Source organism: Streptomyces sp. NPDC088725, from assembly GCF_044751305.1.
Lineage (GTDB): Bacteria > Actinomycetota > Actinomycetes > Streptomycetales > Streptomycetaceae > Streptomyces.
Genome location: NZ_JBIVLO010000003.1, coordinates 450,255 through 564,180, shown reverse-complemented (window position 1 = coordinate 564,180; position 113,926 = coordinate 450,255). Strand labels below are relative to the sequence as shown.

103 protein-coding genes, 4 tRNA genes and 3 pseudogenes (2 of these 110 only partly in view) are annotated in these 113,926 nt (G+C 69.4%); 73 read left to right on the top strand and 37 right to left on the bottom strand.

Features of this window, described 5'->3' with window-relative positions:
* The 4 genes from ACIP6N_RS09660 to ACIP6N_RS09645 all read left to right on the top strand — a co-directional run.
* Positions 1-1,691, top strand: partial view of a BTAD domain-containing putative transcriptional regulator gene (locus ACIP6N_RS09660; protein WP_401814211.1) — the 3' portion only. Its footprint begins 1,249 nt before the window's first position; 1,691 of the gene's 2,940 nt are visible here — the last part of the coding sequence; its start codon lies beyond the left edge, outside the window; it ends in the stop codon at positions 1,689-1,691.
* Positions 1,692-1,812: 121 nt separating this feature from the next.
* Positions 1,813-3,027, top strand: coding sequence for a cyclic dehypoxanthinyl futalosine synthase (mqnC, locus tag ACIP6N_RS09655; RefSeq protein ID WP_401814209.1), 1,215 nt, complete (start codon positions 1,813-1,815; stop codon positions 3,025-3,027).
* Between the two features lie 19 nt (positions 3,028-3,046).
* The gene (locus ACIP6N_RS09650; RefSeq protein ID WP_401814207.1) at positions 3,047-3,613 is read left to right on the top strand and encodes a hypothetical protein; all 567 of its coding nucleotides are present in this window, start codon (positions 3,047-3,049) and stop codon (positions 3,611-3,613) included.
* Positions 3,614-3,662: 49 nt separating this feature from the next.
* Positions 3,663-4,355 carry a demethylmenaquinone methyltransferase gene (locus tag ACIP6N_RS09645; protein WP_401814205.1) on the top strand — a complete coding sequence of 231 codons (693 nt, stop codon included), beginning with the start codon at positions 3,663-3,665 and terminating at the stop codon, positions 4,353-4,355.
* Positions 4,356-4,453: 98 nt separating this feature from the next.
* On the opposite strand, the gene ACIP6N_RS09640 is transcribed toward ACIP6N_RS09645, so the two are convergent.
* Entirely contained in the window at positions 4,454-4,972 is a 519-nt protein-coding gene (locus ACIP6N_RS09640; protein ID WP_401814203.1) for a GNAT family N-acetyltransferase, read from the bottom strand.
* A 100-nt stretch (positions 4,973-5,072) separates the two neighbouring features.
* Between ACIP6N_RS09640 and ACIP6N_RS09635 the strand changes: the two genes are divergently transcribed.
* Positions 5,073-6,356 (top strand): geranylgeranyl reductase family protein, encoded by a 1,284-nt coding sequence (locus tag ACIP6N_RS09635; protein ID WP_401814201.1) that lies wholly within the window; start codon positions 5,073-5,075, stop codon positions 6,354-6,356.
* A 36-nt stretch (positions 6,357-6,392) separates the two neighbouring features.
* Here ACIP6N_RS09635 and ACIP6N_RS09630 read toward each other — a convergent pair whose 3' ends face one another.
* From ACIP6N_RS09630 to ACIP6N_RS09615, 4 genes are all read right to left on the bottom strand, one after another.
* Positions 6,393-6,992 (bottom strand): glycoside hydrolase family 25 protein, encoded by a 600-nt coding sequence (locus ACIP6N_RS09630; protein ID WP_401814199.1) that lies wholly within the window; start codon positions 6,990-6,992, stop codon positions 6,393-6,395.
* A gap of 189 nt (positions 6,993-7,181) precedes the next feature.
* On the bottom strand, positions 7,182-8,096 hold the full coding sequence (locus ACIP6N_RS09625; protein ID WP_401814197.1) for a hypothetical protein: 915 nt from the start codon (positions 8,094-8,096) through the stop codon (positions 7,182-7,184).
* Positions 8,097-8,508: 412 nt separating this feature from the next.
* Complete coding sequence (locus ACIP6N_RS09620) at positions 8,509-8,826, bottom strand: hypothetical protein (RefSeq protein WP_401814195.1); 318 nt, start codon at positions 8,824-8,826, stop codon at positions 8,509-8,511.
* A gap of 123 nt (positions 8,827-8,949) precedes the next feature.
* Positions 8,950-9,432 carry a MarR family winged helix-turn-helix transcriptional regulator gene (locus ACIP6N_RS09615; RefSeq protein WP_401814193.1) on the bottom strand — a complete coding sequence of 161 codons (483 nt, stop codon included), beginning with the start codon at positions 9,430-9,432 and terminating at the stop codon, positions 8,950-8,952.
* Positions 9,433-9,554: 122 nt separating this feature from the next.
* On the opposite strand from ACIP6N_RS09615, the gene ACIP6N_RS09610 reads away from it, so the two are divergent.
* Both ACIP6N_RS09610 and ACIP6N_RS09605 read left to right on the top strand, forming a co-directional pair.
* Positions 9,555-10,457: an LLM class flavin-dependent oxidoreductase gene (locus tag ACIP6N_RS09610; RefSeq protein ID WP_401814191.1), complete on the top strand. Its 903-nt coding sequence runs from the start codon at positions 9,555-9,557 to the stop codon at positions 10,455-10,457.
* Complete coding sequence (locus ACIP6N_RS09605; RefSeq protein ID WP_401814189.1) at positions 10,457-11,098, top strand: YceI family protein; 642 nt, start codon at positions 10,457-10,459, stop codon at positions 11,096-11,098. Before ACIP6N_RS09610 ends, ACIP6N_RS09605 begins: the two co-directional genes overlap by 1 nt.
* Positions 11,099-11,113: 15 nt before the next feature.
* On the opposite strand, the gene ACIP6N_RS09600 is transcribed toward ACIP6N_RS09605, so the two are convergent.
* Positions 11,114-12,205, bottom strand: a complete 1,092-nt coding sequence (locus tag ACIP6N_RS09600; RefSeq protein ID WP_401814187.1) for a hypothetical protein — start codon at positions 12,203-12,205, stop codon at positions 11,114-11,116.
* Positions 12,206-12,362: 157 nt separating this feature from the next.
* Between ACIP6N_RS09600 and ACIP6N_RS09595 the strand changes: the two genes are divergently transcribed.
* Entirely contained in the window at positions 12,363-12,794 is a 432-nt protein-coding gene (locus ACIP6N_RS09595) for a GNAT family N-acetyltransferase (RefSeq protein WP_401814185.1), read from the top strand.
* A gap of 47 nt (positions 12,795-12,841) precedes the next feature.
* Here ACIP6N_RS09595 and ACIP6N_RS09590 read toward each other — a convergent pair whose 3' ends face one another.
* Positions 12,842-13,681: an alpha/beta hydrolase gene (locus ACIP6N_RS09590; RefSeq protein WP_401814183.1), complete on the bottom strand. Its 840-nt coding sequence runs from the start codon at positions 13,679-13,681 to the stop codon at positions 12,842-12,844.
* A gap of 334 nt (positions 13,682-14,015) precedes the next feature.
* On the opposite strand from ACIP6N_RS09590, the pseudogene ACIP6N_RS09585 reads away from it, so the two are divergent.
* Positions 14,016-15,095, top strand: a pseudogene (locus ACIP6N_RS09585) (PucR family transcriptional regulator); the annotation flags it as partial.
* 72 nt (positions 15,096-15,167) lie between these two features.
* On the opposite strand, the gene ACIP6N_RS09580 reads toward ACIP6N_RS09585, so the two are convergent.
* Entirely contained in the window at positions 15,168-15,863 is a 696-nt protein-coding gene (locus ACIP6N_RS09580; RefSeq protein WP_401814181.1) for a TetR/AcrR family transcriptional regulator, read from the bottom strand.
* A 100-nt stretch (positions 15,864-15,963) separates the two neighbouring features.
* On the opposite strand from ACIP6N_RS09580, the gene ACIP6N_RS09575 reads away from it, so the two are divergent.
* The 3 genes from ACIP6N_RS09575 (at position 15,964) to ACIP6N_RS09565 (ending at position 18,613) form a co-directional block, all read left to right on the top strand.
* Positions 15,964-16,902: an NADP-dependent oxidoreductase gene (locus ACIP6N_RS09575; RefSeq protein ID WP_401814179.1), complete on the top strand. Its 939-nt coding sequence runs from the start codon at positions 15,964-15,966 to the stop codon at positions 16,900-16,902.
* Between the two features lie 102 nt (positions 16,903-17,004).
* Complete coding sequence (locus ACIP6N_RS09570) at positions 17,005-17,685, top strand: SDR family NAD(P)-dependent oxidoreductase (RefSeq protein ID WP_401814177.1); 681 nt, start codon at positions 17,005-17,007, stop codon at positions 17,683-17,685.
* A gap of 139 nt (positions 17,686-17,824) precedes the next feature.
* Positions 17,825-18,613: an SAM-dependent methyltransferase gene (locus tag ACIP6N_RS09565; RefSeq protein WP_401814175.1), complete on the top strand. Its 789-nt coding sequence runs from the start codon at positions 17,825-17,827 to the stop codon at positions 18,611-18,613.
* 209 nt (positions 18,614-18,822) lie between these two features.
* On the opposite strand, the gene ACIP6N_RS09560 is transcribed toward ACIP6N_RS09565, so the two are convergent.
* Positions 18,823-19,692 (bottom strand): C40 family peptidase, encoded by an 870-nt coding sequence (locus ACIP6N_RS09560; RefSeq protein ID WP_401814173.1) that lies wholly within the window; start codon positions 19,690-19,692, stop codon positions 18,823-18,825.
* An 833-nt stretch (positions 19,693-20,525) separates the two neighbouring features.
* On the opposite strand from ACIP6N_RS09560, the gene ACIP6N_RS09555 reads away from it, so the two are divergent.
* From ACIP6N_RS09555 to nuoN, 14 genes are read left to right on the top strand one after another with little or no spacing between them, the layout of a single operon-like run.
* Positions 20,526-20,885, top strand: coding sequence for an NADH-quinone oxidoreductase subunit A (locus tag ACIP6N_RS09555; protein ID WP_030379754.1), 360 nt, complete (start codon positions 20,526-20,528; stop codon positions 20,883-20,885).
* 19 nt (positions 20,886-20,904) lie between these two features.
* Positions 20,905-21,459, top strand: a complete 555-nt coding sequence (locus tag ACIP6N_RS09550; RefSeq protein ID WP_401814171.1) for a NuoB/complex I 20 kDa subunit family protein — start codon at positions 20,905-20,907, stop codon at positions 21,457-21,459.
* Entirely contained in the window at positions 21,456-22,217 is a 762-nt protein-coding gene (locus tag ACIP6N_RS09545) for an NADH-quinone oxidoreductase subunit C (RefSeq protein ID WP_401814170.1), read from the top strand. The genes ACIP6N_RS09550 and ACIP6N_RS09545 overlap by 4 nt, the downstream gene beginning before the upstream one ends.
* The gene (locus ACIP6N_RS09540) at positions 22,217-23,575 is read left to right on the top strand and encodes an NADH-quinone oxidoreductase subunit D (protein WP_401814169.1); all 1,359 of its coding nucleotides are present in this window, start codon (positions 22,217-22,219) and stop codon (positions 23,573-23,575) included. Before ACIP6N_RS09545 ends, ACIP6N_RS09540 begins: the two co-directional genes overlap by 1 nt.
* A 35-nt stretch (positions 23,576-23,610) precedes the next feature.
* Positions 23,611-24,423 carry an NADH-quinone oxidoreductase subunit NuoE gene (nuoE, locus tag ACIP6N_RS09535; protein ID WP_401814429.1) on the top strand — a complete coding sequence of 271 codons (813 nt, stop codon included), beginning with the start codon at positions 23,611-23,613 and terminating at the stop codon, positions 24,421-24,423.
* A 5-nt stretch (positions 24,424-24,428) separates the two neighbouring features.
* Positions 24,429-25,781, top strand: a complete 1,353-nt coding sequence (gene nuoF / locus ACIP6N_RS09530; protein ID WP_401814427.1) for an NADH-quinone oxidoreductase subunit NuoF — start codon at positions 24,429-24,431, stop codon at positions 25,779-25,781.
* Entirely contained in the window at positions 25,778-28,354 is a 2,577-nt protein-coding gene (locus ACIP6N_RS09525) for an NADH-quinone oxidoreductase subunit G (protein ID WP_401814168.1), read from the top strand. The genes nuoF and ACIP6N_RS09525 overlap by 4 nt, the downstream gene beginning before the upstream one ends.
* Positions 28,351-29,751 (top strand): NADH-quinone oxidoreductase subunit NuoH, encoded by a 1,401-nt coding sequence (nuoH, locus tag ACIP6N_RS09520; RefSeq protein WP_401814167.1) that lies wholly within the window; start codon positions 28,351-28,353, stop codon positions 29,749-29,751. Before ACIP6N_RS09525 ends, nuoH begins: the two co-directional genes overlap by 4 nt.
* Positions 29,744-30,397 carry an NADH-quinone oxidoreductase subunit NuoI gene (nuoI, locus tag ACIP6N_RS09515; protein ID WP_401814165.1) on the top strand — a complete coding sequence of 218 codons (654 nt, stop codon included), beginning with the start codon at positions 29,744-29,746 and terminating at the stop codon, positions 30,395-30,397. Before nuoH ends, nuoI begins: the two co-directional genes overlap by 8 nt.
* Positions 30,394-31,299, top strand: coding sequence for an NADH-quinone oxidoreductase subunit J (locus ACIP6N_RS09510; protein ID WP_401814164.1), 906 nt, complete (start codon positions 30,394-30,396; stop codon positions 31,297-31,299). Before nuoI ends, ACIP6N_RS09510 begins: the two co-directional genes overlap by 4 nt.
* Positions 31,296-31,595, top strand: coding sequence for an NADH-quinone oxidoreductase subunit NuoK (gene nuoK, locus ACIP6N_RS09505; protein ID WP_040024225.1), 300 nt, complete (start codon positions 31,296-31,298; stop codon positions 31,593-31,595). The genes ACIP6N_RS09510 and nuoK (ACIP6N_RS09505) overlap by 4 nt, the downstream gene beginning before the upstream one ends.
* A 14-nt stretch (positions 31,596-31,609) precedes the next feature.
* Entirely contained in the window at positions 31,610-33,505 is a 1,896-nt protein-coding gene (gene nuoL, locus ACIP6N_RS09500) for an NADH-quinone oxidoreductase subunit L (RefSeq protein WP_401814163.1), read from the top strand.
* A 5-nt stretch (positions 33,506-33,510) separates the two neighbouring features.
* Positions 33,511-35,088, top strand: a complete 1,578-nt coding sequence (locus ACIP6N_RS09495) for an NADH-quinone oxidoreductase subunit M (protein ID WP_401814162.1) — start codon at positions 33,511-33,513, stop codon at positions 35,086-35,088.
* Complete coding sequence (nuoN, locus tag ACIP6N_RS09490) at positions 35,085-36,737, top strand: NADH-quinone oxidoreductase subunit NuoN (protein WP_401814161.1); 1,653 nt, start codon at positions 35,085-35,087, stop codon at positions 36,735-36,737. The genes ACIP6N_RS09495 and nuoN overlap by 4 nt, the downstream gene beginning before the upstream one ends.
* A gap of 101 nt (positions 36,738-36,838) precedes the next feature.
* Here nuoN and fahA read toward each other — a convergent pair whose 3' ends face one another.
* On the bottom strand, positions 36,839-38,074 hold the full coding sequence (gene fahA / locus ACIP6N_RS09485; protein WP_401814425.1) for a fumarylacetoacetase: 1,236 nt from the start codon (positions 38,072-38,074) through the stop codon (positions 36,839-36,841).
* A 906-nt stretch (positions 38,075-38,980) separates the two neighbouring features.
* Here fahA and ACIP6N_RS09480 point away from each other — a divergent pair.
* Positions 38,981-39,991 carry a polyprenyl synthetase family protein gene (locus ACIP6N_RS09480; RefSeq protein WP_401814424.1) on the top strand — a complete coding sequence of 337 codons (1,011 nt, stop codon included), beginning with the start codon at positions 38,981-38,983 and terminating at the stop codon, positions 39,989-39,991.
* 301 nt (positions 39,992-40,292) lie between these two features.
* Positions 40,293-41,504 carry an outer membrane lipoprotein carrier protein LolA gene (locus ACIP6N_RS09475; RefSeq protein ID WP_401814160.1) on the top strand — a complete coding sequence of 404 codons (1,212 nt, stop codon included), beginning with the start codon at positions 40,293-40,295 and terminating at the stop codon, positions 41,502-41,504.
* A gap of 155 nt (positions 41,505-41,659) precedes the next feature.
* Here ACIP6N_RS09475 and ACIP6N_RS09470 read toward each other — a convergent pair whose 3' ends face one another.
* Positions 41,660-41,992 carry a hypothetical protein gene (locus tag ACIP6N_RS09470; protein WP_401814159.1) on the bottom strand — a complete coding sequence of 111 codons (333 nt, stop codon included), beginning with the start codon at positions 41,990-41,992 and terminating at the stop codon, positions 41,660-41,662.
* A gap of 216 nt (positions 41,993-42,208) precedes the next feature.
* On the opposite strand from ACIP6N_RS09470, the gene ACIP6N_RS09465 reads away from it, so the two are divergent.
* Positions 42,209-42,652, top strand: coding sequence for a TIGR03668 family PPOX class F420-dependent oxidoreductase (locus ACIP6N_RS09465; protein WP_401814157.1), 444 nt, complete (start codon positions 42,209-42,211; stop codon positions 42,650-42,652).
* A 34-nt stretch (positions 42,653-42,686) separates the two neighbouring features.
* On the opposite strand, the gene ACIP6N_RS09460 is transcribed toward ACIP6N_RS09465, so the two are convergent.
* Complete coding sequence (locus tag ACIP6N_RS09460) at positions 42,687-42,854, bottom strand: DUF397 domain-containing protein (RefSeq protein ID WP_401814423.1); 168 nt, start codon at positions 42,852-42,854, stop codon at positions 42,687-42,689.
* A gap of 323 nt (positions 42,855-43,177) precedes the next feature.
* Here ACIP6N_RS09460 and ACIP6N_RS09455 point away from each other — a divergent pair, with 323 nt between their 5' ends.
* The 3 genes and pseudogenes from ACIP6N_RS09455 to ACIP6N_RS09445 all read left to right on the top strand — a co-directional run bounded on the left by ACIP6N_RS09455 (position 43,178) and on the right by ACIP6N_RS09445 (position 46,031).
* On the top strand, positions 43,178-44,704 hold the full coding sequence (locus ACIP6N_RS09455) for a multicopper oxidase family protein (RefSeq protein ID WP_401814155.1): 1,527 nt from the start codon (positions 43,178-43,180) through the stop codon (positions 44,702-44,704).
* Positions 44,705-44,743: 39 nt separating this feature from the next.
* Positions 44,744-45,216 (top strand): annotated as a pseudogene (locus tag ACIP6N_RS09450) (transposase family protein); the annotation flags it as partial.
* Positions 45,217-45,449: 233 nt separating this feature from the next.
* Positions 45,450-46,031 (top strand): HD family hydrolase, encoded by a 582-nt coding sequence (locus ACIP6N_RS09445; protein WP_401814153.1) that lies wholly within the window; start codon positions 45,450-45,452, stop codon positions 46,029-46,031.
* Between the two features lie 75 nt (positions 46,032-46,106).
* Here the strand turns inward: ACIP6N_RS09445 and ACIP6N_RS09440 are convergent, their stop codons facing one another.
* The 7 genes from ACIP6N_RS09440 to ACIP6N_RS09410 form a co-directional block, all read right to left on the bottom strand.
* Positions 46,107-46,766 (bottom strand): fasciclin domain-containing protein, encoded by a 660-nt coding sequence (locus ACIP6N_RS09440; protein WP_401814152.1) that lies wholly within the window; start codon positions 46,764-46,766, stop codon positions 46,107-46,109.
* Between the two features lie 376 nt (positions 46,767-47,142).
* Complete coding sequence (rarD, locus tag ACIP6N_RS09435; protein WP_401814422.1) at positions 47,143-48,147, bottom strand: EamA family transporter RarD; 1,005 nt, start codon at positions 48,145-48,147, stop codon at positions 47,143-47,145.
* Between the two features lie 221 nt (positions 48,148-48,368).
* Positions 48,369-49,430: a 2-oxoacid:ferredoxin oxidoreductase subunit beta gene (locus ACIP6N_RS09430; RefSeq protein WP_401814151.1), complete on the bottom strand. Its 1,062-nt coding sequence runs from the start codon at positions 49,428-49,430 to the stop codon at positions 48,369-48,371.
* Positions 49,423-51,444: a 2-oxoacid:acceptor oxidoreductase subunit alpha gene (locus ACIP6N_RS09425; protein ID WP_401814149.1), complete on the bottom strand. Its 2,022-nt coding sequence runs from the start codon at positions 51,442-51,444 to the stop codon at positions 49,423-49,425. The genes ACIP6N_RS09430 and ACIP6N_RS09425 overlap by 8 nt, the downstream gene beginning before the upstream one ends.
* A gap of 270 nt (positions 51,445-51,714) precedes the next feature.
* On the bottom strand, positions 51,715-52,386 hold the full coding sequence (locus ACIP6N_RS09420; RefSeq protein ID WP_401814420.1) for a response regulator: 672 nt from the start codon (positions 52,384-52,386) through the stop codon (positions 51,715-51,717).
* A 139-nt stretch (positions 52,387-52,525) separates the two neighbouring features.
* Complete coding sequence (locus ACIP6N_RS09415; RefSeq protein ID WP_401814419.1) at positions 52,526-53,944, bottom strand: sensor histidine kinase; 1,419 nt, start codon at positions 53,942-53,944, stop codon at positions 52,526-52,528.
* Between the two features lie 117 nt (positions 53,945-54,061).
* The gene (locus ACIP6N_RS09410; RefSeq protein WP_401814148.1) at positions 54,062-55,300 is read right to left on the bottom strand and encodes a sensor domain-containing protein; all 1,239 of its coding nucleotides are present in this window, start codon (positions 55,298-55,300) and stop codon (positions 54,062-54,064) included.
* Between the two features lie 178 nt (positions 55,301-55,478).
* Between ACIP6N_RS09410 and ACIP6N_RS09405 the strand changes: the two genes are divergently transcribed.
* The 13 genes from ACIP6N_RS09405 (at position 55,479) to ACIP6N_RS09345 (ending at position 67,341) form a co-directional block, all read left to right on the top strand.
* A complete protein-coding gene (locus ACIP6N_RS09405; RefSeq protein WP_401814147.1) occupies positions 55,479-55,871 on the top strand; it encodes an NADH-quinone oxidoreductase subunit A in 393 nt (130 codons plus the stop codon).
* Positions 55,862-56,488 carry an NADH-quinone oxidoreductase subunit B gene (locus ACIP6N_RS09400; RefSeq protein ID WP_401814146.1) on the top strand — a complete coding sequence of 209 codons (627 nt, stop codon included), beginning with the start codon at positions 55,862-55,864 and terminating at the stop codon, positions 56,486-56,488. The genes ACIP6N_RS09405 and ACIP6N_RS09400 overlap by 10 nt, the downstream gene beginning before the upstream one ends.
* Positions 56,485-57,609, top strand: a complete 1,125-nt coding sequence (locus ACIP6N_RS09395) for an NADH-quinone oxidoreductase subunit C (RefSeq protein WP_401814145.1) — start codon at positions 56,485-56,487, stop codon at positions 57,607-57,609. Before ACIP6N_RS09400 ends, ACIP6N_RS09395 begins: the two co-directional genes overlap by 4 nt.
* Positions 57,606-58,574 carry an NADH-quinone oxidoreductase subunit H gene (locus ACIP6N_RS09390; protein WP_401814144.1) on the top strand — a complete coding sequence of 323 codons (969 nt, stop codon included), beginning with the start codon at positions 57,606-57,608 and terminating at the stop codon, positions 58,572-58,574. Before ACIP6N_RS09395 ends, ACIP6N_RS09390 begins: the two co-directional genes overlap by 4 nt.
* On the top strand, positions 58,574-59,137 hold the full coding sequence (locus ACIP6N_RS09385; RefSeq protein ID WP_401814143.1) for a NuoI/complex I 23 kDa subunit family protein: 564 nt from the start codon (positions 58,574-58,576) through the stop codon (positions 59,135-59,137). Before ACIP6N_RS09390 ends, ACIP6N_RS09385 begins: the two co-directional genes overlap by 1 nt.
* Positions 59,134-59,796, top strand: a complete 663-nt coding sequence (locus ACIP6N_RS09380; protein WP_401814141.1) for an NADH-quinone oxidoreductase subunit J — start codon at positions 59,134-59,136, stop codon at positions 59,794-59,796. The genes ACIP6N_RS09385 and ACIP6N_RS09380 overlap by 4 nt, the downstream gene beginning before the upstream one ends.
* Positions 59,796-60,173 carry an NADH-quinone oxidoreductase subunit NuoK gene (gene nuoK / locus ACIP6N_RS09375; protein WP_401814139.1) on the top strand — a complete coding sequence of 126 codons (378 nt, stop codon included), beginning with the start codon at positions 59,796-59,798 and terminating at the stop codon, positions 60,171-60,173. The genes ACIP6N_RS09380 and nuoK (ACIP6N_RS09375) overlap by 1 nt, the downstream gene beginning before the upstream one ends.
* Positions 60,170-62,179 (top strand): NADH-quinone oxidoreductase subunit L, encoded by a 2,010-nt coding sequence (locus ACIP6N_RS09370; RefSeq protein ID WP_401814138.1) that lies wholly within the window; start codon positions 60,170-60,172, stop codon positions 62,177-62,179. The genes nuoK (ACIP6N_RS09375) and ACIP6N_RS09370 overlap by 4 nt, the downstream gene beginning before the upstream one ends.
* A 27-nt stretch (positions 62,180-62,206) precedes the next feature.
* Positions 62,207-63,772, top strand: coding sequence for a NuoM family protein (locus tag ACIP6N_RS09365; RefSeq protein ID WP_401814136.1), 1,566 nt, complete (start codon positions 62,207-62,209; stop codon positions 63,770-63,772).
* Entirely contained in the window at positions 63,769-65,340 is a 1,572-nt protein-coding gene (locus tag ACIP6N_RS09360) for an NADH-quinone oxidoreductase subunit N (protein ID WP_401814134.1), read from the top strand. Before ACIP6N_RS09365 ends, ACIP6N_RS09360 begins: the two co-directional genes overlap by 4 nt.
* Before the next feature lie 231 nt (positions 65,341-65,571).
* On the top strand, positions 65,572-66,435 hold the full coding sequence (htpX, locus tag ACIP6N_RS09355; protein WP_401814132.1) for a zinc metalloprotease HtpX: 864 nt from the start codon (positions 65,572-65,574) through the stop codon (positions 66,433-66,435).
* Positions 66,432-66,824 carry a YccF domain-containing protein gene (locus ACIP6N_RS09350; protein ID WP_401814131.1) on the top strand — a complete coding sequence of 131 codons (393 nt, stop codon included), beginning with the start codon at positions 66,432-66,434 and terminating at the stop codon, positions 66,822-66,824. Before htpX ends, ACIP6N_RS09350 begins: the two co-directional genes overlap by 4 nt.
* A gap of 241 nt (positions 66,825-67,065) precedes the next feature.
* Positions 67,066-67,341 (top strand): GlsB/YeaQ/YmgE family stress response membrane protein, encoded by a 276-nt coding sequence (locus ACIP6N_RS09345; RefSeq protein ID WP_401814130.1) that lies wholly within the window; start codon positions 67,066-67,068, stop codon positions 67,339-67,341.
* Positions 67,342-67,380: 39 nt separating this feature from the next.
* On the opposite strand, the gene ACIP6N_RS09340 is transcribed toward ACIP6N_RS09345, so the two are convergent.
* Complete coding sequence (locus ACIP6N_RS09340) at positions 67,381-68,055, bottom strand: alpha-ketoglutarate-dependent dioxygenase AlkB family protein (RefSeq protein WP_401814129.1); 675 nt, start codon at positions 68,053-68,055, stop codon at positions 67,381-67,383.
* A 281-nt stretch (positions 68,056-68,336) separates the two neighbouring features.
* Complete coding sequence (locus ACIP6N_RS09335) at positions 68,337-68,825, bottom strand: YajQ family cyclic di-GMP-binding protein (RefSeq protein WP_401814128.1); 489 nt, start codon at positions 68,823-68,825, stop codon at positions 68,337-68,339.
* 181 nt (positions 68,826-69,006) lie between these two features.
* Between ACIP6N_RS09335 and ACIP6N_RS09330 the strand changes: the two genes are divergently transcribed.
* Positions 69,007-69,088: transfer RNA gene (locus tag ACIP6N_RS09330), tRNA-Tyr, on the top strand.
* 176 nt (positions 69,089-69,264) lie between these two features.
* Here ACIP6N_RS09330 and ACIP6N_RS09325 read toward each other — a convergent pair.
* Positions 69,265-69,924 carry an SDR family oxidoreductase gene (locus ACIP6N_RS09325; protein ID WP_401814127.1) on the bottom strand — a complete coding sequence of 220 codons (660 nt, stop codon included), beginning with the start codon at positions 69,922-69,924 and terminating at the stop codon, positions 69,265-69,267.
* Positions 69,925-69,958: 34 nt separating this feature from the next.
* A complete protein-coding gene (locus ACIP6N_RS09320; protein WP_401814125.1) occupies positions 69,959-71,203 on the bottom strand; it encodes an amidohydrolase family protein in 1,245 nt (414 codons plus the stop codon).
* A 328-nt stretch (positions 71,204-71,531) separates the two neighbouring features.
* Here ACIP6N_RS09320 and ACIP6N_RS09315 point away from each other — a divergent pair.
* The 8 genes from ACIP6N_RS09315 (at position 71,532) to ACIP6N_RS09280 (ending at position 76,473) form a co-directional block, all read left to right on the top strand.
* A tRNA-Thr gene (locus ACIP6N_RS09315) sits at positions 71,532-71,604 on the top strand.
* A gap of 47 nt (positions 71,605-71,651) precedes the next feature.
* A tRNA-Met gene (locus tag ACIP6N_RS09310) sits at positions 71,652-71,724 on the top strand.
* Between the two features lie 107 nt (positions 71,725-71,831).
* The gene (gene rpmG, locus ACIP6N_RS09305) at positions 71,832-71,996 is read left to right on the top strand and encodes a 50S ribosomal protein L33 (RefSeq protein ID WP_003956487.1); all 165 of its coding nucleotides are present in this window, start codon (positions 71,832-71,834) and stop codon (positions 71,994-71,996) included.
* Between the two features lie 122 nt (positions 71,997-72,118).
* Entirely contained in the window at positions 72,119-72,571 is a 453-nt protein-coding gene (locus tag ACIP6N_RS09300; RefSeq protein WP_401814124.1) for a MaoC family dehydratase N-terminal domain-containing protein, read from the top strand.
* 5 nt (positions 72,572-72,576) lie between these two features.
* Positions 72,577-73,005 (top strand): MaoC family dehydratase, encoded by a 429-nt coding sequence (locus ACIP6N_RS09295; RefSeq protein WP_401814123.1) that lies wholly within the window; start codon positions 72,577-72,579, stop codon positions 73,003-73,005.
* 116 nt (positions 73,006-73,121) lie between these two features.
* A complete protein-coding gene (locus tag ACIP6N_RS09290) occupies positions 73,122-73,682 on the top strand; it encodes a TetR/AcrR family transcriptional regulator (protein WP_401814122.1) in 561 nt (186 codons plus the stop codon).
* Positions 73,683-73,796: 114 nt separating this feature from the next.
* On the top strand, positions 73,797-75,347 hold the full coding sequence (locus tag ACIP6N_RS09285; protein WP_401814120.1) for an MFS transporter: 1,551 nt from the start codon (positions 73,797-73,799) through the stop codon (positions 75,345-75,347).
* A gap of 70 nt (positions 75,348-75,417) precedes the next feature.
* The gene (locus ACIP6N_RS09280; RefSeq protein ID WP_401814118.1) at positions 75,418-76,473 is read left to right on the top strand and encodes a UDP-N-acetylmuramate dehydrogenase; all 1,056 of its coding nucleotides are present in this window, start codon (positions 75,418-75,420) and stop codon (positions 76,471-76,473) included.
* Positions 76,474-76,569: 96 nt separating this feature from the next.
* On the opposite strand, the gene ACIP6N_RS09275 is transcribed toward ACIP6N_RS09280, so the two are convergent.
* Together ACIP6N_RS09275 and ACIP6N_RS09270 are read right to left on the bottom strand one after the other, a co-directional pair.
* Complete coding sequence (locus ACIP6N_RS09275; protein ID WP_401814116.1) at positions 76,570-77,598, bottom strand: adenosine deaminase; 1,029 nt, start codon at positions 77,596-77,598, stop codon at positions 76,570-76,572.
* 156 nt (positions 77,599-77,754) lie between these two features.
* Entirely contained in the window at positions 77,755-78,981 is a 1,227-nt protein-coding gene (locus ACIP6N_RS09270) for a pyridoxal phosphate-dependent aminotransferase (RefSeq protein ID WP_401814114.1), read from the bottom strand.
* A gap of 384 nt (positions 78,982-79,365) precedes the next feature.
* Between ACIP6N_RS09270 and ACIP6N_RS09265 the strand changes: the two genes are divergently transcribed.
* The 14 genes from ACIP6N_RS09265 to tuf all read left to right on the top strand — a co-directional run bounded on the left by ACIP6N_RS09265 (position 79,366) and on the right by tuf (position 97,556).
* Positions 79,366-79,438, top strand: a tRNA-Trp gene (locus ACIP6N_RS09265).
* Positions 79,439-79,545: 107 nt separating this feature from the next.
* Positions 79,546-79,830, top strand: a complete 285-nt coding sequence (gene secE / locus ACIP6N_RS09260; RefSeq protein WP_401814113.1) for a preprotein translocase subunit SecE — start codon at positions 79,546-79,548, stop codon at positions 79,828-79,830.
* 72 nt (positions 79,831-79,902) lie between these two features.
* Positions 79,903-80,811: a transcription termination/antitermination protein NusG gene (gene nusG, locus ACIP6N_RS09255; RefSeq protein ID WP_401814111.1), complete on the top strand. Its 909-nt coding sequence runs from the start codon at positions 79,903-79,905 to the stop codon at positions 80,809-80,811.
* A gap of 182 nt (positions 80,812-80,993) precedes the next feature.
* Positions 80,994-81,428 carry a 50S ribosomal protein L11 gene (rplK, locus tag ACIP6N_RS09250; RefSeq protein WP_401814110.1) on the top strand — a complete coding sequence of 145 codons (435 nt, stop codon included), beginning with the start codon at positions 80,994-80,996 and terminating at the stop codon, positions 81,426-81,428.
* Between the two features lie 104 nt (positions 81,429-81,532).
* Entirely contained in the window at positions 81,533-82,255 is a 723-nt protein-coding gene (rplA, locus tag ACIP6N_RS09245; protein ID WP_401814109.1) for a 50S ribosomal protein L1, read from the top strand.
* Positions 82,256-82,451: 196 nt separating this feature from the next.
* Entirely contained in the window at positions 82,452-83,384 is a 933-nt protein-coding gene (locus tag ACIP6N_RS09240; protein ID WP_401814107.1) for a hypothetical protein, read from the top strand.
* 290 nt (positions 83,385-83,674) lie between these two features.
* A complete protein-coding gene (gene rplJ / locus ACIP6N_RS09235; protein WP_401814105.1) occupies positions 83,675-84,232 on the top strand; it encodes a 50S ribosomal protein L10 in 558 nt (185 codons plus the stop codon).
* Positions 84,233-84,311: 79 nt separating this feature from the next.
* Complete coding sequence (rplL, locus tag ACIP6N_RS09230) at positions 84,312-84,698, top strand: 50S ribosomal protein L7/L12 (protein WP_401814104.1); 387 nt, start codon at positions 84,312-84,314, stop codon at positions 84,696-84,698.
* Positions 84,699-85,297: 599 nt separating this feature from the next.
* Positions 85,298-88,780, top strand: coding sequence for a DNA-directed RNA polymerase subunit beta (gene rpoB, locus ACIP6N_RS09225; RefSeq protein WP_401814102.1), 3,483 nt, complete (start codon positions 85,298-85,300; stop codon positions 88,778-88,780).
* A gap of 101 nt (positions 88,781-88,881) precedes the next feature.
* Complete coding sequence (locus tag ACIP6N_RS09220) at positions 88,882-92,781, top strand: DNA-directed RNA polymerase subunit beta' (RefSeq protein WP_401814101.1); 3,900 nt, start codon at positions 88,882-88,884, stop codon at positions 92,779-92,781.
* A gap of 414 nt (positions 92,782-93,195) precedes the next feature.
* Positions 93,196-93,567, top strand: coding sequence for a 30S ribosomal protein S12 (gene rpsL / locus ACIP6N_RS09215; protein ID WP_003948652.1), 372 nt, complete (start codon positions 93,196-93,198; stop codon positions 93,565-93,567).
* Between the two features lie 2 nt (positions 93,568-93,569).
* On the top strand, positions 93,570-94,040 hold the full coding sequence (rpsG, locus tag ACIP6N_RS09210) for a 30S ribosomal protein S7 (RefSeq protein WP_030351427.1): 471 nt from the start codon (positions 93,570-93,572) through the stop codon (positions 94,038-94,040).
* Positions 94,041-94,078: 38 nt separating this feature from the next.
* Positions 94,079-96,208, top strand: coding sequence for an elongation factor G (gene fusA / locus ACIP6N_RS09205; RefSeq protein WP_401814100.1), 2,130 nt, complete (start codon positions 94,079-94,081; stop codon positions 96,206-96,208).
* Positions 96,209-96,362: 154 nt separating this feature from the next.
* Complete coding sequence (tuf, locus tag ACIP6N_RS09200) at positions 96,363-97,556, top strand: elongation factor Tu (RefSeq protein WP_401814099.1); 1,194 nt, start codon at positions 96,363-96,365, stop codon at positions 97,554-97,556.
* A 172-nt stretch (positions 97,557-97,728) separates the two neighbouring features.
* Here tuf and ACIP6N_RS09195 read toward each other — a convergent pair whose 3' ends face one another.
* The 3 genes from ACIP6N_RS09195 to ACIP6N_RS09185 all read right to left on the bottom strand — a co-directional run bounded on the left by ACIP6N_RS09195 (position 97,729) and on the right by ACIP6N_RS09185 (position 100,922).
* Positions 97,729-98,397, bottom strand: coding sequence for a hypothetical protein (locus ACIP6N_RS09195; RefSeq protein ID WP_401814097.1), 669 nt, complete (start codon positions 98,395-98,397; stop codon positions 97,729-97,731).
* Between the two features lie 1,333 nt (positions 98,398-99,730).
* Complete coding sequence (locus ACIP6N_RS09190) at positions 99,731-100,423, bottom strand: hypothetical protein (protein WP_401814095.1); 693 nt, start codon at positions 100,421-100,423, stop codon at positions 99,731-99,733.
* Positions 100,424-100,715: 292 nt separating this feature from the next.
* Positions 100,716-100,922: a hypothetical protein gene (locus ACIP6N_RS09185; RefSeq protein ID WP_401814093.1), complete on the bottom strand. Its 207-nt coding sequence runs from the start codon at positions 100,920-100,922 to the stop codon at positions 100,716-100,718.
* A 222-nt stretch (positions 100,923-101,144) separates the two neighbouring features.
* Between ACIP6N_RS09185 and ACIP6N_RS09180 the strand changes: the two genes are divergently transcribed.
* Entirely contained in the window at positions 101,145-101,516 is a 372-nt protein-coding gene (locus ACIP6N_RS09180; protein ID WP_401814092.1) for a hypothetical protein, read from the top strand.
* Here the strand turns inward: ACIP6N_RS09180 and ACIP6N_RS09175 are convergent.
* Positions 101,431-102,597 (bottom strand): hypothetical protein, encoded by a 1,167-nt coding sequence (locus ACIP6N_RS09175; RefSeq protein ID WP_401814090.1) that lies wholly within the window; start codon positions 102,595-102,597, stop codon positions 101,431-101,433. The two genes, ACIP6N_RS09180 and ACIP6N_RS09175, sit on opposite strands and share 86 nt — an antisense overlap.
* Before the next feature lie 377 nt (positions 102,598-102,974).
* Positions 102,975-103,329 (bottom strand): annotated as a pseudogene (locus tag ACIP6N_RS09170) (ATP-binding protein).
* Here ACIP6N_RS09170 and ACIP6N_RS09165 point away from each other — a divergent pair.
* Together ACIP6N_RS09165 and ACIP6N_RS09160 are read left to right on the top strand one after the other, a co-directional pair.
* Positions 103,232-103,468 (top strand): DUF397 domain-containing protein, encoded by a 237-nt coding sequence (locus ACIP6N_RS09165; protein ID WP_401814089.1) that lies wholly within the window; start codon positions 103,232-103,234, stop codon positions 103,466-103,468. The pseudogene ACIP6N_RS09170 and the gene ACIP6N_RS09165 sit on opposite strands and share 98 nt — an antisense overlap.
* A 354-nt stretch (positions 103,469-103,822) precedes the next feature.
* Positions 103,823-104,797 carry a Gfo/Idh/MocA family protein gene (locus ACIP6N_RS09160; RefSeq protein ID WP_401814087.1) on the top strand — a complete coding sequence of 325 codons (975 nt, stop codon included), beginning with the start codon at positions 103,823-103,825 and terminating at the stop codon, positions 104,795-104,797.
* Positions 104,798-105,006: 209 nt separating this feature from the next.
* On the opposite strand, the gene ACIP6N_RS09155 is transcribed toward ACIP6N_RS09160, so the two are convergent.
* Entirely contained in the window at positions 105,007-105,423 is a 417-nt protein-coding gene (locus tag ACIP6N_RS09155) for a PIN domain-containing protein (protein ID WP_401814085.1), read from the bottom strand.
* Between the two features lie 2 nt (positions 105,424-105,425).
* Positions 105,426-105,674, bottom strand: a complete 249-nt coding sequence (locus ACIP6N_RS09150; RefSeq protein ID WP_401814084.1) for a type II toxin-antitoxin system VapB family antitoxin — start codon at positions 105,672-105,674, stop codon at positions 105,426-105,428.
* Between the two features lie 257 nt (positions 105,675-105,931).
* On the opposite strand from ACIP6N_RS09150, the gene ACIP6N_RS09145 reads away from it, so the two are divergent.
* On the top strand, positions 105,932-106,294 hold the full coding sequence (locus tag ACIP6N_RS09145; RefSeq protein WP_401814082.1) for a DUF1304 domain-containing protein: 363 nt from the start codon (positions 105,932-105,934) through the stop codon (positions 106,292-106,294).
* Positions 106,295-106,498: 204 nt separating this feature from the next.
* On the opposite strand, the gene ACIP6N_RS09140 is transcribed toward ACIP6N_RS09145, so the two are convergent.
* Positions 106,499-107,896, bottom strand: a complete 1,398-nt coding sequence (locus tag ACIP6N_RS09140) for an amidohydrolase (RefSeq protein ID WP_401814081.1) — start codon at positions 107,894-107,896, stop codon at positions 106,499-106,501.
* A 383-nt stretch (positions 107,897-108,279) separates the two neighbouring features.
* Between ACIP6N_RS09140 and ACIP6N_RS09135 the strand changes: the two genes are divergently transcribed.
* The gene (locus ACIP6N_RS09135; protein ID WP_031179489.1) at positions 108,280-108,453 is read left to right on the top strand and encodes a thiazolylpeptide-type bacteriocin; all 174 of its coding nucleotides are present in this window, start codon (positions 108,280-108,282) and stop codon (positions 108,451-108,453) included.
* A 94-nt stretch (positions 108,454-108,547) separates the two neighbouring features.
* On the opposite strand, the gene ACIP6N_RS09130 is transcribed toward ACIP6N_RS09135, so the two are convergent.
* The 4 genes in view from ACIP6N_RS09130 to ACIP6N_RS09115 are tightly spaced (each overlapping or abutting the next) and all read right to left on the bottom strand, a layout consistent with a single transcriptional unit that may run on beyond the window.
* Positions 108,548-110,539, bottom strand: coding sequence for a TOMM precursor leader peptide-binding protein (locus ACIP6N_RS09130; protein WP_401814080.1), 1,992 nt, complete (start codon positions 110,537-110,539; stop codon positions 108,548-108,550).
* Positions 110,536-111,288, bottom strand: coding sequence for an ABC transporter permease (locus ACIP6N_RS09125; RefSeq protein WP_401814078.1), 753 nt, complete (start codon positions 111,286-111,288; stop codon positions 110,536-110,538). The genes ACIP6N_RS09130 and ACIP6N_RS09125 overlap by 4 nt, the downstream gene beginning before the upstream one ends.
* Positions 111,285-113,645, bottom strand: a complete 2,361-nt coding sequence (locus ACIP6N_RS09120; protein ID WP_401814076.1) for an ATP-binding cassette domain-containing protein — start codon at positions 113,643-113,645, stop codon at positions 111,285-111,287. The genes ACIP6N_RS09125 and ACIP6N_RS09120 overlap by 4 nt, the downstream gene beginning before the upstream one ends.
* Positions 113,642-113,926, bottom strand: the final stretch of a protein-coding gene (locus ACIP6N_RS09115; RefSeq protein WP_401814075.1) for a lantibiotic dehydratase C-terminal domain-containing protein. It continues 873 nt past the right edge of the window; only the last 285 of its 1,158 coding nucleotides appear in the window; its start codon lies off the right edge, out of view; its stop codon occupies positions 113,642-113,644. Before ACIP6N_RS09115 ends, ACIP6N_RS09120 begins: the two co-directional genes overlap by 4 nt.

Sequence of the window (113,926 nt, the reverse complement as noted above, 5' to 3'; positions counted from 1 at the left end):
CCGTGCGGTTCCTGGACCTCGCCCTGCGCGGGCTGTCCGCGGCTCTCGCGGGCGCGAACCGTCCTCTGCCCGTCGTGTACGCGGCCTGGTTCACCGACGCCGATCTGCACCTCCAGCTGGCGCAGCCCGCCGGGCAGCCGCCCGCGCCGTGGCAGCAGGGCCAGGACCAGACGTTCTGGCGGCTCGAGCGGTCGGCGGCCTCGGCGTACGAGGGCATCGAGCCGGAGGACGCGGCGGCGCCGTACCCGGGCCTGGTCAGTCTCGGCACCCGCGACGGCGCGCGCCTGCTGCTGAACATCGAGGCCGTGCCCGGCATGGTCGCGGTCAGCGGACCCGAGGGCGCGCGGGCCGCCGTACTGTCCTCGGTCGCGGCCGAGTTGGCCACCAACGGCTGGTCGGACCGGATGACCGTCACCGTGGTCGGCTTCGGCGCCGAACTGGGTGCGCTCGCGCCCACCCGGCTGCGCCACCTCGACTCGGTGGAAGAGCTGATCGAAACGCTCGGTGCCGAGATTCAGCACCGCCGGGGCGCGCTGGGCGCGGCGGGCCACGACTCGGTCCTCACCGGTCGCACGGGCCCGGCGCAGCACACCCGCTGGGCCCCGCACCTTGTCCTGGTCGCGGGCGAGCCGACCGCCGACGAAGCCGCCGCGCTGGCCGAGCTCACCTCCGATTCGGGCCGGCTGGGCATCGGCTGCCTGATCGGCACCGGCTCGGAGAACCAACTGCCCGGCGCGACCTGGGACCTGGAGATCACCGAGGACGGCAGGCTGCTCGCCCCGCTGCTCGGCCTCGAACTCACCGCGCAGCTCCTGCCGCGGGCACAGCACGAAGCGGTGGTACGGCTCTTCGCGGACGCCGACCCGGAGAACGACGGTCCCGAGCCCACCCGCCCCTTCCTGGTCGACATCACCGAGCAGGGCAGGCCCGCCGTCTACGCGCGGCTGGTCGGCACGTACGAGATCATCGGCCTCGACACCCCCGACAGCGAACGCAGCGCCCTCCTCCACGAGGCCCTGGCCCTGCTGTTGCTGCACCGCGAGGGCGTCCACCCGCGCGTGCTCGCCTCCGCGATGTGGCCGCGCGGCGTGACCGAGGAAGTGCGCGACGCGCTGATCGAGCGGCTGCGGGTGTGGCTCGGCAGCGACGAGACCGGCGGGACCCGCCTCCGTACGGACGACACCGGCCGGCTCACGCTCGCTCCGTCCGTCGTCTCCGACCTCGACGTGCTGCGGTCGCTGCACCACGAGGCGACGGAGGGACGCGGCGCCCGCAGCGCCCGGGTCCGCGAGCGGCTGCTCACCGACGCGCTCGACCTCGTACGCGGCCCGCTGCTCGCGGACCGCACCGAGGGCCGCTACGGCTGGCTCGCGTACGAGATCATCGACACCCAGCTGCCGCTGCTGGTCGCGGACGTCGCTCTCGCCCTGTCCGCACACCACTTGGAGCAGGGCGGCACGGAAGAGGCCATCGCCGCGATCAAGTCCGCGCTGGCGGGTTCGACGGCCGACGAGCGCCTGTGGAACGAGCTGCTGCGCGCCACGCACGCCACCGGCGACACCGACCGGGTACGCGCGCTGGCGGCGGACCTGCTGAGCCGCAGCGGCGCCCGCGGTCTGCCGCCGCGCACCGAGGCGCTGCTGGACGAACTGCTGCCGGCCTGGCGGGAGAGCGCCGCGGCGGCGGGCTGACGGACGCTCGGGGCGCGCCGCTTCCGGCGCGACCCGTCGAGGGGGCTGTACGCCAGGGCTGTCAGAGCCCTGGCGTACGCTGGATCAGTCGTTATGCCCTCGCCCGGAAGGACCACCCCCAGTGACCGAGAAGGCCGATCTCACGCCCGCAGAAGTCACTGCCGTCCTCGACCGCGCGGCCGCGGGGGGGCGCGTCACCCCCGAGGAAGCGCTCGTCCTGTACCGCTCGGCGCCGCTGCACGCGCTCGGGCAGGCCGCCGACGCCGCGCGCCGCAAGCGGTACGCGGGTACCGAGCACATCGCGACGTACATCATCGAGCGGAACATCAACTACACCAACGTGTGTGTGACGGCGTGCAAGTTCTGCGCCTTCTACGCCGCGCCCAAGGACACGGACAAGGGCTGGAGCCGCGACCTCGACGACATCCTGCGCCGCTGCGCGGAGACCGTCGAGCTGGGTGGCACGCAGATCATGTTCCAGGGCGGACACCACCCGGACTACGGCGTGGAGTACTACGAGAAGCACTTCTCGGCGATCAAGAAGGAGTTCCCGCAGCTGGTCATCCACTCGCTCGGGGCCTCCGAGATCGAGCACATGGCCCGGATCTCGAAGGTCTCCGCGGAGGAGGCGATCCAGCGCATTCACGCCGCCGGGCTCGACTCGTTCGCGGGCGCCGGAGCCGAGCTGCTGCCCGAGCGGCCGCGCAAGGCGATCGCGCCGCTCAAGGAGTCCGGTGAGCGCTGGCTGGAGATCATGGAGACCGCGCACCGCCTGGGCGTCGAGTCGACGTCGACGATGCTGATGGGCACCGGCGAGACGAACGCGGAGCGCATCGAGCACCTGCGCATGATCCGTGACGTCCAGGACCGTACGGGCGGCTTCCGCGCCTTCATCCCGTACACCTACCAGCCGGAGAACAACCACCTCAAGGGCCGGACGCACGCCACGATCTTCGAGTACCTGCGCATGATCGCGATCGCGCGGATCTTCTTCGACAACGTCGCCCACATCCAGGGCTCCTGGCTCACCACCGGCAAGGAGGCCGGCCAGCTGTCGCTGCACTACGGCGCGGACGACCTCGGCTCGATCATGCTGGAGGAGAACGTCGTCTCGGCGGCGGGCGCCAAGCACCGGTCCAACCGGCTGGAGATCATCGACCTGATCCGCAAGGCGGGCCGCGTCCCGGCGCAGCGCGCCACGACGTACGAGCACCTCGTGGTGCACGACGACCCGGCCAACGACCCGGTGGACGAGCGGGTTGTGTCGCACATCTCGTCCACGGCGATCGAGGGCGGTACGGCGCACCCGGAGCTGAAGCTGCTCAGCGCCAACTGACGCCGCCGGCGCGACGACTGTGCTGACGATCCACCGCCCGCTCGGCGGACTGAGCGCCACCGGCGACGGCGAGCCGGCCGCCGGGCACGCCGTGCTGGTCGAGGGCGACAGGCTCGCGGCGGTCGGCCCGTACGGAGAGCTGTCCGCCGGGTACGGAGGGCGCGCCCGCGTCCGGGAGTGGGACGGCGTGCTCCGGCCCGGACGGTACGAGCCCGACGCGGCGGCGCTGCTGGGGGCCGCCTACTGGCCCGACCCCCGCGAGTCCGGGGCCCTGGGCACCGAGCCGCTGACCGGCGACGCGCTCGCGGCCCTGGACATGACGGACGCCCGCTGGGGCGCCAGCGCGCGCCGGGGCATCCAGCGACTGCTGGCCCGGGGCGTCACGGTCCTCGCGGGCCCGTTCGACCGGCCCACGGTCCGCGCGGCCGTGGAGCGGTCAGGTATCCGCTGGTATCCGGCGCCCGGGGCCACCGTCCGCCCCCGCGTGCTGAGCCCCGGGCAGGTGGCGGACTTCACGGTCCTCGCGGCGGACGGCCGCTGCCTCGTGACGGCGCTCGGCGGGCGGCTCGTGCACCGGCGTGCGTGATGCGCACCGGCGCGCGCGGGCTGTCACGGCGTACTGCTTGAATGGGAGGGTGACCCGAGCCTCCCTGGACAAGCAGCCGCACGAAGTCGCCTCGATGTTCGACGACGTGGCGGCGAGGTACGACCTCACCAACGACGTGCTCTCCCTCGGCCAGACCCGGCTGTGGCGCAAGGAAGTCGCCAAGGCCGTGCGCGCGCGCCCCGCGGAGAAGGTGCTCGACCTGGCGGCGGGCACCGCCACCTCCTCGCAGCCGTTCGCCGCGACCGGCGCGTACGTCGTGCCCTGCGACTTCTCGCTCGGCATGCTGCGCGAGGGCAAGAAGCGGCACCCCTGGATGCCGTTCACGGCCGGGGACGCGACGAAACTGCCGTTCGCCGACGGGGTGTTCGACGCGGTGACGATCTCCTTCGGACTGCGCAACGTCCAGGACGTCGACCAGGCGCTGCGCGAGCTGTACCGGGTGACGAAGCCGGGCGGGCGCGTGGTGATCTGCGAGTTCTCGCGGCCGACCTGGGCTCCGCTGCGGACCGTCTACACCGAGTACCTGATGCGGGCGCTGCCGCCGGCCGCTCGTACGGTCTGCTCCAACCCGGACGCGTACGTCTACCTCGCCGAGTCGATCCGCGCCTGGCCCGACCAGCCGGCGCTGGCCGCGCGGTTGCAGGGGGCGGGCTGGTCCGAGGTGGCGTGGCGGAACCTGACGGGCGGAATCGTGGCGCTGCACCGGGGCGTACGGGCCTGACGCGTACGGGCCTGGGGCATGCGGGCCTGATGCGCGCCCGTGGTGCGGTCGGCGAGCTGAGCGGGCGGCGCCCGGTCAGAGGCCCAGGCGGTTCGCGGTCAGAGGTCCAGCCGGAAGCAGTACGCCTCCTGCCGGGACACCGGTGTCGTGTACATCTCCGCCAGCTCCATGCCGAGCCGCCGCGTGACCGCGACCGAGCGCGCGTTGCGGGAGTTCACCATCGCCACGACCCGGCCGACGCCAGCCGCGCGCAACCGCTCCAGCGTGGCCGTCGCGGCGGCCGTGGCGTAACCGCGGCCCCAGTACGCCCGGCCGAGCCGCCAGCCGATCTCTGTCTCGCCGACCGGGCCGAACGTCTCGTGCGGCCACGGCTGCGCGCCGGTGAACCCGATGACGTCGCCCGACTCGTCCAGTATGGTCCAGAGGCAGAAACCGTGCTCCGCGTCATGTCTGCGCTGGCGGGCGGTCAGCTCCTCGTACACGGACCGTTCGGCCGCCGCCCCGCCGTGGAACTCCATGACGTCGGGGTCGTTGAAGAGGCGGTGCCAGAGATAGGCGTCCTCTTCGGTGGGGACGCGCAGCTGGACCAGGGGGAGCGGCTTCGGCACGGTTTCCATGGGGGGACCGCCCTTCAGCTTGTCGATCAGTACGCAACCGTAGACTGCACGTGTCCAGTGCCGTCCGGTACGCGAATTCGAGTCTTCGGGAGAACCCGCTGTGACCGAGCCACTCTCCGAGAACACCGCTGACGTCATCGTCGTCGGAGCGGGCCCGGCCGGCTCCACGACCGCGTATTACCTCGCCAAGGCCGGACTTGACGTCCTGCTGCTGGAGAAGACGGCGTTCCCGCGCGACAAGGTCTGCGGCGACGGCCTGACCCCGCGCGCCACCAAGCAGCTGGTGTCGATGGGCATCGACATCTCGGAAGAGGCCGGCTGGCTGCGCAACAAGGGCCTGCGGATCATCGGTGGCGGTGTGCGGCTCCAGCTCGACTGGCCGGACCTCGCCTCGTACCCGGACTACGGACTCGTCCGCAAGCGCGACGACTTCGACGAACAGCTGGCCCGGCAGGCGCAGAAGGCCGGCGCGCGGCTGTACGAGCGCTGCAACGTCGGCGCGCCGATCACCGACGAGCGCACCGGCCGCATCATCGGCGTGCACGCGAAGATGGGCGAGGAGAAGACTCCGGCCACCTTCCACGCCCCGCTCGTCGTCGCCGCCGACGGCAACTCCACCCGGCTGTCGCTCGGCATGGGCCTGCACCGCATGCCCAACCGCCCGATGGGCATCGCCGTTCGTACGTACTTCACTTCGCCCCGCCACGACGACGACTACCTGGAATCCTGGCTGGAGCTGTGGGACAGGCGCGGCGCGCAGGACCGGCTGCTGCCGGGCTACGGCTGGATCTTCGGCATGGGCGACGGCACCTCCAACGTCGGTCTCGGCATCCTCGACTCGTCGTCCGCCTTCCGGGAGCTGGACTGGCGCGAGGTGCTGAAGGCGTGGTGCGCGTCGATGCCGGAGGACTGGGGCTACGTCCCGGAGAACATGACGATGCCGATCCGCGGCGCCGCGCTTCCGATGGCGTTCAACCGCCAGCCGCATTACACCAAGGGCCTGTTGCTGGTCGGTGACGCGGGCGGCATGATCAACCCGTTCAACGGCGAGGGCATCGCGTACGCCATGGAGTCGGGCCAGATCGCCGCCGATGTGCTCGTGCAGGCGCAGTCCAGGCAGACGGCGGCGCAGCGGGAGCTGGCGTTGCAGCGTTACCCGAAGGTCCTCAAGGACACCTACGGCGGTTACTACACGCTCGGTCGCGCGTTCGTGAAGCTCATCGGCAACCCGAAGATCATGAAGATCGCGGCACAGCGCGGCCTGACCCACCCGATGCTGATGAAGTTCACCCTGAAGATGCTGGCGAACCTCACCGACCCGACGGGCGGGGACGCGATGGACCGCATCATCAACGGCCTGACGAAGGTCGCACCGCGGGCGTAGCGGCGGCTCCGCTCACGTCAATCCCGGTGGATCAGGTCAGTCCCCGTGGATCAGGCTGTCGAGCGCGCCGGCGATGCGGGCGCCGGCGCCGGGGGTCGTCCACTTGCGCAGGGCGTCGCGGTCCGCGAACTTGCCGACGCTCGTGTCGAGAGGATTGTCGGTGTACTGGTGGAACGTCCAGTCGGCCGAGATGCGGGGCTTGCCGGCGTTCACGTAGTCCGCGATCCACAGCGCGTCGCCCGCGTTGCTTGTGGTGTCGTGGTTCAGCCAGAAAGTGCGGTTGCAGTACAGCCCGACGCGGTGGCTGGACCCCCTGAGCCGTTTCACCTCGGCGAGGAACGCGTCCTTCGAGGCGCAGGAGACCCCGGTGTCCTCCCAGTCGGCGAACAGCGGGTCACCTTCTGCGCTGGCGCACTTCTCCACGAAATACCGCGCCTGTGCCTTCATGTCGCCGGGCCGCAGAAAGTGGTAGAAGCCGACAACCAGGCCGGCGGCGCGGGCATGGGAGGCCTGTCCGGTCATGCGCGGGTTGATGTACGACGTGCCTTCCGTCGCTTTGACGAACGCGAAGTCCAGGCCTGAGGTACTGAATGTGGTGCTCTGATAAGACGCGACATCGACGCCTTTGACGGTCATGGGATTGCTGCCTCCTGTGCGGTCGGCCCGGTCGGCCGGTCCCGCTCCGGTATGAGTAGGGGTTCTGGTCTCCCCCATACCGTTGCCCAAGTCACCTCGTCGCACTCACGGTTGGCGACAACACGCCGAAGCGGCACTTTTTGGCGCCGCGTGACGTTCAGGTCCGCGCGACTCCGGGCCGCGTGCTTCTCAGGGCCGCTTGGTCAGGACGTACAGGTCCCAGGAGTCCGGGTCGCCGTTGAAGCGGTAGATCTTGGGGCGCTCCGACGTGCCGAGGACGTACCACTTGGCGTCGCCACCACCGTCGCATCCCTGAACGTCGAGCGTCAGCACCTGACTCCAGTGCCCGTCACCCGGTGCGAACCGCCAGGTGCCGATGCCGTCGCAGTTCGCGGGCAGGTCGGCCGAGACGTTCCGGCCGAACCCGTACACGTCGGCATCCACGTCGAGCCCGGCGGCCGTCGCCGCGCCGCCCGGCGCGAGCCGGAGAGTCCCGCCGTGGCCGTCGGACCAGGTGCCTGTCAGGGACGTTATGGTCAGGCGCGGCGGCGCGTACGCCTTCGCGAGCCCCGTACCGTACGCCCCGGCTCCCGCGCCGATCGCCAGGACCACGGCCAGCACGCCCGCACCCACGGCCAGGAGGACGGACCCGCCGCTGCCTCCCACGACCCGCGACCGCAGGACGGACCATCGCGCCGCGAGCGCGGTGACGGTGAGGACGACGGCGGCGTACAACCACCAGAAGACGCCCGGAGCCGGTCCATCTCCGGCGACGGCCCACAGCGCCCACAGCACCCCCACAAGTGCCAGCGTCACCAGCGGCATCCACCACCAGACATCCCGGCCCGTCGTCCGCAGCGCCAGCCACCGGGCCAGGAGAGCCGTCGGGAACACCACGGAGAACGTGAAGGCCAAGCCCGCGAGGGCCCCGAGCACCGCCGCAAGGGGAAGCAGGATGACGACCACGATCCCGATGCTGCCGGAGTCGGGACGCTCCTCGGTCAGTCCGAAGAAGTAGATGGCCACCAGGGTGACCACCGCCTGGAAGAACAGCGCCGCCATCGATACCAGCAAAGCCCCGCGCCACTCCGGCCATTTCCTCATATCGCCCCCCTGCCCCGAGATCTTCCTCCCACTGGGCGGAGCCGCCGCGACCGGGGTGCCGATCGGGACGGCGGCCGACTGTCAGGACGGCGGCCGACTGAGGATGCGCCACCGCGCTGACGTCGCCGTGGGGGCGGCGGTGCGCGGGGCTGCGTATCAGGATTCCAGGACTACCGGGATCCGAAGGGCGCTCTCCGCCCGCTGCCCGGCCCGGATCAGACGCTTGACCACCTCGCGGACACGCGCACCGGTGGTGGCGGCGAAGGCATCGCGGCGCCTCTCGGACGGCGCGACGCCGCGGGGGTGTGGTATCACCGCCCCCGCGACGCCACGCGGGCCCGGTGATACCGCACGAGCCGGTCGTGTCACCGGCGGGACCCGGGAACGGTCCCGCCGGTGGGTGCCGCTGTGGTTACGCGAGCGGGGCGGTGCGGGCGTTGGGGATGTTGGGAACGCACTGCGGCGGGCTCGGGTACGGGACGACGAGGTGGTAGCCGTCCTCGCACCATCCCTGCGCCGGGTCGTGGTCGAAGGGCACGCCGTCGTACGTGCCGCCCTTGCAGAGGGCCTGGCCCGCGCTGTTGTACCCGCCGCCCGTGTAACCCCCGCCCGCGGAACACTCTTCCTTCGTCACCGTGGCCGGAGCCGCGGACGCGCTTGTCGCCAACGCCAGGGGAGCGAGGGCCAGGGTCGCACCCAGGGCTACGGATGCGAACAAATGCTTATGCATAGTCATCCTTTGATGAGCAGTTATGGCCGACCACGACTTTCCGTGTCCGTGCGCTCACAAACCTTCGCCCAGTTCCGACTACGCGAATCCCTAGAACTTCGTCCGGACCTTCACCCAGGACTCTTACGGCGTCTCCGTCGCCCAGGCGTGGCCGCCAATGTGATCCGCCCCGTTCAGGCGGCCCAGGAAGGCGGCGACCGGGGCGGCCTCCTCCGGGCGGAGGTGCTGGGCGAAGTGCCGCGTGACGCCTTCGAGGTGGACCTCGGAAGCGGCAAGGAGCCGGGCACGGCCGTGCCCGGTCAGTTCGGCGTATATGACGCGGCGGTCCTCGTCGGACGGCGCGCGGCGGACGAGGCCGCTGTCGTGCATGCGGCCCAGCAGCCGGGTCAGCCCGCCCGTGCTGTAGACGACGGCCTCGGCGAGATCACTCATGCGCATACGGCCGCCGGTGCTCTCCGACAGGCGCAGCAGTACGTCGTACTGAGAGAGGGTGAGGCCCGCGCGCTCGGCCATCTCGCTCTCCATCGCCCGGGTGATCCGGTTGTACGCGAGCAGATAGTGCCGCCAGGCGGCCTGCGCCCGCGGGTCGAGTTCTCCGGTGTTCATCGGTGTGTCCCCTCCCATCCGAAAATATATCTGTACATACAATAGTTGTATCGGCAGATATATGAGAAGCCCCCTCGGGCGGCTCGTGCCGGAAGCGAAGCGGCAGTCAAGGAGAGGGACCCATGAGCATCCCGGCCGGATCCATCGGACTGAACATCGACCCCTCGGCGTCGGCGGCACAGGACGCTCAGCGCCTGGCCCGCCTCGCCGAGGACAGTGGTCTGGACTTCATCGGTGTCCAGGACCACCCGTACCACCCCGAGTTCTTCGACACGTGGACCTTCATCACGGCGCTGACCATGGCCACGGAACGGCTGTCGTTCGTCACGAACGTGGCCAACACCGTGCTGCGCCCTCCGGCGCAGCTGATCAAGGCCGCCTCCACCCTGGGCCTGCTCGGCGGCAACCGGATCGTGCTGGGGGTCGGCGCGGGCGCCGCGCGGCCGGCCATCGCGTCGTACGGCGGACCGGAGTACACCCCGGGCCAGTCCGTCGCCGCCTTCGACGAGGCCATGCAGATCATGAAGGCGATGAGCGACCCGGCCGCGCGCCCGGTGCGCTTCAACGGTGACTACCACCGGATCAACGGAGCCCGCCCGGGTCCGCTGCCCTCGAAGCCGGTACCGATCATGGTGGGCTCGTACGGGCCGCGCATGCTGCGGATCACCGGACGGCTGGGCGACGGCTGGCTGCCCACCAACGCGTACGCCCCGCCGCCCGTCGTGGCGGAGATGCAGCGGACGATCGACGAGGCGGCCATCGGCGCGGGACGCGATCCGAAGGCCGTGCAGCGGATCTACAACGTGATGGGGACGATCACCACCACGGGCCCGGTCGCCGACGGCCAGAACCTGACGGGTCCGGTCGAGTTCTGGGTGGACACGCTGCAGCGCTACCGCGATGAACTCGGCTTCGACTCCTTCCTGTTCTGGCCCGTCAACGCCGACAACCTCGCGCAGACCGCGCTGTTCGCCGAGCAGGTGGCGCCGCACGTCCGTACGGCGGGTTCCGGCGGGCAGAAGTGATGACCACCGACCCGGCGCGGGGCGCCCACGACGGAACGCCGGTTCTTCCCAAGGGGACCTGGCACATCGACCCGCTGCATTCCCACGTCGGATTCGTCGCCAGGCACCTCGGGTTCGTGCGGGTGCGCGGCCACTTCACGGACGTCGAGGGAACGATCCGTATCGCCGACCCGGTCGAGGAGACGACCGCCGAGGTGCGGGTCGCCATGGCCAGCGTCGACACCGGCGTCCCGACGCGCGACGAGCACCTGCGCTCGGCGGAGTTCTTCGACATCGTGCGATTCCCCGTCATGGAGTTCCGAGGGCAGCGGGTCCGTCGCGCCCCGGGCGGGGAAGGACCGGACGGAGGCGAGTGGGAGTGGGACGGTGAACTGACCATCACCGGCACCACCCGTCCGGTCACCCTGACCGGGCGGTTCCTCGGCCAGGACGTCTACCCCTTCACCGGGGGCCGCCGCCTGGCGTTCACCGGACACACCACCGTGGACCGCCGGGACTTCGGCATCACGGCGCTGCCTCCGCTGCCGGGCGCCCAGATCTTCGTGGGCGCCACCGTCGACATCGACCTGGAGATCAGCATGGTCGAGGGCGACATCGGTCCCGTGGTGGAACAGTTCCTGGGGCGCCGGCTCGCCCTGTGAACGACCCCTGGTGCGCTACGAGTTGATCGGTGCGCTCAGTTCGATGGCGCGCAGCGCGGCGGCGAGGGCCTGGTCGTCGGCCACGTCCAGCGCGGTGTCGGTCAGCTTGATGACGTGCTCCTCGCCGTGCGCCAGGGCCAGCTCCAGGAAGTCGTCGCCGGTGATGCCACGCGGTGCCGGTACGTACGGGACGGCCTCCTCAGGCGCGTACATCGCCGTCACCGCCGCCGAAGCCGTCCACGCCGCGTGCAGGCTCGGGACCCACAGGCCGCGCGGGAGGGCGGGCAGGGTGCGCAGGACGGCGTTGGGCGCCGTCGCGGCGTGGACCAGCATCGTCGCGTTGCCGTGGCCGTGGGTGGCGTAGCGGTGGGTCGTGGCACGCACCAGCTCGGCGAGCCTCCGCCGCGCGGTGTCCGGGTCACTCACCTCGTCGGACCAGAGCGGCAGTTGGCCGACCCGGGCCAGCCGCTCGGTGAAGCCGCCCTGGAGGCGGGGAACCGGAGGTACGGCGTCGAGGGCGCTCCGCGCCGTGGCGGGGGAGTCCGGCGGCCCGGGGAGCGGGGTGACGCCGGAGACCGGTTGGTGCCTGGCGGCCCAGTAGCCGAGGCCATGGGCCAGCTCGGTGAGCCGTGGCGGGTTCACGCCGCCGTCCAGCAACGCCCTTACCGCGTGGCCGACTCGGATCACCGGGAGTGTGGCCCCTCCGTACATACCGGGCAGCAGCCGGGGCCACCACAGTGCCAGCAGGTCGCGCCAGGATCCTTCGGCGGTGGCGTGGGAGAAGTACGTGATCCAGTCGGCGGCCCGGCGCGGATCGCCAAGGGCGGCAGGCCAGTTGGCGTCGGTGACGGGAGCGACGGGGGAGGGGAAGTCCTCGAGCTTGTCCGCGTACGTGTCCAGCCAGCGGTGCACGGCCGCCGCCTGGCCCCGGGCGGCCAGTGCCTCGGCCACCATCGGGGCGTGGTTGCTGAGCCATCCGTCGCGTTCGGGTCCGGTGGTGTGCAGGCGTTGCAGTGCCTCGTCGAGTGTGCCGGTGCGGTCGTGCGGGGTGGTCGCGTTCGTCGTGTCTGTCGCGTCCTTCGGGTCCTTCGCGCTGTGTGCGTCCATGGTGGAAACGCTAGGGAGACGCGCGCGGCTCAACATCGGGCCACAGGACCAGACGCGCGAGGCCGGGGCCTACGACCGACGGCATACCGTCTCGGTCGCGAGTCTGAACGCCTTTTCGAGGCGGACATGTTGGGCTGCCTCACTACGATGGCCGCATATGAACACCCGCAGAGCAGACGGATACGAGATCTCGACGGACGCCACTCGCCTCGACATCGGACGCGTGCACAACTGGCTTTCCACCGATGCCTATTGGGCGCGCGGCCGAAACAGGGAGACCGTCGAGCGGTCCGTCGGGACGTCCCTCAACTTCGGTACGTACGACCCCGAAGGCGAGCAGGTCGCGTACGCCCGCGTGGTCACCGACCTGGCCACGTTCGCCTGGCTCTGCGACGTCTACGTGGCTCCGGCCCATCGCGGCCGGGGCCTCGGCACGTGGCTGGCCGCCGCGGTCCGCGACCATCTCACTCCGTACCGGCTGGGGCGCGTGATGCTGTCCACCCGCGACGCCCACGAGGTCTACGCGAAGGCCGGCTTCGTGCCCTTCCCCGACATACGGAACCTCATGGTCATGAGCCTCGACACCTGACGCGACGGTGCCGGGGCGTGGCATCGCGGACGTGAGGAGGCAGCCGGTCAGGCGTGCTGCTTGATGAAGGCCATTGCCACGTCCGCGACGTCGCGCCAACCGCTGTCGAAGACCAGCGAGTGGCCGCGACGGGGCATCTCGTGGAGTTCGGTCGTGCCGGGGTTGCGTTTCTGTTTCCTGTACGAGGCGTGGGCGATGGCGGGAGGAGCGATGTGGTCCTGGTCCCCGGTGATGAGCAGCATCGGGCCGCGCCCGGGGTTGCCGGTGTCGGCCTTCGCTTCGGTGGCGGGGTTGATGTTCGCGGTGGCGGCCTGGAACAGCGGGATGCCGGAGCCCGCCACCGCGTAGGTCTCGTAAAGGCGTTGGGCTTCGCTCTCGCTCACGGCGTTGGCGAAGGAGTAGCGGAACTGCGCATAGGTGAGTGGTACGGCCCGTTTGTAGTTGGCCGGATTGCCGATGACCGGGAGCGCGGACTTCAGTGCCGACAGCGGGAGCGGAAGCACGCCCCGGAACGGCGCGGAATCGATCGCCACGGAGACGGCGGCGAGTCCGCGGCCGGCCAGTTGCTGGGTGATCAGTCCGCCGAAGGAGTGTCCGATGACGACGGGTTGCCGTGTGAGGCCCGCGATCGCCCCGGCCATGTGGTCGGTCACCTGCTTGACGCTCTTCCCGGCGAAGACCTCCGGACGCGCGCGGGCGTCCGCGACGGTCTCGGGGTCGTCGGGCCAGCCGGGAGCGAGGGTCGAGTAGCCGTTGTCCTCGAAGAACGAGCGCCACGGCTGCCAGCTCGAAGCCAGCATCCAGAGGCCGTGCACGAACAGCACGGGCGTCAGGCCTGAGGTGTTCGCGCGGTCGATCTCCTGTTGTTCACGGGCGTTGAGAGTCATCGTGTGCGTCACCGTTCGAGAAGGGGAGGGAGCGGGAGGGAGGCCGTGGGAGGAACACGGCGTCGCGCAGGCGCGGATGGGCGCCCTTCGCGGTTGCGCGGAGGTGCTCACCCGCCCCCGAATTCTCGCGTGCGGCCCGCTCGGAAGTCGATGTTCCGGCGGACACGACGAGCGTCCCCGGATTGTTCCCGGGAACAATCCGATCCCCCTGAGTCCCTGTCCGCGCACGTAGAGTTGGCCCGTGGAACAGTCACCGCAGGGCGATCACGTCAGCTCTCAGGTACAGCAGTTGGGCGCGAGGCTGCTGCACCGTGCCGAGCAGCTCGCCGATGAGATGGTCGCCCGTATCCAGGACGCCGTACCCGTTTACCGCCGTACGGACGCGCCCGCGCCGGTCAGTACGGAGGAACTGCGCCGGACCTGCCTCGACAACATCCACTTCGTCTACGGTCCCCTCGGCCGCGACCCGGCGCTCACCTCGCCCGAGTCGCGCGAGAACGGCAGGCAACGAGCCCGCGCCGGAGTCCCGTTGACGGCGGTGATGGAGGCGTACCGCGTCGCCGCGCGCTTCCTGTGGGACCGCCTGGCCGAGGAGGCCGCCCGTCGTGTCGTCCCCGCCGAGGTCACCGTCCGGGCGGCCTCCGAGATGTGGCTGGTGCTGGACACGTACACGCAGCACATGGCCGAGGGCTACCGGGAGGAAGTCACGTCCCGGACGCTCAGCCGCGAGCAGGAACGCGCGGCCATGGTCCAGGCGCTGCTGGAAGGCCTGCTCACCGGCACCGACGTCCGGGATGCGGCGGACATCCTCCGGATTCCGGCGCAGGGCCCCTTCGTTGTCGTCGCCGCGCAGGTCCCGGGCGTCGGGCGGCACGCCGTACCGGGCGGAGAGGAAGCGCTCAAGTCCCTGGGAGCGGCCTCCGCTTGGCGACTGCTGCACGACGTGGAGGTCGGCATCGTCCAACTTCCCGATCCCGGAAGAAGACTTGACCGTCTGGCCGGAATCATCGCGTCACGCGGCAGCGGCTGCGTGGGCATCAGCCCGCCGTACGACGACCTCAGGGACACGGCGTCCGCACTGCGGCTCGCCAGGATCGCGCTCAGCGGCGCGTTCGGCGGCCGGCGGGTCACCGTTTTCGACCGCGATCCGCTGGCCGTCGTCGCCGCGGGCGCTCCGGACATCACCCAACGCGTCGCCCGTGGTGTCCTCTCCGCCTTGGACGAGATCCCTCCCGGGCAGCGGTCCCTGCTCCTGGACACCTTCGGTGCCTGGCTGGACAGCGGCGGTTCGGCGGACCGGGCGGCCGGCGCTCTTTTCTGCCACCCCAACACCGTCCGCCACCGTCTGCGCCGCCTGGAGGAGCACACCGGGCGCTCGCTCACCGAGCCTCGCGGGATCGCTGAGCTGAGCCTCGCCTTCGAGATCGACCGCCGCATCGGTTCGGCTGCGGGGTCACAACAGGGCTTGAATGGCGGCCGGTCGGTCTCAGGACACGTTCCCGGAGGGGCGCGCGAGACTGACCATGGCGCGGTAGAGGGCGGCGGGCGCGGGAGCCTCCGGCAGCGGCGGGACGTCGGCGCCGGGAGCGGCGAAGGCGCGGAGCATGTGGCCGACCAGGCGGCGCCACGTGCCGGGCGCGGCGTCGCCGGTGGCGGCGACCACTCCCGCGTTGGCCATCAGCAGGACGACGAGATCCTGTGAGGTGAAGTCCGCGCGCAGGTGCCCGGTGGCCTGGGTACGGGCGATGAGGTCGAGGAACCCGTTGTACGCCTCGGTCCGCCGGGCCTCCAGCGGCTTGGCCGCCGGAAAGGTCATGGTCAGGACATCGGCGAAGCCGCGGTCCGCGGCCTGCATGGCGCAGACGGCTTCGATGTAGCGGGTGAAGCCGTGCCAGGGGTCGGGGTCCGCGAGGGCTTCGGCGACGGCCGCGGCGTAGGCGTCCATCCGGTCGGCGAAAACGGCGGTGATCAGGTCTTCGCGCGTGGCGAAGCGGCGGGACAGGGTGGCTTTGCCGACGCCGGCCTCACGGGCGACCGAGGCCATGGAGACACCGAGCCCCTCGGTGGCGTACAGGCGGCGCGCGGCGGCGGTGATGCGGTCGCGGTTGCGCTCGGCATCGGCGCGCAGGCCCGCTTCGGGCTGCCGGCATGGGGCTCCGGTGGAGGCGGCGGACGGTGTCATACCACCACTCTAGCGAAGTGGAACGCCCTTCCCGGTTGTGTTGTTACGCTGACGCCATGGAAACGGGAAGGCCGTTCCACTTCTTGTGAGGGTGATCGCTGTGCGCGCTGCGACTCTGGAATCCGTCCCCGCGAGCCCTGTGGTGAGCGATGTCGACACCCCGCGTCCTGAGGCCGGTGAGCTGCTGGTGAAGGTGGCCGTCTCCTCGCTGAACGGCTTTGACGCCGCCACCGCCGCCGGATTCCTGCGGGACATGATGGAGCACCGCTTCCCGCTGATCGTGGGCAAGGACTTCGCGGGCACGGTCGAGGCTCTGGGAGCGGGCGTCGACGGCTTCGCGGTCGGCGACGCGGTCTTCGGCGTGGTGATGAAACCGTTCCTCGGCACGGGTGCGCTGGCCGAGTACGTCACCGTCTCCGCCGGATACGGCGTCGCCCGCATCCCTGAGGGGCTGAGCGTGCGGGACGCGGGCGTGCTCGGGCTGGCCGGCACCGCGGCCCTGGACAGCGTCGACGCCGTGGACCCGCGGAAGGACGAGACGGTCCTGATCTCCGGCGCCACCGGCGGTGTGGGCGCGCTGGCCGTGCAGATCGCCGCCGCCCGCGGTGCGCGGGTCATCGCCACCGCACGCCCCGGCGCGGGAGCCGACTTCGTCGCCGGCCTCACCGACTCCGGCGTGCGCGTGGTCGACTTCACCGGCGACCTGGACGCCCAGGTCCGCGCGCTCGCCCCGGACGGGGTGGACGCGGTGCTGCACCTCGCCGGGGACGGCGGCCTCCTCGCGGGCCTGCTGCGGCCGGGCGGGCGGATGGCCTCCACGCTGGGCTTCGGCCCCGACGCCGTCCAGGGCCAGGACGTCACCGCCCACGCGGTGATGGCCGACGCCAGCGCGCAGACCCTCACGAAGCTGGCGGCCGACGCCGTTTCCGGAGCCCTGCGGGTCCCGGTCACCGCCACCTACACGCTGGAGCAGACCCCCGAGGCGTTCGCCGCCTTCGGCGCGGGAGCGCTCGGCAAGCTCGCCGTCACCTGCTCCTGAACCCGCGCTCCTGAACCCGTGCTCCTGAACCCCCCTGAACCCGCGCCTCTGATCGGCCGCTTCTCCGCGGCGCCCCCGTACCACCGGAAGAGAGAACAGATCGTGCCCACCATCGCCATCGTCGGAGCAGGCCCCGGCATGGGCCTGTCCATCGCCAAGGTCTTCGGCGCCCGCGGCTTCGACGTCGCCCTGATCGCCCGTGACCGGCAGAAGCTGGACGGCCTTGTCGCCCGCCTCGCCGAGGACGGGATCACGGCGGCCGCGTTCACCGCCGACGTCATGGACCGCCCCGCGCTGACCGCCGCTCTCGGCGCCGCGTCGACGCGCTTCGGCGGCATCGACGTCCTGGAGTACTCGCCCGCCCCGCACACCCCCACGCCCGGCGTGGTGATCGCCGGCCCGCTGGAGGTCACGCCGGATAACCTTCAGCCCCAGATCGAGTACAACCTCTACGGTGCCGTGGCCGCCGCGCGCGCCGTACTGCCCGCGATGCTGGAAGCAGGGGCGGGGGCGCTGCTGTTCACCACCGGCGGCGGCTCCGTCACCCCCAATCCGATGCTCGGCAACGTCAACGCCGCGGCGGCCGCGCTGCGCAACTGGGTTCTCAACCTGAACGGCGCCCTGGCCGGCCAGGGCGTGTTCGCCGGGCACGTCGCGCTCAACGTCTGGATCGGCGCGGGCGGCCCGGCGGGCATCCCGACCGCGGAGCCCGACACCATCGCCGCCCTCTACTGGGACCTCTACGAGCGCCGGGACCGGGCCGAGGTCGTCTTCAACGGCTGACCCTGCCAGGCCGGTTGAGCCGGCGGGCACAGCCGGCGGCACCACCGGCCGGCTCAACCAGCCCAGCAGGAAACGCTGTTGCTGTGAAAGACTGTATGGCCCCTTACCCCGGCTGCCCCACGGGCAACAGGAGTCCCTTATGACGGCAGGTACGCCCAAGCCCCAGGTCGACACCGGCAAGCCGCATCCGGCGCGCATCTACGACTGGCTTCTGGGTGGCAAGGACAACTACCGCGTCGATCAGGAGGTGGCCGGTCAGCTGGCCGAGGAGGCGAAGCGCGGCGCACTGCACAACCGGGCGTTCATGCACCGGGCGGTGGAGTGGGTGGCGCGCGGCGGGATCGATCAGTTCCTCGACATCGGCACCGGTATCCCCACCGAGCCGAATCTCCACCAGATCGCGCAGAACGTGCACCCGAAGGCCCGGGTCGTCTACACGGACAACGACCCGATCGTTCTGCGCCACGCGGAGGCCCGGCTGGTCAGCACACCGGAAGGCGTCACCGACTACGTGGAGGCCGACGTACGGGAGCCGCAGGCGATCCTCGAACACGCGCGCGGGGTACTGGACTTCAGCAGGCCCGTCGCCCTGTCGCTCGTCGCGCTGATGCACTTCATCCCGGACGAGGGCGACCCGTACGGGATAGTCCGCAAGCTTGTCGGCGCGCTGCCTTCCGGCAGCTGCCTCGTGCTGTCGCACAGCACCGAGGACTTCCTCGACGAAGAACAGCGGGCCGCGGTCGTCGAAAGGTACCGGGCGAGCGGCATCCCGCTCCGGCCCCGTACGCACGCCGAGGTGAAACGGTTCTTCGACGGACTGGACCTGGTGGACCCGGGGCTGGTGCCGGGCCCCCAGTGGTACAAGGACACGCCCGCACCGAAGGACGAGCCGACGATCATCTATGGGGGAGTGGCCCGGATCCGCTGAACACCGGTCCGCCGAACAGGGCCGCAGGCCAAGGCCCGCCGAAGACGACCGCGGACCGGACGACGGCCCGCGTCCCCGGAGCGGGGTGCGGGCCGTCGTCGTACGGCTGGGAGCTGAGCACGGCTCAGCGCGGAAAGAGCGGCCCAGCGGAGCAAAGCGCAGCACAGCGCTGCAAAGAGCGGCTCAGCCGGAAGCGGCGGCCGTCCCGCTCAGAGCACGCGCACCGCGCCGCTCGGCGGGTCCCAGTCCAGGGACTTCTGGACCACGCCCGTGCTGGAGTTCTGCGCGCCGATGAACTGGCCGCCGCCCACGTAGATCCCCGTGTGGTACGCGCTGCCCGCGCCGCCCCAGTACAGGATGTCGCCCGGCTGGAGGCTGTCCAGCGAGACCTGGGTGCCGGCCGTCGACTGCGCCCCCGAGACGCGCGGCAGGTCGATGCCGATCTGGCGGTACGCGGCCTGCACCAGGCCCGAGCAGTCCCAGGCGTTGGGGCCGGTGGAGCCCATGACGTACGCGTCGCCGACGTGCTGCCGCACGAACGCGACCACGCTCGCCGCCGAGCCCGTCGCCGAGCCCGTCGCCTGCGAGGAGCCGGACGAGCCGGAGTCCGAGCCCGCGACCTTCGCGGAGACGCCGGCCGCGGACAGCGTCGTACGAGCCGCGGAGCGTGAGGCGCGCGCCGCGTCCTCGGCCTTGGTACGTGCGGCCTCCTCGGCCTTCTTCTTGGCCTCCTCGGCCTCTGCCTTGCGCTCCGCCTCCGCCTTGGACTTCTCGGCGGTCCGCGCGGCCTTGACGGCTGCGGCTTCCTCGTCCGCGCGCAGCCGCAGGTCGAACGCCACCTGCTGGGTCGCCTCCGCGGACTGCGCGACACTGCCGGCCACGCCGAGGGTCAGCACGGGCATCTCAATGGTCTCGGTCACCGGTTCCGCGGTGTCCGGTCCCGCGTTCGCGGGTGCGGCGGCGCCGGCCACCGCGATGGTGCTGAGAATGCCACCGGCGACTCCGGTGCGGAGGGTGGTGCGCGAAGCACGCTGGCGGGGCTTCCGGTGGCTTCGTATCTGGGGAGCGGTTTGGGGCATGGGACAACCGCTATCAGGCGTGACGGGGTGGGAGTCAAGGCGCGTGTGTTGCGCCACAGTTAGGTACAGAACGGGCTAATCACCTTCCCGGGAAATCTTATTGACGCCGTAACGGTCAAAACGGTCACGCGTGATCACGGCTGTGATCTCAGGTTTTCCGGGAAAGGTCCGAATTGCCCCCCGCCTACCACCCCTTCGCGTCGATGGCCAAGCCCCACTTCGTCCCGCATTGGCATGAAGTGGCACAGGTCACAGGGAGGTCACCGTCCGGTGAAGCGGCGTATCGATTCGGTCCGCCGCCTTCCCCGGGCCGGTTCCTCGTGAATGCATGCACGTGTCCACATCGCTCCCCGGCGCGCCCCCGGCCGGGTGAGCCGGGATGTGGGGCCGGGGTGTGGGGCCGCGATGCGGAGCGGGGATGCGGGTGCGGGTGCGGATGGGGTCGCGCCGGGGGTGGATCGGTGGTGAGCCGAGTCCCCTATCACTCGAAAGCGTTCCATCGCCAATTTGCTTGCAGAGGGCATCTCTTGATAGGGCGACACGCTCTCCGACCAGCGGTAACACGCGTGGATGTCACGTCTGGTGAGCACCCGCGTGCTTCGTGTATGAAGATCACCGCTCATCCGACTTCATGATCCTTCGTCAGGTGGTGGAGATCACAAAGGTGGTGCTGTACCCCGTGTCGCAGATCACAGACCGCCGGGCATAGGATGCGGGGCAGCCGGGCTTGTGAACTGCCTCACATAGACGCGATCTTGGCGTTCCGATGAGGCGGGCGCGCGATTGCCCGGAGCGGTCCAACGGTCAAGGACGACTGGAAGGAGCTGGGGAGCGTGAATGCCTACGCGCCCATCCTGGTGCTCGGCGCCCTCGGGGCCGGGTTTGCGATCTTCTCTGTGGTCATGGCCACGTTGATCGGCCCAAAGCGGTACAACCGGGCGAAACTTGAAGCGTACGAGTGCGGCATCGAGCCGACACCCACGCCGGCCGGCGGCGGTCGTTTCCCCATCAAGTACTACCTGACGGCGATGCTCTTCATCGTCTTCGACATCGAGATCGTCTTCCTTTACCCCTGGGCGGTCACTTTCGACTCCCTGGGGATTTTCGGGCTCGTGGAGATGCTGCTCTTCGTGCTCACCGTCTTCGTCGCCTACGCATACGTATGGCGGCGCGGCGGTCTGGAATGGGACTAGAGGGGCTGAGGGGCCACCAATGGGACTCGAAGAGAAGCTGCCGAGCGGCTTCCTGCTGACCACCGTCGAACAAGCCTCCGGCTGGGTGCGGAAGTCGTCTGTCTTCCCTGCCACCTTCGGCCTCGCCTGTTGCGCCATCGAGATGATGACGACCGGTGCCGGGCGGTACGACCTGGCGCGGTTCGGCATGGAGGTCTTCCGCGGTTCGCCGCGCCAGGCCGATCTGATGATCGTGGCGGGCCGGGTGAGTCAGAAGATGGCGCCCGTCCTCCGGCAGGTCTATGACCAGATGCCCAACCCCAAGTGGGTCATTTCCATGGGGGTCTGCGCTTCATCGGGCGGGATGTTCAACAATTACGCGATTGTGCAAGGTGTGGACCATGTTGTCCCTGTTGACATCTATTTGCCCGGCTGCCCGCCGCGCCCCGAGATGCTGATGGACGCCATTCTCAAGCTCCACGAGAAGATCCAGGGCTCCAAGCTCGGGGTCAACGCGGAGGAAGCGGCCCGCGAAGCGGAGGAAGCGGCCCTCAAGGCGCTCCCGACGATCGAGCTGAAGGGGCTGCTGCGGTGAGCGACGACAAGAAGCGCCCCGAAGCCTCCGCGGCGGGCGGCGATCAGCGGCCCGGCGCCACCGTCCCCGCCGCACGTGACGCGGCCGGCGACGTCATCCGCGTGAAGAAGGGCATGTTCGGTACCGACACCGGCGGCGGAGACACCAGCGGCTACGGCGGTCTCGTCAGGGCCGTCACGCTGCCCGGCGCCTCCGCCCGCCCGTACGGCGGTCCCGGCGGGGTCTTCGACGAGATCGCCGACGAACTCGAAGGCGCTCTGGAGGAGCAGGGACTGACTCCGGAGCACGCCATCGAGAAGACGGTCGTCGACCGCGCCGAACTGACCTTCCACATCGCCCGCGAGCACCTCGTCCAGGTGGCGCGCACCCTGCGCGACGACCCGGCGCTGCGCTTCGAGCTGTGTACGGGGGTGTCCGGCGTCCACTTCCTCGGCGACGAGGGCCGTGAGCTGCACGCCGTCTACCACCTGCGCTCGCTCACCCACGGCCGGCTGATCCGCCTGGAGGTCTCGGCCCCGGACGCCGATCCGCACGTCCCGTCCCTGGTCGAGGTCTACCCGGCCAACGACTGGCACGAGCGCGAGACGTACGACTTCTTCGGCCTGATCTTCGACGGCCACCCGGCCCTGACCCGGATCATGATGCCGGACGACTGGCAGGGCTTCCCGCAGCGCAAGGACTACCCGCTCGGCGGTATCCCCGTCGAGTACAAGGGCGCCCAGATCCCGGCTCCGGACCAGCGGAGGTCGTACTCCTGATGTCAGCAACCAACACAGCCCCGCACGCCACGGACGGCGGGACCCCGCACGCGACCCCGCGCGCCACCACCGAGGGCACCGTCTACACGGTCACCGGCGGCGACTGGGACGAGGTCGTCCAGTCCGCGGTCAAGAACGACGACGAACGCATCGTCGTCAACATGGGTCCCCAGCACCCCTCCACCCACGGTGTGCTCCGGCTGATCCTGGAGATCGACGGCGAGACCGTCACGGAAGCCCGCTGCGGCATCGGCTATCTGCACACCGGAATCGAGAAGAACCTCGAATTCCGCAACTGGACGCAGGGCACCACCTTTGTCACGCGGATGGATTACCTGACGTCGTTCTTCAACGAGACGGCGTACTGCCTCGGTGTGGAGAAGCTGCTCGGCATCCAGGACGACATCCCGGACCGGGCCACCGCCATACGCGTTCTGCTGATGGAGCTGAACCGGCTCTCCTCCCACCTGGTGGCCATCGCCACCGGCGGTATGGAGCTGGGCGCGACCACCATCATGATTTACGGATTCCGCGATCGTGAACTCATCCTCGATGCCTACGAACTGATCACCGGCCTGCGGATGAACCACGCGTTCATCCGCCCCGGCGGCCTCGCCCAGGACCTTCCCCCGGGCGCCGTCGACCACCTGCGCGAGATGCTGAAGACGCTCCGCAAGAACCTGCCGGAGTACGACAAGCTCGCCACCGGCAACCCCATCTTCAAGGCCCGCATGCAGGACGTCGGTTACCTCGACCTGTCCGGCTGCATGGCGCTCGGCGCGACGGGCCCGATCCTGCGCTCCGCGGGACTCCCGCACGACCTGCGCAAGTCGGACCCGTACTGCGGCTACGAGACGTACGAGTTCGACGTCCCGACCGCCGAGACCTGCGACGCGTACGGCCGCTTCCTCATCCGCCTGGAAGAGATGCGCCAGTCGCTGCGGATCGTCGACCAGGTCCTCGACCGGCTCGAACCGGGGCCCGTGATGGTCGCTGACAAGAAGATCGCCTGGCCCGCGCAGCTCGCGCTCGGCCCCGACGGCCTAGGCAATTCGCTCGACCACATCAAGAACATCATGGGCACGTCCATGGAGGCTCTGATCCACCACTTCAAGCTGGTGACGGAGGGCTTCCGGGTCCCGGCCGGTCAGGCGTACGCCGCCGTCGAGTCGCCCAAGGGCGAACTCGGCGCGCACGTCGTCTCCGACGGCGGGACGCGCCCCTACCGGGTCCACTTCCGCGACCCGTCCTTCACCAATCTCCAGTCCATGGCGGCGATGTGCGAGGGCGGCCAGGTCGCCGACGTCATCGTCGCCGTCGCGTCCATCGACCCCGTGATGGGAGGCGTCGACCGGTGACGACCGCACAGAACAACTCCGGGGTCAGCCTGGGCATGCCCCAGCTGCCCGCGCCGCAGTACCCGGCCGAGGTGCGCGCCAGGCTGGAGACCGACGCGAAGGACATCATCGCGCGGTACCCCGGCGCCCGGTCCGCGCTGCTCCCCCTGCTGCATCTCGTGCAGTCGGAGGAGGGCCACGTCTCCCGTACGGGCATGGCGTTCTGCGCCGAGCAACTGGACCTGACCACCGCCGAGGTGACGGCGGTCGCGACCTTCTACACCATGTACCGGCGCAAGCCCGGCGGCGACTACCAGGTCGGCGTCTGCACCAACACGCTCTGCGCGGTGATGGGCGGCGACGCCATCTTCGACGAGCTGAAGGAACACCTCGGCGTCGGCAACGACGAGACGACCGAGGACGGCAAGGTCACCCTCGAACACATCGAGTGCAACGCGGCCTGCGACTTCGCGCCCGTGGTGATGGTCAACTGGGAGTTCTTCGACAACCAGACGCCGGAGAGCGCCATCCGGCTCGTGGACGACCTGCGCGAGGGCCGTACCGTCGAGCCCACCCGTGGCGCCCCGCTCTGCACGTACAAGGAGACGGCACGCATCCTCGCGGGCTTCCCCGACGAGCGCCCCGGCGCCGTCGCGGCCTCCGGCGGCGCGGGACACGCCTCGCTGATCGGGCTGCGGCTCGCCAGGGGCGAGACGCCGCAGCGCGTCGTACGCCCCCGCGACGGAGCGAGCGGGCCGGCCGCTCCGCAGCCGGGCAGCGAACACCTCAGCTCGCACGACGCACCGCAGGAGACCTCGGCCTCCGACCCGTCCCACCCGGCAGCACCCACCGCTGAGGAGGGGGAGTGACGACCATCGCCGACGCCGATGTCAACGACAACGGATCCAGCCCCGAGAAGCTTCTCGCCCCGGTCCTGTCCGCGTTCTGGGACGAGCCGGAGTCCTGGACGCTCGCCACGTACCGGCGGCACGACGGCTACAAGGGCCTGAAGAAGGCCCTCGCGATGACGCCCGACGACCTCATCGCGTACGTCAAGGACGCGGGTCTGCGCGGCCGGGGCGGCGCCGGATTCCCCACCGGCATGAAGTGGCAGTTCATCCCGCAGGGTGACGGCAAGCCGCACTACCTCGTCGTCAACGCGGACGAGTCGGAGCCCGGCACCTGCAAGGACATGCCCCTGCTCTTCGCCAACCCGCACTCGCTCGTCGAGGGCATCGCGATCGCCTGTTACGCGATCCGCTCCTCGCACGCGTTCATCTATCTGCGCGGCGAGGCCGTGCCCGTCCTGCGCAGACTGCACGAGGCGGTGCGCGAGGCGTACGAAGCCGGCCACCTCGGCAAGGACGCGCTGGGCCCCGGACTCGATCTGGACGTCACCGTGCACGCGGGCGCCGGCGCGTACATCTGCGGTGAGGAGACCGCGCTCCTCGACTCGCTGGAAGGCCGCCGCGGCCAGCCCAGGCTGCGCCCGCCCTTCCCGGCGGTCGCGGGTCTCTACGCGTCGCCCACTGTGGTGAACAACGTCGAGTCCATCGCGTCCGTGCCCGCGATCCTGCTGCGCGGCAAGGAGTGGTTCAAATCGATGGGCAGCGAGAAGTCCCCGGGCTTCACGCTCTACTCGCTCAGCGGCCATGTCACCAACCCGGGCCAGTACGAAGGCCCCATGGGCCTCACCCTGCGCCAGCTGCTCGACATGGGCGGCGGCATCCGGGACGGCCACCGGCTCAAGTTCTGGACGCCCGGCGGCTCCTCGACGCCGATGTTCACCGCCGAGCACCTCGATGTGCCGCTGGACTACGAAGGCGTCGGCGCGGCGGGCTCCATGCTCGGCACGAAGGCGCTCCAGTGCTTCGACGAGACGACGTGCGTGGTGCGCGCCGTCACCCGCTGGACCGAGTTCTACGCCCATGAGTCCTGCGGCAAGTGCACACCGTGCCGTGAAGGGACGTACTGGCTGGTGCAGTTGCTCCGCGACATCGAGGCCGGCAAGGGACAGCTGTCCGATCTCGACAAGCTCAACGACATCGCCGACACCATCAACGGCAAGTCGTTCTGCGCGCTCGGCGACGGCGCGGCGGCCCCGATCTTCTCCTCGCTCACGTACTTCCGCGAGGAGTACGAGCAGCACATCACCGGCAAGGGCTGCCCCTTCGACCCGTCGAAGTCGACCGCTTGGGCCGACAACCACCTGGAGGTGAACGCATGACGGTGACCGAGAGCGCTCCCTCCGGAGGCAGCGGGGCCGTGGTCCCGCCGGAAGATCTCGTCTCGCTGACGATCGACGGCATCGAGATCTCCGTCCCCAAGGGGACGCTGGTGATCCGCGCCGCCGAACTGCTCGGCATCGAGATCCCGCGCTTCTGCGACCATCCGCTGCTCGACCCGGTCGGCGCCTGCCGCCAGTGCATCGTCGAGGTCGAGGGCCAGCGCAAGCCGATGGCGTCCTGCACCATCACCTGCACCGACGGCATGGTCGTCAAGTCCCAGATCAGCTCGCCGGTCGCGGAGAAGGCGCAGCGCGGGGTGATGGAGCTGTTGCTCATCAACCACCCGCTGGACTGCCCGGTCTGCGACAAGGGCGGCGAGTGTCCGCTCCAGAACCAGGCCATGCAGGTCGGCGGCGCGGACTCCCGCTTCGAGGGCCGCAAGCGCACGTACGAGAAGCCCGTCCCGATCTCCTCGCAGGTACTGCTCGACCGCGAGCGGTGCGTGCTGTGCGCCCGCTGCACCCGCTTCTCCAACCAGGTCGCGGGCGACCCGATGATCGAACTGCTGGAGCGCGGCGCGCTCGAACAGGTCGGCACCGGCGACGGCGCGCCCTTCGCGTCGTACTTCTCCGGCAACACCATCCAGATCTGCCCGGTCGGCGCGCTGACCTCGGCGGCCTACCGCTTCCGCTCACGCCCCTTCGACCTGGTGTCGTCGCCGAGCGTGTGCGAGCACTGCGCGGGCGGCTGCGCGACGCGTACGGACCACCGGCGCGGCAAGGTCATGCGCCGACTGGCGGCCGAGGACCCCGAGGTCAACGAGGAATGGCTGTGCGACAAGGGGCGGTTCGGCTTCCGTTACGCGCAGAAGCCCGACCGGTTCACCACCCCGCTGGTACGCAACGCCGGCGGTGACCTCGAACCGGCCAGCTGGCCGGAGGCGCTGGAGGCGGCGGCGCGCGGACTGAGCGCGGCGCGCGGGCGCGCCGGTGTGCTGACCGGCGGCCGGCTGACCGTCGAGGACGCGTACGCGTACGCCAAGTTCGCACGGGTCGCGCTGGGCACGAACGACATCGACTTCCGCGCGCGCGTGCACAGCGGAGAGGAGGCCGACTTCCTGGCCTCCGAGGTCGCGGGACGCGGCCGTGACCTCGACGGCAGCGGCATCACGTACACCACGCTGGAGAAGGCCCCGGCCGTCCTGCTCGCCGGCTTCGAGTCCGAGGAGGAGGCGCCCGGCGTCTTCCTGCGGCTGCGCAAGGCCCACCGCAAGCACGGCCAGCGCACCTTCTCCCTCGCCACGCACACCACGCCCGGCCTGCGGAAGGCCGGCGGCACGCTGCTGCCCGCCGCACCGGGCACCGAGACCGAGTGGCTGGACGCGCTGGCGTCCGCCGAGGGCCTGGACGGCGCCGGAGCCGACGCCGCCGAGGCGCTGCGCGTACCGGGCGCCGTGATCGCCGTCGGCGAGCGGCTGGCCGCCGTGCCCGGCGGGCTCACCGCCGCCGTGCGCGCCGCGACCGCGACCGGCGCTCAGCTGGCGTGGATCCCGCGGCGGGCCGGTGAGCGCGGCGCCGTCGAGGCGGGCGCGCTCCCCTCGGTCCTGCCCGGCGGCCGTCCGGCCACCGACCCGCGGGCCCGCGAGGAGACCGCGGCGGTCTGGGGCGTACGCGAACTGCCGCAGGCCTACGGACGCGACACCGGCCAGATCATCGAGGCGGCGGCGACCGGCGAGCTGGGCGCGCTGCTCGTCGCGGGCGTCGAGGTCGCGGACCTGCCCGACCCGGCGGGCGCGCGCGCCGCACTCGACGCCGTCGGCTTCCTGGTCTCGCTGGAACTGCGGGCGAGCGAGGTCACCGACCGGGCCGACGTGGTCTTCCCGGTCGCGGCCGTCGCGGAGAAGCCCGGCACCTTCCTCAACTGGGAAGGCAGAGCACGGCTGTTCGAGGCCGCGCTCAAGCCGGAGCAGATGACCCGGCGCCTCGCCCCGGCCGACTCGCGCGTGCTGCACATGCTCGCGGACGCCATGGACGTCCACTTCGCGCTGCCCGACCTCAAGTCCGCACGGCGTGAACTGGACAGGCTCGGCGGCTGGGAGGGCCCGCGTGCGACCGCGCGGCCGGAATTCTCGAAGCCGCTGCCGCGCCCCGGCAACGGCGAGGCGGTCCTCGCGGGCCACCGGATGCTGCTCGACCAGGGCCGGCTGCAGGACGGCGACGAGGCCCTGGCCGGCACCCGGCACCGGGCGGTCGCCAGGCTCTCCGCCACGACGGCGGCCGAGACGGGCGTCAAGGACGGCGACGAACTGGCCGTCACCGGGCCGGCCGGCACGGTCACGTTCCCGCTGCTGGTGACCGAGATGCCCGACCGGGTGGTCTGGCTCCCGCTCAACTCCTCGGGCGGCGGCGTCCTCGCGGACACCGGATCCCGCCCGGGAACGCTGGTCGGCATCGGCCCGGCCGAGCAGGCCGCCGCGACCACGGCGAACACCGGGACCGCCGCGACCACGGCGGCTGCGGCGACCACCACCGAGGCCGTCCAGGCCGTGGAAACACCGGAGGCGCGCGCATGACCGCCCTCGCTCAACTCGCGTCGGCCCAGCAGACCGTCCTCGCGGCCGAGGACCTGTCGATGTTCGGCCGGGACCCCTGGTGGCTGGTGGTCGTCAAGGCCGTCTTCTGCTTCGCGTTCCTGATGCTGACCGTGCTCTTCTCGATCGTGTGGGAGCGCAAGGTCGTCGCCTGGATGCAGCTGCGCATCGGCCCCAACCGGCACGGCCCCTGGGGCATGCTCCAGTCGCTCGCCGACGGCATGAAGCTGATGCTGAAGGAAGACGTCGTCGTCAAACGCGCGGACAAGCTCGTCTACATCCTCGCGCCGATCGTCGCCGCGATCCCCGCCTTCATGGCGATCGCGGTCATCCCGTTCGGCCCGGCGGGCAACGAGATCTCGATCTTCGGCCAGCGCACCACGATGCAGCTCACCGACCTGCCGATCGCGATGCTCTACATCCTCGCGGTCGCCTCCGTCGGCATCTACGGCATCGTCCTCGCCGGCTGGTCCTCGGGCTCGACGTATCCACTGCTCGGCGGTCTGCGCTCGTGCGCCCAGATGATCTCGTACGAGATCGCCATGGGCGCCGCGTTCGCCTCGGTGTTCCTCTACTCCGGGTCGATGTCGACCTCGGCGATCGTCGAGGCGCAGGCCGACCGCTGGTACATCGTGCTGCTGCCGGTGTCCTTCATCATCTACATCATCACGATGGTGGGGGAGACGAACCGCGCGCCGTTCGACATGCCGGAGTCCGAGGGTGACCTCGTCGGCGGCTTCAACACCGAGTACTCCTCCATCAAGTTCGCGATGTTCATGCTGGCCGAGTACGTCAACATGGTCACCGTCTCCGCCGTCTCCGCCACGCTCTTCCTGGGCGGCTGGCGCGCGCCGTGGCCGATCTCCGGCTTCTGGGAGGGTGCGAACCACGGCTGGTGGCCGATGCTCTGGTTCGTCGTCAAGGTGCAGCTGCTGCTCTTCTTCTTCATCTGGCTGCGCGGCACGCTGCCACGCGTGCGCTACGACCAGCTGATGAAACTCGGCTGGAAGGTCCTGATCCCGGTCTCGGTGGTCTGGCTGATGCTCGTCGCGACCGTACGGGCCCTGCGGAACGAGAACTACGACTTCCAGTCGATCCTGCTGTACGTCGGCGGCGCGGTCATCGCGATCCTGCTGCTGTCCTTCGTCGCTGACATCTTCCGCGACAAGAAGGAACGAGCCGCCGCCGAACGGGAGCCGGATCCACCGGCGTTCGACCCGATGGCGGGCGGTTATCCCGTACCGCCACTGCCCGGACAGACGCTGCCACCCGTGCCGCGCAGGCGGCCGAGGCGTGAGCGGGAGCTCGTTGTCAGTGGCGGGGTCAATACTGTGAGTGACGAAACAGAGAGTGACGGAAAGGAGGACGACGGTGTCTGACGCTGACAGCTCTTCGCAAGGGGACATCCCCCGCGCCCCGCGGAATCCGGTGGCCGGATTCGGCGTGACCTTCAAGGCCATGTTCAAGAAGCGGCTGACCGAGCAGTATCCGGAGCAGCCGAAGGTGACGGCGCCGCGCTTCCACGGCCGGCACCAGCTCAACCGCCATCCGGACGGCCTGGAGAAGTGCGTCGGCTGCGAGTTGTGCGCCTGGGCCTGCCCGGCGGACGCGATCTACGTCGAGGGCGCGGACAACACGGAGGAGGAGCGCTACTCCCCGGGTGAGCGCTACGGCCGCGTCTACCAGATCAACTACGCGCGCTGCATTCTCTGCGGACTGTGCATCGAGGCGTGCCCGACCAGGGCGCTGACGATGACGAACGACTTCGAGCTGGCGGACAGCTCCCGCGAGAACCTCATCTACACGAAGGAGCAGCTGCTCGCCGGCCTCCAGGAAGGCATGGTCGACTCACCGCATTCGATCTTCCCGGGCACGGACGAACAGGACTACTACCGGGGCCTGGTCACGGAGGCCGCGCCCGGCACGGTCCAGCAGGTCGCCATGACGAAGGACGGCAGGCCGCAGGAAGGCGCGTCGGACTTCGGCGAGGACGAACCGGCGTCGAAGAAGGTGATCGGCGCATGAGCACGCTCGCGTCCGTCTCCTCCACCGCCGTCACCCACGCGGCCTCAGCGTCCACCACGTCGCTGGGTGAGGCCGTCCAGTTCTGGATCCTCGGTACCGTCGCGGTGATCGGCGCGCTGTCCACGATCCTGATGAAGAAGTCGGTGCACAGCGCGCTGTCCCTCGCCGGGACGATGATCGTCCTCGCGGTCTTCTACCTGGCCAACGGGGCTTATTTCCTGGGCATCGTGCAGATCGTCGTCTACACCGGCGCGATCATGATGCTGTTCCTCTTCGTCGTCATGCTCGTCGGTGTGACGGCGGCCGACTCCCTCACGGAGACGCTGAGGGGACAGCGCTGGTGGGCCGCGATCTGCGGAGTCGGCTTCGGCCTCCTGCTGATCGTCGGCATCGGCAACGCGTCGCTGACGACCTGGACCGGTACGGGCCAGGCCAACGCGGGCGGCAATGTCGAGGGCCTGGCCCGGCTCATCTTCACCCGGTACGTCTTCGCGTTCGAGATCACCGGCGCGCTGCTGATCACCGCGGCCGTCGGCGCGATGGTACTCACGCACAAGGAGCGCACCGAACGGGCCAGGACACAGCGGGAGATGTCCCAGGACCGCGTACGCAGCGCCCACGTACCGCCGCTGCCCGCCCCCGGCGTCTACGCCAGGCACAACGCGGTGGACATCGCGGGCCTGCTGCCCGACGGCACGGCGTCCGAGCTGACCGTCATGAAGACCCTGAAGGACCGCGGCCAGATCCGCGATGTGTCGGACGAGGCGATCGCGGACCTCAAGGCGCTCCAGCAGCGGTCGTCGGACCGGCTGGGCCGTGAGCCCGACCGGCCCGAGCGCGGGTCAGGACGGCTGGGCCGCGCGTCCGGACGGCTGGACCGCGAGGAGGAGATCAAGCGATGAATCCGGTCTACTACCTCTATCTCGCCTCGCTGCTGTTCACCATCGGCGCCGCCGGTGTGCTGATCCGGCGGAACGCGATCGTGGTCTTCATGTGCGTCGAGCTGATGCTCAACGCCTGCAATCTGGCGTTCGTCGCCTTCTCGCGCCTGCACGGCAATCTGGACGGCCAGATCATCGCCTTCTTCACGATGGTCGTCGCCGCCGCGGAAGTCGTGGTCGGGCTCGCGATCATCGTGTCGCTGTTCCGTTCCCGCCACTCGGCCTCGGTCGACGACGCCAGCCTGATGAAGCTCTGAGGGGTCGCTGAATCGTGGAGAACTTGATTGCGCTGCTCGTCGCGGCGCCTCTGCTCGGAGCGGCGGTCCTGCTGTGCGGCGGTCGCCGGCTGGACCGCGTGGGCCACTGGCTCGGCACACTGCTGGCCGCCGCCTCCTTCGTGATCGGTGTCGTGCTGTTCAGCGGCATGCTCGGCAAGAGCACCGATGGACGCTCGCTGCACCAGCATCTGTTCAGCTGGATCCCCGTCGAGGGCTTCCAGGCCGATGTCGGCTTCCAGCTCGACCAGTTGTCGATGACGTTCGTCCTGCTGATCACCGGTGTGGGCACGCTGATCCACATCTATTCCATCGGTTACATGGAGCACGACGAACGGCGCCGCCGCTTCTTCGGCTATCTGAACCTGTTCCTGGCCGCGATGCTGCTGCTGGTCCTCGCGGACAACTACCTGCTGCTGTACGTGGGCTGGGAGGGCGTCGGTCTCGCGTCGTACCTGCTCATCGGCTTCTGGCAGCACAAGCCCAGTGCGGCCACGGCCGCCAAGAAGGCCTTCCTGGTCAACAGGGTCGGCGACATGGGCCTTTCGATCGCCGTCATGCTGATGTTCACCACCTTCGGGACCTTCGCCTTCGGCCCGGTCTTCGGCGCGGTGGGCAGTGCCACGGAAGGCAAGCTGACGGCGATCGGCCTGATGCTGCTGCTGGCCGCCTGCGGCAAGTCGGCGCAGGTGCCGCTCCAGTCCTGGCTCGGTGACGCCATGGAGGGCCCGACCCCGGTCTCCGCCCTCATCCACGCGGCGACGATGGTGACGGCCGGCGTCTACCTGATCACCCGCTCCGGCGTCATCTTCAACGCGGCCCCGGACGCGCAGACGGTGGTCGTCGTGGTCGGCGCGGTGACGCTCCTCTTCGGTGCGATCGTCGGTTGCGCGAAGGACGACATCAAGAAGGCGCTGGCCGGATCGACGATGTCGCAGATCGGCTACATGATCCTCGCCGCGGGCCTCGGCCCGATCGGCTACGTCTTCGCGATCATGCACCTGGTGACCCACGGCTTCTTCAAGGCCGGTCTCTTCCTCGGCGCCGGTTCGGTCATGCACGGCATGAACGACGAGGTCGACATGCGCAAGTACGGCGGCCTGCGGCGGTACATGCCGATCACGTTCGTCACGTTCGGCCTCGGCTATCTGGCGATCATCGGCTTCCCGGGTCTGTCCGGCTTCTTCTCCAAGGACAAGATCATCGAAGCGGCCTTCGCCAAGGGCGGTACGGAGGGCTGGATCCTCGGAGCCGTCACGCTGCTGGGTGCCGGGATCACCGCGTACTACATGACGCGCGTGATGCTGCTGACGTTCTTCGGCGAGAAGCGCTGGGTGCCGGACGCCGAGGGCAACGAGCCGCATCCGCACGAGTCGCCCGCGTCCATGACCATCCCGATGATCGTGCTGGCCATCGGCTCGGTCTTCGCCGGCGCGTTCTTCTCCATCGGCGACCGGTTCCTGCACTTCCTGGAGCCCGTCACCGGACACAAGGAGGGCAACTCCCCGGTCAGCGCCACGACGGTCACGGCCGCCACGATGGTGCTGCTGGTGGTCGGCGCCGGGATCGCCTGGGCCCAGTACGGCAGGCGCCCGGTCCCCGCGGTCGCCCCGCGCGGCTCGCTCCTCACCCGCGCCGCCCGCCGCGACCTCCTCCAGGACGACTTCAACCACGTGGTCCTGGTCCGCGGCGGCGAACACCTCACCAGGTCCCTGGTGTACGTCGACCACACCCTGGTCGACGGAGTGGTCAACGGCACCGCGGCGTCCTTCGGCGGGCTCTCCGGCCGGCTGCGCAAACTGCAGAACGGCTACGCCCGCTCCTATGCGGTCTCGATGTTCGGAGGTACGGCAGTGATCATCGCCGCGACCCTGCTGACGAGGGCGGTGTAACGGACATGTCGTTCCCCTGTCTGACGGTGACGGCAGCGCTGCCCGCGGTCGGGGCGATCGCCACGGCGGCCGTCCCCGCCGCCCGGCGCACCGCCGCCAAGTGGCTGGCGCTGCTCTTCTCGCTCGCCACGCTCGCGCTCGCCGTCGTCGTACTGATCCGCTTCACACCCGGCGGCAGCCGCTACCAGCTCACCGAATCCCACGCCTGGATCAAGGACTTCGGCGTCAGGTACGAGCTGGGCGTGGACGGCATCGGGGTGGTGCTGCTCGCGCTGACCGCGCTGCTGATCCCGTTCGTGATCCTGGCGGGCTGGCACGACGCCGACCCGCTGGAGGACACGAGCCCCAACCGCCGCTGGCGGCCCACGCAGGGCTTCTTCGCGCTGATCCTGGCGGTCGAGGCGATGGTGATCCTCTCCTTCGAGGCCACCGACGTCTTCCTCTTCTACATCCTCTTCGAAGCCATGCTCATCCCGATGTACTTCCTCATCGGCGGCTTCGGCGACCGCGCGCACAGCGGCGGGGACGAGGCGGCGGCCACCCAGCGCTCGTACGCGGCGGTCAAGTTCCTCCTCTACAACCTGGTCGGCGGCCTGATCATGCTGGCCGCGGTCATCGGGCTCTACGTGGTCGCGGGGACGTTCTCGCTCGCCGACATCGCCGCGGCCCGGGCCGACGGCACGCTGACCATGGCGACGAGCACCGAGCGGTGGCTCTTCCTCGGCTTCTTCTTCGCCTTCGCGGTGAAGGCGCCGCTGTGGCCGCTGCACACCTGGCTGCCCAACGCGATGGGCGAGGCGACGGCGCCCGTCGCCGTCCTGATCACCGCGGTGGTCGACAAGGTCGGCACGTTCGCGATGCTGCGCTTCTGCCTCCAGCTCTTCCCGGGGGCGTCCAAGTGGGCGACACCGGTGATCCTGGTGCTCGCGCTGATCAGCATCGTCTACGGCGCGCTGCTCGCGGTCGGCCAGCGGGACATCAAGCGCCTGATCGCGTACGCCTCGATCTCGCACTTCGGCTTCATCATCCTGGGCATCTTCGCGATGACCAGCCAGGGCCAGTCGGGCGCCACGCTCTACATGGTCAACCACGGCATCTCGACGGCCGCGCTGATGCTGGTGGCCGGCTTCCTGATCTCGCGGCGCGGCTCGCGGCTCATCGCGGACTACGGCGGCGTGCAGAAGGTCGCGCCGGTGCTCGCGGGCACGTTCCTGGTCGGCGGTCTCGCGACGCTCTCACTGCCGGGGCTCTCGCCGTTCGTCAGTGAATTCCTGGTCCTGGTCGGCACGTTCAGCAGGTATCCGGTGGCCGGCATCATCGCCACCGTCGGCATCGTGCTGGCCGCGCTGTACGTCCTCGTGCTCTACCAGCGCACGATGACAGGGCCGGTGAAGGCCTCGGTGCAGGGCATGTCGGACCTGAAGGTCCGTGAACTGGCCGTCGTGGCACCGCTGATCGCGCTGCTGCTCTTCCTGGGTGTCTACCCGAAGCCGCTGACCGACATCGTCAACCCGGCCGTGAAGCAGACCATGTCCGACGTCCAGAAGACCGATCCCAAGCCCGAAGTGGAGGCCGCTCCGTGAGTGCGACAGCTGTCCACAGCCTGTGGACAACGGCGGCGGCCGGCACGATCGACAAGATCCCGGCCCCGACCATCGAGTACGCGCAATTGTCCCCCACGCTGATCGTGCTGGGAGCGGCCCTGGTGGGCGTCCTGGTCGAGGCGTTCGCCCCGCGCAGGAGCCGCTACCACGCGCAGCTGTTCCTCTCCGTGGTGGCGCTGGCCGCCGCCTTCGCGGCAGTTGTCGTGCTCGCCAACGGCCACTACGGCACGACGAAGGCGCACATCGCGGCGATGGGCGCGGTCGCCGTCGACGGGCCCGCGCTGTTCCTCCAGGGCACGATCCTGCTGGCATCGATCGTCGCGGTGTTCACCTTCGCCGAGCGCCGTCTCGACCCCGAGGCGCACGGCAACCGTGTCGACTCCTTCGCCGCCCAGGGTGCTTCCGTACCGGGCAGTGACAGCGAGAAGGCGGCGGTCAAGGCCGGGTTCACCACGACCGAGGTGTTCCCGCTGGCCCTGTTCGCCGTCGCGGGCATGCTGGTCTTCCCGTCGGCCAACGACCTGCTGACGCTGTTCGTCGCGCTGGAAGTCTTCTCGCTCCCGCTCTACCTCCTGTGCGCCCTCGCCCGCCGCAAGCGGCTGATGTCGCAGGAGGCCGCGGTGAAGTACTTCCTGCTCGGCGCCTTCTCCTCGGCGTTCCTGCTCTTCGGGATCGCCCTGGTCTACGGCTACGCGGGCTCCGTCTCGTACGCCAGGATCGCCGCGGTCGTCGACGGCAGCGTCCAGAACATCGACCCGGCGCTCGCCGGCACGATGGGGAACGACGCGCTGCTGATCATCGGCGGCTCGATGATCCTGATGGGCCTGCTGTTCAAGGTCGGCGCCGTCCCGTTCCACATGTGGACCCCGGACGTCTACCAGGGCGCGCCCACCCCGGTCACCGGCTTCATGGCGGCGGCCACGAAGGTCGCGGCCTTCGGCGCGCTGCTGCGGCTGCTGTACGTGGTCGTGCCCGGACTGAGCTGGGACTGGCGGCCGGTGATGTGGGGGATCGCCATCGTCACGATGCTGGGCGGCGCGATCGTCGCCATCACCCAGACCGACATCAAGCGCCTCCTGGCGTACTCCTCGATCGCGCACGCGGGCTTCATTCTCGCCGGTGTGATCGCGGCGTCGCCGCAGGGCATCTCGTCCGTCCTCTTCTACCTGGCGGCGTACTCCTTCGTGACGATCGGCGCGTTCGCGGTCGTCACCCTGGTCCGCGACGCGGGCGGCGAGGCGACGCACCTGTCGAAGTGGGCGGGCCTGGGCCGGCGTTCGCCCCTGGTGGCCGCCGTCTTCGGGGTCTTCCTGCTCGCGTTCGCGGGCATCCCGCTGACGTCGGGCTTCTCCGGGAAGTTCGCGGTCTTCAAGGCGGCGGCGGACGGCGGCGCGGGAGCGCTGGTGGTGGTCGGTGTGATCTCGTCGGCGATCGCGGCGTTCTTCTACATCCGGGTGATCGTGCTGATGTTCTTCAGCGAACCGAAGGCGGACGGCCCGACGGTCGCGGTGGCCTCACCACTGACGATGACCACGATCGCGGTGGGTGTGGCGGTCACGCTGGTGCTGGGCGTGTTCCCGCAGTACTTCCTGAACCTGGCGGGCCAGGCGGGAATCTTCGTGCGGTAGCGGTAGCGGTAGCGGTAGCCGTAGCCGTAGTCGGCTACGTCTCGGGTACGCCTCGGGGCCCGACACCTCACGGAGGTCGTCGGGCCCCGAGCCGTGTCCGGCTACGGCAGGATCCCCGGTGTCACCCGGCCGGTCACCTCGCCCAGGCCCACCCGGGTGCCGTCCGGGCCCGGGGCCCAGGCGGTGAGGGTGACCTCGTCGCCGTCCTCCAGGAACGTGCGCTTGCCGGTGGGCAGTTCGAGGGGCTGCGTGCCGTTCCAGGTCAGTTCGAGGAGCGAGCCGTACTCCTCGCGGGCGGGACCGCTGACCGTCCCGGAGGCGAAGAGGTCGCCGGTGCGCAGCGACGCGCCGTTCACCGTCATATGGGCCAGCTGCTGGGCGGCCGTCCAGTACATGGAGGAGAACGGCGGCTCGGAGATCAGCTGTCCGTTGAGGCTCACGGAGATCCGGAGGTCGAAGCCGCCCGGCTCCTCCTCGGCCGTGTCGTCCAGATACGGCAGCAGATCCTCGGTGCGGGCCGGCGGAGCGGTACGGGCCGCGTCCAGGGCCTCCAGGGGGGTGACCCACGCGGAGACGGACGTCGCGAAGGACTTGCCGAGGAACGGGCCCAGCGGTACGTATTCCCACGCCTGGATGTCACGCGCCGACCAGTCGTTGAGGAGGCTGAGCCCGAACACGTGATCGCGGAACGAGCCGAGCCCGACCGGCACGCCCTGGGTGGACGGCGTGCCGACGACGAAGCCGACCTCCGCCTCGATGTCGAGCTTCACGGAAGGACCGAAGACCGGCGCGGGATCCGCCGGGGCCTTGCGCTGACCGGACGGGCGCACCACATCCGTACCCGAGACGACGACCGTGCCCGCCCTGCCGTGGTAACCGATCGGCAGGTGCTTCCAGTTGGGCGTCAGCGGGTCACCGTCCGGGCGGAAGACCCGGCCGACGTTCGTGGCGTGGTGCTCGCTCGCGTAGAAGTCGACGTAATCCGCCACCTCGTACGGCAGGTGCAGCGTGACCGAGTCGAGCGGGTGCAGCAGCGGCTCTATGTCGGCGCGGTGGGCCGGGACCGTGACCCACGCCGTGAGCGCCCTGCGGACATCGCGCCAGGCCGTACGCCCGGCCGCCATCAGCGGGTTGAGGCTCGGCCGCGCGAGCAGCGTCGCGTACGGGGACCCCAGGGCCCGCGCCGCCGCTCCCGCGTCGAGCACCTGGTCGCCGATGCGCACACCCAGCCTGCGGCGCTCGGGCTCGCCGGCGGTGGAGAAGACGCCGTACGGGAGGTTGTGCGGGCCGAAGGGATCGCCGTCGGCCGGTTCGAGCGGACTGCTCTGCTCGGGCATGGGTGCTGCCTCGCTTTCCGGTTCGGTGGACGACACGTTACGTCGGTGTTGCCCCGTCACGGCAGTGGCGAAAAGCGTGTAATGACCGGAAAGTGGTGGGGTGTGGTGGCGGATCGCGAGATCGTACCGGCGGTAGCCCCAGTCAAAGCCTCCTCGGCACCCCGCGGAAGCCGCCCGCGAGCCTCACCGGAGCCCGGATCGGGGCCGCATGACGGTATCTCAGCCCACCCGGCGCGGGATCCGTTTCTCCCTGGTCCGGTGGAAGACGACCTGGCCGCCGCCCCGGGCAGATCACCTCGGCGGGGGCGAGGAAGCCGTCGGCGTCACAGCCGGTCTCCGAGCGCGTCCCGGCTGGCACGTGCCGACCAGCGCGTCCCGGCCGGCGCGTCCCGGCTCAGCTCCGGCCGGTGCGGCCGTACCGGCCGTGCGCGCGCCTCGGTACGCGGAGCGACGTCCGGCCGTCCGGTGCCCTGCGCCACGTCTCTGACCGCCGGCCGCTCAGGACGCGGTGCGTCGAGCGTGACCGGGGGCATGGCGCCGAGCGGTTCCGGTCCGTTCGGTACCGGTGCGGCGGGTGGGGCATGCCGACCACCTCGGGTACCGGCATGAGGCGCGGCGGGACGGGGTACTACGAGCCTCCGTACCAAGCGTGCGCGGCGCGTGCGGCCCCCGGAGCAGCACACGACGATCACGGCCACACCGACGACCACCGCGAGGGGCGCCGCCTGCCTCGACGCCGTTTTCGGACGCGAGAACTGCCCCCGCCCGCATGACTGATCACGAACATACCCGCGGAGCCGGGAAGGCGCCCATGGTGATCGAAAGGGGACCGGATACGCTGACTTGAGTGAGGACAACGACACATCGACAATCCGTGTGAGCGTCAGCAGACAGGAGTACCCCCTCGTGACCGTCGTCGGGCCGTTCGGGCTGAGCGTGCGGGACCAGGCTCTTGAAGCCGATGTCCAGACCGGACTGTCGGCAGTGGAGGCGGGCCTGCTCGACGCCACCAAGAGCGAGGTGCCCTTCATTACGGAGGCCGCCCAGCATCTGGTGCGGGCGGGCGGCAAACGTTTCCGCCCGCTGCTCGTGATGCTCGCGGCCCAATTCGGCGACCCGTACGCGCCCGGCATCGTCCCGGCCGCCGTGGTGGTCGAGCTGACGCATCTCGCGACGCTCTACCACGACGACGTGATGGACGAGGCCGACGTACGCCGTGGAGTGGACAGCGCCAATACCCGCTGGGGCAACTCGGTAGCCGTCCTCACCGGCGACTTCCTCTTCGCCCGCGCCTCGCACATCCTGGCCGACCTCGGCCCCGAGGCCGTCCGTATCCAGGCGGAGGCCTTCGAGCGGCTGGTCACGGGCCAGATCCTGGAGACGGCGGGACCGCGCGACGGACGCGACCCGGTCAGCCACTACCTCGACGTGATCGGCGGCAAGACCGGCTCGCTGATCGCCGTGTCGGGCCGCTTCGGCGCGTTGATGTCCGGCGCCGACGAGTCCGTGGTCGACATCCTCACCCAGTACGGTGAACGGCTCGGCGTCGCCTTCCAGCTCGCCGACGACGTCCTCGACATCGCCAGCGACTCCCACGAGTCGGGCAAGACACCGGGCACGGACCTGCGCGAGGGTATCCCCACGCTGCCGATACTGCTGCTGCGCGCCCGGGCGGCGGAGCACGGCCACGCGGACGACCTGGCCCTGGTCGAGCTGCTGGACGGCGATCTGGCCGACGACGCGCGCCTCGCGGAGGCGCTGCGCCGGCTGCGCGTGCACCCGGCCCTGGAACAGGCGCGCCGGGACACCATCCGGTACGCGGAAGAGGCGCGGGCCGCGCTCACACCGCTGCCCGAGGGCTATGCGAAGTCCGCGCTGATCGAGCTGTGCGACGCGGTGGTCCACCGGGCGGGTTAGGCCCTGTCCGGTGCCGCATGCCCGGTCCTGTCCTGAGTCCGTCCCAGGCCCTGTCCGTCGCGTCCTGCCTGCGGCTTCCTCAGGGTCCAGGGGCGCCCTGAGGCTGACGTCCCACGCCCGCAGGTCATCCCACAGGCGTACGAAAAATTGATCCCGGGGTCTGACGCTTACGGCCGCGCGATCCGGTGAGATGAACAACAACGCTTCTGGCCAACACAGTTGGCAACGAATGGCAACGGCGGCCGGGAGCGGAGGAGTGCGAAGGACGGAAAGCCGCCGATCACGGAGGTAGGGCACCAACATGGCACCGAACGACAGCGCAAAGACCACTGAGGACCACACGGCTCCCGGCGCACACCGCCGGAGGAGGATGGTGCGGTACGTGGTTCCGGTCGCGGTCGGGGGGCTGGCCGCGGCGACCATCGGACTCGTACCGGCTCTGGCATCACCCGGTGACCCGGATCTGCCGAAAATCAGCGCGCAGAAACTCATCGAGAAGATCGCCGCGTCCGACACGGAGCAGCTGTCCGGCTCCGTGAAGATCACCACGGATCTGGGTCTGCCCTCGCTGGGCGCCCTCGGTGGCGCGGCAGGCGGCAGTGACAGCTCCGCGGATCCGACCGCGAAGCTGATGGAGCTGAGCTCCGGCACGCACACCCTGCGGGTCGCGGCCGACGGCCCCGACAAGCAGCGGGTCTCGATCAAGGAGAAGGCATCGGAGTACAGCCTGATCCACAATGCCGAGCAGGTCTGGGCGTACGACAGCGCGAGCAACGAGGCCATCCACACCACCTCGCCGAAGGCGGCGGAAGGCGCGGAGAAGGGCCATGGGCAGGCTCCGAAGGAGATGCCCGCCACGCCTCGTGACTTCGCCGACCAGGCGCTGAAGGCGGCGCAGGGCACGAGTTCCGTGACCGTGGACGGTACGGAGCGGATTGCCGGCCGGGACGCGTACAAGCTGGTCATCAAGCCCAAGCAGACCGGTACGACGGTCGGCTCGGTCACAGTGGCGGTCGACGGGAAGACCGGCACGCCGCTCAAGTTCACGCTCGCGCCGAGCGGTGGCGGCAAGGCCGTGGTGGACGTCGGCTTCACCGACGTCGACTTCGCCAAGCCCGCCGCGTCCACGTTCACCTTCACCCCGCCCAAGGGCGCGAAGGTGACGCAGGGCGATGACCACAAGGCGCAGGAGAAGCAGAGCCCGAAGGGCCTCGACGGCGCGGAGGGGAAGAACAGCCTCAAGGACGTCAAGGTCATCGGCACGGGCTGGACCTCGATCGCCGAGCTGCGAGGCACGGAGTCCGGGTCGAAGGCGGACGGAAAGTCCGGCGCCGACACGGGTAAGGGCCAGCAGTTCCTGGACGCCCTGGGCACGAAGGTGACCGGCAAGTTCGGCTCCGGCACGGTCTTCCACACCCGTCTCATCAACGCTCTGATGACGGAGGACGGCTCGGTCTACGCCGGCGCGGTCACGAAGGACGCACTGGTCGACGCCGCCAACCAGGCGAAGTAACCACCCCGGCCGATCCCCCTCGGCCGAGGCCCCGGCCGCCCGCCCCGTCGCACGTTCTGTGCGGCGGGGCGGAGTGCTGAGCGGACGCGGTCCGTGCCGAACCCGCCGCAGTGCCGACAGCCGGGGACAGTCCGGCCGGCGAACCGGTCGCAGACCTACGGTCCGACTGCGGCTTGCACAAATCGCCGAAGGTGCGCCCGGACGGCATCGGGCTGCTCCAGCCAGGGTTCGTGACCCGCGCCGCCGATCCGCGTCAGCGGAAGAGCGAGCCGGAGCGCGAGTGATTCAAGTGCCGACAGAGGGCGGGGATCGTCGCACCCACCGAGGAGTTCCGCTCGCGCGGGCAGGCACGCGCGCAGTTCGGCAATGTGATCATCGAGCGGGTCGGCGTGTCTTTCCGTGCCGAGCCCGCCGTTCATGGCCCAGTTGACCGGGCGCCGCTGCCGCGCGCCTCGGGCCGTCCAGCGCAACCGCGCTTCGTCGGTCATCGATGCGAGGCCGTGCGTCTCCCTCAAGGTCACCGCGGAGAACCTACCGGTCCTCGCTGAGGCTCCGCCAAAGGCTGAGGGAAAAGCTGAGGAGACGTCGGTCCGGATTCCGAAGAACGAGGAAACGCAATGGTGAGGGAGCGCCACGTCTTCGGCGTGCCCCGCCGCCCGGTCAAGGCCGCGAAACAGGTCAGAAAGAGACACGGTAGAACACCGATGAAACTCTCGGAAGCAGAAGCGCACCGCCGACTGCGTGCCGCGCGCGTCCTGCGACTCGCGACCGCTGACGCCCAGGGCATCCCACACCAGGTACCGGCCACCTTCGCGGTGCACGGCGGCACGCTGGCCATCGCCGTGGACCACAAGCCGAAGGGGCGTCAGAACCTCCGCCGCCTGCGCAACATCGAGGCCAACAGCCGTGTATGCGCGCTGGTGGACGAGTACGCCGACGACTGGACGCAGCTCTGGTGGGTACGCGCGGACGGCACCGCCCGCATCCTGGCGGGCCCCGGGCAGGAGCCCTGGCTCGACCGCCTCGCGGCGAAGTACCCCCAGTATGCGGCGGACCGGCCGCAGGGCCCGGTCATCGAGATCACGCTGACACGGGTCACGGGCTGGGCGTACGCGGACGGCACGACAAACCCCGCCGCCCCGGACTGAACGGGTGGCGGGGCTCGGTGGCGGTGGTTGCGGGCTACGCGTCGGTGGTTTTGACGTGCGTCAGGAAGCCGGTCCAGGCGCCGGGGGCGAGCAGGAGGGCCGGGCCGTGGGGGTCCTTGCTGTCGCGGACGGGTACGGCACCGGCGAAGCTGTCTGCGATCTCGACGCAAGGCTGGCCGGTGTAGCCGGTGACCCTTCCGATCAGTAGTGGCCCGACGTTATTCGTGCTTGCTCAGCGAGCACGAACATAACCACGTTGGCTGCCCGACTGATCATCTGTCCGCAGGGTCAAGCACCGGGACGGTTGGAGTCCACATCCGCGCGTCCGAAATGCCGGTGACGTGTGCTGGCTCGGAGCCCGCAGCCGGGCAGTCGCTCTTGCCGTCGAGCGTGAGCTTGATGCCGAGTCCGTCCTGCGCCAATCGGGGGAAGCCCTCTGTGTGGCAACGTGTCGTTCGGTGGAACCCGTGGGCCGCTCGTCATGCTGAACGGTATTTGGCTGTGTACGCGAGCAGGGGCGAATCCATGGACTCATCACTCGGCATCAGCAGGCGTGCGCTCCTGGCCTCGGCTCCCGCCCTGGCCGGAGGCGTGCTGCTCGCCCCGCGAGCGTCGGCGGCGCCCGCGCCGTTTCGCCAGCCTCCGCTGCTTCGCTCCGCGAACGGTGTCCTGTCAGCCACGTTGCGGGTCGCGTTCACCCGTGGCGTGCTTCCCGGAGTCGGCAACGTCAATCTTCGGCTCTACAACGGGCACGTCAACGGGCCGACGCTGCGCCTGCGTCCGGGCGATGTGCTCGACCTCGAGCACGTCAACAATCTGCCGCCCAACCCTGATCAGAATGCTCACGGCGACCACAACATTCCGCATAAATTCAATTCGGTCAATCTGCACACCCATGGACTGCACGTGTCACCGGCCGGGAACGCGGACAACGTCTTCCGTGAATTCGCCCCCTACGATCCTGCCAACGGCCTGACCACCAGGAGCTACCGCAGCCGGATCGAGATTCCCTCCGACCACCAGGGCGGGACGTTCTGGTACCACCCGCATGTGCACGGATCGGCCGCCGTGCAACTGTCCAGCGGCCTGCTGGGCGCACTGATCGTGGAAGGCGCGATCGACCGGGTTCCGCAGATCGCGGCCGCGAGCGACGTCGTGATGTGTGTCGGTGAGCTCAAACTCTCCAACGGGCAGGTACCCGAGCTGCGAGCCGAGGACGACCTGAGCGCGGTCAGGTCGACGTTCGTCGTGAACGGGAACTACCAGCCCGTGATCAGGCTGCGCGTCGGCGAGGTGCAGCGCTGGCGTCTGGTCAACGCGTCCGCGTTCACCGTCCTGCCGATCGAGGTGGAGGGACACACCCTGCACCAGATCGCCACGGACGGCGTCGCCTTCACCCGGACCGTTGAGCGTGACCGGGTCACCCTGTCGATGGGCAACCGCGCCGACGTCATGATCAAGGCGCAACGGCCGGGCAGCTACCGCATCATGGCGGGCGGCACTCTGCTGGCGACCATGACCGTGCAGTCCGGCCCCGGGGTACGGATGGACCTGCCCACCGATCTGCCGGGTCCCGCCCCGTTCATCGACCCGCTCGAAGTGACCCGTCATCGTTCCCTGACCTTCCACAGCGACACGGACGCCTTCCCCGGCCGGCCCTTCACCCACGCGTTCCGCATCACGGGTGACGGAGCGACGCCGGCCACCCGTGACCCGGCCGATCCGTCGGACCCGACCTACGGCCGGTTCGACCCGGCGTTCGTCAACCACACCCTCCGGCTCGGCGAGACAGAGGAATGGACCCTCCGCAACGACTCGGCCGACCACGCCAACCATCCATTTCACCTGCACACCAACCATTTCCTGGTCACCGCAGTCGACGGCCGCCCCCTCGACACCCCGGTCTGGCAGGACACCATCGGCATCAACAAGGCGGGGTCGGTGACCATGCGTGTCCGCTTCAAGGACTTCGCCGGTCGGGCCCTCGTCCATTGCCATCAGCTCCAGCATGAGGACCGGGGCATGATGCAACTCATCGAATACGTCGCATGATCCGTCCGGCCACCCGCGCCGGTGGCCGCGGTGCTTCACGTGCTCGTCTACCCGTCCGGACCGGACCTGTCCAGCTCGCATCCTCGCTTCCTCACTGCCCGTATCCGCGAGCGTCGCCGTTCGATCGGCAGCCGGTGACTGCCGGTTGAGCGCCGGCCGGCAGGCCCTGCTCGCCCTGGCTCACCTGCGTAACGGGGCATCCCTACGCGCAGCTCGCCGCCGGGTTTGGCACCGGTACGACCACGGCCTACCGATACATCGCCGAAGCCGTCGACCTTCTGGCCGCCCCTGGTACCCACGCTCGACCAAACCGTGCGCGAAGCGTCGAGGAAGGCATTCGTGCTGGTCGACACAAGAAGCACGGCATCAACGTCCAGGTCCTGGCCGACCCGGCCGGACGTCTCGTGTGGGCCTCACCCGCCGTGCCCGGAGCCATCCATGACATCCGCGCCGCACGGGAACACGGCATCCTCGACGCCCTTACCTCAGCAGACATCGACTGCTGGGCAGAGCCGTTGGATGTCCGTGCGGCCCCGGCACCGCGTACGAGCGGTGCCAAGTGCGCGCCGTCGCCGTCCTGCATCGGCAGCGTCTCAGAGGCTTGAACCCTCCGCATTCGCAGCTGTCGCTACCGCCCGGCTCGTCCCCGTGATGTTGGATGAGCCGGGGCTGTCGGCGCGTACGCACCGGGAATTGGAAGGGATCCGGTACGCGATTCGCCTCGCCGAGGCGTGAAGGGGCCGACGTGGCTGACGACCTGTCCGCGGTGGCGCACTTTCTGTACGCGGCGGGCGCGCTCAAGCAGGCCCGGCGGACGGGTTGGTGGATGGCCGGGGTACATGATCCGGAGAGCGTTGCCGAGCACGCGTGGCGCACCTCGCTCATCGCGTCGATCATCGCGAAGCTGGAAGGCGCCGATCCGGCTCGGGCCGCGTTCCTGGCCGTCTGGCACGACTCCCAGGAGTCCCGCACGGGGGACGTGAACCACCTCGGCAAGAAGTACGCGTCCGGCGCCGATCCGCAGGAGGTCACCGCGGACCAGACCGCCGGTATGCCCGAGCCGCCGGCGGAGACGGTGCGGTATCTCGTGGCCGAGTACGAGGAGGAGGAGAGTCCCGAGGCCATCTGCGCCCGGGACGCGGACAAGCTCGAATGCCTGCTCCAGGGCATCGAGTGCAAGGCACAGGGCTGCGAGAACGCCCAGCGGTGGATCGACACCAGCCGTGGCCGGCTGGTCACCGGCTCCGCCGTACGCCTGGCGGACGAACTCCTCGCTCAGGGATCACTCGACTTGTTGCGCGCGGCCCTCGGCGAGAAGTGCGCCTGATCGCGCTCGTCCGGGAGCGCGCCGAGGGCCGGGTGGACGACGAGCGGCCACCCGGCCCTGGATGCGTGGACCGCGCTACGAGGTGGGCGGGGTCAGCACGTTGTTGATGATGTAGACCTTGCCGTTGGCCGCGTTGATGTTGCCGCAGATGATCTTCGCGGTCTTGTTGACCGTGAACGACGTGCCGGAGCCCGACGTGGAGATGCTGGCGCCCTCCAGCGTGGTGAAGGTGCCGTGGGGGAGCTGGGACGGGGCGATCTTCTCGTCGACCACGTGGTAGCTCAGGAGCTTCTTCAGCGCTGCCCTGTTCCTGAGCAGAGAGGCCGCTTTCGCCTTGCCCAGCTTGTGGAAGGCCGCGTTGGTCGGCGCGAAGAGAGTGGTGTCCTTCGCGTGGTTGAGCATGCCCGTCAGGCCGGCCCTCGTGACCGCGCCCACCAGGATGGACAGGTGCGGATCGTGGGCTGCCGCGCTCGCCAGTGGTTCCGCGGCCAGGTTGGTGCCGCCTCCCGGGAGCGAGGAGCATCCGGGGCCGAAGGGCGTCGACGCGCTCGGCGACGTCGAGGAGGACGTCGAAGGCGATGTCGAGGGGGACGGCGAGGAGCTGCTGCTGGTGGTGGACGGGCTGGGGCTCGGCGACTGGCCGAACGCCTGGGGCGCCAGGAACCCCAGCGACAGGGGCAGGGCGAGCGCGGTTGTGGCGGCCACGACGGTGGTGCGGAGATGGCTGAGCTTCATGCCGTTTTCCTCTTCCTGAGTCCTGAGAAGGGAGGGGGAGGGGACACGGTTCGGGATCCGGGGATCCGGGATCCGGGGATGCGACGATGCGGCGATCCACGGGTCTCTGCGGTCTCTGTGGTCTCGGCGGTCTTGGCGGGACGGCCCACTCGGCCGCCCCTCGTCGCTCGGGGTTGCCATCCCAGTGAAACCGCAGTCGCGCCGCTCGGCATCCCGAGCCCGACAGGACAAGGGCTCCGGCCGCCTCCGTGGCCGTGTCAGGCCCGCTTCCGCCGTCGTGTCCGGTCCCGCTTGAGCTTCCGTATCCGCCCCCGCTTGCGCCTCCCGGCGGGACATGCTCAGGGCACGCTCCAGGGCCTCCGGAGCGTGCCTCCGCTCAGGACGCCGGTTCCTTATGGTCCGCATGGTCCGCGGCGGGCGACGGACGCTGCGCCACCGGCGTCGAGGCCTCCGCTCGCGCGGGCACCAACAGCTGGAGCGCCGCCGCCTCCGTCCTCGTGCGCCGGGCCGTCCGCAGCGCGTCCCAGGTCAGGAGCGCCAGCGCCACCCAGACGAGCGCGAAGCCCGCCCAGCGCTCCGCCGGCATTTCCTCGTGGAAGTACACGACTCCCAGGGCCAGTTGGAAGATCGGCGCCAGGTACTGGAGCAGCCCCAGCATGGCCATCGGCACCCGGATCGCCGCCGCGCCGAAGCAGATCAGCGGTACGGCGGTGACCACACCGGCGGAGGCGAGCATCGCCGCGTGTCCCGCGCCGTGCGACGCGAACGTCGAGGAACCGGTCGCGCCCAGCCACAGCAGATACCCGAGCGCGGGCACGAAGAGAATGACGGTCTCCGCGGCCAGCGACTCCAGGCCGCCGATGTTGACCTTCTTCTTGATCAGCCCGTACGTCCCGAACGAGAAGGCCAGCACGAGCGCGATCCAGGGCAGTTGGCCGTACCCGATCGCGAGCACCAGCACGGCCGTGAAGCCGACGCCGACCGCCACCCACTGCGTCGGCCGCAGCCGTTCCTTCAGCAGCACGACGCCCATGATGATCGTCACCAGCGGGTTGCTGAAGTAGCCCAGCGACGCCTCGACCACATGTCCGGCGTTGATCGCCCAGATGTAGACGCCCCAGTTGACGGTGATCACCATGGCGGCGGCGGAGAGCAGTGCCAGCTTGCGGGGCTGGCGTAGCAGCTCCCGTATCCAGCCCCAGCGGCGCAGCGCCAGCAGCGCGATGCCGACGAAGGCCAGTGACCAGACCATGCGGTGGGCGAGCATCTCCATCGCCCCCGCCGGCTGGAGCAGCGGCCAGTACAGGGGGACCAGGCCCCACATGCCGTATGCGCTGATCCCGTACAGCAAACCTGTCCGCTGTTCGCCGTCCGCCTTCATTGGTCCTCCCACCCCGAGCTCCACCCTTGGGATGAAGGTAGCGCCGCGCGGGGCCGTATGTCATGTCCGTATCGGGATACGGTCATGACATGTCCGGGGCGGCCAAGATGGGCCGGGCAGGCCTACGGCGGAGGCCCGGACCTCCTCGTGGAGATCCGGGCCTCGGTGAAGCAGGCGGGCGTCAGCCGGAAGAAAGGCTGCGCGTCAGCCAGAGGACCGCGTCAGCCGACGACGGTCCAGGTGTCGTTCCCGGCGAGCATCGCGCCGAGATCGCCCTTGCCCCGCTGCTGGACGGCCGCGTCGAGCTGGTCCGACATCAGGGTGTCGTAGACCGGCCGTTCCGTGCTGCGGAAGACCCCGATCGGCGTGTGGTGGAGCGTGTCGGGGTCGGCGAGCCGGGAGAGGGCGAACGCGTTGGTCGGGCTGCTCGCGTGCGCGTCGTGGACGAGGATCCGTGACTCGTTCTCCGGCGTCACCGCGACGACTTCGAGGTCACCGGTGGCGTTGTCGCGCACCACGCCCTTCGGCGCGTCCTCTGTGCCGAAGCGGATCGGCTGACCGTGTTCCAGGCGGATCACGGCTTCCTGCGCCTGCTCGCGGTCCTTGAGGACCTCGAACGCGCCGTCGTTGAAGATGTTGCAGTTCTGGTAGATCTCGACGAGCGCGGTGCCGGGGTGGTCGGCGGCCTGGCGCAGGACCTCGGTGAGGTGCTTGCGGTCGGAGTCGACCGTACGGGCCACGAACGACGCCTCGGCGCCGATCGCCAGCGACACCGGGTTGAACGGGGAGTCCAGCGATCCCATCGGCGTCGACTTCGTGATCTTCCCGACCTCGGAGGTGGGGGAGTACTGGCCCTTGGTCAGACCGTAGATCCGGTTGTTGAACAGCAGGATCTTCAGATTGACGTTGCGGCGCAGCGCGTGGATGAGGTGGTTGCCGCCGATGGACAGCGCGTCACCGTCGCCGGTGACGACCCAGACGGACAGGTCACGGCGCGAGGTGGCCAGGCCGGTGGCGATGGCCGGGGCGCGGCCGTGGATGGAGTGCATCCCGTACGTGTTCATGTAGTACGGGAAGCGGGAGGAGCAGCCGATGCCGGAGACGAAGACGATGTTCTCTTTGGCCAGGCCCAGTTCGGGCATGAAGCCCTGGACGGCGGCGAGGACGGCGTAGTCGCCGCAGCCGGGGCACCAGCGGACTTCCTGGTCGGACTTGAAGTCCTTCATGGACTGCTTGGCCTCGGCCTTGGGGACCAGCGTCAGCAGCTCGTTCGTGTCAGGCATCGATGGTCTCCTTGAGCGCCGTGGCGAGCTGCTCGGCCTTGAACGGCATGCCGTTGACCTGGTTGTAGGAGTGGGCGTCGACCAGGTACTTCGCCCGGATCATGGTGGCGAGCTGGCCGAGGTTCATCTCGGGGACGACGACCTTGTCGTAACGCGCCAGGACCTCCCCGAGGTTGCGGGGGAAGGGGTTGAGGTGGCGCAGGTGGGCCTGGGCGATGGAGAGGCTGTCCTTGCGGAGCCGGCGCACGGCGGCGGTGATCGGCCCGTACGTCGATCCCCAGCCGAGCACCAGGGTCGTGGCCCGTCCCGTGGGGTCGTCGACGTCGAGGTCCGGGACGTCGACGTTGTCGACCTTGGCCTGGCGGGTGCGGACCATGAAGTCGTGGTTGGCGGGGTCGTACGAGATGTTGCCGGTGCCGTCCTGCTTCTCGATGCCGCCGATGCGGTGTTCGAGGCCGGGGGTGCCGGGGACGGCCCACGGCCGCGCCAGGGTCTCCGGGTCGCGCTTGTACGGCCAGAACACGTCGGTGCCGTCGGCCAGTTGGTGATTGGGGCCGGTCGCGAACCGTACGCGCAGGTCGGGCAGTTCCTCGGTGTCCGGGATCCGCCAGGGCTCGGAGCCGTTGGCGAGGTATCCGTCGGAGAGCAGGAAGACCGGCGTGCGGTACGTCACGGCGATACGGGCGGCCTCGATCGCGGCGTCGAAGCAGTCGGCCGGAGTGCGCGGCGCGACGACGGGGACCGGGGCCTCACCGTTGCGGCCGTACATCGCCTGGAGCAGGTCGGCCTGCTCGGTCTTGGTCGGCAGACCGGTCGAGGGGCCGCCGCGCTGGATGGCGACGATCAGCAGCGGCAGCTCCAGCGAGACCGCGAGGCCGATGGTCTCCGACTTGAGCGCGACGCCGGGGCCCGAGGTGGTGGTGACGGCCAGCGAACCACCGAAGGCCGCGCCGAGCGCCGCGCCGATGGCGGCGATCTCGTCCTCGGCCTGGAAGGTCCTGACGCCGAAGTTCTTGTGCTTGGACAGCTCGTGCAGGATGTCCGAGGCCGGGGTGATCGGGTACGAGCCCAGGTACAGCGGCAGCTCCGCCTGCTGGGACGCGGCGACCAGCCCGTACGACAGGGCGAGGTTCCCGGAGATGTTCCGGTAGGTCCCGGCGGGGAAGGCGGACGTGGCGGGTTCGACCTCGTAGGAGACGGCGAAGTCCTCGGTCGTCTCGCCGAAGTTCCAGCCGGCGCGGAACGCGGCGACGTTGGCCTCCGCGATCTCCGGCTTCTTGGCGAACTTCGCCCGCAGGAACTTCTCCGTGCCCTCGGTCGGCCGGTGGTACATCCACGACAGCAGCCCGAGCGCGAACATGTTCTTGCTGCGCTCGGCCTCCTTGCGGGAGAGCCCGAAGTCCTTCAGCGCCTCGATGGTGAGGGTGGTCAGCGGCACCGGGTGCACCTGGTAGCCGTCGAGCGAACCGTCCTCCAGCGGGGAGGTGTCGTAGCCGACCTTGGCCATCGGGCGCTTGGTGAACTCGTCGGTGTTGACGATGATCTCCGCGCCGCGCGGGACGTCACCGATGTTCGCCTTCAGCGCGGCGGGGTTCATCGCGACGAGCACGTTGGGGGCGTCGCCCGGGGTCAGGATGTCGTGGTCGGCGAAGTGCAGCTGGAACGAGGAGACACCCGGCAGGGTCCCGGCGGGCGCCCGGATCTCGGCGGGGAAGTTCGGCAGGGTCGACAGGTCGTTCCCGAAGGACGCCGTCTCCGACGTGAACCGGTCGCCCGTCAGCTGCATACCGTCACCGGAGTCACCCGCGAAACGGATGATCACCCGGTCGAGACGCCGGACTTCCTTCTCGCCCGCGCTCTCGGGTACGCCCGCACTCTCGGGTCCGACGGCCGCTGCCGCCTCCGGGGCTTCCTGTCCGGACAACAGATGGGCGCGCTGTTCACCGACAATGGATTCAACGGACTCACTGGCACCGTTGGCTTCGTCGGCTGGGCTACTGACCTGGCTGGTCACTGAACTGGACCTCCTTCGAGGTGACGGCTCGGAACCGGCCGGCCGCCCGGCAGTCCCGAAGCCACCCTACGACGGTAAGGGTCGCCTTTCCCTAGACTTGTCGTCGATCAAGCATCGTTTCAGGGCGGCCAGGTGTCGTCATTTGATGCGTTTTGGTCCTAATTTGTGCGGCCTGGAACGTCGCGCGAGTCTCATACTTTGGGTCCAGGCCCGGCCGACGGCGTCCCGGCCGGCCGTGGGTCCGCGAGGCCTTTCAGTTCCTGAGGCAGGTCAGTTCCTGAGGTACGTCAGTACGGCCAGCACCCGGCGGTGGTCCCCGACGCTGGGGGCGAGGCCCAGCTTCAGAAATATGTTGCTCACGTGCTTCTCCACCGCACCGTCGCTCACCACCAGCTGCTTCGCGACCGCCGAGTTCGTCCGGCCCTCGGCCATCAGGCCCAGGACCTCCCGCTCGCGCGGCGTCAGCCCCGCCAGGACGTCCTGCTTACGGCTGCGGCCCAGCAACTGGGCGACCACCTCGGGGTCCAGCGCCGTCCCGCCACCGGCCACCCGCACCACGGCGTCCACGAACTCCCGGACATCGGCGACCCGGTCCTTGAGCAGATAGCCCACGCCCCGGGTGGACCCGGCCAGCAGCTCGGTGGCGTACTGCTCCTCGACGTACTGCGAGAGCACCAGGACACCGACCTGGGGGTACTCCTTGCGCAGCCGCACGGCCGCGCGCACGCCTTCGTCCGTGTGGGTCGGCGGCATCCGTACGTCCGCGACCACCACGTCGGGAAGCGCCTGCTCGTCGGCCAGCTCGCCGATTGTCTTGATCAAGGCGTCCGCGTCGCCCACACCGGCGACGACATCGTGCCCGAGGTCGGTCAGCAACCGGGTCAGGCCCTCGCGGAGCAGCACCGAATCCTCGGCTATGACCACCCGTACTCTGTCCACCACGACCCCGTAGCCCTCACTGTCAGTAATCCTGGACGCTGTAGCCTCCAGCATCTCAGGATTCGGACCGCTGCGGGCCGCCTGTGCCGAATGGGCCTGATGTGCGGCTGAAACACCGTTCAGGCCGACCGTTACCCCCATGTCAGCCGCGCCAGGGAAGCTCCGCCGTCACCGTCGTCGGCCCGCCCGCCGGTGAACGGACGAGCAGGACTCCGTCCACCGCGTCCAGCCGCTCGGTGAGACCGGCCAGCCCGCCGCCCGCCGAGGGGGCGGCGCCGCCCCGGCCGTCGTCCGTGACCTGGAGCAGCAAACGGTCCTCCGCCCGCCAGACGTCGACCGTCGCCCGGCGCGCCCCGGCGTGCGCGCTGACGTTCTGGAGGAGTTCCGAGACGGTGAAGTAGGCGATGCCCTCGATCGCGGCCGCCGGCCTGGCGGGCAGATCCACCTGCACCGTCACCGGTACCGCGCAGCGGGAGGCGATCGCGGAGAGCGCCGCGTCGAGTCCCCGGTCGGTGAGGACCGCCGGGTGGATGCCGCGGGCCAGATCACGCAGCTCCTGGAGTGCCGTCTTCACCTCGCCGTGGGCGTCGGCGACCATCCGCGCGGCCGCCTCCGGGTCCCGCGCGAGCGTCTCCTTCGCCAGCCCCAGATCCATGGCCAGGGCGGCCAGCCGGGCCTGGGCTCCGTCGTGCAGGGCGCGTTCGATACGGCGCAGATCGGCTGCGGCCGTGTCGACCACCACCCCGCGGTCGGACTCCAGCTCCGTCACCCGGCCGGCGAGCCCGGACGGCCCGAGCAGTCCGGTGACCAGCAGCTTGTCGACGCTCGTGAGACCACGGATCAGCCAGGGAGTGAGGAGCACCAGTGCGAGACCGACCGCGCTCAGGGCCCCGATCTCGAACGGTGTGTCGAGGTAGAAGCCGTTCCCCTCGCTGTCGCCGAAGACCTGAAGGCCCTGCTGGTCCAGATAGCGGGGAAACACCCACTGCCACAGCGGATAGAGGAAGAGCGACCAGCCCGTGACCCAGAAGGTCACCGAGACGACGAAACCGAACACCGCCCACGGGAAGTGCGTCACCGCGTAGAGCAGATGACGCCAGGACACCCCGCTCTTCAGCGCCGCGCCGACCCACGACATCAGCCCGCTTCTCCGGCCGCTCCCGGTGTCCCGCTTCGCGTCGCGCGTGCGGGCCAGGAGCGGCGCCGGGTTCTCCACCCGCAGCCCCAGCAGCGCGCGGGCCCGCGCCCGTTCCATCGTGCCGAAGCCGCGGCAGCCGGCCAGTCCCGCCGCGAGCACCGGCACCCCGAAGAAGGTGACGAGCAGACCGGTGCCGACCGAGACCGTCACCACCGCGTACGTGAACATCACCACACTGATCGGGAGGCTGAGCAGCAGGTAGCCGAACGTGCGCCAGGTGCGGGCTTCGAAGGGCGCGCGGAGTGCCGGGGGAAGGAAGCGGGGCCGGTGGCGCGGCGGCTCGTACGTGGCGTTCAGCGCGGTGTCTGAGGTGCCCGAGGCCGGGCTCGGGGTCCGTTGCGCGAACGGGCTGTCTGCGTCCATTTCCATGCACCTCATGCTGCTCGGGCCGCCGCGCCCGCACCATGAGGCCGGTTTCACTCTTCACCCTGGGGTTTTCCCCACCCCGCCCAGCCCCCAGCCCCCCGAGCCCTTCATACGTCACCCCCGCTGCGACTCCCCGCGCCGCCGCCACGGCAGTTCCGCCGTGACGACCGTCGGGCCGCCCGCCGGTGAGTCGAGTACGAAGAGGCCGTCCACCGCGTCCAGCCGTTCGGCCAGCCCCGCCATGCCCGTACCGCCGTCGAGGCTCGCGCCGCCGTGTCCGTCGTCGCGCACCTGGATCATCAGCCGGTCCTCCGCGCGCCACACGTCGACGGACGCGGAGCGCGCCGCGCTGTGCTTGCTGACGTTCTGCAGCAGCTCGGAGACCGTGAAGTACGCGATGCCCTCGATCGCCTCGGCGGGCCGCTCCGCGAGATCGGCGGTCACCGTCACCGGGACCGTGCAGCGGGAGGCGATCGCGGAGAGCGCCGCGTCCAGGCCCCGGTCGGTGAGGACCGCCGGGTGGATGCCGCGCGCCAGGTCGCGCAGCTCCTGGAGCGCGAGCTTCACCTCGCCGTGTGCCTCGTCCACCATGACGGCCGCCGCGTCCGGATCGTCGAGCAGCTTCTCCTTGGCGAGGCCCAGTCCCATGGCCAGCGCGACCAGCCGGGCCTGCGCTCCGTCGTGCAGGTCCCGTTCGATACGGCGCAGATCGGCCGCGGCCGTGTCGACCACCACGCCGCGGTCGGACTCCAGCTCCGCGATCCGCCGCTCCAGCTCGTCGGACGGTGCGAGCAGCCCGCGGACCATCGCCCGGTCCGCGTTGGCGAGCGTGCGCACGATGAACGGCAGCACCGGCCACAGCACGAAGAGGCCGACGAACGTGACGGAGAACGTCACCACGCCCCACGGCAGCCGGATGAACTCGTACAGCACGGTCCGCCAGGCCACCGGGTCCTTCAGCCCCGCGAGCAACCGGCCGAGACCGCCCCCGGACCGCGGACCCGGCGCGGCCTTCGCACCGGCCCCGGACCGCCGCCCCGGCACGTACAGCCGGCTCGGCTCGTCGATCCGCACCCCCAGCAGACCCCGCGCCCGCGCACGCTCCGACCACCCCAGCAGGCGGGCGCCGCCGAGACCGAGCACGAGCCACGGAACGCCGACGACCGTCACCGAGAGGGCCACACCGGTCGTGACCATGACCACCACATAGACGAATCCGACCAGCGCGCACGGCAGGTTGGCCAGGAGGTGCGCGATCTCCTTCCAGGTATGCCGGTTGTACGAGGAGAACGCGGCCGGCGGCGGCCGGTCAACGTCGCCGGAGGGGTCTGTGAGGCTCTTGCTCGCGGTCATAAGGTCCAAGCCTGCCGGGCCGCGGACCCGCACGCCATGGGGAAACTCGGTGGTGCGGAGTAGGGGTAACCCCCGCTGTTGTGTGATGCGGCTGCTTACCGTCTCTTTAGCAGGGCCTAGACTCCCGTCCGTACAGACGTCGAACGGGCTGCCAGAAGCCAGGGAGCGAGGGGCGGACGTGTCGGAACCGACCGTTCTCGCGGTGGGCTACTTCCACAGCTACGCGGTGGTCGGAGTGCTCGCCGTGGTGGGTGTGCTGTTCGTCGCCGTGGCCTTCGGAGCCGGCCGCCTGCTGCGGCCGGTGGTGCCGACACCGGAGAAACTGCTCACGTACGAATGTGGCGTGGACCCGGTGGGCGAGGGCTGGGCGCACACGCAGGTGCGTTACTACGTCTACGCGTTCCTCTACGTCATCTTCGCGGTCGACTCCGTCTTCCTGTTCCCGTGGGCGACGATCTTCGCGGCCCCGGGCTACGGCGCGACGACGCTGGTCGAGATGTTCATCTTCCTCGGTTTCCTGGCCGTGGGACTGCTCTACGCATGGAAGAAGGGCGTCCTCGAATGGACGTGACCCCCGCCCCGGCCTCCGCTCCGGCCCCTGCTCCGGAACCGCTGTTGCTGCCGGAGCCGAAACGCCTCGGCGTGCTCTCACGGCTGGCCCCGGAACCCATGAAGGTGGTCCTCAACTGGGGCCGCCGCTACAGCCTCTGGGTCTTCAACTTCGGACTCGCCTGCTGCGCCATCGAGTTCATCGCCGCGTCCATGGCCAGACACGACTTCATCAGGCTCGGCGTGATCCCGTTCGCGCCCGGACCGCGCCAGGCGGACCTGATGGTGGTCTCCGGTACGGTCACGGACAAGATGGCGCCCGCGGTGAAGCGGCTGTACGAGCAGATGCCCGAGCCGAAGTACGTGATCTCCTTCGGCGCCTGCTCCAACTGCGGTGGCCCGTACTGGGATTCCTACTCCGTCACGAAGGGCGTCGACCAGATCATCCCCGTCGACGTCTACGTACCGGGCTGCCCGCCCAGGCCCGAAGCGCTTCTCCAGGGCATCCTCAAGCTCCAGGAGAAGATCGCCCGCGAGTCGCTGGGCGAGCGGTACGCCACCCAGGCGCGCCCGTCGGCCGCCGCGCTGAGCAGCGGCCTGGTCGCCGCGCCGCCGACGCCGGGGGAGGGCACGTCGTGAACACCGCCTACGACCGGCTTCCCGGCGCGGTCGCCGAGATCTTCGGCGAGGAGGCCACGGCGGAGTACGCGTACGAACTGCTGACCGTCGACGTCCCCGCCACCTCCTGGCTCTCCGCGCTCGAAACCGCCCGCGACGAACTCGGCTGCACGTACTTCGACTGGCTGAGCGCCGTCGACGAACCGGGCACCGGCTTCCGCGTCTGCGCGCACGTCGCGGCGCTGGGCGGTGGCACGGTCCGCCGGCTGCTCGTCCGTACGACCGTCCCGCACGACGCGGCCGTCCTGCCCACGGCGCTCGGGGTCTACGCGGGCGCGGGCTGGCACGAGCGCGAGACCCACGAGATGTTCGGCATCTCCTTCACGGACCACCCGAACCTCGTGCACCTCCTTCTTCCCGAGGCGTTCGAAGGCCACCCGTTGCGCAAGGACTTCGTGCTGGCGTCACGGGTCGTGAAGGCGTGGCCCGGCGCGAAGGAACCGGGCGAGTCGGAGGGCGGCGGTCCGAAGCGCCGCCAGATGCTGCCGCCGGGCGTCCCGGACCCGAACGAATGGGGCCCACTCAAGGGACAGCTTCCGCCGGCCCGTGAACGTCCTGCCCGAGAGCGTCCGGTGCGTGAACGTCCGGCCGGCGAACGTCCGGTGCGCGAGCGTCCGGCCGGTGAACGTCCCGCCCGCCGTGCCCGCAGCGTCTCGGAGGGCTCCGCGAGCCAGCAGCCGGAAGCGCCCGCGCGGCGCCCGCGCGGCACGTCGGACGGCGGGGACGCACCGTGGCACAACCCGGAGCCCAGCACCGGGCCCCGGCCTGAGGCCACGCCCGGACCGACGCCCGACGCCGCGCCCGACGCCGCGCCCGACGCCGCGCCCGAGGCGAAGCCCGAGCCTGCGCCCGAGCCCCAGACCACGCCTGAGCCTGCGGCCGTGCCCGAGCCCGGGAGCAAGCCCGAGCCCGAAGCCACGCCGGAGCCCGCGCCTGAGGCTGCGCCCGAGGCCTCACCCGACGCCGAGCCGGAGCCCGGGCCCGACGCCAAACCCGAGCCCGAGTCTGACCGCAATCCCAACACCCCCAAGCCCGCTTCCGGCGACGAAGCCGACCGTGAACGTCCTGAAGGAGACGCGTGAACGACGTACTGGACGTCGCCATCCGGCTCATCGTCGTCTTCGTGGCGTTCCTTGTCCTGCCGCTCGTGGTCGGGCAGACCGAGCACAAGGTGATGGCCCACATGCAGGGCCGCCTGGGCCCCATGCACGCGGGCGGTTTCCACGGCTGGGCCCAGCTCATGGCCGACGGGGTGAAGTTCGCGCAGAAGGAAGACGTGGTGCCGGCCGACGCCGACCGCCGTATCTTCCAACTCGCCCCCGCCGTCGCTCTCCTCCCGTACCTGCTCGTGATCGTCGCGATCCCGGTGGGGCCGAGCGAGGGCGCGGTCGGCCAGGTCGTCGACGCGGGCATCTTCTTCGTGCTCGCCGTGCTGGGCGTCGGTGTGCTCGGCTCGCTGATGGCGGGCTGGGCCTCGGCCAACAAGTTCTCCCTCCTCGGCGGGTTGCGCACGGCCGCCCAACTGCTCGCGTACGAGCTGCCGATGCTGCTCGCCGCCGCGTCCGTCGCCATGGCGGCCGGCACCGTCTCGCTGCCCGGCATCCTCGACGCCTTCCACTGGTGGTGGCTGCCCTGGCAGATCATCGGCGCCTTCGTGTTCTTCGTCGCGGGTCTCGCCGAACTCCAGCGCCCGCCCTTCGACATGCCGGTCGCCGACTCCGAGATCATCTTCGGCGCCTACACCGAATACACGGGTCTGCGGTTCGCGCTGTTCCTGCTCGCCGAGTACGCGGGCATCGTCGTCCTGTCCGGTCTGACCACCGTCCTCTTCCTGGGCGGCTGGCACGGACCGGTCGGCGGTGACGACCTGGGCTGGGTCTGGACGCTGCTCAAGACCGCCGTACTCGCCTTCATCGTCATCTGGCTGCGGGTCAGCTATCCGCGGCTGCGCGAGGACCAGTTGCAGAAACTCGCCTGGACCGTGCTCATCCCGCTCGCCCTCGCCCAGATCGCCCTCACCGGCATCGTCAAGGTCGTGATCCAGTAATGTCCCCGATCCCCGGCAGCGGTCTCGCCAAGGGCCTGGCCGTCACCCTCCGCACGATGACGAAGAAGACGGTCACCGAGCAGTACCCGGAGGCGCAGCCCGAACTGCCGCCCCGCTCCCGGGGCGTGATCGGGCTGTTCGAGGAGAACTGCACGGTCTGCATGCTCTGCGCGCGCGAATGCCCCGACTGGTGCATCTACATCGACTCCCACAAGGAGACGGTCCCGGCCGCCGCGCCCGGCGGGCGCGAGCGCAGCCGTAACGTCCTCGACCGGTTCGCGATCGACTTCGCCCTCTGCATGTACTGCGGTATCTGCATCGAGGTCTGTCCTTTCGACGCGCTGTTCTGGTCACCGGAGTTCGAGTACGCGGAGACGGACATCCACGAACTCACCCACGAGCGCGACAAGCTGCGCGAGTGGATGTGGACGGTGCCCGAGCCGCCCGCGCTCGACCCGGGTGCGGAGGAGCCGAAGGAGATGGGCGCCGCGCGCAAGACCGCCGACAAGCTCGCCGCCGCGGCGGCAGCGGCCGGACAGCAGGAGCAGGGGGCCGGCGAGTGACCCTCGCAGCTACCGGACACGGCTTTCTCTCACCCAGCGGTGTCGAAATCGCGTTTCTCCTCGTCGGCCTCGTCACCTTCGGCGCGGCCCTCGTCACCGTCACGACCAGACAGCTGGTGCACGCCGCCCTCTGGCTGGTCGTCGCGCTCGGCGGGCTGGCCGTCGAATACCTCCTGCTGACGGCTGAGTTCATCGCCTGGGTGCAGGTCCTGATCTACCTCGGTTCCGTGGTGGTCCTCCTGCTCTTCGGGCTGATGCTCACCAAGGCGCCCATCGGCCACTCCCCGGACGCCGATTCCGGCAACCGTCCGATCGCGCTCGTGGTGGCCGTCGCCGCGGCGGCCGCTCTGGTCTGGGTCGTCGTCGACGCCTTCCGTACGACATGGATCGACCTCGAGGGACCGGCCCAGGGCTCCACCGAGGTGACCGGGCAGTTCCTGTTCCGCCACTGGGTGCTGCCCTTCGAAGCGCTGTCCGTGCTTCTGCTGGCCGCACTCGTCGGCGCGATCGTCCTGTCCCGCAAGAAGGACAACGGCGCCACGGGCGCTCCCCGCCTCGGTGCTCCCGGCCGTCCCGGTGCTCCCGGCGTTCCCGGCCGGCCCGGCAGCCCCGGTCGCCCCACCCGACCCGGTGCCCCCAGCGGTAAGGAACAGCGCTGATGCATCTCGCCTATCCCGCCGTACTCGCCTCCCTGCTCTTCTGCACCGGGGTGTACGGAGTACTCGCCCGGCGCAACGCGATCCTCGTCCTGATGTCCGTCGAGCTGATGCTCAACGCGGTCAACCTCAACCTCGTCGCCTTCGACGTCTGGATCCGCGACACCCTGCACACCGGCCAGGCGCTCACCCTCTTCGTCATCGCCATCGCCGCCGCGGAGATCGGTATCGGTCTCGCGATCATCCTGATGGTCTACCGCAACCGCGGCACCTCGGACATCGACAGGCTCCGCGACACCGCCGACACGGAAGCGACGGACGAGACCGCGCGTACGGAACAGGCCGCAGCCGCGGCACAGAATGCTGAGGCCACCGCGTGACCACCACGACCCTCGCCGTTCTCGTCCCCCTCCTGCCGTTCCTCGGCGCCGTCGCCGGGCTGCTGCTCGGCCGCGCGGCCCCCGGCTTCGTACGCCCCCTCGCGATCCTGCCGACCCTGGCCGCCGCCGTGATCGCCGTGCTCGTCGCCGTCCGCCAGGGCGGTGGCATCGGCGGCGGGCAGCCCGCGCTGGACGCAGCGACGCGCTTCACCCCCACCGGCTCGGTCCCCATCGACCTCGCCCTGCACATCGACGGCTTCGCCGCCCTGGTCGCCGTCCTCGTCGGCGTCGTCGCCTCGTGCGTGCAGGTCTACTCGACGGCCTATCTGCGCGCCGACGTGCGCTACCCCTCGTACGCGGCCCTCGTCTCCCTCTTCACCTCCGCGATGCTGCTCGTCGTCTACTCCGGCGACCTGATGGTGCTGCTGGTCGGCTGGGAGATCATGGGCATCTGCTCGTACTTCCTCGTCGGCCACTACTGGGAAACCCCCGAGGCGCGAGCCGCCTCGCTCAAGGCGTTCCTGGTCACCAAACTCGGTGATGTCCCCTTCCTGATCGGTCTGTTCGCGCTCGCCGCCGACGCCGGCACCTTCCGCATCACCGGCGTCCTGCACACCGTCGCGAAGGGCGGTCTCGACCACCCCACCCTGATCGCGCTGCTGCTGATCGCCGGGGTCGCGGGCAAGTCGGCCCAATTCCCGCTGCACACCTGGCTGCCCGACGCGATGGCGGGCCCGACGCCCGTCTCCGCGCTGATCCACGCCGCGACCATGGTCGCCGCCGGTATCTACTTCGTCGCCCGGCTCCTTCCGGTCTTCGCCGCCTCCAAGGCGGCCCTGATGGTCCTCGCCGTGATGGCCGCGATCACGATGATCGGCTCGGCGGTCGCCGCGCTCGCCCAGGACGACATCAAGCGCGTCCTCGCCTACTCGACCATCGGGCAGCTCGGATACATGTCGGGCGCCCTGGCCGTCGGCGACCGGGGCGCGGCCGTCTTCCACCTCATCTCGCACGGTGCCTTCAAAGCCCTCCTGTTCCTCGGCGCCGGGGTGATCATCCATGCCGCGGGCACCAACTCCCTCGCGGCGATGTCCCGGATGGACGGCCTGTCCAAACGCATCCCCGATGCCTTCTGGACCGTGACCATCGCGCTGCTCGCTCTCGCCGCGATCCCGCCCTTCGCCGGTTTCTTCTCCAAGGAATCCGTCCTCGTCGCCGCGGAGCACGCGGCGCTCGGCGAGTCCCACATCGCCCCCGGCGCGGCGGGCTGGACCGTGCTCGTCGCCGGACTGATCACCGCGCTCCTCACCGCCGCGTACGCCACCCGCCTGTGGCTGCTCGCCTTCCGCGGCCGCGGCGGCACCCAGGCCCCCGACCACGGCAGGCAACCCCTCGCCATGAACGCCGTGCTGTGGCTGCTGGCCATCCCGACCGCCGGCTTCGGTCTGGCCGTCGGCCGGCTCACCGACTGGTTCGACGGGGACAAGCTCACCCCGACCGTCACGACCGCCGTCCTGGGCACGGGAGTAGCGGTCGTCGGAGCGCTGGTCATGTACATCGCCTGGCGCACCTCGGAGACACCGGCCGCCCGCGTCCCGATCGGTGGCGTCGCCGCCCATCCGGACGCCGATCCCGCCCTCGTCGAGAGGGAGGCCATCGAGTCCCACACCCCGGCCTACGGGAGCATCGCGTCGGCCCCCGACCCGGCGGACCCGTCCCGGCTGCTGCTGGGACCGCTCCACCGGCACGCGGCGGTCGGCTTCCACCTGGACGCCGTCTACCACCGCCTCTTCGTACGCCCCGTCCTCGCGGCGGCCCAGCTCGTCCGCTTCCTGGACCGCGAGGTCGTCGACACCTATGTACGCGGTGCGGGCACCGGCAGCCGCTGGCTCGGCGCCGCCGTACGCCGCGCGCAGACCGGCAATGTGCAGACCTACCTGAGCGCCCTGCTCGCCGGCTCCGTCGTCCTGGCGATCGCCGCCGTACTCGTCGCCGCCGGAGCGTGAGCCTTGATCGATATCAGTGAGTCCGTGATGCAGTTTCTTCTCGCGCTGATCCTGGCCGGCCCGCTCGTCGGGGCCGCCGGCGCGCTCCTGCCCGCCCCGCCGGGACTGCGGGGCAAGAGCCCCGACCAGGCCGTGCTCCGCCACGGCGTGATGGTGACCGGCGTGATCCTCGCCGCCGCGATCGTCCTCGCGCTCGGCTTCGACCGCGACCACCCGTCAAAGATGCAGGCCACCACGGACATCAGCTGGATCGCGGCGCTCAACGTCCGCATCCATCTCGGCATCGACGGCATTTCGCTCCCCCTTCTGGTCCTGACCGCGCTGCTGACCTTCCTCTGCGCGCTCTACAGCTACTTCAAGATGCCCAAGGGCCCCTCGCCCAAGGCATTCGTCGCCCTGATCCTCCTTCTCGAATCGGGCACGCTCGCGACCTTCGCCGCGCTCGACCTGATCCTCTTCTTCCTGGCCTTCGAGATGGTGCTGATCCCGATGTACTTCCTGATCGCCCGCTGGGGCGGTTCGGAAGGAGTCCCGGGAGGCAGGCAGGCCGCCGCCCGGAAATTCATCCTCTACACCCTGCTCGGTTCCGTGGTCATGCTGCTGGGCCTGCTGGTGATCGGGCTCAAAGCGGGCACGTACGACATGGTGGCACTCGCCACTGACAACGGCCGGGGGCTCAGCACATCCGTGCAGGTCATCGCCGTTCTCGCGATCGGGATCGGCCTCGCCGTGAAGACCCCGATGTGGCCGCTGCACAGCTGGCTCCCCGACGCACACACCGCCGCGCCGACCGCCGGCTCCGTGCTCCTCGCCGGCGTCCTGCTCAAGATGGGTACGTACGGATTCGTCCGTATCGTCCTGCCCATCGCCCCGGACGGGATCCACACCTTCGCGCCGTACCTCGCGGCCCTCGCCGTCGCCGGCATCATCTACGGATCCCTCGCCTGCCTCGCCCTCGCCAAGCGCGGCTCGGGCGGCGACCTCAAGCGCCTGATCGCCTACTCCTCCGTCGGCCACATGGGCTTCGTGCTGCTGGGCATCGCGACGTTGACACCCACCGGCGTCAACGGCGCGCTCTTCGCCAACATCGCCCACGGCCTCATCACCGGCCTGCTGTTCTTCCTGGTCGGCGCACTCAAGGACCGCTACGGCACCGCCGACCTGGACACCCTCGCCGGTGCCACGGGCGCGGCGCTCTACGGCCGTGCCCCGCGCCTCGGCGCGCTGCTGGCCTTCGCGGCCGTCGCCTCCCTCGGACTGCCGGGGCTCGCCGGCTTCTGGGGCGAGATGCTCGCCATGTTCGGCGCGTTCACCCCCGCGGCCGGGCTCAGCCGCCCGGCCTTCCTCACCTTCATGGCGATCGCCGGAGTCGGCACCCTGCTCACCGCCGGGTACCTGCTGGTCGTCGTACGCCGCGTCTGCATGGGCGCGACGCCGAGGGAAACCCGGGACCTCCCCGACGTCCAGGGCTACGAATTCGCCGCCTGGACCCCGCTCGTCGCCCTGACCGTCCTCGCGGGACTGTGGCCCGCGGCCCTCCTCGGCCTCACCGACCCGGCCGTGCAGAAGCTTCTCGCAGGAGGCACGTCGTGACCGTGGCCGCAGAGAGCGCCGCAGGCGCCGCCAGCCTCGTCCAGTCCATCGACTGGCTCGCGATCGCACCCCCCGCCATCACCGCGGCGGTGGCGCTGATCGTGCTGCTCGCCGACCTCTTCGTGTCCGAGCGGCGCAAACCGCTCCTCGGCGGCATCGCCATCGCCGGGCTCGCCGCCGCCCTGGTCATGCTCCTGCCGCTGCTCGGCGGCGACCGCTCGACGTTCTGCCTCAGCACCGACTCCGGCGTCTGCAGCTACACCGCCGACCACTTCACCCTGGTCATCCAGCTCCTGGTGCTCGGCGGAGCGCTGCTCACCGCGCTGCTCTCGCTCACCGAGACCAGGCAACTGCCCGCGGGAGAGTTCTGGTTCCTCCTCCTCTCCTCCGCCGCCGGCGCGGCCCTGCTGCCCGCGGCGCGCGACCTCGCCACGCTCGTCGTCGCCCTGGAGGTCGCCTCCCTGCCCGCCTTCGCCCTCGTGGGGCTCAAGCGCGGCGACCGGCGCTCCTCGGAGGCCGCGCTCAAGTTCTTCCTCTCGTCGGTCACCGCGACCGCCGTGATGCTGCTCGGCGTCAGCTTCGTGTACGCGACCACCGGCACCCTGCACCTCACGCAGATCGCCGCGCGGCTGGACGGCGTACCCGACCGGTTCGACACCCTCGCCCAGGCGGGCGTGATCCTCACCCTTGTCGGCTTCGCCTTCAAGACCGCCGCCGCGCCCTTCCACTTCTGGGTCCCCGACACCTACGTCGGAGCCCCGCTGCCCATCGCGGCCTACCTCTCCGTCGTCGGCAAGGCGGTCGGCTTCTCCGGTCTCATCCTCGTTACCGTCATCGCGTTCCCCTCGTACGGGCACGCCTGGGGGCCGGTCCTCGCGGTCGTCGCCGCACTCACCATGACCGTCGGAAACGTCGCCGCGCTGCGGCAGCAGGCCACGCGCGCGTGGAGCGCGGTACGGCTGCTCGCCTGGTCGTCCGTGGCACAGGCCGGGTACCTCCTGGTGCCGATCGCCGCGTCCGCGTACGTGAGGACCGACCGGATCGGCTCGACCGTCGCGTACGCCCTGATGTACGCCGTCGTGAACCTCGGCGCCTTCGCCGTCGCCGCCCTGGTCGTCCGTACGAAGCCGCTCAACCGGATCTCCGACTACCAGGGCCTCTACGCCAGGCGTCCGCTCGCCGCGCTCGCCCTGGCCTTCTTCCTGCTCTGCCTGGCCGGTCTGCCGCCCGGCGTCATCGGCCTGTTCGCCAAGGTCACGGTCTTCTCGGCGGCCGTCGACGCGGGCCTCGGCTGGCTCGCCGTCGTCATGGCCGTCAACGTCGTCATCGCGCTCTACTACTACCTCCAGTGGACGGCCGTCATCTTCCGCTCCCCCGAAGGGGAGCAAGCGAAGGAGACAGCCCCCGCGGGGGACCTTGTGGGGGAGACAGTTCTTGCGGGAGAGCAGATCAGGCATCGCGTCCCGGCGGCGGTCACCGCGGCCATCGTCCTGACGGCCGTCGCGGGCATCGCCCTGTCCGGCGCTCCGCAGCTGGTGCTGCGCTTCGCCCACGTCAGCCTCTTCTGATCCCTCTCGTCCCTTCTCGCGCGTCCGTTCCTCACACCTTCTTCTGCGCCCGTACGGGCGCTCCGGCGTGCGCCGGAGCGCGTTCCAGCCACCCGTACGGCGTACGCGCGCTCCCGTGGCGCAAGGGAACCCGTACCCCTCGCCTGGCGTTGACCAGTACGTAAGGGTCCACTGAAGAGTGGAGCAGCACCAAGCAAGGGTTCCCCTGCCGCACGATCTGGAGGGCGTACCGTGCACCGCCGGCACAACGGGCTGAGAACCGCCGTACTCCTCGGGGGGCTCTCCGCACTCATCATCGTCATCGGCGGCCTCTTCGGCCTGACGGGCCTGTTCGTCGCGCTCGCCGTGGCCCTCGCGACCAACGCGTACGCCTACTGGAACAGCTCCAAGCTGGCGCTCCGGGCCATGCGCGCCCGCCCGGTCAGCGAGTTCGAGGCGCCGCAGCTCTACCGCATCGTGCGCGAGCTGTCGACCGCCGCCAGGCAGCCCATGCCGCAGCTCTACATCTCACCGACCCAGGCGCCGAACGCCTTCGCCACCGGCCGCAATCCGCGCAACGCCGCCGTCTGCTGCACGGAGGGGATTCTCCAGATCCTCGACGAGCGTGAGCTGCGCGGTGTGCTCGGCCATGAGCTGAGCCATGTCTACAACCGCGACATCCTGATCTCCTCGGTCGCCGGCGCTCTCGCCTCCGTCGTGATGTTCCTGGTGAATTTCGCCTGGCTCATCCCCATCGGCCGCTCCGAGGACGACGAGGGCCCCGGTCTCGTCGGCATGCTGCTCGTCATGCTCCTGGGCCCCCTCGCGGCCTCGGTCATCCAGCTCGCCGTGAGCCGTTCCCGGGAGTACGAGGCGGACGCCTCGGGCGCGCAGATCACCGGCGACCCGCTGGCCCTCGCGAGCGCGCTGCGCAAGCTCGACGCCGGTACGAAGCAGCTGCCGCTGCCGCCTGAGCCGCGTATTGAGACGGCGAGTCATATGATGATCGCCAACCCCTTCAGGCAGGGGCAGGGATTCGCCAGGATCTTCTCCACGCACCCGCCGATGGCGGAACGCATCGCCCGGCTCGAGCAGATGGCAGGTCGCCGACCATGAAGACAATCCTCAATCTCGTCTGGCTCGTGCTCTGCGGCTTCTGGATGTTCCTGGGGTATCTGCTGGCGGGCCTGCTGCTGTGCGTCACGATCATCGGCATCCCCTTCGGCGTCGCCGCGTTCCGCATCGGCCTCTACGCCCTGTGGCCCTTCGGGTACATGGCGGTCGACCGCCGGGACGCGGGCGCGCCCTCCTGCGTCGGCAACGTGCTCTGGCTGGTCCTCGCCGGCTGGTGGCTCGCCCTGGGGCACATCTTCACCGGCATCGCGCTCTGCGTGACGATCATCGGCATCCCGCTGGGCCTCGCCAACTTCAAGCTGATTCCCGTCTCCCTGATGCCGCTCGGCAAGGAAATCGTCCCGACGGACCAGCCCTTCACCGCGCGCTGACCTTCCGTCTTCCCTGACCGCTGTGCGTGCGCCCGCACGTGTCTACGGGTGTGCGCCCGCTCGCGTCTGCGCGTCCGTCGGCACGAGGGCCTGTACGAGCGCCAGCACGCGCGTTCGCGCATGTCGCCGGGTGTATGACCGGCCGGATTCCGGGTACGGGACCGTCCGTCGCAACCGTCCCCGGCCCCTGCGGCGTCTTCAGAGGCAACGGGCAACACAGCGTGAAAGGCAGGTCCCTGGCATGGGCATCATCAGCTGGATCATTCTCGGACTCATCGCGGGAGCCGTGGCCAAGCTCCTGCTTCCCGGCCGGGACCCTGGCGGGCTGATCATCACCACCCTCATCGGGGTCGTGGGAGCCTTCGTCGGCGGGTGGATCTCCTCCACCTGGCTCGACCACCCCATCAACAAGAGCTTCTTCGACGGGCCGACCTGGCTCGCCGCCATCGGCGGAGCGCTCGTCCTGCTGGTCATCTACCGGCTGCTGTTCGGCAACTCCCGTTCCAGGACCCGCTGACGCCGGTCCGCAGTCCGAAGGGGCCGGGGGACACAACTCCTAACGGAGGCCGGTCTCGCGCAGCGTGATGTTGAGCCGGCCGCCGCTCATGCCGGTCGCCGGATCGGCCGTCCCCGGATACACCTTCGGCACTCCGTGGTACGCGAAACGCGAGGGGCCGCCGAAGACGAAGAGGTCTCCCGAGGACAGCTCGACGTCCGTGTAGGGCCGGCCCCGGTCCGTCGTATTGCCGAAGCGGAAGACGCACCGGTCGCCGATGCTCAGGGACACCACCGGCGCACCGGACCTCTCGTCCTTGTCCTGGTGCATGCCCATCCTGGCGTCGCCGTCGTAGAAGTTCACCAGCGCGGTATCGGGCGCGTACGAGGCAGGGTCGTACGCGCCGGACTCCTGTGGAGCGCCGTACGCCCCGGCCACCGCCGCCCGCCCCAACTCCGCCAGCCAGTCCGGGAATTCCGCGACCCGCGCGCCGTTCACATCACCGGCCGTGCGGGTGTAGCGGTACGGCTGCCAGTGCCAGCCCACGCACACCGTCTGTACGGACATCACACCGCCGCTCGGCAGCACCGTATGCCGGATCGGCACGGGCCCCCGCGCCCAGTCGCGGCAGACCTCCACCAGCTCGCGCTGCCGCTCCTCGGAGAGCCACGCGGGCACATGCACCGCCCCGGGCGCGACGACCGCCCGCGGCCTGGGAAACAGCGCGCCGTGCATGCGGACGCTCCTTTCGCGCACGTCACCGGACCCGTGCCCGTCTCGCACCCTGCGTAGAAGTTCCCCGTTCGCGTGACGCCCGCTCACGGCCCCCTGGCGCCACTGGAGCACCCTCAAGTCCCAGGAGTCCCTGGGGACCCGCACGGCCCGCCCAGGAGGACGGCACCGCCCTTCTGTCCCGGCAAGGAGAGCGACGCGAGCGCGTCAGACGCGCGCGGAGACAGAAGAGGAGGCGGAGGCGGGGGCGGAAACGGCCCGCGCCCGCCTCCGTACCCCCTCGGTCACCGGTAGTTCACGAACTGAAGCGCGAAGTCGAAGTCCCGCCCCTTCAGCAGTGCGATCACGGTCTGCAGGTCGTCCCGGCTCTTCGAGCTGACCCGCAGCTCCTCGCCCTGCACCTGCGCCTTGATGCCCTTGGGGCCCTCATCGCGGATGATCTTCGCGACCTTCTTGGCGTTCTCCTGGGAGATGCCTTCCTCGATCGTGGCGAAGATCTTGTACTCCTTGCCGGACAGCTGCGGCTCACCGGCGTCCAGCGACTTCAGCGAGATCCCCCGCTTGATCAGCTTGGACTGGAAGACGTCGAGGATCGCCTTGACCCGCTCCTCGGAGTTCGCCTCCATCAAGATCTTCTCGCCGGACCAGTCGATCGAGGCACCGACGTTCTTGAAGTCGTAGCGCTGGGAGATTTCCTTCGCGGCCTGGTTGAGGGCGTTGTCGACCTCCTGCCGCTCGACCTTCGAGACGATGTCGAAACTGGAGTCGGCCATGTCCTGTGGCTCCTTGTATCGGTTCTGATCGGGCTCGGATCCGTAAAGCCTAGCCACCCGGGCCTGCCCCGAGCGCTGCTCAATCGGGTGGCGGAGCACCCCCGGGCATCGGGTATTGTTTACGTCGTTGCCACGGAGCACCGCCCACCAGCGGAATCTGCGCCAGGCAGCAACATCCCATGGCGGTGTGCCCGAGTGGCCAATGGGAGCGGACTGTAAATCCGCCGGCTTAGCCTTCCCAGGTTCGAATCCTGGCGCCGCCACGCGATAGAGATGGCCCCTGATCAGCGGAAACGCCGATCAGGGGCCATTTTCGTGTGCGCCGGCTGTGCTTCGGCTGTCCCGCTCAAGCCGGGTACGACCCTGCGAGCCCCGGTCTCGTCAGTTGCCGCCCCAGCCCGTACCGGCCGAGGCGGTAACCGCCGCTTCGGTCACCCGCTCAGCGGTCGCTCCCGGCGTCCTTCGCCGCCTGCGCCGCCGGCACCGTCCCGCCGATCAGTTCCAGCGTCAGCCCCGCCGTCTCCGGGGCCTCCAGCAACTCGGCCAGCACCACGGCCACATCGTCGCGCGTCACCGAACCAGGGCCGGTCGATTCGGCCAGCTGTACGAGACCAGTGCCCGCGTCGTTCGTCAGCGCTCCCGGGCGCAGGATCGTCCAGTCCAGGCCGGGCCTGGAACGTACGGCGTCGTCAGCGGCACCCTTGGCCCGCTGGTACGCGTCGTAGACCCCGTCACCCACGTGGTTCGCGTCCGCGCCCATCGCTGAGACGACGACGTAACGCCGTACGCCCGCCCGCTCCGCCGCGTCCGCGAAGAGCACGGCGGCGCCCCGGTCCACGGTGTCCTTGCGCCCGCTGCCGCTGCCCGGTCCCGCGCCGGCCGCGAACACCAGTCCGTCCGCGCCCGCGACCACAGCCGCCACCTCGTCGGTGGAAGCCGACTCCAGGTCCAGCACGACCGGTTCGGCGCCGGCCGCCCGCAGGTCCTCCGCCTGCTCCGGGTTGCGGATGATGCCCGCCACCTCGTGTCCGCGCGCGGCGAGCAGCCGCTCCAGCCGCAGCGCGATCTGTCCATGTCCTCCGGCGATCACAATTCGCATGCCCACGACAGTACGTCCAGCCTGCGCTTCCCGCTCACGGGGCCGCGTCCGCACGTCCCTGGCGCGGCAGTTCCAGCGCCGCGGGCCCCGCGGAGTCGCAGTACTCCCGTACCGCGCTGGTGCGGGCCACCACGCGGCCCCGGTGGATCACGATCCTGCTGTACGCGATCGACAGCACCCCCGCGACCGACTCCCCGCGCACGGCGAGCAGTTCCGCAGGAAAGCCCGCCTCCACGCGGACCTCGGGCAGCCCCATCGCCGCCCGCGCCGCCCCGCTGACGGCGTCGTACGCGTCCTCCGCCCGCAGCCCGCCCAGCGACGCCAGCAGATACGCCGCCTCCAGCGGATCGCCGCGCCCCACCGGGTTCGACACGTCACGCAGCGCCCCGCCGCCCGCCGCGACCCGCACCCCGGCCGTCCGGAGCAGCCGTACGGGCGCCACACCGCGCAGGCGGGCGCCTCCGCAGCCGCCCTGCGGCAGGCAGACCACCGTCACCCCGGCCGCCGCCAGCTGGTCCGCGGCCCGCGCCGCCACCTCGGCCGGCAGCTCCGCCAGGCCGCCGCACGGCCCGAGCGTCACCCCCGGCCGCAGACCGCCCGCCATCGCGGCGAGGCGTGCGAGCCGCGCCGGGTCGTCGCCGTCCGTGTGCAGATCGACGGGACAGCCGTGCTCGGCGGCGATGTCCAGGACCGCCTCCGTGTACCCGGCCGGATCGGGATCGAGGTCCGGACAGCCGCCCACCGCCGCCGCACCCATCCTCACCGCGTCACGCAGCATCGCGAGGCCGTCGGCGCCCGCGCGCCCGGTGAGCAGCCGCGGTACGGCGACCGCGGCCAGATCGCCGAGCCCGCGCAGCGAACGCCGCGCCCGGAGCACCGCCGCCATCGGCTCCAGCTCCTGCGCGTCCCCGATCCGTACGTGCGAGCGCAGTGCCGTCGCCCCGTGTCCGAGCTGGAGCAGGGCGGCCTCGGTGGCGCGCCGCTGCACGTCCTCGGCGCGGTACGAGACCGGCCCGCCGGCGGGCGGTGCGCCGAGGGCGGTCAGCGCGGTGTCGCTGTGGGCGTGCGGTTCCGCGGGGGCCGGGAGCAGCAGGTAACCGGTGAGATCCACGCGGGCGCCGCACGTGGCGAGGCTGCCCGCCGTACCCACGGCCTCGATACGCCCGCCGCTGAGCCGTACGTCGACCGTGCGGCCGTCGGTGAGGCGGGCGCCGCACAGGACGAGCGCGGTGGTGTCGGCGGTGGCGCCGTCCCGGGACTGCGGCTGGCTGTCGGGCATCGCGCTCCTGGCGTCTCGGCGGCACCTCGGATGTGCGAAATCGCACGGCGTCAGCCGAGCGTAGGTCCTGTCCGGCCGATCTTGTCGGATCAGCCAGGGGCGCTGGTGGGGGTGTGTCCGGGGCGGTGTCCCCGGTGCCGCGCGGTGCGTCGCGAGGCGCCCCGGCCGCGCTGCGCGGAGGAGCGCGAAAGTCATACCGGTGAGGCCGCAGGGGGTCCGGAAGGGAGGGCCCCGGCGGCCCTTGGGACACGTGGGGCGAGAGGCCGGGAGGAGGCGCGGAAACGGATTTGGGCGAACGGCGAGAGACCGTGTAATGTCTTCATCGCTCGCCCCAATAGCTCAGTCGGTAGAGCGTCTCCATGGTAAGGAGAAGGTCTACGGTTCGATTCCGTATTGGGGCTCCGGTGTTCGGTGATCCTCGCCCTCGGGCGGGGAGATCCAACATCGCAGCGGTGTAGCTCAGTCGGTAGAGCAAGCGGCTCATAATCGCTGTGTCACCGGTTCAAGTCCGGTCACCGCTACAGACAGTAGCCGATTGCGGGGTCGGTCCTTCGATCGGCTACTCTTTTGTGCGTTCATCTGTTTGACCCTTTTCATCCGTTCATCCGTCCGTCCAAGGAGCACTCACGTGGCTGCCACCGACGTCCGCCCAAAGATCACGCTGGCCTGCGTGGAGTGCAAGGAGCGGAACTACATCACCAAGAAGAACCGGCGTAACAACCCGGACCGACTTGAGATGAAGAAGCACTGCCCGCGCTGCAACTCGCACACCGCGCACCGCGAAACCCGCTGAATCAGGCTCGTCTGCGAGGCCGTCCCCTTTCTGGGGACGGCCTCGCGTCGTTATGCCGTGATGGTCACGGGTGATATTCATCAGGCTGTCCATCAGCCAATCCACCAGGAGGGAACGAACTCATGGCGCTCGACCAGTCCTTCGTGGGGCGTACCTATGAGCCCACCAAGCCGTACGAAGTCGGCCGGGAGAAGATCCGTGAGTTCGCCGAGGCGGTGGACGACCCCAATCCGGCCTACACCGATCCGGAGGCCGCGAAGGCGCTCGGGTATCCCGATGTGATCGCCCCGCCGACTTTCCCTTTCGCGATCACCTTCAAAGCGGCGGGCGATGTCGTCGCCGACCCGCTGCTCGGTCTCGATTTCGCGCGGGTGGTGCACGGCGACCAGAGGTTCACGTACACCAGGCCCGTCAGGGCGGGCGACCGGCTTGCGGTCACGTCGACCATCGAGTCGATCAAATCCCTCGCCGGTAACGATGTCATTGAAGTGCGGGGCGAGGTGCACGACGAGTCCGGGGAGCACGTCGTGACCGCGTGGACCAAGCTGGTGGCGCGCGCCGCCGAGGGGGAATGAGACCGATGGCAGCGAAGATCGAATACGCCGGCGTCGAGGTCGGTACGGAGCTTCCGGCGCAGACCTTCCCGGTCTCGCGCGCGACGCTGGTGCGGTACGCGGGCGCCTCGGGGGACTTCAACCCGATCCACTGGAACGAGAAGTTCGCCAAGGAGGTCGGTCTGCCCGACGTCATCGCGCACGGCATGTTCACCATGGCCGAGGCGATCCGGGTGGTGACCGACTGGGTGGGCGACCCCGGGGCCGTCATCGAGTACGGCGTCCGGTTCACCAAGCCCGTCGTGGTGCCCAATGACGACAAGGGCGCGGTCATCGAGGTCAGCGCCAAGGTCGCGGCCAAGCTGGACGACAACCGGGTCCGGGTGGACCTGCTGGCGATGAACGAGGGACGGAAGGTGCTGGGGATGTCCCGCGCCGTCGTCCAGCTCGCCTGAGCTGTCTCGTCGGGCCCGTCGGCTCATGTGAGGGGCGCCCACCACGGTGGGTGCCCCTTATTTCATGCCTTCGTCGGCCTTGACATAGATAGTGATTAGCCACTAACTTCCTCTTCATGGTCAGAATGAGTGCGGAAGAGAGGCGCGAGAGCGTCGTGCGTGCGGCGGTCACCGAGTTCGCCCGCAGCGGCTACCACGGCACCTCCACGGAGGCGATCGCCCGCCGTGTGGGTGTCTCGCAGCCGTATCTCTTCCGGCTCTATCCGAACAAGCAGGCCATGTTCCTCGCTGCCGCGGAACGCTGTCTGGCAGACGTCAGGCGCGTCCTGGAGGAGGCGGCGGAGGGTCTGATGGGCGAAGAGGCCCTGCACGCCATGGCCGACGCGTACAAGCGGCTGATCGCCGAGGATCCGGACATGCTGCTGATGCAGTTGCAGGTGTACGTGGCGGTCGCCGCCGCCGAGGCCGCGGGTGACCACGCCTTCGGCGACACGGTACGGCTCGGCTGGCTGAGGCTCTGGGACACGGTCCATCTCGGGCTCGGTGCGGACGCGGGCGGGACCGCGACCTTCCTCGCGCAGGGAATGCTGATCAACACCCTCGTCTCGATGGGCTTTCCGGCCGGCCACCGCGTCTGGACCGGGTTGCGTGAATCCACGCGGCAGACCGGCGGATAGCCGAACCGGTCGCCGCCAGTTGCCGGACCTCGGTGCCCGGTCACGCTTCCGAAAATTAGTAATCAATAACTAACCGGCATATCGCCGACCCGGCCGTCAGCAGGGGAGAGAGTCATGAACCAGCCGAATCACATCAGCGGGGCCAGAGGGGCCGGCGGAACGGGCCCGACGGAAAAGTCCGCGGGCCACGAGGCCCCGGCGCCCCGCCGGGCCACTGGCACCACCTGGGTCCTCATCATCACCGGCCTCGCCGGCTTCATGTCGGCCCTGGACAACCTGGTGGTCACCACCGCCCTGCCGTCCATCCGCGAAAACCTCGGCGGCGCGCTCTCCGACCTGGAGTGGACAGTCAACGCCTACACGTTGACGTTCGCGGTTCTCCTCATGTTCGGCGCGGCCCTCGGCGACCGGTTCGGCCGCCGGCGGCTGTTCACGATCGGCCTGACGGTCTTCACCGCCGCGTCGGCCGGCGCTGCCCTCGCCCCCAGCATCAACGCCCTGATCGCCGCACGCGCCGTCCAGGGCGTCGGCGCGGCGATCATGATGCCGCTCACTCTCACCCTGCTGACCGCCGCCGTACCCGCCGCGAAGCGCGGCGCGGCCCTCGGCGTCTACAGCGCCATCACCGGTCTCGCCGTCGCCAGCGGCCCGCTCGTCGGCGGAACCCTCACCGAACACCTGTCCTGGGAATGGATCTTCTGGCTGAACGTCCCGATAGGCCTCGCCCTGCTGCCCCTCGCCAGGCTCCGCCTGAAGGAGTCGTACGCACCCCACGCCCGCCTGGACGTACCCGGCACCGTCCTTGTCAGCGGTGGCCTCTTCGGCATCGTCTACGCCCTGGTCAACGCCAACTCCAAGGGCTGGACCAGCCCCGTCGTGCTCGTGGGCCTGCTCGGCGGCGCGGTGCTGCTCGCCGCGTTCGTACGGCACGGTTCGCGCCGGCCGGACTCGATGCTTCCCATGCGGCTGTTCAGAAACCGCCGCTTCGCCGGCATCAACGCCGCGAGCCTGCTGATGTTCCTCGGCATGTTCGGCTCGATCTTCCTGCTCAGCCAGTTCATGCAGGGTGTCGTCGGCTACTCGCCCACGGAGGCGGGCCTGCGGATGCTCCCGTGGACCGCGATGCCGCTGCTCGTCGCGCCGCTCGCCGGACAGCTCTCCGACCGTATCGGCGGCCGCCCGGTCGTGGTCACCGGGCTCGCTCTCCAGGCCGCCGGACTGGCGCTGTTCGCGCTGTTCCTCGACCCCGGCGTCTCGTACACGGCCCTGCTGCCCGCCCTGATCGTCAGCGGGATCGGCATGGGGCTGTACTTCGCACCGGCCGCCAGCCTCGTCATGTCCAGCGTCCGCCCGGCGGAACAGGGCATCGCCTCCGGCGCGAACAACGCGCTCCGCGAGGTCGGCGGAGCACTCGGCGTCGCGATCCTCGGCGCGGTCTTCGCGGCCCAGGGCGGCTACGGGACGCCCGCCACCTTCGTCGACGGAACCGTTCCCGCCCTGTGGATCGGCGTCGGCGCGGTGGCTCTCGGCGCGGTGGCAGCGCTGCTCATCCCGGGCCGCCGGGCCGAGCGGGCGACGGCGGAAGCGGCCACGGAAAAGGCCACGCCCGGAACCGCGACCGCGCAGGAGGCGCAGGACGCCGGGCGCGAGTCCGCCGCTGTCTGACCTCGGCCCGCCCGGGTACGTTCCGCCGGTGGAACCAGCCGTTCCACCGGCGGAACGTACTCTTGTGCCCGTGCAGGAACTCCACGACGCTCCCCTCGCCCCCCTGACCACCTTCCGCCTCGGCGGCCCCGCGACCCGCCTCGTCACGGCCACCACCGACGACGAGGTCATCACCGCCGTACGTGAGGCGGACGCCACCGGCACCCCGCTGCTGATCATCGGCGGCGGCAGCAACCTGGTCATCGGGGACAAGGGCTTCGACGGCACCGCCCTGCGGATCGCCACCAGCGGCTTCCGCCTCGAAGGCACCGCGCTGGAGCTGGCCGCGGGCGAGGTCTGGACCGACGCCGTCGCCCGTACCGTCGAAGCCGGCCTCGCGGGCATCGAATGCCTCGCCGGCATTCCGGGCTCCGCGGGCGCCACACCGATCCAGAACGTCGGCGCGTACGGCCAGGAAGTGGCGAGCACCATCACGGAGGTCGTCGCGTACGACCGTTCCACCGGTGAGACCCGCACTCTCGCGAACGCCGACTGCGCCTTCTCCTACCGCCACAGCCTCTTCAAGGAACAGCCCGAGCGCTGGGTCGTCCTGCGCGTCCGCTTCGCGCTGGAGGACGCGGGCGGGCTCTCCGCGCCGGTCAAGTACGCGGAAACGGCCCGCGTACTGGGTGTCGAGCCGGGCGACCGCGTGCCCGCCGCCACCGCCAGGGAAACCGTCCTCGAACTGCGGGCGGGCAAGGGCATGGTGCTCGACGCCGAGGACCACGACACCTGGTCCGCCGGATCGTTCTTCACCAATCCGGTCCTGACCGATCAGGAATACGCGGATTTCCTCACCCGTGCGAGGGCGCGCCTCGGCGACGAGGTGACGCCGCCCGCGTTCCCGGCAGGGGAGGGGCGTACGAAGACCTCGGCGGCCTGGCTGATCGACAAGGCGGGCTTCACCAAGGGATACGGCTCGGGCCCGGCCCGTATCTCCACCAAGCACACCCTGGCCCTCACCAACCGGGGCGCGGCGACGACCGAGGACCTGCTGGCCCTGGCGCGCGAGGTGGTCGCCGGGGTGCGCGAGGTCTTCGGCGTCACCCTCGTCAACGAGCCGGTGACGGTCGGCGTCAGTCTCTGAGGCCACGGAGGTCTCTGAGGCCGCCGAGGCCGCTGAGATCTCCGAGGCCGCCGAGCCGATGTCATCCCGGGCGACGCGAAACGCTCTGAACCCGCGTCAGTCGCCCAGCCAGTGGTCGATGCCCGTCAGCAGCTTCTCCTGCATCTCGGCGGGCGCGGACGAGCCGCGTACCGACTGGCGGGCCAGCTCGGCCAGTTCGGTGTCGCTGAAACCCTGATGGCGGCGGGCCAGCTCGTACTGGTCCGCGAGCCGCGAGCCGAACAGCAGCGGGTCGTCGGCGCCGAGCGCCATCGGCACGCCCGCGTCGAACAGCGTCCGCAGCGGCACGTCCTCCGGCTTCTCGTAGACGCCGAGCGCGACGTTCGAGGCCGGGCAGACCTCGCAGGTCACCCCGCGGTCCGCGAGCCTGCGCAGCAGCCTCGGGTCCTCGGCGGCCCGTACGCCGTGCCCGATCCTGGCCGCGCGCAGGTCGTCCAGGCAGTCCCGTACGGACGCGGGACCGTTCAGCTCGCCGCCGTGCGGCACCGCCAGCAGCCCGCCGTCCCTGGCGATCGAGAACGCGCGGTCGAAGTCCCTGGCCATGCCCCGGCGCTCGTCGTTGGAGAGCCCGAAGCCGACGACACCGCTGTCCTTGTAGCGGACCGCGAGCCTGGCGAGCGTTCTGGCCTCCAGCGGATGCTTCATACGGTTCGCCGCGACCAGCACGCGCATACCGAGCCCGGTCTCCCGTGACGCGCGGTCCACGGCGTCCAGGATGATCTCCAGAGCCGGGATGAGACCGCCGAGCGTCGGGGCGTACGAGGTCGGGTCCACCTGGATCTCCAGCCAGCCCGAGCCGTCCCGTACGTCTTCCTCGGCGGCCTCGCGCACCAGCCGCTGGATGTCCTCGGGCGCCCGCAGGCAGGACCGTGCGATGTCGTAGAGACGCTGGAAGCGGAACCAGCCGCGCTCATCGGTGGCGCGCAGCTGGGGCGGTTCACCGCCGGTCAGCGCGTCCGGCAGGCGGACGCCGTACTTCTCGGCCAGCTCCAGCAAGGTCGAGGGCCGCATCGAACCGGTGAAGTGCAGATGCAGATGAGCCTTGGGCAGCAGGTTCAGGTCGCGTGGGCGGGTGGTGCTCTCCATTTCTAGATCCTGCCGTACGGAAACGTCTCGTGGCAGCCCCTCCCCCCATCGAGTTACTCCCGAACGAAGAAACGGGCCTCCGGCCGATGGCCGGAGACCCGTTCCTCCCGGACCACCGCCTCACGTGAGTCGGTGGTCGGTCTACCGTTCCAGGGCTCAGTCCTTGGCCTCGGCCAGCAGCTTCTGCATACGCGCGACACCCTCGACCAGGTCCTCGTCGCCGAGCGCGTACGACAGCCGCAGGTAGCCGGGTGTGCCGAACGCCTCACCGGGGACGACCGCGACCTCGGCCTCGTCCAGGATCAGCGCGGCCAGCTCGACCGAGGACTGCGGGCGCTTGCCGCGGATCTCCTTGCCGAGCAGGGCCTTCACCGTCGGGTACGCGTAGAAGGCGCCCTCGGGCTCCGGGCAGAACACGCCCTCGATCTCGTTGAGCATCCGCACGATCGTCTTGCGGCGGCGGTCGAACGCGGTGCGCATCTCGGCGACCGCCGTCAGGTCACCGGTCAGCGCGGCGATCGCCGCGACCTGCGAGACGTTGGCGACGTTCGACGTGGCGTGCGACTGGAGGTTCGTCGCGGCCTTCACGACGTCCTTGGGGCCGATGAACCAGCCCACACGCCAGCCGGTCATCGCGTACGTCTTGGCCACGCCGTTGACGACGAGGCACTTGTCGCGCAGCTCGGGGACGACGGCGGGCAGCGAGGTGAAGGTGGTGTCGCCGTAGACGAGGTGCTCGTAGATCTCGTCCGTCATCACCCACAGGCCGTGCTCGACGGCCCAGCGGCCGATGGCCTCGGTGGCCTCCCTGTCGTACACGGCGCCGGTCGGGTTGGACGGCGAGACGAAGAGCACGACCTTCGTGCGCTCGGTACGGGCCGCCTCCAACTGCTCGACGGAGACGCGGTATCCGGTCGTCTCGTCGGCCACGACCTCGACCGGGACGCCACCCGCGAGGCGGATCGACTCGGGGTACGTCGTCCAGTACGGGGCCGGCACGATGACCTCGTCGCCCGGGTCGAGGACGGCGGCGAAGGCCTGGTAGATCGCCTGCTTGCCGCCGTTGGTCACCAGGATCTGCGCCGCCTCCACCTCGTAACCGGAGTCGCGCAGCGTCTTCGCGGCGATGGCCGCCTTGAGTTCGGGAAGCCCGCCCGCGGGTGTGTAGCGGTGGTACTTCGGGTTACGGCAGGCCTCGGCCGCGGCGTCGACGATGTAGTCGGGCGTCGGGAAGTCGGGTTCGCCCGCGCCGAAACCGATCACCGGACGCCCGGCGGCCTTGAGGGCCTTGGCCTTGGCGTCGACAGCGAGGGTCGCGGACTCGGAGATCGCGCCGATGCGCGCGGATACCCGGCGCTCGGTGGGAGAGGTTGCAGGGCTCATACGGCCATGGTCCCAGACCGCAAACTCGCGGGCGCACGGGTTTCACTCTGTGAACGACAAGAGGATGACGAGGTGAATGACACGAGGATGACGAGGTGAACGGCGTGGGGATGGCGTGGTGAACGGGCAGAGGCCTGACGTCATGAACGGGCCGGGGATGCCACGGCGAACGGCCCGGCCGGTGAGGGCGCGACCGGCCGGGGTGAAGGCGTGACCGGACAGGACGACGAGCTGGGAACTCGACGGCCAGGACCCCTTCCAGAGCTATCTGTTCGACGTCAGGCCCACGACCACGTACACTCACTCGTCGTTGGCCTTCACCAGTCACTTCCGAATGACGCACTCCTTGCGTCCGGTCGGATGCGGTAGGTTGGGAAAACACAAAGGGTCGTAGCTCAATTGGTAGAGCACTGGTCTCCAAAACCAGCGGTTGGGGGTTCAAGTCCCTCCGGCCCTGCTACACACACCTTCGCCAGGCTGTGTGCGCATGTACGTAATTCACTGCATCGCCGTGCGGCTCCCCCGGGCGCGGCACGGCCACGACCCGGAATCAGGTGAGAGAGCGTGACGGACGCCGTAGGCTCCATCGACAAACCTGATGCCGACGATGAGTCCGCTGAGTCGAAGAAGCCCCGCAAGGGCGGCAAGCGCGGCAAGAGGGGCCCTCTGGGCCGCCTCGCGCTCTTCTACCGTCAGATCGTCGCCGAGCTGCGCAAGGTCGTCTGGCCGACTCGCAACCAGCTGACGACGTACACCACAGTCGTGATTGTCTTCGTTGTCATCATGATCGGTCTTGTGACCGTGATTGACTATGGCTTCAACCAAGCGATCAAGTACGTTTTCGGCTGATCCCGCGATGGGCGCCCGACGAGGCGCCCCTTTCGCGTGTTCCACCCATTTAGCCAGGAAGAAGCAGCCACCGTGTCTGACCCGAACCTGAACGACGCCCGCGAGTCGGTGGAGTCCCATGAGGACGAGACCGACATCGTCGAGGCGGCGGACGCTGTCGAGCCAGACGAGGCCGAAGCCGCTGACGCCGCCGCGGAGCCCGCTGAGGAAACCGCGGTCCATGACGTGGACGACGAGTCCGAAGCCGACGTGACCGAGGCTGATGCCGAGGACGACGAAGCCGCGGAAGACACCGAAGAGTCCGAGGACGACGAAGCCGAAGACGCCGAGGACGAGGCCGCCGCGGCGGCCGACGCCCCCGCGGTCGACCCGGTCGAGGCTCTTCGTGAAGAGCTCCGGGGCCTGCCCGGCGAGTGGTACGTGATCCACACCTACGCGGGCTACGAGAAGCGCGTGAAGGCCAACCTGGAGCAGCGCGCCGTCTCGCTCAACGTCGAGGACTTCATCTACTCGGCCGAGGTTCCCGAAGAAGAGATCGTCCAGATCAAGAACGGCGAGCGCAAGAACGTCCGTCAGAACAAGCTCCCCGGATACGTCCTGGTGCGCATGGACCTGACGAACGAGTCGTGGGGCGTCGTCCGCAACACCCCCGGTGTCACCGGCTTCGTGGGCAACGCGTACGACCCGTACCCGCTGACCCTGGACGAGATCGTCAAGATGCTCGCTCCCGAGGCCGAGGAGAAGGCCGCTCGCGAGGCCGCCGAGGCCGAGGGCAAGCCGATGCCGTCGCGCAAGGTCGAGGTCCAGGTGCTGGACTTCGAGGTGGGCGACTCGGTCACCGTCACCGACGGCCCGTTCGCCACGCTCCAGGCGACCATCAACGAGATCAACGCCGACTCGAAGAAGGTCAAGGGCCTCGTCGAGATCTTCGGCCGCGAGACCCCGGTCGAGCTGAGCTTCGACCAGATTCAGAAGAACTGAGCGCGTACAGCGCCAGGACCCTTCTGAAACCACAGCTTCCGACAGGTCAGACAGGCTCTCGCAGCCTGTCTGACCTGTCGGTTTTTGGCCGTACACCCTTACCCGTTATCGTTGTGCGGTATGCCTCTGTCCGGATGACCGGACGGAGGGCTGAAAACTCTCACTAGGACCCGGAGAGAGCAATGCCTCCCAAGAAGAAGAAGATCACGGGGCTTATCAAGCTCCAGATCAACGCCGGTGCGGCCAACCCGGCTCCGCCGGTCGGCCCCGCGCTGGGCCAGCACGGCGTGAACATCATGGAGTTCTGCAAGGCCTACAACGCCGCGACCGAGTCACAGCGTGGCATGGTCGTGCCGGTGGAGATCACGGTCTACGACGACCGCTCCTTCACCTTCATCACGAAGACTCCGCCGGCCGCGAAGCTGATCCTCAAGGCCGCGGGCGTGGACAAGGGCTCCGGCGAGCCGCACGTCAAGAAGGTCGCCAAGCTGACGCGCGACCAGGTGCGGGACATCGCCACGACGAAGATGCCCGACCTGAACGCCAACGACCTGGACGCCGCCGAGAAGATCATCGCCGGCACCGCCCGTTCGATGGGCATCACGGTCGAGGGCTGACCTTCACGGTCACGGGCTGATCCCAGCCCGGCACGTCCCAGTGGGAGGGCCATGCGCGGCCCGCACCACGAACTCCACACCTGAATGAATCACCAGGAGAAGCAGTGAAGCGCAGCAAGTCTCTCCGCAGCGCGGACGCGAAGATCGACGCGGAGCGTAACTACGCCCCGCTCGAGGCCGTCCGTCTCGCCAAGGACACCAGCACCTCCAAGTTTGACGGCACCGTCGAGGTCGCCATGCGTCTGGGCGTCGACCCGCGCAAGGCGGACCAGATGGTCCGTGGCACCGTGAACCTTCCGCACGGCACCGGTAAGACCGCCCGGGTCCTGGTCTTCGCGACCGGTGACCGTGCCGAGGCCGCGCGTGCCGCGGGCGCCGACATCGTCGGCGCCGACGAACTGATCGACGAGGTCCAGAAGGGCCGCCTCGACTTCGACGCCGTCGTCGCCACCCCGGACCTCATGGGCAAGGTCGGCCGCCTCGGCCGCGTCCTCGGCCCCCGTGGTCTGATGCCGAACCCGAAGACCGGTACGGTCACCCCCGATGTCGCGAAGGCTGTCAACGACATCAAGGGCGGCAAGATCGAGTTCCGCGTGGACAAGCACTCGAACCTGCACTTCATCATCGGCAAGGTCTCCTTCGACGAGACGAAGCTGGTCGAGAACTACGCCGCGGCGCTGGAGGAAGTCCTCCGTCTGAAGCCGTCCGCCGCGAAGGGCCGCTACATCAAGAAGGCGACCCTCGCCACGACGATGGGCCCCGGCATCCCGCTGGACGCCAACCGCACCCGCAACCTCCTCGTCGAGGAGGACCCGGCCGCCGTCTGACACTGACGGCAGTCACGGGTCGCGTCTGACGCGTACGCGTACGAAGAGCCGGTCCCCGCACCTCTCCTGAGGTGCGGGGACCGGCTCTTTACTGATTGGTGACCTGTCAGAGGGATGAGCTACCGTTCGGGGATCGACAAAACGCTTGATTTCATGATCGGCGTTGAGCGGCATCACAACCATGGGGTGGGGAAAAATGCGTACTTCCGTTTGGAAGCGTGGGGGAATCTCGCTGGCGGCGGTGGCCGTCATAGCGGGCATCGCGGGCTGCCAGAGCGGCGACGGCGGGACGAAGGAGGGGGCCTCGGGGGAGAAGAAGACGCAGTCCCAGCCTCAGGCCGCGACCTCGCCGGTGGACGTCATCACGGCGGCGTACAAGAAGACCGCGGCCGCGAAGTCCGCCAAGGTCCGTATGAATATGACGGTTCCCGGGGAAGCCGACAACACCATGGAGATGACCGGCACCATGGGGTGGGACCCGATGGTGATGGACATCACGATGGACGGCTCGGCGCTTCAGGGTGAGCCCGACGCGCCAAAGGCGGTCCGAGTGGTGTGGATCGACAACGCCATGTACATGGATCTGGGAGCCGCCGCGGCCAAGGACATGGATGGCAAGCGGTGGATGAAGTTCGACCTCGATGCCGAGGCAGCGGGGAAGGGGAACGGGGCCGCCAAGGGCGGACCGGAGATGAAGGCGCTGACGGGCGGCCTGGATGACATGAACCAGGACCCGGCACAGCAGCTCGCCCTGCTCCTCGAATCGCCGAGTCTCAAGCACGTCGGCAGCGAGAAGGTCGACGGCGTCCAGGCCGATCACTACAAGGGCCGGTTCACCGTCGACGAGATGATCAAGTCCAACAAGTCCTTCGACGTCCTCAGTCCTGAGGAGCGCAAGAAGATGCTCGACGGTCTCAAGAAGGCGGGCGTCACGTCGTACGACACCGAGGTCTGGGTCAACAGCGACAGCTACCCGGTCAGGATGGACACCCGGATGAGTACCACCGAGGGTGAGATCACCGCTTCCATCCACTACTCCGACTACGGCGTGAAGGCCGCGGTGTCGGCTCCGCCGAAGAACGAGACCGTCGATCTCATGGAGATGCTCGCCGGCCTCGGCGCGGAGTAGCAGCCGCAGCCGACTGCGCCTTGGCGCAGCCTGACCGGCGGATTTGCCTGCCGGACTTCGACTCACGTACTCTTCCGTAGAAGCCAAAGACCGCTGGTCGTTGCCGTGCGCCCGTAAGGGCGTGCGGTGGCCGAAGGATCCGCTAGGTGCGGACGACCTGCGCAGGTGTTCGTGGAGGAGTTCCCGGATTCGTTCCGGTTGAGCTACGCCCCGTGCGCTTGCGCCGGGGCGTTTCGTTTTGCCCAGCCCCTTCTGAGCGGTCCTCATCACCCGGAAGGAGGCCGACGCTCATGGCAAGGCCCGACAAGGCTGCTGCGGTAGCCGAGCTCACGGACAAGTTCCGCAGCTCGAACGCCGCCGTGCTGACCGAGTACCGGGGTCTCACCGTGGCGCAGCTCAAGGAGCTGCGTCGCTCACTCGGTGAGAACGCCCAGTACGCCGTGGTGAAGAACACGCTGACCAAGATCGCGGCCAACGAGGCCGGGATCAACGCGCTGGACGACCTGTTCTCGGGTCCGACAGCGGTTGCCTTCGTCACCGGTGACCCGGTGACGTCGGCGAAGGGTCTTCGTGACTTCGCCAAGGACAACCCCAACCTCATCATCAAGGGCGGTGTCCTTGATGGCAAGGCGCTGTCCGCCGATGAGATCAAGAAGCTCGCGGACCTCGAGTCCCGCGAGGTTCTGCTCGCCAAGCTGGCCGGTGGCCTGAAGGCGTCCATGGCCAAGGCCGCGGCGACCTTCCAGGCTCCGCTCACGGAGTTCGCCCGCACCGCGGAAGCGCTTCGCGCCAAGGTCGAGCAGGGCGGTGCCGGTACGCCGGCTCCCGCCGAGGCCGACGCCGAATAATTCGGCGCCGCGTCACAGCGGGCCGTCGCCCGCCTTCATATAACCCCGGCACCTGCCGAATTAGTGGAAGGACGCCATCATGGCGAAGCTGTCCCAGGAAGAACTGCTCGCGGAGTTCGAGGCCCTGACCCTCATCGAGCTCTCTGAGTTCGTGAAGGCGTTCGAGGAGAAGTTCGACGTCAAGGCTGCCGCCCCGGTCGCCGTCGCCGCCGCTGGTGGCGCCGCTGGTGCCGCCGCTGAGGCCGTTGAGGAGCAGGACGAGTTCGACGTCGTCCTCACGGGCGCCGGCGAGAAGAAGATCCAGGTCATCAAGGTCGTGCGTGAGCTGACCTCGCTGGGTCTCAAGGAGGCCAAGGACCTCGTGGACGGCGCCCCGAAGCCCGTCCTCGAGAAGGTCGCCAAGGAGCAGGCCGACAAGGCCGCCGAGTCCCTCAAGGCCGCCGGCGCCTCGGTCGAGGTCAAGTAATTCCGTACGAGTCCGTCTCCGTACGCCACAGGGCCCTCCAGGGCGCCTGAAGGCCGTACGAGGCAGTCTCCGCGCCGTACAGGCGCAGTACTGACACGAAGGGCGATCACCCAGTCGGGTGGTCGCCCTTCGGCGTTCCCGCGGGGGGTTTCTTGCTCTCTGGCTCCTGGCGAGTATCGTGATCATCGCCGTGCTCCCGTACGCCCGCAGGCACCCCTATGGGGGTGCGGGGGCCTTGACGAACCGCACGCAGCGCGCAATTCTCAGGACGCGTCGCCACAATCGATCCGAATCCGAGGCATGGATCGGCGACGAAGAGGGCAGTAACGATGTGCGCCTACGGCGCGAGGCTTGCGCAGCAGTAGAGACAAGGGTGTTGAGAACAACGAGGGTCCCCAAAAACCCGCTCTGGACATCAGTGTGCCAAGTGGCTACACTGACCCTTTGCGCTGCCTGTTAGCTGCTCCCTGCCCGTCACCAGGGGCACCCCCTCGTATGGACACCGGTGATCGAACGCCCTGATCTGGGCTTTCCTTCTCCGCGTCCCGCTTGGGACCGGTACGCGCGTAGTGAGTCCGAGCCCTCGGAAGGACCCCCTCTTGGCCGCCTCGCGCAACGCCTCGACCACGAATATGAACAACGGCGCCAGCACCGCCCCGCTGCGCATCTCCTTTGCAAAAATCAAGGAGCCCCTCGAGGTTCCGAACCTCCTCGCGCTGCAGACCGAGAGCTTTGACTGGCTGCTCGGCAACGCCGCTTGGAAGGCTCGTGTCGAGGCGGCTCTCGAGAACGGACAGGACGTCCCCAGGAAGTCCGGTCTGGAAGAGATCTTCGAGGAGATCTCGCCGATCGAAGACTTCTCCGGGTCGATGTCGCTGACCTTCCGCGACCACCGCTTCGAGCCTCCCAAGAACTCGATCGACGAGTGCAAGGAGCGCGACTTCACGTTCGCGGCTCCGCTCTTCGTCACGGCCGAGTTCACCAACAACGAGACCGGCGAGATCAAGTCCCAGACGGTCTTCATGGGCGACTTCCCGCTCATGACCAACAAGGGCACCTTCGTCATCAACGGCACCGAGCGTGTCGTGGTGTCCCAGCTGGTGCGCTCGCCGGGTGTCTACTTCGACTCCTCCATCGACAAGACGTCCGACAAGGACATCTTCTCCTCCAAGATCATCCCGTCCCGGGGTGCCTGGCTGGAGATGGAGATCGACAAGCGCGACATGGTCGGTGTCCGTATCGACCGCAAGCGCAAGCAGTCCGTGACCGTCCTCCTCAAGGCTCTCGGTTGGACGACCGAGCAGATCCTCGAGGAGTTCGGCGAGTACGAGTCCATGCGCGCCACCCTGGAGAAGGACCACACCCAGGGCCAGGACGACGCGCTGCTCGACATCTACCGCAAGCTCCGTCCGGGCGAGCCCCCGACGCGCGAGGCGGCTCAGACGCTGCTCGAGAACCTCTACTTCAACCCGAAGCGCTACGACCTCGCCAAGGTCGGCCGCTACAAGGTGAACAAGAAGCTCGGCGCGGAAGAGCCGCTGGACGCCGGTGTGCTCACCACCGACGACATCATCGCCACCATCAAGTACCTGGTGAAGCTCCATGCGGGCGAGACCGAGACGGTCGGCGAGAGCGGCACCCAGATCGTCGTCGAGACCGACGACATCGACCACTTCGGCAACCGCCGTCTGCGCAACGTCGGCGAGCTCATCCAGAACCAGGTCCGCACGGGTCTGGCGAGGATGGAGCGCGTCGTGCGTGAGCGCATGACGACCCAGGACGTCGAGGCGATCACGCCGCAGACCCTGATCAACATCCGGCCGGTCGTCGCCTCCATCAAGGAGTTCTTCGGCACCAGCCAGCTGTCGCAGTTCATGGACCAGAACAACCCGCTGTCGGGTCTCACCCACAAGCGCCGTCTGTCGGCGCTCGGCCCGGGTGGTCTGTCCCGTGAGCGCGCCGGCTTCGAGGTCCGTGACGTTCACCCGTCGCACTACGGCCGCATGTGCCCGATCGAGACCCCTGAAGGCCCGAACATCGGTCTGATCGGCTCGCTCGCCTCGTACGGCCGGGTCAACGCGTTCGGCTTCGTCGAGACGCCGTACCGCAAGGTCGTCGAGGGTGTCGTCACCGACGACGTCGACTACCTGACCGCCGACGAGGAAGACCGCTTCGTCATCGCGCAGGCCAACGCGACGCTGTCCGAGGAGATGCGGTTCGCCGAGCCGCGCGTCCTCGTCCGCCGTCGTGGCGGCGAGGTCGACTACATCCCCGGTGACGACGTCGACTACATGGACGTCTCGCCGCGCCAGATGGTGTCGGTCGCGACCGCGATGATCCCCTTCCTGGAGCACGACGACGCCAACCGTGCCCTCATGGGCGCGAACATGATGCGTCAGGCTGTGCCGCTGATCACGTCGGAGGCGCCGCTCGTCGGCACCGGCATGGAGTACCGCTGCGCGGTCGACGCCGGTGACGTCCTCAAGGCCGAGAAGGCCGGTGTGGTCCAGGAGGTATCCGCGGACTACATCACCGTCACCAACGACGACGGCACGTACACCACGTACCGCATCGCCAAGTTCTCCCGCTCCAACCAGGGCACCTCGGTCAACCAGAAGGTTGTCGTCAACGAGGGCGACCACGTCATCGAGAACCAGGTTCTCGCCGACGGGCCGGCCACCCAGATGGGCGAGATGGCGCTCGGCAAGAACCTCCTCGTGGCGTTCATGCCGTGGGAGGGTCACAACTACGAAGACGCGATCATCCTCAGCCAGCGTCTGGTGCAGGACGACGTCCTCTCCTCGATCCACATCGAGGAGCACGAGGTCGACGCCCGTGACACCAAGCTCGGCCCCGAGGAGATCACCCGGGACATCCCGAACGTCTCCGAAGAGGTCCTGGCGGACCTCGACGAGCGCGGCATCATCCGTATCGGTGCCGAGGTCGTCGCCGGCGACATCCTGGTCGGCAAGGTCACGCCCAAGGGTGAGACCGAGCTGACCCCGGAAGAGCGTCTGCTCCGCGCGATCTTCGGTGAGAAGGCCCGTGAGGTCCGCGACACCTCGCTGAAGGTGCCGCACGGCGAGGTCGGCAAGATCATCGGCGTCCGTGTCTTCGACCGCGAGGAGGGCGACGAACTGCCGCCCGGCGTGAACCAGCTGGTTCGCGTGTACGTCGCGCAGAAGCGCAAGATCACCGATGGTGACAAGCTCGCCGGCCGTCACGGCAACAAGGGCGTCATCTCGAAGATCCTGCCGATCGAGGACATGCCGTTCCTGGAGGACGGCACCCCGGTCGACATCATCCTCAACCCGCTGGGTGTCCCGTCCCGAATGAACCCGGGACAGGTCCTCGAAATCCACCTCGGCTGGCTCGCCAGCCAGGGCTGGAAGGTCGAGGGCAGCGAGGAGTGGATGGAGCGGCTGAAGGGGATCGGCGCCGACGATGTCGCGCCCGGCACCAACGTCGCCACCCCGGTCTTCGACGGCGCCCGCGAGGACGAGATCTCCGGACTCTTCGAGTCCACGATCCCGAACCGCGACGGCGAGCGCATGGTCAAGGGTTCCGGCAAGGCGCGGCTGTTCGACGGCCGCTCCGGCGAGCCGTTCCCGGACCCGATCTCGGTCGGGTACATGTACATCCTCAAGCTGCACCACCTGGTCGACGACAAGCTCCACGCCCGGTCGACCGGTCCGTACTCGATGATCACCCAGCAGCCGCTGGGTGGTAAGGCCCAGTTCGGCGGTCAGCGCTTCGGTGAGATGGAGGTGTGGGCGCTTGAGGCTTATGGCGCCGCGTACGCCCTCCAGGAACTGCTGACCATCAAGTCCGACGACGTGACCGGCCGCGTGAAGGTCTACGAGGCCATCGTCAAGGGCGAGAACATCCCCGAGCCCGGCATTCCCGAGTCCTTCAAGGTGCTCATCAAGGAAATGCAGTCTCTCTGCCTCAACGTGGAGGTGCTGTCCTCGGACGGCATGTCCATCGAGATGCGTGACACGGACGAGGACGTCTTCCGCGCGGCGGAGGAACTCGGTATCGACCTGTCCCGGCGCGAGCCGAGCAGCGTCGAAGAGGTCTGACGGGTTGCCCGGCCGCCTCGTGAACACGAGGCGGCCGGCTCTCCCCGGACCCGTACAGACCATGATTTGAGACGCGACCCCGAAAGAGGGATTGACGACAAGTGCTCGACGTCAACTTCTTCGACGAGCTGCGGATTGGCCTCGCCACCGCGGACGACATCCGGACCTGGTCCCACGGCGAAGTGAAGAAGCCGGAGACCATCAACTACCGCACGCTCAAGCCCGAGAAGGACGGACTCTTCTGCGAGAAGATCTTCGGTCCTACCCGGGACTGGGAGTGCTACTGCGGCAAGTACAAGCGTGTCCGCTTCAAGGGCATCATCTGTGAGCGCTGTGGCGTCGAAGTCACGCGTGCCAAGGTGCGCCGTGAGCGGATGGGCCACATCGAGCTTGCCGCTCCCGTCACCCACATCTGGTACTTCAAGGGCGTCCCGTCCCGACTGGGATACCTGCTCGACCTCGCGCCGAAGGACCTCGAAAAGGTCATCTACTTCGCCGCGTACATGATCACGTTCGTGGACGAGGAGCGCCGCACGCGCGATCTGCCGTCGCTGGAGGCCCACGTCTCCGTCGAGCGTCAGCAGACCGAGAACCGCCGCGACTCCGACCTCGAAGCCCGCGCCAAGAAGCTCGAGACCGACCTGGCCGAGCTGGAGGCCGAGGGCGCCAAGGCCGACGTGCGCCGCAAGGTGCGCGAGGGTGCCGAGCGTGAGATGAAGCAGCTGCGCGACCGTGCGCAGCGCGAGATCGACCGTCTCGACGAGGTCTGGAACCGCTTCAAGAACCTCAAGGTCCAGGACCTCGAGGGCGACGAGCTGCTCTACCGCGAGCTGCGTGACCGCTTCGGCACGTACTTCGACGGATCGATGGGTGCCGCGGCGCTGCAGAAGCGCCTGGAGTCCTTCGACCTCGACGAAGAGGCCGAGCGCCTTCGCGAGATCATCCGTACCGGCAAGGGCCAGAAGAAGACCCGTGCGCTCAAGCGCCTCAAGGTCGTCTCCGCGTTCCTGCAGACCAGCAACAGCCCCAAGGGCATGGTGCTCGACTGCGTACCGGTGATCCCGCCGGACCTGCGTCCGATGGTGCAGCTGGACGGTGGCCGCTTCGCGACCTCCGACCTGAACGACCTGTACCGCCGTGTGATCAACCGCAACAACCGCCTCAAGCGTCTCCTTGACCTCGGTGCCCCCGAGATCATCGTGAACAACGAGAAGCGGATGCTGCAGGAGGCCGTCGACGCGCTGTTCGACAACGGCCGCCGCGGTCGCCCGGTCACCGGTCCCGGTAACCGCCCGCTGAAGTCCCTGAGCGACATGCTCAAGGGCAAGCAGGGTCGTTTCCGTCAGAACCTCCTCGGCAAGCGAGTCGACTACTCGGCCCGTTCCGTGATCGTCGTCGGCCCGCAGCTCAAGCTGCACCAGTGCGGTCTGCCGAAGGCCATGGCGCTGGAGCTCTTCAAGCCGTTCGTGATGAAGCGCCTGGTGGACCTGAACCACGCGCAGAACATCAAGTCGGCGAAGCGCATGGTCGAGCGCGGCCGCACGGTCGTGTACGACGTGCTCGAAGAGGTCATCGCCGAGCACCCGGTGCTGCTGAACCGCGCACCGACCCTGCACCGCCTGGGCATCCAGGCCTTCGAGCCGCAGCTGGTCGAGGGCAAGGCCATTCAGATCCACCCGCTCGTCTGCACCGCGTTCAACGCGGACTTCGACGGTGACCAGATGGCCGTCCACCTGCCGCTGTCGGCAGAGGCGCAGGCCGAGGCCCGCATCCTGATGCTGTCCTCGAACAACATCCTGAAGCCGGCCGACGGCCGTCCCGTCACCATGCCGACCCAGGACATGGTGCTCGGACTCTTCTTCCTCACCACGGACGAGGAAGAGCGCAAGGTCATCGGCGCCGACCGGTCCTTCGGCTCCACGGCCGAGGCCACCATGGCGTTCGACAACCGCGAGCTGTCGCTCCAGGCGAAGGTCGACATCCGCTTCCCGGTGGGCACCATCCCGCCGCGCGGCTGGACCCCGCCGGCGCGCGAGGAGGGCGAGCCCGAGTACCAGCAGGGCGACACCTTCCGGCTGCGTACGACCCTGGGCCGCGCGCTCTTCAACGAGCTGCTGCCCGAGGACTACCCGTTCGTCGACTACTCGGTGGGCAAGAAGCAGCTCTCCGAGATCGTCAACGACCTGGCCGAGCGCTACCCCAAGGTCATCGTGGCGGCGACGCTCGACAACCTGAAGGCGGCCGGCTTCTTCTGGGCGACGCGTTCCGGTGTCACCGTGGCCATCTCCGACATCGTCGTCCCCGACGCGAAGAAGGCGATCGTCCAGGGTTACGAGGCCCAGGACGAGCGGGTCCAGAAGCAGTACGAGCGCGGTCTGATCACCAAGGAAGAGCGCACTCAGGAGCTCATCGCGATCTGGACCAAGGCGACCAACGAGGTCGCCGAGGCGATGAACGCGAACTTCCCGAAGACCAACCCGGTCTCCATGATGGTGAACTCGGGCGCGCGCGGAAACATGATGCAGATGCGTCAGATCGCCGGTATGCGTGGTCTGGTGTCCAACGCCAAGAACGAGACGATCCCGCGTCCCATCAAGGCGTCCTTCCGTGAAGGTCTGTCCGTGCTGGAGTACTTCATCTCCACGCACGGTGCCCGTAAGGGTCTGGCCGACACCGCCCTGCGTACCGCCGACTCGGGTTACCTGACCCGTCGTCTGGTGGACGTCTCGCAGGACGTCATCATCCGCGAGGAGGACTGCGGCACCGACCGCGGTCTGAAGCTGCGGATCGCGGAGAAGGGTGCCGACGGCGTCCTGCGCAAGACCGAGGACGTCGAGACGTCCGTGTACGCGCGCATGCTCGCCGAGGACGTCGTCGTCGACGGCAAGGTCATCGCGCCGGCCAACGTCGACCTGGGCGATGTCCTGATCGACGCGCTGGTGAACGCCGGGGTCGAGGAGGTCAAGACGCGTTCCGTCCTGACCTGTGAGTCCGCGGTCGGTACCTGCGCCTTCTGCTACGGCCGTTCGCTGGCCACCGGCAAGCTGGTCGACATCGGTGAGGCGGTCGGCATCATCGCCGCCCAGTCCATCGGTGAGCCCGGCACGCAGCTCACGATGCGTACCTTCCACACCGGTGGTGTGGCCGGTGACGACATCACCCAGGGTCTGCCCCGAGTCGTCGAGCTCTTCGAAGCCCGTACGCCGAAGGGTGTCGCCCCGATCTCCGAGGCCGCGGGTACCGTCCGCATCGAGGAGACCGAGAAGACCAAGAAGCTCGTCGTCACCCCCGACGACGGCAGCGAAGAGACTCCGTTCCCGATCTCGAAGCGTGCGCGTCTGCTCATCGGCGACGGCGACCGCGTCGAGGTGGGCCAGAAGCTCACCGTGGGTGCCACCAACCCGCACGACGTGCTGCGGATCCTCGGTCAGCGCGCGGTCCAGGTCCACCTGGTCGGCGAAGTCCAGAAGGTCTACAACTCGCAGGGTGTGTCGATCCACGACAAGCACATCGAGATCATCATCCGGCAGATGCTGCGCCGCGTGACGATCATCGAGTCGGGCGACGCGGAGCTGCTGCCCGGCGAGCTGGTCGAGCGTTCGAAGTTCGAGACCGAGAACCGTCGTGTGGTCACGGAAGGCGGCCACCCGGCCTCCGGCCGTCCGCAGCTGATGGGTATCACCAAGGCCTCGCTGGCCACCGAGTCGTGGCTGTCGGCGGCGTCCTTCCAGGAGACGACCAGGGTCCTCACCGACGCGGCGATCAACGCCAAGTCGGACTCCCTGATCGGCCTCAAGGAGAACGTCATCATCGGTAAGCTCATCCCGGCCGGTACGGGTCTGTCCCGCTACCGCAACATCCGGGTCGAGCCGACCGAGGAAGCCAAGGCCGCGATGTACTCGGCCGTCGGCTACGACGACATCGACTACTCGCCGTTCGGCACCGGCTCCGGCCAGGCCGTCCCGCTGGAGGACTACGACTACGGTCCGTACAACCAGTAAGGCGTGAGCGGACCGGAGGGCGGTCACCCCGCTTGGGGTGGCCGCCCTCCGGCGTCTCTCGTGGCAGGCGTACGCCTCGTCTGTGGTGCCTGTACGCCTCGTTCGTGGCGTGTGCGGGTCTCGCGATGCGTACACGATCGTGCGCCCACCGTCGCGTAAGAGGTCTGTGAAATGGGCCTCTCAGCATTTGTTTTGACCGGAGTCGATGAGGTAGGTACGCTCAAGCCTTGTGCCTGGGGTGTGCCTGGGCTCCTGTGCGTGTCCTCAACCGCACGCGGAGTCCGAGTACTGGCCACCGTAATCTGCGCTTTCCCCGCCGTTGGCGGGATCATGCAGCATTCGACACACCCGACCGCGTGGGTCGGAGATGTTCCAGGTTAGTTTTACGAACGGCACACAGAAACCGGAGAAGTAGTGCCTACGATCCAGCAGCTGGTCCGGAAGGGCCGGCAGGACAAGGTCGAGAAGAACAAGACGCCTGCGCTTGAGGGCTCCCCTCAGCGCCGTGGCGTGTGCACGCGTGTGTTCACGACCACCCCGAAGAAGCCCAACTCGGCGCTGCGGAAGGTCGCACGTGTGCGTCTGACCTCCGGCATCGAGGTCACGGCCTACATTCCGGGTGAGGGACACAACCTGCAGGAGCACTCCATCGTGCTCGTGCGTGGTGGCCGTGTGAAGGACCTGCCGGGTGTTCGCTACAAGATCATCCGCGGCTCCCTCGACACCCAGGGTGTCAAGAACCGCAAGCAGGCCCGCAGCCGCTACGGCGCCAAGAAGGAGAAGTAAGAATGCCTCGTAAGGGCCCCGCCCCTAAGCGCCCGGTCATCATTGACCCGGTCTACGGTTCTCCTCTTGTCACGTCGCTGATCAACAAGCTTCTGCTCAACGGCAAGCGTTCCACCGCTGAGCGGATCGTCTACGGTGCCATGGAAGGCCTCCGCGAGAAGACCGGCAACGACCCGGTCATCACGCTGAAGCGCGCGCTTGAGAACGTCAAGCCCACGCTTGAGGTCAAGTCCCGCCGTGTCGGTGGCGCCACCTACCAGGTGCCGATCGAGGTCAAGCCCGGTCGCGCCGCCACCCTCGCGCTCCGCTGGGTCGTGGGTTACTCCCGCGCCCGTCGCGAGAAGACCATGACCGAGCGCCTCATGAACGAACTGCTGGACGCCTCCAACGGCCTCGGCGCTTCGGTCAAGAAGCGTGAGGACACGCACAAGATGGCCGAGTCCAACAAGGCCTTCGCGCACTACCGCTGGTAGTCAGCGCCCACATCGAGACCGAGAGAAGATTGAGCCTTATGGCCACCACTTCGCTTGACCTGGCCAAGGTCCGCAACATTGGGATCATGGCCCACATCGACGCGGGCAAGACGACGACCACCGAGCGGATCCTGTTCTACACCGGTGTGAGCTACAAGATCGGTGAAGTCCACGATGGCGCTGCCACGATGGACTGGATGGAGCAGGAGCAGGAGCGCGGCATCACCATCACGTCCGCCGCGACGACCTGCCACTGGCCGCTCGAAAACGTCGACCACACCATCAACATCATCGACACGCCTGGCCACGTCGACTTCACCGTCGAGGTGGAGCGTTCGCTGCGCGTGCTCGACGGTGCGGTCACGGTGTTCGACGGTGTGGCCGGCGTGGAGCCCCAGTCGGAGACGGTATGGCGTCAGGCCGACCGTTACGGCGTGCCCCGTATCTGCTTCATCAACAAGCTCGACCGCACGGGCGCCGAGTTCCACCGCTGCGTCGACATGATCGTCGACCGCCTCGGTGCGGTGCCCCTGGTCATGCAGCTGCCGATCGGTGCCGAAGGTGACTTCAAGGGCGTCGTCGACCTCGTGACGATGAAGGCTCTTGTCTGGTCCGCCGAGGCCACCAAGGGCGAGATGTACGACACGCTCGACATCCCGGAGACGCACACGGAGGCGGCCGCCGAATGGCGCGGCAAGCTCCTTGAGGCCGTCGCCGAGCACGATGACGAGATGATGGAGCTGTACCTCGAGGGCCAGGAGCCCTCCGAGGAGCAGCTGTACGCGGCGATCCGCCGGATCACGCTGGCGTCCAAGGGCGCCGCGGACTCCGTCACGGTCTCCCCGGTGTTCTGCGGTACCGCGTTCAAGAACAAGGGCGTTCAGCCCCTGCTCGACGCGGTCGTGCGCTACCTGCCTTCCCCCCTCGACGTCGACGCCATCGAAGGCCACGACGTCAAGGACCCGGAGACGGTCGTCAAGCGCAAGCCGTCGGACGACGAGCCGTTCTCCGGTCTTGCCTTCAAGATCGCGAGCGACCCGCACCTCGGTAAGCTCACCTTCGTCCGGATCTACTCCGGTCGCCTCGAGGCCGGCACCGCGGTGCTGAACTCGGTCAAGGGCAAGAAGGAGCGCATCGGCAAGATCTACCGCATGCACGCGAACAAGCGTGAGGAGATCGCGTCGGTGGGCGCCGGTGACATCGTCGCCGTCATGGGTCTGAAGCAGACCACCACGGGTGAGACGCTCTGTGACGACAAGCAGCCGGTGATCCTGGAGTCCATGGACTTCCCGGCGCCGGTCATCCAGGTCGCCATCGAGCCGAAGTCCAAGGGTGACCAGGAGAAGCTGGGTGTAGCCATCCAGCGTCTCTCGGAGGAGGACCCCTCCTTCCAGGTTCACTCGGACGAGGAGACCGGCCAGACCATCATCGGTGGTATGGGCGAGCTTCACCTCGAGGTGCTGGTCGACCGTATGCGGCGCGAGTTCCGCGTCGAGGCGAACGTCGGTAAGCCGCAGGTCGCCTACCGTGAGACGATCCGCAAGACCGTCGAGCGCGTGGACTACACGCACAAGAAGCAGACCGGTGGTACCGGCCAGTTCGCGAAGGTGCAGATCGCGCTCGAGCCCATCGAGGGCGGCGAAGCGACCTACGAGTTCGTGAACAAGGTCACCGGTGGCCGCATCCCCCGTGAGTACATCCCCTCGGTGGACGCCGGTGCGCAGGAGGCCATGCAGTTCGGCATCCTCGCCGGCTACGAGATGGTGGGCGTCCGCGTCACCCTTCTCGACGGTGGTTACCACGAGGTCGACTCCTCGGAGCTGGCCTTCAAGATCGCCGGTTCGCAGGCGTTCAAGGAGGGTGCCCGCAAGGCGTCCCCCGTGCTCCTCGAGCCGATGATGGCCGTCGAGGTCACCACGCCCGAGGACTACATGGGCGATGTGATCGGCGACCTGAACTCCCGCCGTGGCCAGATCCAGGCCATGGAGGAGCGCAGTGGCGCCCGCGTCGTGAAGGGCCTCGTGCCCCTCTCGGAGATGTTCGGCTACGTCGGAGACCTCCGCAGCAAGACCTCGGGTCGCGCAAGCTACTCGATGCAGTTCGACTCCTACGCCGAGGTTCCCAGGAACGTCGCCGAGGAGATCATCGCGAAGGCCAAGGGCGAATAACTCTTCGGAGTTGAACCTTTAGCCTTGTCACCGGCAAGCCCTGGGGCATTCCCTCCGTATCCCGGAGGTAGTGCCCCGGGCCCCGGCATCCCAGCAAAGATCACCTGGCGCCGATGAGTAAGGCGTTCCAGAACCACTCCACAGGAGGCCCCCAGTGGCGAAGGCGAAGTTCGAGCGGACCAAGCCGCACGTCAACATCGGCACCATCGGTCACATTGACCACGGTAAGACGACCCTCACGGCCGCCATTACCAAGGTGCTGCACGACGCGTACCCGGACCTGAACGAGGCCTCGGCCTTCGACCAGATCGACAAGGCTCCCGAAGAGCGCCAGCGCGGTATCACCATCTCCATCGCGCACGTCGAGTACCAGACGGAGTCGCGTCACTACGCGCACGTCGACTGCCCGGGTCACGCTGACTACATCAAGAACATGATCACCGGTGCTGCCCAGATGGACGGCGCCATCCTCGTGGTCGCCGCCACCGACGGCCCGATGCCGCAGACCAAGGAGCACGTGCTCCTGGCCCGCCAGGTCGGCGTTCCGTACATCGTTGTCGCCCTGAACAAGGCCGACATGGTGGACGACGAGGAGATCCTGGAGCTCGTCGAGCTCGAGGTTCGTGAGCTGCTCTCCGAGTACGAGTTCCCGGGCGACGACCTTCCGGTCGTCAAGGTCTCGGCGCTCAAGGCGCTCGAGGGTGACAAGGAGTGGGGCCAGACCGTCCTCGACCTGATGAAGGCCGTCGACGAGTCCATCCCGCAGCCCGAGCGTGACGTCGAGAAGCCGTTCCTCATGCCGATCGAGGACGTCTTCACGATCACCGGTCGTGGCACCGTCGTCACCGGTCGTATCGAGCGTGGTGTCCTCAAGGTCAACGAGACCGTCGACATCGTCGGTATCAAGCAGGACAAGACCACCACCACGGTCACCGGTATCGAGATGTTCCGCAAGCTGCTCGACGAGGGCCAGGCCGGTGAGAACGTCGGTCTGCTCCTCCGTGGCATCAAGCGCGAGGACGTCGAGCGCGGCCAGGTCATCATCAAGCCGGGTTCGGTCACGCCGCACACCGAGTTCGAGGCGCAGTCCTACATCCTGTCGAAGGACGAGGGTGGCCGTCACACCCCCTTCTTCAACAACTACCGCCCGCAGTTCTACTTCCGTACCACGGACGTGACCGGCGTCGTGACCCTCCCCGAGGGCACCGAGATGGTCATGCCGGGCGACAACACCCTCATGACGGTCGCGCTGATCCAGCCGGTCGCCATGGAAGAGGGCCTGAAGTTCGCCATCCGTGAGGGTGGCCGGACCGTGGGCGCCGGCCAGGTCACCAAGATCCTCAAGTAATTTTTGAAGATCTGACCTGGTAGCTTCACACCAGATCAAAGGAAGGGCCCGTACGACTTCGGTCGTACGGGCCCTTCTGCTGTGCGGGGTCCGGCTCTCCTGTGCGGGGGCCGGCCCCCCGTCTGTGCGTTACCACCACGCCGGCTGCCGCGCGTGCCGGTGCGTGGCCGGGCTATCCGTCGAACACCGCGTCCAGGTCTTCCAGGGCGTACTCGCCGTAGTCGAACGCCGCTGCCAGCTCTGTCAGCGAGGCGTACTGCTCACCGGTGATCGTGAAGTAGGGCTGAGAATGTGGCGCGTTCGGCAGGGCGCGGACCAGGAGCCGGAAGGCGAGGTCGGGCGTGCACGTGTCGACCGCCTCTTCCAGCGCGTCGCCGACCTCTGGGGGAAGGTCCCCACGCGTCTCTCCCAGCACCGCCCGCACCCGGTCGGCGAGCTCCCACCCTTCGTGGAGATCCGCCTCCGCCAGTGCCGCCCCGGACGGCGCGCGCGACAGCCAGACGTCACACAGCCCGACGATGTGCCGCATCCACCCGGTGCTGTCGGCGGCCCCGTCCCTCCGGTAGAAATTCGGCCCGCTGTCCGTGCACGTCCGCCAGATCGCATCGATTCGGCCGGCGTCCAACCCGGCCGCGAGCCGCTGCGCGTCCCGGCGTACGAGAAGCACGGTCTCGGGGGCGAGGTCTTCCACGAAGTGGTACTTCACCACCGCGGTAGGTGTCGGGCCGTCGTGGTACGCGTCCTGGTGGAAGAAGCTCATCAGCCAGGGGAGGCCGAACATGAACGGGGCGGCCTTGCCGGGGCGGGGCCGGTTGCGGGGCTCGCCGTCCGGGAGGTCCACCGGACGGCTTTTTCTCGGCCGATCTTCAGCGGTCCTGGCTCCGCCCCTTACCCAGAAGGCTGGGCGACAACAGACCGCTCACAAGCCCCGCGACAATGAAGATCAGAACCCATTGCCACAGAGGTTCCCCATGCACGATTCCGACAGCTGACGCAAGAGCCCCTACCGTATCGGCGTCTTCTTTCTCATTGGCTGATTCACCCGCTCTGTCGCAGTCTTTTCCTAATTTGACCGTCTGAGGAACGAATAAATCAAATAGGCTCCGCCCGCCAGCATGAGTGTACCTAGGCCTATGTATATTGCTTGATGATCCCCGCTCTGTGATGCACCCTCGAAAATAGCGCCAAATCCCACCCCTAGCACGATAATTGTAAATATGATGAAGTTTCTCTCGGGAGCATTCTTCATTTGATCCTTTCGTGATGCGAGAGGCGTGGTTGAGCGAAGCAGCCCGAGACTGGGCCTAGTGCCGGGTGTCCATCCTGTGCAGCCGCGATGAGGCGAGGTAGGCGGCCGGTGTAGCCGAGGGGGCGATGCCGACCGCTCCCGGAGCTGCGCTAGGTGGAAAGGGCCTGTGCGAAGCGCTCTGCCTCGTTGCTGTATCGCGGAGCCACGGAGTACTCCGTTGTCCTCCTGCCGGAAATGCTGCTGAGCTGCAGCCGCCGCCGGTTGAGCGACAGGAGAACTCGGCATGGTTCATTCCGCTGGATCCGCCAAAGGATCTCGTCGGGCCGGCTCGTGAGCCTGTTGTAGGAGAACGCCATGGCGTGGGAGCTTGAGAGCCCGAGCACACACCCGCGAAAGAGGAGACCATATGGCAGCGGGCCTGCGGGGTAACGGACTGGGAACGCTGTCTCAAGCGTCTCGCCGTCAGGAAGCAGAGCTTGTAGGTCCTTGGCGGACCAGGTGAGTTCCATGACTACTGCTCTCCTCCAGTCGCAGAACCTGGTTGAGCGAGGCGGGCTGTGGTCTCGCTGCAGTACAGGGTGTCGGTCTTGGTACGGCTCCGACGGGTCGAGTTAGGCGTTGGCGTGGCCGAAGGTTGGATTGGGTCGGCGACGGGGGTGGCGGGTTCGGCGCGGGTGCTGTCGTTGGGGCGGTTGTCCCGCCAGCCCCGCATCGTGCGGGGGCGAGGAGGATGGGCGGGGCGCCTTGATGGGTGATGAGGCGGTGGTACGGGTTCCCGCCGGATCCCGTGCGAATCCCTTGTGACGTCCGCCAGTTGTTGTGTGGGTGGTGCCATCAAGGCTTTGGCCGACGCAAGGCGCGTAAGTGGTGAGGTGGCGGACATTCCGTTCGCCTCGCGCCCAGTCGCGCCGTCAGCGTCCGACGGTCAGTGGTCTCCCAGAACGGCGAACGCGAAGGCGAGGCGGCGGTCTAGCCAGTCGGCGGGGATCTTCACTTCGGCACCTTCTTGGGAGGTCATGACGACCTTGTTGTCCGCGTGCCATTCGAGAGTCCGGTGCCTGGGGGACCGTTCACCGCCGTCCCCGCCGCTGATTGCGGAACCCACAAGGCCAAGGGCAAGTACGACGGCGACGCGGCCGACGTTTTCCGCTGTGGAACTGCCGCTGCCCAGTTCGTTGCGACCGATGATCTCCGGGTGCCCGGGCTGGTCGATGCGCCAGGTGTGCCGGAAGGGGCGTCGTGGGGGGATGCGCCGGAGTGTTCCGATGATGTGGCCCTGGCCGTCGCGGACCGTATGGTGCCGCTCCCCGTCGACTTCGTTGGGGGCGTCGACGGAGCAGAGCAGGCGTTGGGCCCCAGGGTCCTCGTAGAGAGCGATACCAGGCTCGGCCGGCTGCTCGGCGCTCCTGGATCTGGGCGCGAGGTAGGCGCAGGGCGCGTTGACCCGGTAATCCCTGCCGTTCTTGGGCACCCGTATCGCTCGTGGCCCGAAGACGGCGCGCTTGCGCTTGGTCGTAGGGGGCCGTTCCACGTTGCTGACGATGAACTGGTAGACGTTCGCCCACGCGACGGGCTCCACCGGGGGTTCCTCGACCTTTTTGCCCCTGCCGAACGCCATGTGTCGCCTCCTGGACCGGACTTGGTGCTGTGACACTCAGACCCTAACGGTCGAGGCACGTGGAGGCCGTCGTGTCTCGGGACGGCCGTTACCGCCGCCTCGGCGTCTGCGCGAGTTGGCCCAGATTGGTTGGGACGGGTATTGATAATCGGGCCCGCGGCTGAAGTACTGTTTCGACACCTCATCCCTCGAACGCTGGTTGCGCTCTTCGGGAGTCGCGGAACGGCCAGGGCTTCGTCGGTGTCGCGCCACGTCGCGTAATGCGCCAGCGTACGCGGGGCTGCCCTCGTCATCAGGCAGCGAGATCACCCGTGGCCGACCTCCTTTCATCCTGAAACCGCAGCTCGCGCCAGTCGAGGCCGTTCACAGCCCAGATATCTCCTTGAGAAAGTTTCAGGAGAATGTCGATTACTTCATCCCATGAGTCGAAGGTAATTTTTCCTGTAATCACAGAGAGGTCCTCAGTGTTACCCGACCCGGCGTCGGTCGGCGAAAGCACTGATGCACCATCCTGACTCGTGCTGCAATGAACTATCTGAGCGTTCATCATTTGCCATCGTTTGCAGACGTGAGTCGATCGCCCGAAGGTGCGCCTCGCCGGGGTCATCGACGGATGGCCCCATAACGTCACGCATGAAGTGAGACATGAATTCACCTTCTGTGCGGGCGCTTCAACGGTGGAACAGGAGAGAGATGTTCGTTCGGAGGAAGGGATCCTGCAATGCATGGAAGCGGAAAAGTACCTGAAGGTAACGCTGGGCAGGGGGGCGGGCTCGACCTGGATGAAATCGAAGAGGCGTGTTCGGCGGCTACACCTGGCCCGTGGTTCGTCAGGAACGTCGATGATGACTACGCCATGAACCTCGTTGCCGTCAGCACCGTGGAAGATACGGGGCGCGGAGAGAGGTGGCCCGCGTTCGACCATGGCGAGATGATCGCCGCGACGTTGGTTCAGCACCCTCGCTACGTGGATTGCGCGGACGGCCTGTGGGACGAGAACGCGGCGTTCATTGCCATGGCGCGGGATGCGGTGCCGCGCCTCGTGGAGGAAGTGAAGCGTCTTCGACGGTTGCTCGCCTCCGCCGACGAGTGATCTTCCGCGTGGCCTTCGTACGCAGACGGACTCGCAATGCCGGGGGTGGTGGTGCCTGGGTGAGGCAGTCGCGGCATTTTCCTGGTGTGGGGGCGCGGTAGGCGCGGTCGCAGTTTTCGCAGTTCTGGAGGGGGTCGGGGCGGGCGGTGATGCGGGCTGTGGGGAGGGGTGGTGGGAGTTGGTCGGTGAGGCGGTGGGCGAGGAGTGCGGCGGGGTGGCGTGGTTCGGTGGGGAGGCCGTTGGTGAGGGTGTGGTGTACGGCGTCGGGGGTGGCGCCGCGTTCGAGCCAGGCGGCTACGGCTGGGGCGAGGCGGTGTACGTCGCGTTCGGGGAGCAGGAGTTGGGGTGCGTCGCGGTGGAGGCTTGCCAGGAGGGTGATGGCGGTGGTGTGGCGTTCGGGGTCGTGGGCCTGCGGTGCGGGCAGCGGGGGCGGTGTGGGGCGAGCTTGCGCGGGCGGTGTGGGTGCTGGCGTGGGTGCGGGTTCTGGGGCGGCCGGGGGAGCGGTGGGGGTCGGGTCTGGTGCTGCGGGCGTGTGTGTGGGGCTTGTTGGGCGCGTGGGGTGGGATGGGGCCGGTCGTCGTGCGGCACGGGGCGCGGTCGGTGTCGTCGGGCCGCCGGGTGCGGTGCGCGGGCGCTGCTGATGCCGGGCGGGCGCACCGGACGAGGGCCGAACGGAGGCGCCTGATCTGCTGGACGACGGGCGGGCGGGCCTGGGTTCGCCGGGCTGCGTCTGCGTCTGCGCCTGTGCCAGACCGGATCCGTGCGCGGCGGCTTCTCGGGCGAGGCGGGCGCGGGTGGCTTCTGGGTGGTTGTACGAGATGGTGCGGGTGATGATCCGGCCGTCGGGTGTGTGGTCGAGGGTTCGTTCGAGGTAGCCGTGGGCTTCCAACTCCCGCAGGGCGGAGGAGATTCGGTCGCGTCCCTCGGTGAATTTCCTGGCCAGGGTGATGATGTCGACGGACGCGCCGTCGGGCAGGGACTGGATGTGTGTGGCCAGTCCGATCGCGGTCAGGGAGAGCTCGCGGTGCTGGGCGAGGTGGTTGCCGATGATCGTGAACCGCTGGCGGTGCGTTTCGTTCATCTTGGTGACTCCACGGGGGGATCGTGGAACCACACGTCGGGCGCGCGAGGGCGCGCTAAAGTTCTGTTCAGCCATCGGGAAGCTACTTCTTCCTTGGTGGTCAGGCCTCCGATCGGGATTGCAGTCCCGGCCGGGGGCCATTTCTGTTTGCGGTTGTTTGGGCTGAGCTTGCCTCGCCGATGGCCCTCCGCGCCAGCTGAGTTGGGTGAGATCACCCGTGCGAGTGACCGGGAACCCGAGGTCACAGACGGTGGGTTGGGTTGGGTGGGTTGTTCTTTCTCTTTTCAGTCCTCTGTAGGTATATGCGCCGCCCCGCCGTCGAACTCGTCACCGGGTGACGGGTTTCCGGCATCCGGTACACGGCCACCCGAACCCTCCTATCCCGGGCTCGGATCCAGCTCCGCCCAGACCGTCTTGCGTGGCACGGGCCCCGGCGTTACCACCCAGCGGTCGGCCGGTGCCTCGACGATCAGCAGCCGTGTCCGGACTCGGCGGTGTCGGCCGGCGCGGCCGCAGTACCCGGCGCGGGCAGAAGCTGCTCGTCGCAGGCATCTGACACCTCGATCCGCAGAAGCGCGCCGCCGTGGACGTGAGGCCCAGTCCGAAGTCCCGGCCGGGAACGCGTGCGTGGACGGTGGCGTTGGCCGACGGCTCGGTGACGATCTGCGCGGCCGCCTCGCACGGCAGCCCCCACGCGCCGAGATGCGCGGTGGTCGGCAGCCATAGCAGCAACGACGGCCCGGCATGCGTCGAGGTCGCGGCTGTGTCCGGTGCCCTCCGTGTCCGTGACTCCAAGAACGTGCCGGGTCCGCAGCTCGGTTTCGCGTCCGACGCGTGGGCGGCTTTTGTCCCATACGGGTCGGAGAGCTGAACCACCCACTCGCGCCCCGGCGCCCGGACCACTCGGGCACAGGGCCCGTTGCTGTCCCAAGAACACCGATAAAAACGCCGGTCCGGATGGTCTCCTCCGTTTCGGCCGCCGCCGCGAGAAGGGTGGTGCGGTCCGCCGTCTCTTCTCTACCTTTGTCACCCGAGGTACCTACCGGGTGCCCGTCGTGACCTCGTGGATCGACGGCGCCGAGGCGGCCGTCCAGACCTCCCAGCCGTCGAATGGCCGACGGGCCCCGCCCGATTCGGGGGCGCGCCGGGCAGCGGTGGCAAGCTGTCCGGTGACGCTGCCGCGCAAGGGAATCGCATCTCTTCAAGAGGAACGGAGCGGCACCTCATGAGTGACGTCGTAAGGGTCGGCCTGGTCGGTGTCGGGATCATCGCGAAGACGCATCTCGAGGTCCTGGCCGAACGGTCCGAAGTCGCCCTGGACTTCACCGTCGATCCGGACCATTCGCGCGCGCCGGCCTTCCGCGGCGGTGAGCCGCCCCACTACAGCGGGCTGGCCGACGCGCTCGCGGAACACAGTCCCGACCTGGTCGTGATCGCCACTCCCACCGACACCCACGCGGAGCTGGCTGTCCAGGCGCTGACCCTGTCCGGGGCCCGTGTGCTGGTCGAGAAGCCGCTCGTCCACGACCTCCCGTCGCTGGCCCGGCTGCGCGCCCTGGAGGAGGCGGTCGACGTGCGGGGCCGTCTGTTCACCGCGTACCACTTCGCGTTCTCGCCGGAGGTCCGCTGGGCCGCGCGGCAGCTCGCCGCGCACCCGGAATGGGGGCCGGTCACGGGCATCACGTCGGCTTTCTACGACCCATACGTACTCCGCCGCGAGCAGGCGGTCGCCTCGTACACGTCCAGCTGGATGGACTCGGGGGTGAACCAGCTCAGCATGCTCGCCCGCTTCGTTGATCTCACCGCCCTCGACTCCGCGCGGAGTCTGGACGGCGGCGCCAGTGCGTGGTGCACCGCGAGCTACCGCTCGCGCGGCACCGTGGGCACGGCCCGGCTGCGCAGCAGCTGGCTCACCGGCTACAGCAGTAAGGAGTCGGCGCTCACCTTCGGCCGTTCCGGCGTGGAGCTGTGGATCGACCACACCGCGATGACCGGCTTCGCGGCCCGGGACGGCGAACTGCTGGCCACACACGGCGACGACGGCGCGACGCCCAGGAAGATCGCGCACTACCGGCCGCTGTACGCATCCCTGCTGTCCGGCAGCCCCGATCCGGTCCTGGGCTTCGCCACGGCCGAGACCATTACGGAGATCCATCACACGAAGCCTGCGCCGTCGCCCGTGAGCGGCGGCCCGGGGTGACAGTTCCCTGTGCCGGGACGGCGCGCTGGATCCGGTCTCCGGCCGGCGCTCGGCCGGGGCGGTGAGCCGGTCGGCGCGTCGCACGGTCGGGCCTGGCGATGCCGAACGAGGCTCGCCCCGCGGCCGAGGTCCTTGCGGAGATCCATCACGCGACTCCCGCGCACGCGCCCGTGGAGCGCGGCACGCTGGGTTCAGTAAACGCGTGAAAGTTACTCCGGGAGTATGAAAACCCCTCGTTCCACCACATCGGGGAGGATGCGAGCGGCTGCCCGGAAGTCGTTGTCGTCGTGGAGGACGACCAGACCGTGGTGCGCCGCCGATGCGCAGACAAGCCAGTCGACCGGGGACAGGCTCTGGTGCTGCCCACGCTGGGCGAGCCGGTACTGGGCTGCCTCGATCCAGTCCCAGGCCCGTTTCGGCACCGGCACGTCGGGATGGAGATCAGTGAACATCTCGGTCATCTGGTCGTACTCGTCGAGGCTGCGAGCTGATTGTCGGAACTCGGTGCGCTGTGGAGCACATGATCCGATCGCTCCTTCGTCAAGCTCGTGCCCCCACACATCATTCAGCTTGCGGTCGCGCTGAAGACGCCAGACGGCGGTGGAGTCGGCGAGATAGCGGATCACGGTCAGGCGGCTCCTGTCTCCGTCTCCTGGCTGTAGGGGGCACCCTTTTCCGCGGCATGGCGCCGCAGGAACGCTGCTTCGTCCCAGTGCTGGGCACTCTCCAGATGGCGCAGCCTCCTCTCGGTGCGTTGACGCCTCTCCGCGTATTCACGCAACGCGATGTTCACGGTCTCCTTCTTGGTCTTGGCGCCGGACAGCCGCATCGCCTCTGTGAGCGCCTCGTCATCGATGTCGATTTGGGTGGCGGACATGACATACCTCCGGTTCCGGGCTTCCCATGCTCCATACAAAGGTAAGCCATCATGCATACAAAGCTCGCGGTGATCAGGAGGAAGCGCGCAAACCGGAGCGGTCAATGGCGATCAATGTCGGCCCCGCCCGTCCCCGGCGCGATGGGCCGGTCGTCCCGCACCCCGATCCCGGCCCGCCATGTCCTCGCACACGTGCTCTACTCTTTGGGCGCTTGATCGAGTTCGATTAAATTGGCTGTCCGGCAAGGAGTTTGACCGTGGAGATGACCGCGAACGTTCTGGTGGGCCTGGTGGCCGCCCTCCACGTCTACATCCTGGTCCTGGAGATGTTCCTGTGGGAGCGCCCGCCGGGCCGCGGCCTCTCCGGGCTCGACGCCGACATGGCCCGCGCGAGCGCGCCGCTCGCCGCCAACCAGGGCCTGTACAACGGCTTCCTGGCCGCGGGGCTGATATGGGGCCTGGTCGAGAGCGACCCGACGGGTTTCCACGTCCAGGTCTTCTTCCTCTGCTGCGTAGTGGTCGCCGGTGTGTACGGCGGTGTCACGGCGAACCGGCGGATCCTGGTGGCCCAGGCGCTGCCCGGCGCGCTGGCGCTGGCGGCCGTACTCGTCGCGGGCTGACTTCCGGCTTGGAGCGCGGGGAGGTCGCGTGCCGCGTCCCCCATGAGTGAGGCCGCGGCACGCGGTCCCGAGCGCCCCAGCAGATCGAGCCGGGCGCACGCGCCGCCGGTACCCGCCGTCCCGGAGCCAGAATCCGCGCGGTGGCGGGCAGACGGACGCGCCTGGCGCCCCGGCGGGGTGGGGAGAGCGGCGCGGTGAACGCCTCTACAGAGGACGGGCGTTGGAGCCGGACGAGGGAATCGGGTCTCCGCTCGCCCCACGGCGGTTCGAGGACCGAGCAGTCAGTCGGGCCAGGGCGGCTGTCACGAGTGCGGTCGTTCCGGTCTCCAGGGTGAGGCGGACGCTGGGCAGGTAGCGGGACGAGTGGTTGCCGGGCAGACCACGGAATTTCTCGGCGGCTCCGGTGCCTGGCGCGGCCGCCCACTGCGCGGGGCCGACGGCGCCGAGCATCCAGTAGCCGCCGCGGATGCCGGCACGGCCGTGGAGATGGGCGCCCGCACCGGTGAGGAGCGGGAAGTCCTCGGTGGCCGAGGTGGCGGGCCAGCCGGTGACCCGGGCGGCGCCGAAGGCGGCCACGTGGGCGGAGCGGATGGCGGTCGTGACGTCCGGGTCGGCGAGGGTGACCGCGGAACGGGACGACTCCGTGACAGTGACCCCCGGCGGCAGGGCCGCCGAACTGGCCTCGGCCCGGGCCACGCGTTCCACGGCCGAGGCGGCACGGTCGAGGGCCGCTTCGGAGAAGGCGCGGACGGTGACGCGCAGCACGGCTCGCGAGGCGATCACGTTCCCCGTGTCCGCGGTCCGCAGCGAGGAGGCGGTGACGACCAGCCGCTCGGCGGGGTCGGTCTCGCGGGCCGCGACGGCGGAGAGGCGCGTCACGACGCCGGCCGCGGCCAGCAGCGGGTCGGCGGTGAGGTGCGGGGCGGCGGAGTGGCCGCCGTCGCCCTCGAAGCACACCTCCAGCGTTCGGCTGCCGGCCAGTACCGGGCCGTCGGCGTGGGCCACCATGCCTGCGGGGAAGGACGCCGTGTGCTGCGCGAGGACCACGTCGGGCGGGGTGATCCGGTCGTACAGACCGTCCTCCAGCATGGCCCTGGCACCGCTGAGGGTTTCCTCGGCGGGTTGGCCGACGACAAGAAGGGTGCCCCGCCAGCCGTCCCGCCGTGCCGCGAGCCAGCGAGCGGCGGCCGCCGCGCAGGCCAGGTGGGCGTCGTGGCCGCAGGCGTGCATCACGGGGACGGGCTGCCCGTCCGGCCCCGGGGCGGTGACGGTACTCGCATAGGGGACACCGGTCCGCTCGGCCACGGGCAGGGCGTCGAGTTCGGCGCGCAGGAGGACGGCCGGGCCGTCGCCGTTGGTGAGTTCGGCGGCGACGCCATGGCCGCCGAGGCCGCGCAGTACGCGGAAGCCGTCCGTCTCGAGCCAGTCCGCGAAGCGGGCAGCGGTGCGGCGTTCGGCGCCGGAGAGCTCGGGATGCCGGTGCAGGTCGAGGTACAGCTCGGTGGCGGACGGCAGCAGGGTGTTCAGTCCGGGCAGGGCGTGTTCATGAACGGAGCGGTCGGAGCCCGTGGTCGTACCGGGTCTGTCGTGGTCGCTGGTCACGGGCGGGACTCCTGAGGTTGGCCGGGCGCACGTGGGCGGGGAGGGGATGGTGGAGTGGCGCGCGAGAGGGACGGATTCAGTGATCAGCTGTACGCCGGACGGGCCCGGTGGAACGCGGTCCGACGGCGGCGCTTCGGCGGAATGGCAGGTGGCACCGGTGACACAGGGGGACGGGCAGGCGCAGCGCCGGAGACGGCCGTCGGCGGAGCTGCCGGGGTGCGGGTGCGGAGGTGCCAGCGGGGTGACAGCGGAGAGCCAGGGCCTTGATATCGGTGTCGCGTAGAAAGGTGGAGCCCGAAGTCTTGGCCTCCGGCAGGTTCAGCGCATCGTCGGCCGGGACCGTCCCGGTCGGCAGCTGTTCCCCGGACTCACAAGGAGACACCATGGCTGACAACACCCTCGCCTCTCTCGCCCAGGAGATCCTGGACCTCGAGTCGGAGACCTTCGAGATCACCGATTACTCGGACGCCAGCGAGGTCATGCTCGGCTCCTCCACAAGCTGCTCCTCCACCAGCACCTGCTCCAGCACCACCAGCACCACCTCCTGCACCGCCTGACGCCAGTCGGCGGGATCGACGGTCCCCGGCGCGTGACATACGCGCCGGGGACCGTCTGTGCCCGGTGTACGGTGCTCCGCCCGGACTCCGGCGGTCACGGGAACGGGTGCGGCACCCGCCGCAGGTCCTCCTCCCGCAGGGGCGCGGGAACCAGGCCGGCGCGGTGCGGCGCGGTCCGCAGGCGCGGCATGTGCAGGGCACGCTGCCGCAGCCAGCCGAAGTCGATCGGCAGCAGTCCGGGGGCGAGGGTGGCCACCGTACGCAGTCCCATCCGGCGCTGCTCCGGCGTGGTCTGGTCGACGGCGATGACGTCGCAGCCGGCGCCGCCGAGCAGGTCGCGCAGGAGCAGGAGGTCGTCGCGGAGGTCCGCGGTGCGCGGACGGTCCTCCTCCCAGCCGGTGAACAGCTCGGCGAGCGAACCGACGCGGGGCGGGGCGAGATAGCTCGCGGCGTGCCGGCGCATCGAGGGCAGCCCGAACAGCGCCGCGTGGTCCGGCAGGCGCTTGACGAGGTCGAAGTCCTCTGCCATGGCGGCGAGTTCGGCGGGCCGTTCGGCGACCTGGCCGGGCAGGTGCGGGATGTAGGTAAGGATCTCGGAGACGGCGGACTCGACGGCGGTCTCCGGGTCGAAGGAGGCGCCGGCCGCGAACGCCATGGTTCCCGGCCCGTCGTCACGGCGGACCGCGAGGCCGGTGACGACGGGCACCGGCAGGTCCACGCGGTTGTCGAAGACATGGACGTCGTAGCCCTGGAGCGCGGCCCGCGCCACCATCGCCCGCACCTTCGGACCACGCACCGAGGCCAGGTCGATCTCCCGCAGGGGCAGGTCGCCGTACCAGCCGAGCAGGAAGGCGTCCCGTTCGATGAGCTCCAGGAGGCCGAAGAACACGGCCTCTTCCCATGTCCCGCCGGTGGCGCAGCCGTTGGAGCACTCGAACACGAAGTTGTCCTCGCGGGTGCCCGCGCTGTAGTACACGAGCCGGGCCGGTACGAGCACCGGACGCGCATCGCGCAGCGACCAGCCGGTGACCCACGGCAGGGGCCGGGCCGGGTCGAACGGCTCGACCATCGGGTCCCGCGCGTAGGTGCGGGGTGCGTAGATTCCGCACACGCGCGGGTCGAGGGCCTGGTCGCCGAGTTCGTCGAGGGAGGCGGTGACGACCGGGGCCCGGTGGCGGCGGTGGGTGCCCGCGTACCGTTCCAGACCTTCCAGGAAAGCCAGGTCGCGGCTGGTCGCGTAGGAGTTGGCCTGGCCGCTCCAGGTGACGTCGGTGAGTCCGGCGTAGCCGCGCATGAAGACGCTGCCGGCGACCGGCGCGGTGGTGGGCGAGGTGACGTCGATCCAGGTGCCGCCGCCGAGCACCCCGCACAGCGGATTGGCGAGGCCCTTGACCGGCAGGGGGTAGTCGGCCGGGCCCCGCAGCCGGTAGGCGTCCGGGTGCGGCTTCGGGCGGGAGGACGGTGGCGCCGGGACGGCTTCCGCCGCGGCCTGTCGCGCGGCCTCCTCGGTGAACGGACGGCAATTGGGGCACATCGGCTCGGGCACGATCGGGAAGGTGCGTACCCGGAGGGTGTCCAGGTCGAGTTCGGTGATCCGCGGGAGTGCGGTGTCGGCGCCCTCGGCGGTGTGCCGGGCGGCGCCGGTGGTGATGAGGCGGTACAGGGACCACGCGGCGTCCACGGCGTGGTCCGGCAGAACGGGCCACCGGCCTGCCGCGGTGGTCTCCGTACCGGTCTCCAGCGCCTCACGTTCGGTGCGGGTGCGCAGCCGCTGACGACGCATGGCCAGGCAGGTTCCACACGCGGGACCGGCGTCGGGGGCACCGCCCCAGGGGCCGAGCAGGATGGCCTGGGCGGTGAGGTGGACGAGGGCCGCGCTCGGAGGCACGGGCCGCTCGTCCGGGTGGGCGGCCGTTCCCGTGGGCCCGGGCAGGTCGGGCCGGTGGCCGAGGACGTTGGCGTCGCCGATGCGGGAGACGGCCGGCGCGGGCAGGCCGGCCGCCGCGGCGCGGCCCGCCAGGCGGGACTGGAGTTCCGCGCGTGCGGCCTCCAAGGGGGAGGCGGCCTGCGCCGCGACGGCGGTCATGGCCGGTTGCTCCAGCGGAAGATCCGAGTGGCGACCAGCCCGAAGACCAGGGCGAACACGACGAGTCCCGCGCAGTCCACGGCGATGTCGCCGAGGTCTCCGCGACCGCCGAAGGCGTCGGTGAGCCCGTCATTGAGGTAGTGCAGAGGCAGCACCTTGGCGACCGAACGCAGCCAGTCCGGCATGAGGTCGTCGGGGAAGAACGAGCCGGAGAGGAAGGCCATGGGCACCATCACGATGTTGGCGATGGCCGCGACCGCCTCCGGGGTGTTGGCGATGCTGCCGACGACCAGCCCCATGGCGAGGAAGGCGGTGACGCCCAGCACCAGCAGCGGAGCCGCCGCCCACCAGGGCCCGTTGAGCCGCAGGCCGAAGAACGGCAGCAGGGCGACGGCGGTGAAGAACACCGTCTGCACGAGGGCGACGCCCAGCGCCACGGTCCAGCGGGAGGCGAGCAGGGTGCGCAGCGGGGTCGGGGTCCGCCAGATGAGGCGGAGCAGGTCGTCCCGGCGCCACTGCATCAGGGCGAAGGCGACGGAGAACACCGCCGCGTTGCCCACGCCCCACGAGAGCACGCCCGGGGCTATGTAGTTGATGGACGACAGCCCGCCGTCGACCTGCTGGCCCTGGAAGATGAGGCCGAAGAGGACCAGGAAGGCGAGCGGGAAGGCGAAGGTGAAGAAGAGGGTCGTCTTGTCGCGCACGCTCGCGACGTAGGTGGCCCTGGTCAGTGCGGCGTAGGCGCTCAACGGTGGTGCTCCGATCCGGTGCCGGTCAGCGACAGGTAGGCGTCTTCGAGGGTGGGGGTGCGGACGGTGACCGTGCCGATGTCCACGAGGTCACCGAGGACGGTGAGGACGCGGTGGGGGACGGTCGTCTCCAGGGCGAGGTCGTTGTTCTCCACGGTGGCCCGGTCCACGCCGTCCAGCGCGAGCGCCGCCTCGCGGGAGAGCCCGGCGGCGGGGACGAGCAGCCGGGTGGGGGCGGCGAGGGAGCGGATGAGGTTGCGGGGCGTGTCGAGCGCGACGACCCGGCCGCCGGCGATGATCGCCACCCGGTCGCAGAGCGCCTCGGCCTCCTCCAGGTGGTGGGTGGTGTAGATGATCGTGCGCCCCTCGGCGCGCAACGAGCGCAGCACGTCGCACAGTTCGCGCCGCGCCTCCGGGTCGAGGGCGGCCGTCGGTTCGTCCAGGAAGATCAGCTCGGGTTCGTGGAGCAGCGCGGTGGCGACCGCGAGGCGCTGGCGCTGACCGCCGGAGAGGTGGTCTATGCGGGCGTTCTCCTTCTCGGTGAGGCTGACGCGCTCCAGCGCGGTGGTCGCGGCGGCCGGGTCCACGCCGTAGAGCGCCGCGACCGTGCGCAGGTGCTCCCCGGCGGTGAGGCGGGCGAAGAACGCCGCCGCCTGCGTCTGCACCCCGATGCGGGCCAGCAGCGCGGTGTCGCGCGGCCAGGGGCTCTGCCCGAAGACGGTCGCGGTGCCGGAGTCGGCCTCGCGCATGCCCCCGACGATCTCCACCAGCGTGGTCTTGCCGGCGCCGTTCGGGCCGAGGATGCCGAAGAACTCGCCCTGCCGTACGTCGAGGCTGACGCTGTCCAGAGCCGTCACCTCCCCGTACCGCTTGGTGATGCCGTCCAGGGCGACGACCGTTTCGGTGGCGGTCTTGCCGGGGACGGCCCCGGTCTTGCTCTCGGGTGTGCTCATTGCCTCTTTCCTCGGGTTGTTCCATGGGCTCGGGACGTCCGGGAGCGGTCCGGCCCCCATGGACGGGGCGTCGTGCCCCGGCGTAACGGTGGGGCGTGTGGTGGGGCTGAGGTCCGGGCGCTCCGGGGAGGAGGCGGGGCCGCGTCCACCGGCTGCTTCCGCGGAGACGGGCGCGCCGGTCGCGGGCGGCGGGGTGCGCCGGGACCGGCCGAACGAGCCGAGGGCCCACAGGAGCAGTACGGCGGCGAGCAGGGCGGCGGGCAGCCACCAGGCCAGGGTCGCGAGGCCGTCCGGCAGGACGGCGCGCAGTGCGGCGCCGCACAGGGCCAGGAGCGCGGCGCTCTGCACGGCGGTCAGCAGGGCGAAGCCGCTGTACAGGACACGCAGCCGGGGCGGGTACGCGGCCGGGCCGGGGCCGCGGCGGAACAGGGCGCGCACCACGATGCCCATGAAGTCGCGGCTGCCGGTGGCGAGTTCGGTGACGTCGAGGGCGTGGCCGAGGGCCCGGTATCCATCGAGGGGCGGCAGCGGCAGCAGGTTGGCGAGGGCGGAGACCACCCCGAGGAGGAGCAGCGCGCCGAGCGCGGGGCGGGCCTGGGCCTGTGAGGGGAGCAGCGCCCACACCGGGTAGAAGGGCACCAGGAAGAGCAGATTGGCGAAGACTCCGGCACCGGCGGTGGCGACCTTGCGGCCGCGGCTGCCGAGGAACTGGACGTCCTCCACCGTGCAGTAGAGATGCGTCGCGCCGAGAACCCAGCGCAGCCCGACCTCGGTGACGCGACCGCCCCAGGCCCGTGCGAACAGGCCGTGGGCGAGTTCGTGGAGGGCCAGGCTGCACCACAGGACGCAGCCGACGGCGAGCAGCAGGGCGGGCTGGCGCGCCGTCTCCTCGGTCTGCCGCCACAGTGTGCCGGCCTGGACGGCGACGGCGGCGAGCAGCGCGACGGCCGCCGCGACGAGCGCGGCCAGCACGGCGGGCCGCCGGGCGGGGCGGGTCAACCGGTGCAGCCGGTCCATGAGCGCGGGCGCGTCGGCGACCAGCCGGGTCCGCCCGGCGAGGATGCCGCTCGGCGGTACGGCGGGCGTCGCCGCGGGCACGGCGGCCGGTGCGGGGGCGCCGTCGAGGAGGTCGCGGCCGTGCAGCAGCCGGAGCATCTGCCCCCACTGGGCCTCGCCGAGGCGGACGCCGAACTCGCCGGCGTACGCGTGGCCGATCTCGTCGAGGCTGTGACTGCCGTCGAGCCGGGCGATGATGAAGTGCTCCTTGGGACCGATCTCCAGACGCCGCCCGGTGCGCGGGTCCATCAGCAGGTGAATGCGGCCGGTGCCGCGCACGAGGCTGGGGCCGAACACGACGTCGTCCCGCACGCGCGGCCGGGCGGCGAGAAACGCCTCGGTGCTCACCCTCCGCCTCCCGACACCCGGCCGCCTGCCGGTGTACCCCCGGCGTCCGTTCCGTCCGCGCCCGTTTCCCCGGCGTCGTTCGCGGCCTCTTCGCGCAGAGCGCGGGCCAGGACGTAGGAGAGGAACGCTTCGTCGCGGATGGTCATGCTCAGCCGATTATTCGTCATGTGCATGTACGGCGAGAGCAGCATGGGCAGCGCGTGAGCCGGGTCGGTCGGGCGGATGTCGCGGCTGTTGTCCCACGCCCGGAAGGTCAGTTCGCCGCGCAGGGTCAGCTCCTG

Excerpts from the sequence above, each read along its gene's own strand:
- ACIP6N_RS09640 (WP_401814203.1), bottom strand. The coding sequence starts at position 4,972 with ATGGAAACCGTGCCGAAGCCGCTCCCCCTGGTCCAGCTGCGCGTCCCC.
- ACIP6N_RS09630 (WP_401814199.1), bottom strand. The coding sequence starts at position 6,992 with ATGACCGTCAAAGGCGTCGATGTCGCGTCTTATCAGAGCACCACATTC.
- ACIP6N_RS09625 (WP_401814197.1), bottom strand. The coding sequence starts at position 8,096 with ATGAGGAAATGGCCGGAGTGGCGCGGGGCTTTGCTGGTATCGATGGCG.
- ACIP6N_RS09620 (WP_401814195.1), bottom strand. The coding sequence starts at position 8,826 with ATGCATAAGCATTTGTTCGCATCCGTAGCCCTGGGTGCGACCCTGGCC.
- ACIP6N_RS09615 (WP_401814193.1), bottom strand. The coding sequence starts at position 9,432 with ATGAACACCGGAGAACTCGACCCGCGGGCGCAGGCCGCCTGGCGGCAC.
- ACIP6N_RS09610 (WP_401814191.1), top strand. The coding sequence starts at position 9,555 with ATGAGCATCCCGGCCGGATCCATCGGACTGAACATCGACCCCTCGGCG.
- ACIP6N_RS09605 (WP_401814189.1), top strand. The coding sequence starts at position 10,457 with ATGACCACCGACCCGGCGCGGGGCGCCCACGACGGAACGCCGGTTCTT.
- ACIP6N_RS09600 (WP_401814187.1), bottom strand. The coding sequence starts at position 12,205 with ATGGACGCACACAGCGCGAAGGACCCGAAGGACGCGACAGACACGACG.
- ACIP6N_RS09595 (WP_401814185.1), top strand. The coding sequence starts at position 12,363 with ATGAACACCCGCAGAGCAGACGGATACGAGATCTCGACGGACGCCACT.
- ACIP6N_RS09590 (WP_401814183.1), bottom strand. The coding sequence starts at position 13,681 with ATGACTCTCAACGCCCGTGAACAACAGGAGATCGACCGCGCGAACACC.
- ACIP6N_RS09580 (WP_401814181.1), bottom strand. The coding sequence starts at position 15,863 with ATGACACCGTCCGCCGCCTCCACCGGAGCCCCATGCCGGCAGCCCGAA.
- ACIP6N_RS09565 (WP_401814175.1), top strand. The coding sequence starts at position 17,825 with ATGACGGCAGGTACGCCCAAGCCCCAGGTCGACACCGGCAAGCCGCAT.
- ACIP6N_RS09560 (WP_401814173.1), bottom strand. The coding sequence starts at position 19,692 with ATGCCCCAAACCGCTCCCCAGATACGAAGCCACCGGAAGCCCCGCCAG.
- ACIP6N_RS09550 (WP_401814171.1), top strand. The coding sequence starts at position 20,905 with ATGGGACTCGAAGAGAAGCTGCCGAGCGGCTTCCTGCTGACCACCGTC.
- ACIP6N_RS09540 (WP_401814169.1), top strand. The coding sequence starts at position 22,217 with ATGTCAGCAACCAACACAGCCCCGCACGCCACGGACGGCGGGACCCCG.
- nuoE (WP_401814429.1), top strand. The coding sequence starts at position 23,611 with ATGCCCCAGCTGCCCGCGCCGCAGTACCCGGCCGAGGTGCGCGCCAGG.
- ACIP6N_RS09525 (WP_401814168.1), top strand. The coding sequence starts at position 25,778 with ATGACGGTGACCGAGAGCGCTCCCTCCGGAGGCAGCGGGGCCGTGGTC.
- nuoH (WP_401814167.1), top strand. The coding sequence starts at position 28,351 with ATGACCGCCCTCGCTCAACTCGCGTCGGCCCAGCAGACCGTCCTCGCG.
- ACIP6N_RS09510 (WP_401814164.1), top strand. The coding sequence starts at position 30,394 with ATGAGCACGCTCGCGTCCGTCTCCTCCACCGCCGTCACCCACGCGGCC.
- nuoK (WP_040024225.1), top strand. The coding sequence starts at position 31,296 with ATGAATCCGGTCTACTACCTCTATCTCGCCTCGCTGCTGTTCACCATC.
- ACIP6N_RS09495 (WP_401814162.1), top strand. The coding sequence starts at position 33,511 with ATGTCGTTCCCCTGTCTGACGGTGACGGCAGCGCTGCCCGCGGTCGGG.
- fahA (WP_401814425.1), bottom strand. The coding sequence starts at position 38,074 with ATGCCCGAGCAGAGCAGTCCGCTCGAACCGGCCGACGGCGATCCCTTC.
- ACIP6N_RS09475 (WP_401814160.1), top strand. The coding sequence starts at position 40,293 with ATGGCACCGAACGACAGCGCAAAGACCACTGAGGACCACACGGCTCCC.
- ACIP6N_RS09470 (WP_401814159.1), bottom strand. The coding sequence starts at position 41,992 with ATGACCGACGAAGCGCGGTTGCGCTGGACGGCCCGAGGCGCGCGGCAG.
- ACIP6N_RS09465 (WP_401814157.1), top strand. The coding sequence starts at position 42,209 with ATGAAACTCTCGGAAGCAGAAGCGCACCGCCGACTGCGTGCCGCGCGC.
- ACIP6N_RS09455 (WP_401814155.1), top strand. The coding sequence starts at position 43,178 with ATGGACTCATCACTCGGCATCAGCAGGCGTGCGCTCCTGGCCTCGGCT.
- ACIP6N_RS09440 (WP_401814152.1), bottom strand. The coding sequence starts at position 46,766 with ATGAAGCTCAGCCATCTCCGCACCACCGTCGTGGCCGCCACAACCGCG.
- rarD (WP_401814422.1), bottom strand. The coding sequence starts at position 48,147 with ATGAAGGCGGACGGCGAACAGCGGACAGGTTTGCTGTACGGGATCAGC.
- ACIP6N_RS09430 (WP_401814151.1), bottom strand. The coding sequence starts at position 49,430 with ATGCCTGACACGAACGAGCTGCTGACGCTGGTCCCCAAGGCCGAGGCC.
- ACIP6N_RS09415 (WP_401814419.1), bottom strand. The coding sequence starts at position 53,944 with ATGGACGCAGACAGCCCGTTCGCGCAACGGACCCCGAGCCCGGCCTCG.
- ACIP6N_RS09410 (WP_401814148.1), bottom strand. The coding sequence starts at position 55,300 with ATGACCGCGAGCAAGAGCCTCACAGACCCCTCCGGCGACGTTGACCGG.
- ACIP6N_RS09400 (WP_401814146.1), top strand. The coding sequence starts at position 55,862 with ATGGACGTGACCCCCGCCCCGGCCTCCGCTCCGGCCCCTGCTCCGGAA.
- ACIP6N_RS09385 (WP_401814143.1), top strand. The coding sequence starts at position 58,574 with ATGTCCCCGATCCCCGGCAGCGGTCTCGCCAAGGGCCTGGCCGTCACC.
- nuoK (WP_401814139.1), top strand. The coding sequence starts at position 59,796 with ATGCATCTCGCCTATCCCGCCGTACTCGCCTCCCTGCTCTTCTGCACC.
- ACIP6N_RS09365 (WP_401814136.1), top strand. The coding sequence starts at position 62,207 with ATGCAGTTTCTTCTCGCGCTGATCCTGGCCGGCCCGCTCGTCGGGGCC.
- ACIP6N_RS09350 (WP_401814131.1), top strand. The coding sequence starts at position 66,432 with ATGAAGACAATCCTCAATCTCGTCTGGCTCGTGCTCTGCGGCTTCTGG.
- ACIP6N_RS09345 (WP_401814130.1), top strand. The coding sequence starts at position 67,066 with ATGGGCATCATCAGCTGGATCATTCTCGGACTCATCGCGGGAGCCGTG.
- ACIP6N_RS09340 (WP_401814129.1), bottom strand. The coding sequence starts at position 68,055 with ATGCACGGCGCGCTGTTTCCCAGGCCGCGGGCGGTCGTCGCGCCCGGG.
- ACIP6N_RS09335 (WP_401814128.1), bottom strand. The coding sequence starts at position 68,825 with ATGGCCGACTCCAGTTTCGACATCGTCTCGAAGGTCGAGCGGCAGGAG.
- ACIP6N_RS09325 (WP_401814127.1), bottom strand. The coding sequence starts at position 69,924 with ATGCGAATTGTGATCGCCGGAGGACATGGACAGATCGCGCTGCGGCTG.
- ACIP6N_RS09320 (WP_401814125.1), bottom strand. The coding sequence starts at position 71,203 with ATGCCCGACAGCCAGCCGCAGTCCCGGGACGGCGCCACCGCCGACACC.
- ACIP6N_RS09300 (WP_401814124.1), top strand. The coding sequence starts at position 72,119 with ATGGCGCTCGACCAGTCCTTCGTGGGGCGTACCTATGAGCCCACCAAG.
- ACIP6N_RS09295 (WP_401814123.1), top strand. The coding sequence starts at position 72,577 with ATGGCAGCGAAGATCGAATACGCCGGCGTCGAGGTCGGTACGGAGCTT.
- ACIP6N_RS09290 (WP_401814122.1), top strand. The coding sequence starts at position 73,122 with ATGGTCAGAATGAGTGCGGAAGAGAGGCGCGAGAGCGTCGTGCGTGCG.
- ACIP6N_RS09285 (WP_401814120.1), top strand. The coding sequence starts at position 73,797 with ATGAACCAGCCGAATCACATCAGCGGGGCCAGAGGGGCCGGCGGAACG.
- ACIP6N_RS09275 (WP_401814116.1), bottom strand. The coding sequence starts at position 77,598 with ATGGAGAGCACCACCCGCCCACGCGACCTGAACCTGCTGCCCAAGGCT.
- ACIP6N_RS09270 (WP_401814114.1), bottom strand. The coding sequence starts at position 78,981 with ATGAGCCCTGCAACCTCTCCCACCGAGCGCCGGGTATCCGCGCGCATC.
- rplK (WP_401814110.1), top strand. The coding sequence starts at position 80,994 with ATGCCTCCCAAGAAGAAGAAGATCACGGGGCTTATCAAGCTCCAGATC.
- ACIP6N_RS09240 (WP_401814107.1), top strand. The coding sequence starts at position 82,452 with ATGCGTACTTCCGTTTGGAAGCGTGGGGGAATCTCGCTGGCGGCGGTG.
- rplJ (WP_401814105.1), top strand. The coding sequence starts at position 83,675 with ATGGCAAGGCCCGACAAGGCTGCTGCGGTAGCCGAGCTCACGGACAAG.
- rplL (WP_401814104.1), top strand. The coding sequence starts at position 84,312 with ATGGCGAAGCTGTCCCAGGAAGAACTGCTCGCGGAGTTCGAGGCCCTG.
- rpsG (WP_030351427.1), top strand. The coding sequence starts at position 93,570 with ATGCCTCGTAAGGGCCCCGCCCCTAAGCGCCCGGTCATCATTGACCCG.
- fusA (WP_401814100.1), top strand. The coding sequence starts at position 94,079 with ATGGCCACCACTTCGCTTGACCTGGCCAAGGTCCGCAACATTGGGATC.
- ACIP6N_RS09190 (WP_401814095.1), bottom strand. The coding sequence starts at position 100,423 with ATGGCGTTCGGCAGGGGCAAAAAGGTCGAGGAACCCCCGGTGGAGCCC.
- ACIP6N_RS09180 (WP_401814092.1), top strand. The coding sequence starts at position 101,145 with ATGCATGGAAGCGGAAAAGTACCTGAAGGTAACGCTGGGCAGGGGGGC.
- ACIP6N_RS09175 (WP_401814090.1), bottom strand. The coding sequence starts at position 102,597 with ATGAACGAAACGCACCGCCAGCGGTTCACGATCATCGGCAACCACCTC.
- ACIP6N_RS09160 (WP_401814087.1), top strand. The coding sequence starts at position 103,823 with ATGAGTGACGTCGTAAGGGTCGGCCTGGTCGGTGTCGGGATCATCGCG.
- ACIP6N_RS09150 (WP_401814084.1), bottom strand. The coding sequence starts at position 105,674 with ATGTCCGCCACCCAAATCGACATCGATGACGAGGCGCTCACAGAGGCG.
- ACIP6N_RS09135 (WP_031179489.1), top strand. The coding sequence starts at position 108,280 with ATGGCTGACAACACCCTCGCCTCTCTCGCCCAGGAGATCCTGGACCTC.
- ACIP6N_RS09130 (WP_401814080.1), bottom strand. The coding sequence starts at position 110,539 with ATGACCGCCGTCGCGGCGCAGGCCGCCTCCCCCTTGGAGGCCGCACGC.